Annotated in this window: 103 protein-coding genes, 4 tRNA genes and 6 pseudogenes (2 of these 113 only partly in view); 66 read left to right on the forward strand and 47 right to left on the reverse strand. The window is 58.3% G+C overall.

Features of this window, described 5'->3' with window-relative positions; all coding sequences use genetic code 11:
- On the forward strand, positions 1-752 hold the 3' portion of the coding sequence (locus HMPREF1267_RS05595) for a glycoside hydrolase family 25 protein (RefSeq protein WP_034667045.1). The gene continues 412 nt to the left of window position 1, outside the view; the window shows 752 of its 1,164 coding nt (coding positions 413-1,164); its start codon lies off the left edge, out of view; the stop codon is at positions 750-752.
- Here HMPREF1267_RS05595 and HMPREF1267_RS05600 read toward each other — a convergent pair.
- A complete protein-coding gene (locus tag HMPREF1267_RS05600) occupies positions 733-1,569 on the reverse strand; it encodes a spermidine synthase (protein WP_023028683.1) in 837 nt (278 codons plus the stop codon). The genes HMPREF1267_RS05595 and HMPREF1267_RS05600 overlap by 20 nt on opposite strands.
- A gap of 96 nt (positions 1,570-1,665) precedes the next feature.
- Here HMPREF1267_RS05600 and mnmA point away from each other — a divergent pair, with 96 nt between their 5' ends.
- Both mnmA and HMPREF1267_RS05610 read left to right on the forward strand, forming a co-directional pair.
- A complete protein-coding gene (gene mnmA / locus HMPREF1267_RS05605) occupies positions 1,666-2,751 on the forward strand; it encodes a tRNA 2-thiouridine(34) synthase MnmA (RefSeq protein ID WP_023028684.1) in 1,086 nt (361 codons plus the stop codon).
- On the forward strand, positions 2,752-3,669 hold the full coding sequence (locus tag HMPREF1267_RS05610) for a hypothetical protein (protein ID WP_023028685.1): 918 nt from the start codon (positions 2,752-2,754) through the stop codon (positions 3,667-3,669).
- Here the strand turns inward: HMPREF1267_RS05610 and HMPREF1267_RS05615 are convergent.
- From HMPREF1267_RS05615 to HMPREF1267_RS05630, 4 genes are read right to left on the reverse strand one after another with little or no spacing between them, the layout of a single operon-like run.
- Positions 3,666-3,956, reverse strand: coding sequence for a hypothetical protein (locus HMPREF1267_RS05615; RefSeq protein ID WP_023028686.1), 291 nt, complete (start codon positions 3,954-3,956; stop codon positions 3,666-3,668). The genes HMPREF1267_RS05610 and HMPREF1267_RS05615 overlap by 4 nt on opposite strands.
- Before the next feature lie 9 nt (positions 3,957-3,965).
- Positions 3,966-4,964, reverse strand: a complete 999-nt coding sequence (locus HMPREF1267_RS05620) for a serine hydrolase (RefSeq protein ID WP_023028687.1) — start codon at positions 4,962-4,964, stop codon at positions 3,966-3,968.
- Positions 4,964-5,461: a helix-turn-helix transcriptional regulator gene (locus tag HMPREF1267_RS05625; protein WP_005282465.1), complete on the reverse strand. Its 498-nt coding sequence runs from the start codon at positions 5,459-5,461 to the stop codon at positions 4,964-4,966. Before HMPREF1267_RS05625 ends, HMPREF1267_RS05620 begins: the two co-directional genes overlap by 1 nt.
- A 40-nt stretch (positions 5,462-5,501) precedes the next feature.
- A complete protein-coding gene (locus tag HMPREF1267_RS05630) occupies positions 5,502-6,173 on the reverse strand; it encodes a 3'-5' exonuclease (protein WP_034666920.1) in 672 nt (223 codons plus the stop codon).
- A gap of 45 nt (positions 6,174-6,218) precedes the next feature.
- Here HMPREF1267_RS05630 and ligA point away from each other — a divergent pair, with 45 nt between their 5' ends.
- Positions 6,219-8,288, forward strand: coding sequence for an NAD-dependent DNA ligase LigA (gene ligA, locus HMPREF1267_RS05635; protein WP_084539225.1), 2,070 nt, complete (start codon positions 6,219-6,221; stop codon positions 8,286-8,288).
- A 16-nt stretch (positions 8,289-8,304) separates the two neighbouring features.
- Here the strand turns inward: ligA and HMPREF1267_RS05640 are convergent, their stop codons facing one another.
- Positions 8,305-8,967, reverse strand: a complete 663-nt coding sequence (locus HMPREF1267_RS05640) for a hypothetical protein (RefSeq protein WP_023028689.1) — start codon at positions 8,965-8,967, stop codon at positions 8,305-8,307.
- Between the two features lie 199 nt (positions 8,968-9,166).
- Here HMPREF1267_RS05640 and gatC point away from each other — a divergent pair, with 199 nt between their 5' ends.
- From gatC to HMPREF1267_RS05655, 3 genes are all read left to right on the forward strand, one after another.
- Positions 9,167-9,463 (forward strand): Asp-tRNA(Asn)/Glu-tRNA(Gln) amidotransferase subunit GatC, encoded by a 297-nt coding sequence (gene gatC, locus HMPREF1267_RS05645; protein ID WP_005280231.1) that lies wholly within the window; start codon positions 9,167-9,169, stop codon positions 9,461-9,463.
- Positions 9,464-10,969, forward strand: a complete 1,506-nt coding sequence (gene gatA, locus HMPREF1267_RS05650) for an Asp-tRNA(Asn)/Glu-tRNA(Gln) amidotransferase subunit GatA (RefSeq protein WP_023028690.1) — start codon at positions 9,464-9,466, stop codon at positions 10,967-10,969. It begins immediately after the preceding gene.
- An 86-nt stretch (positions 10,970-11,055) separates the two neighbouring features.
- Positions 11,056-11,589 carry an META domain-containing protein gene (locus HMPREF1267_RS05655; protein ID WP_023028691.1) on the forward strand — a complete coding sequence of 178 codons (534 nt, stop codon included), beginning with the start codon at positions 11,056-11,058 and terminating at the stop codon, positions 11,587-11,589.
- A gap of 77 nt (positions 11,590-11,666) precedes the next feature.
- On the opposite strand, the gene HMPREF1267_RS05660 is transcribed toward HMPREF1267_RS05655, so the two are convergent.
- A complete protein-coding gene (locus tag HMPREF1267_RS05660) occupies positions 11,667-11,990 on the reverse strand; it encodes a membrane protein (protein ID WP_005282483.1) in 324 nt (107 codons plus the stop codon).
- A 47-nt stretch (positions 11,991-12,037) separates the two neighbouring features.
- On the opposite strand from HMPREF1267_RS05660, the gene HMPREF1267_RS05665 reads away from it, so the two are divergent.
- The 3 genes from HMPREF1267_RS05665 (at position 12,038) to HMPREF1267_RS05675 (ending at position 15,508) form a co-directional block, all read left to right on the forward strand.
- Positions 12,038-13,414: a DHA2 family efflux MFS transporter permease subunit gene (locus tag HMPREF1267_RS05665; RefSeq protein WP_034666922.1), complete on the forward strand. Its 1,377-nt coding sequence runs from the start codon at positions 12,038-12,040 to the stop codon at positions 13,412-13,414.
- Positions 13,415-13,438: 24 nt separating this feature from the next.
- Positions 13,439-14,470 carry an ATP-dependent 6-phosphofructokinase gene (locus tag HMPREF1267_RS05670; protein ID WP_023028693.1) on the forward strand — a complete coding sequence of 344 codons (1,032 nt, stop codon included), beginning with the start codon at positions 13,439-13,441 and terminating at the stop codon, positions 14,468-14,470.
- A gap of 72 nt (positions 14,471-14,542) precedes the next feature.
- Positions 14,543-15,508 (forward strand): bile acid:sodium symporter family protein, encoded by a 966-nt coding sequence (locus tag HMPREF1267_RS05675; protein WP_023028694.1) that lies wholly within the window; start codon positions 14,543-14,545, stop codon positions 15,506-15,508.
- Here HMPREF1267_RS05675 and HMPREF1267_RS05680 read toward each other — a convergent pair.
- On the reverse strand, positions 15,505-16,290 hold the full coding sequence (locus HMPREF1267_RS05680; protein WP_023028695.1) for a DUF4261 domain-containing protein: 786 nt from the start codon (positions 16,288-16,290) through the stop codon (positions 15,505-15,507). The genes HMPREF1267_RS05675 and HMPREF1267_RS05680 overlap by 4 nt on opposite strands.
- 57 nt (positions 16,291-16,347) lie before the next feature.
- On the opposite strand from HMPREF1267_RS05680, the gene gatB reads away from it, so the two are divergent.
- The 3 genes from gatB to HMPREF1267_RS05695 all read left to right on the forward strand — a co-directional run bounded on the left by gatB (position 16,348) and on the right by HMPREF1267_RS05695 (position 20,667).
- Entirely contained in the window at positions 16,348-17,853 is a 1,506-nt protein-coding gene (gene gatB / locus HMPREF1267_RS05685; RefSeq protein WP_034666924.1) for an Asp-tRNA(Asn)/Glu-tRNA(Gln) amidotransferase subunit GatB, read from the forward strand.
- 127 nt (positions 17,854-17,980) lie between these two features.
- Entirely contained in the window at positions 17,981-19,033 is a 1,053-nt protein-coding gene (locus HMPREF1267_RS05690; protein ID WP_023028697.1) for an NAD(P)-dependent alcohol dehydrogenase, read from the forward strand.
- Between the two features lie 203 nt (positions 19,034-19,236).
- On the forward strand, positions 19,237-20,667 hold the full coding sequence (locus HMPREF1267_RS05695; RefSeq protein WP_023028698.1) for a hypothetical protein: 1,431 nt from the start codon (positions 19,237-19,239) through the stop codon (positions 20,665-20,667).
- 114 nt (positions 20,668-20,781) lie between these two features.
- Here HMPREF1267_RS05695 and HMPREF1267_RS05700 read toward each other — a convergent pair whose 3' ends face one another.
- Positions 20,782-21,507 (reverse strand): LysE/ArgO family amino acid transporter, encoded by a 726-nt coding sequence (locus tag HMPREF1267_RS05700; RefSeq protein WP_023028699.1) that lies wholly within the window; start codon positions 21,505-21,507, stop codon positions 20,782-20,784.
- Positions 21,508-21,576: 69 nt separating this feature from the next.
- On the opposite strand from HMPREF1267_RS05700, the gene HMPREF1267_RS05705 reads away from it, so the two are divergent.
- Positions 21,577-22,449 (forward strand): ArgP/LysG family DNA-binding transcriptional regulator, encoded by an 873-nt coding sequence (locus tag HMPREF1267_RS05705; RefSeq protein ID WP_005280244.1) that lies wholly within the window; start codon positions 21,577-21,579, stop codon positions 22,447-22,449.
- On the opposite strand, the gene HMPREF1267_RS05710 is transcribed toward HMPREF1267_RS05705, so the two are convergent.
- Positions 22,418-23,515, reverse strand: a complete 1,098-nt coding sequence (locus tag HMPREF1267_RS05710; protein WP_023028700.1) for a glutathione S-transferase family protein — start codon at positions 23,513-23,515, stop codon at positions 22,418-22,420. The genes HMPREF1267_RS05705 and HMPREF1267_RS05710 overlap by 32 nt on opposite strands.
- A 193-nt stretch (positions 23,516-23,708) precedes the next feature.
- On the opposite strand from HMPREF1267_RS05710, the gene HMPREF1267_RS05715 reads away from it, so the two are divergent.
- The 3 genes from HMPREF1267_RS05715 to HMPREF1267_RS05725 all read left to right on the forward strand — a co-directional run bounded on the left by HMPREF1267_RS05715 (position 23,709) and on the right by HMPREF1267_RS05725 (position 25,509).
- Positions 23,709-24,599, forward strand: coding sequence for a DoxX family protein (locus HMPREF1267_RS05715; protein WP_023028701.1), 891 nt, complete (start codon positions 23,709-23,711; stop codon positions 24,597-24,599).
- Between the two features lie 147 nt (positions 24,600-24,746).
- A complete protein-coding gene (locus HMPREF1267_RS05720) occupies positions 24,747-25,202 on the forward strand; it encodes a hypothetical protein (RefSeq protein WP_023028702.1) in 456 nt (151 codons plus the stop codon).
- A complete protein-coding gene (locus HMPREF1267_RS05725) occupies positions 25,192-25,509 on the forward strand; it encodes a transcriptional regulator (protein WP_023028703.1) in 318 nt (105 codons plus the stop codon). Before HMPREF1267_RS05720 ends, HMPREF1267_RS05725 begins: the two co-directional genes overlap by 11 nt.
- On the opposite strand, the gene HMPREF1267_RS05730 is transcribed toward HMPREF1267_RS05725, so the two are convergent.
- The 3 genes from HMPREF1267_RS05730 to HMPREF1267_RS05740 form a co-directional block, all read right to left on the reverse strand.
- The gene (locus tag HMPREF1267_RS05730) at positions 25,484-26,755 is read right to left on the reverse strand and encodes a glycosyltransferase 87 family protein (protein ID WP_023028704.1); all 1,272 of its coding nucleotides are present in this window, start codon (positions 26,753-26,755) and stop codon (positions 25,484-25,486) included. The two genes, HMPREF1267_RS05725 and HMPREF1267_RS05730, sit on opposite strands and share 26 nt — an antisense overlap.
- A gap of 78 nt (positions 26,756-26,833) precedes the next feature.
- Positions 26,834-28,687 carry a dihydroxy-acid dehydratase gene (gene ilvD, locus HMPREF1267_RS05735; protein ID WP_023028705.1) on the reverse strand — a complete coding sequence of 618 codons (1,854 nt, stop codon included), beginning with the start codon at positions 28,685-28,687 and terminating at the stop codon, positions 26,834-26,836.
- Between the two features lie 56 nt (positions 28,688-28,743).
- Positions 28,744-29,286, reverse strand: a complete 543-nt coding sequence (locus tag HMPREF1267_RS05740; RefSeq protein ID WP_005280251.1) for a PH domain-containing protein — start codon at positions 29,284-29,286, stop codon at positions 28,744-28,746.
- Positions 29,287-29,591: 305 nt separating this feature from the next.
- On the opposite strand from HMPREF1267_RS05740, the gene HMPREF1267_RS05745 reads away from it, so the two are divergent.
- From HMPREF1267_RS05745 to ilvC, 3 genes are all read left to right on the forward strand, one after another.
- Positions 29,592-31,442, forward strand: a complete 1,851-nt coding sequence (locus tag HMPREF1267_RS05745) for an acetolactate synthase large subunit (protein WP_023028706.1) — start codon at positions 29,592-29,594, stop codon at positions 31,440-31,442.
- 3 nt (positions 31,443-31,445) lie between these two features.
- A complete protein-coding gene (ilvN, locus tag HMPREF1267_RS05750; RefSeq protein WP_005282517.1) occupies positions 31,446-31,961 on the forward strand; it encodes an acetolactate synthase small subunit in 516 nt (171 codons plus the stop codon).
- Positions 31,962-32,063: 102 nt separating this feature from the next.
- Positions 32,064-33,077: a ketol-acid reductoisomerase gene (gene ilvC / locus HMPREF1267_RS05755; RefSeq protein ID WP_023028707.1), complete on the forward strand. Its 1,014-nt coding sequence runs from the start codon at positions 32,064-32,066 to the stop codon at positions 33,075-33,077.
- Positions 33,078-33,200: 123 nt separating this feature from the next.
- Here ilvC and HMPREF1267_RS13565 read toward each other — a convergent pair.
- Positions 33,201-33,359 (reverse strand): annotated as a pseudogene (locus tag HMPREF1267_RS13565) (tyrosine-type recombinase/integrase); the annotation flags it as partial.
- Positions 33,360-33,727: 368 nt separating this feature from the next.
- Between HMPREF1267_RS13565 and HMPREF1267_RS05760 the strand changes: the two are divergent.
- Together HMPREF1267_RS05760 and HMPREF1267_RS05765 are read left to right on the forward strand one after the other, a co-directional pair.
- Positions 33,728-34,216: an ImmA/IrrE family metallo-endopeptidase gene (locus HMPREF1267_RS05760; protein ID WP_023028709.1), complete on the forward strand. Its 489-nt coding sequence runs from the start codon at positions 33,728-33,730 to the stop codon at positions 34,214-34,216.
- A 2-nt stretch (positions 34,217-34,218) separates the two neighbouring features.
- Complete coding sequence (locus HMPREF1267_RS05765) at positions 34,219-34,758, forward strand: hypothetical protein (RefSeq protein ID WP_023028710.1); 540 nt, start codon at positions 34,219-34,221, stop codon at positions 34,756-34,758.
- Between the two features lie 322 nt (positions 34,759-35,080).
- Here HMPREF1267_RS05765 and HMPREF1267_RS13145 read toward each other — a convergent pair whose 3' ends face one another.
- Positions 35,081-35,239 (reverse strand): hypothetical protein, encoded by a 159-nt coding sequence (locus HMPREF1267_RS13145; RefSeq protein WP_023028711.1) that lies wholly within the window; start codon positions 35,237-35,239, stop codon positions 35,081-35,083.
- A 162-nt stretch (positions 35,240-35,401) separates the two neighbouring features.
- On the opposite strand from HMPREF1267_RS13145, the gene HMPREF1267_RS12975 reads away from it, so the two are divergent.
- The 7 genes from HMPREF1267_RS12975 to HMPREF1267_RS05795 all read left to right on the forward strand — a co-directional run bounded on the left by HMPREF1267_RS12975 (position 35,402) and on the right by HMPREF1267_RS05795 (position 42,803).
- A complete protein-coding gene (locus HMPREF1267_RS12975) occupies positions 35,402-35,551 on the forward strand; it encodes a hypothetical protein (RefSeq protein WP_156906111.1) in 150 nt (49 codons plus the stop codon).
- 209 nt (positions 35,552-35,760) lie between these two features.
- Complete coding sequence (locus HMPREF1267_RS05770; RefSeq protein ID WP_034666929.1) at positions 35,761-37,551, forward strand: DUF262 domain-containing protein; 1,791 nt, start codon at positions 35,761-35,763, stop codon at positions 37,549-37,551.
- Entirely contained in the window at positions 37,535-38,446 is a 912-nt protein-coding gene (locus HMPREF1267_RS05775) for a hypothetical protein (RefSeq protein WP_023028713.1), read from the forward strand. Before HMPREF1267_RS05770 ends, HMPREF1267_RS05775 begins: the two co-directional genes overlap by 17 nt.
- A 64-nt stretch (positions 38,447-38,510) precedes the next feature.
- Complete coding sequence (gene serA, locus HMPREF1267_RS05780; protein ID WP_005280258.1) at positions 38,511-40,097, forward strand: phosphoglycerate dehydrogenase; 1,587 nt, start codon at positions 38,511-38,513, stop codon at positions 40,095-40,097.
- A gap of 133 nt (positions 40,098-40,230) precedes the next feature.
- The gene (locus tag HMPREF1267_RS05785; protein ID WP_023028714.1) at positions 40,231-41,250 is read left to right on the forward strand and encodes a 3-isopropylmalate dehydrogenase; all 1,020 of its coding nucleotides are present in this window, start codon (positions 40,231-40,233) and stop codon (positions 41,248-41,250) included.
- A gap of 115 nt (positions 41,251-41,365) precedes the next feature.
- Positions 41,366-42,178 (forward strand): fumarylacetoacetate hydrolase family protein, encoded by an 813-nt coding sequence (locus HMPREF1267_RS05790; protein WP_023017826.1) that lies wholly within the window; start codon positions 41,366-41,368, stop codon positions 42,176-42,178.
- 106 nt (positions 42,179-42,284) lie between these two features.
- Positions 42,285-42,803, forward strand: a complete 519-nt coding sequence (locus HMPREF1267_RS05795) for a bifunctional 2-polyprenyl-6-hydroxyphenol methylase/3-demethylubiquinol 3-O-methyltransferase UbiG (protein WP_034667049.1) — start codon at positions 42,285-42,287, stop codon at positions 42,801-42,803.
- 14 nt (positions 42,804-42,817) lie between these two features.
- Here HMPREF1267_RS05795 and HMPREF1267_RS05800 read toward each other — a convergent pair whose 3' ends face one another.
- Positions 42,818-43,921: an isochorismate synthase MenF gene (locus tag HMPREF1267_RS05800; RefSeq protein WP_023028716.1), complete on the reverse strand. Its 1,104-nt coding sequence runs from the start codon at positions 43,919-43,921 to the stop codon at positions 42,818-42,820.
- A 100-nt stretch (positions 43,922-44,021) separates the two neighbouring features.
- Between HMPREF1267_RS05800 and HMPREF1267_RS05805 the strand changes: the two genes are divergently transcribed.
- The gene (locus tag HMPREF1267_RS05805) at positions 44,022-45,083 is read left to right on the forward strand and encodes a PHB depolymerase family esterase (RefSeq protein ID WP_034666931.1); all 1,062 of its coding nucleotides are present in this window, start codon (positions 44,022-44,024) and stop codon (positions 45,081-45,083) included.
- Between the two features lie 26 nt (positions 45,084-45,109).
- Here the strand turns inward: HMPREF1267_RS05805 and HMPREF1267_RS05810 are convergent, their stop codons facing one another.
- Genes HMPREF1267_RS05810 through HMPREF1267_RS05840 form a run of 7 tightly spaced genes read right to left on the reverse strand, consistent with a single transcriptional unit; the run spans position 45,110 to position 54,795 of the window.
- The gene (locus tag HMPREF1267_RS05810; RefSeq protein WP_023028718.1) at positions 45,110-46,648 is read right to left on the reverse strand and encodes a choice-of-anchor M domain-containing protein; all 1,539 of its coding nucleotides are present in this window, start codon (positions 46,646-46,648) and stop codon (positions 45,110-45,112) included.
- Positions 46,645-47,565 (reverse strand): anchored repeat-type ABC transporter permease subunit, encoded by a 921-nt coding sequence (locus HMPREF1267_RS05815; RefSeq protein WP_005280265.1) that lies wholly within the window; start codon positions 47,563-47,565, stop codon positions 46,645-46,647. The genes HMPREF1267_RS05810 and HMPREF1267_RS05815 overlap by 4 nt, the downstream gene beginning before the upstream one ends.
- Positions 47,562-48,296, reverse strand: a complete 735-nt coding sequence (locus HMPREF1267_RS05820) for an anchored repeat-type ABC transporter ATP-binding subunit (RefSeq protein WP_084539226.1) — start codon at positions 48,294-48,296, stop codon at positions 47,562-47,564. The genes HMPREF1267_RS05815 and HMPREF1267_RS05820 overlap by 4 nt, the downstream gene beginning before the upstream one ends.
- Positions 48,283-49,173: a choice-of-anchor M domain-containing protein gene (locus HMPREF1267_RS05825; protein ID WP_023028720.1), complete on the reverse strand. Its 891-nt coding sequence runs from the start codon at positions 49,171-49,173 to the stop codon at positions 48,283-48,285. Before HMPREF1267_RS05825 ends, HMPREF1267_RS05820 begins: the two co-directional genes overlap by 14 nt.
- The gene (locus HMPREF1267_RS05830) at positions 49,166-50,671 is read right to left on the reverse strand and encodes an anchored repeat ABC transporter, substrate-binding protein (RefSeq protein WP_023028721.1); all 1,506 of its coding nucleotides are present in this window, start codon (positions 50,669-50,671) and stop codon (positions 49,166-49,168) included. The genes HMPREF1267_RS05825 and HMPREF1267_RS05830 overlap by 8 nt, the downstream gene beginning before the upstream one ends.
- On the reverse strand, positions 50,671-52,257 hold the full coding sequence (locus HMPREF1267_RS05835) for a choice-of-anchor M domain-containing protein (protein ID WP_023028722.1): 1,587 nt from the start codon (positions 52,255-52,257) through the stop codon (positions 50,671-50,673). The genes HMPREF1267_RS05830 and HMPREF1267_RS05835 overlap by 1 nt, the downstream gene beginning before the upstream one ends.
- Before the next feature lie 57 nt (positions 52,258-52,314).
- Entirely contained in the window at positions 52,315-54,795 is a 2,481-nt protein-coding gene (locus HMPREF1267_RS05840; RefSeq protein WP_023028723.1) for a choice-of-anchor M domain-containing protein, read from the reverse strand.
- Between the two features lie 233 nt (positions 54,796-55,028).
- Here HMPREF1267_RS05840 and gltX point away from each other — a divergent pair, with 233 nt between their 5' ends.
- The 8 genes and pseudogenes from gltX (at position 55,029) to HMPREF1267_RS05870 (ending at position 62,446) form a co-directional block, all read left to right on the forward strand.
- Positions 55,029-56,522 carry a glutamate--tRNA ligase gene (gltX, locus tag HMPREF1267_RS05845; RefSeq protein WP_084539232.1) on the forward strand — a complete coding sequence of 498 codons (1,494 nt, stop codon included), beginning with the start codon at positions 55,029-55,031 and terminating at the stop codon, positions 56,520-56,522.
- 228 nt (positions 56,523-56,750) lie between these two features.
- Positions 56,751-56,822: transfer RNA gene (locus tag HMPREF1267_RS05850), tRNA-Gln, on the forward strand.
- Positions 56,823-56,860: 38 nt separating this feature from the next.
- A tRNA-Glu gene (locus HMPREF1267_RS05855) sits at positions 56,861-56,933 on the forward strand.
- Between the two features lie 226 nt (positions 56,934-57,159).
- Positions 57,160-57,232: transfer RNA gene (locus HMPREF1267_RS05860), tRNA-Glu, on the forward strand.
- Between the two features lie 228 nt (positions 57,233-57,460).
- Positions 57,461-58,626 (forward strand): annotated as a pseudogene (locus HMPREF1267_RS12670) (IS3 family transposase).
- A gap of 147 nt (positions 58,627-58,773) precedes the next feature.
- Positions 58,774-58,941: a hypothetical protein gene (locus HMPREF1267_RS13570; protein WP_369707690.1), complete on the forward strand. Its 168-nt coding sequence runs from the start codon at positions 58,774-58,776 to the stop codon at positions 58,939-58,941.
- Positions 58,931-60,754 carry an ATP-dependent endonuclease gene (locus HMPREF1267_RS05865; protein WP_023028726.1) on the forward strand — a complete coding sequence of 608 codons (1,824 nt, stop codon included), beginning with the start codon at positions 58,931-58,933 and terminating at the stop codon, positions 60,752-60,754. The genes HMPREF1267_RS13570 and HMPREF1267_RS05865 overlap by 11 nt, the downstream gene beginning before the upstream one ends.
- A gap of 9 nt (positions 60,755-60,763) precedes the next feature.
- A complete protein-coding gene (locus tag HMPREF1267_RS05870) occupies positions 60,764-62,446 on the forward strand; it encodes an ATP-dependent helicase (protein WP_023028727.1) in 1,683 nt (560 codons plus the stop codon).
- Between the two features lie 415 nt (positions 62,447-62,861).
- Here HMPREF1267_RS05870 and HMPREF1267_RS05875 read toward each other — a convergent pair whose 3' ends face one another.
- From HMPREF1267_RS05875 to HMPREF1267_RS05890, 4 genes are all read right to left on the reverse strand, one after another.
- Entirely contained in the window at positions 62,862-65,051 is a 2,190-nt protein-coding gene (locus HMPREF1267_RS05875) for a YhgE/Pip domain-containing protein (protein ID WP_023028728.1), read from the reverse strand.
- Positions 65,048-67,720, reverse strand: coding sequence for a YhgE/Pip domain-containing protein (locus tag HMPREF1267_RS05880; RefSeq protein WP_023028729.1), 2,673 nt, complete (start codon positions 67,718-67,720; stop codon positions 65,048-65,050). The genes HMPREF1267_RS05875 and HMPREF1267_RS05880 overlap by 4 nt, the downstream gene beginning before the upstream one ends.
- Positions 67,721-67,953: 233 nt before the next feature.
- Positions 67,954-68,247 carry a hypothetical protein gene (locus HMPREF1267_RS12675; RefSeq protein ID WP_005282583.1) on the reverse strand — a complete coding sequence of 98 codons (294 nt, stop codon included), beginning with the start codon at positions 68,245-68,247 and terminating at the stop codon, positions 67,954-67,956.
- Positions 68,248-68,464: 217 nt separating this feature from the next.
- Positions 68,465-69,148, reverse strand: a complete 684-nt coding sequence (locus HMPREF1267_RS05890) for an IclR family transcriptional regulator (RefSeq protein WP_005282586.1) — start codon at positions 69,146-69,148, stop codon at positions 68,465-68,467.
- A 52-nt stretch (positions 69,149-69,200) separates the two neighbouring features.
- Between HMPREF1267_RS05890 and leuC the strand changes: the two genes are divergently transcribed.
- Genes leuC through HMPREF1267_RS05905 form a run of 3 tightly spaced genes read left to right on the forward strand, consistent with a single transcriptional unit; the run spans position 69,201 to position 72,069 of the window.
- Positions 69,201-70,622, forward strand: a complete 1,422-nt coding sequence (gene leuC, locus HMPREF1267_RS05895) for a 3-isopropylmalate dehydratase large subunit (RefSeq protein WP_023028730.1) — start codon at positions 69,201-69,203, stop codon at positions 70,620-70,622.
- 22 nt (positions 70,623-70,644) lie between these two features.
- Positions 70,645-71,235, forward strand: a complete 591-nt coding sequence (leuD, locus tag HMPREF1267_RS05900; RefSeq protein ID WP_005282590.1) for a 3-isopropylmalate dehydratase small subunit — start codon at positions 70,645-70,647, stop codon at positions 71,233-71,235.
- A gap of 48 nt (positions 71,236-71,283) precedes the next feature.
- Entirely contained in the window at positions 71,284-72,069 is a 786-nt protein-coding gene (locus HMPREF1267_RS05905) for a hypothetical protein (protein WP_023028731.1), read from the forward strand.
- Positions 72,070-72,114: 45 nt separating this feature from the next.
- On the opposite strand, the gene HMPREF1267_RS05910 is transcribed toward HMPREF1267_RS05905, so the two are convergent.
- Positions 72,115-73,113 (reverse strand): bifunctional NUDIX hydrolase/histidine phosphatase family protein, encoded by a 999-nt coding sequence (locus HMPREF1267_RS05910; protein WP_023028732.1) that lies wholly within the window; start codon positions 73,111-73,113, stop codon positions 72,115-72,117.
- A gap of 150 nt (positions 73,114-73,263) precedes the next feature.
- Between HMPREF1267_RS05910 and HMPREF1267_RS05915 the strand changes: the two genes are divergently transcribed.
- Together HMPREF1267_RS05915 and HMPREF1267_RS05920 are read left to right on the forward strand one after the other, a co-directional pair.
- Positions 73,264-74,262 carry an NAD(P)H-dependent glycerol-3-phosphate dehydrogenase gene (locus tag HMPREF1267_RS05915; RefSeq protein ID WP_023028733.1) on the forward strand — a complete coding sequence of 333 codons (999 nt, stop codon included), beginning with the start codon at positions 73,264-73,266 and terminating at the stop codon, positions 74,260-74,262.
- A gap of 22 nt (positions 74,263-74,284) precedes the next feature.
- A complete protein-coding gene (locus HMPREF1267_RS05920) occupies positions 74,285-75,352 on the forward strand; it encodes a D-alanine--D-alanine ligase family protein (protein ID WP_023028734.1) in 1,068 nt (355 codons plus the stop codon).
- Positions 75,353-75,367: 15 nt separating this feature from the next.
- Here HMPREF1267_RS05920 and HMPREF1267_RS05925 read toward each other — a convergent pair whose 3' ends face one another.
- Positions 75,368-76,267 (reverse strand): DUF3515 domain-containing protein, encoded by a 900-nt coding sequence (locus HMPREF1267_RS05925; protein WP_023028735.1) that lies wholly within the window; start codon positions 76,265-76,267, stop codon positions 75,368-75,370.
- Here HMPREF1267_RS05925 and HMPREF1267_RS05930 point away from each other — a divergent pair.
- Genes HMPREF1267_RS05930 through HMPREF1267_RS05965 form a run of 8 tightly spaced genes read left to right on the forward strand, consistent with a single transcriptional unit; the run spans position 76,215 to position 83,452 of the window.
- The gene (locus HMPREF1267_RS05930) at positions 76,215-77,252 is read left to right on the forward strand and encodes a thiamine-phosphate kinase (protein WP_034666938.1); all 1,038 of its coding nucleotides are present in this window, start codon (positions 76,215-76,217) and stop codon (positions 77,250-77,252) included. The genes HMPREF1267_RS05925 and HMPREF1267_RS05930 overlap by 53 nt on opposite strands.
- Before the next feature lie 2 nt (positions 77,253-77,254).
- Positions 77,255-77,893 (forward strand): uracil-DNA glycosylase, encoded by a 639-nt coding sequence (locus HMPREF1267_RS05935; RefSeq protein WP_005282628.1) that lies wholly within the window; start codon positions 77,255-77,257, stop codon positions 77,891-77,893.
- 10 nt (positions 77,894-77,903) lie between these two features.
- Positions 77,904-79,256: a DAK2 domain-containing protein gene (locus HMPREF1267_RS05940; protein ID WP_034653677.1), complete on the forward strand. Its 1,353-nt coding sequence runs from the start codon at positions 77,904-77,906 to the stop codon at positions 79,254-79,256.
- A gap of 2 nt (positions 79,257-79,258) precedes the next feature.
- Complete coding sequence (locus tag HMPREF1267_RS05945) at positions 79,259-81,385, forward strand: ATP-dependent DNA helicase RecG (protein ID WP_005282631.1); 2,127 nt, start codon at positions 79,259-79,261, stop codon at positions 81,383-81,385.
- A 19-nt stretch (positions 81,386-81,404) separates the two neighbouring features.
- Positions 81,405-81,617, forward strand: a complete 213-nt coding sequence (locus HMPREF1267_RS05950) for a biotin/lipoyl-containing protein (RefSeq protein WP_005282633.1) — start codon at positions 81,405-81,407, stop codon at positions 81,615-81,617.
- Positions 81,618-82,220, forward strand: a complete 603-nt coding sequence (gene rsmD / locus HMPREF1267_RS05955; protein ID WP_023017850.1) for a 16S rRNA (guanine(966)-N(2))-methyltransferase RsmD — start codon at positions 81,618-81,620, stop codon at positions 82,218-82,220.
- 15 nt (positions 82,221-82,235) lie between these two features.
- Positions 82,236-82,709: a pantetheine-phosphate adenylyltransferase gene (coaD, locus tag HMPREF1267_RS05960; RefSeq protein ID WP_005280301.1), complete on the forward strand. Its 474-nt coding sequence runs from the start codon at positions 82,236-82,238 to the stop codon at positions 82,707-82,709.
- A complete protein-coding gene (locus tag HMPREF1267_RS05965) occupies positions 82,706-83,452 on the forward strand; it encodes a sulfite exporter TauE/SafE family protein (RefSeq protein ID WP_005280302.1) in 747 nt (248 codons plus the stop codon). Before coaD ends, HMPREF1267_RS05965 begins: the two co-directional genes overlap by 4 nt.
- A gap of 28 nt (positions 83,453-83,480) precedes the next feature.
- Here HMPREF1267_RS05965 and HMPREF1267_RS05970 read toward each other — a convergent pair whose 3' ends face one another.
- From HMPREF1267_RS05970 to HMPREF1267_RS05985, 4 genes are read right to left on the reverse strand one after another with little or no spacing between them, the layout of a single operon-like run.
- Complete coding sequence (locus HMPREF1267_RS05970) at positions 83,481-84,245, reverse strand: amino acid ABC transporter ATP-binding protein (RefSeq protein ID WP_005280303.1); 765 nt, start codon at positions 84,243-84,245, stop codon at positions 83,481-83,483.
- The gene (locus HMPREF1267_RS05975; protein WP_005280304.1) at positions 84,245-85,198 is read right to left on the reverse strand and encodes an amino acid ABC transporter permease; all 954 of its coding nucleotides are present in this window, start codon (positions 85,196-85,198) and stop codon (positions 84,245-84,247) included. Before HMPREF1267_RS05975 ends, HMPREF1267_RS05970 begins: the two co-directional genes overlap by 1 nt.
- On the reverse strand, positions 85,191-86,078 hold the full coding sequence (locus tag HMPREF1267_RS05980; protein ID WP_023017851.1) for an ABC transporter substrate-binding protein: 888 nt from the start codon (positions 86,076-86,078) through the stop codon (positions 85,191-85,193). Before HMPREF1267_RS05980 ends, HMPREF1267_RS05975 begins: the two co-directional genes overlap by 8 nt.
- Positions 86,078-86,914 (reverse strand): DUF368 domain-containing protein, encoded by an 837-nt coding sequence (locus tag HMPREF1267_RS05985; RefSeq protein WP_023017852.1) that lies wholly within the window; start codon positions 86,912-86,914, stop codon positions 86,078-86,080. The genes HMPREF1267_RS05980 and HMPREF1267_RS05985 overlap by 1 nt, the downstream gene beginning before the upstream one ends.
- A gap of 529 nt (positions 86,915-87,443) precedes the next feature.
- Here HMPREF1267_RS05985 and HMPREF1267_RS13575 point away from each other — a divergent pair.
- Both HMPREF1267_RS13575 and HMPREF1267_RS05995 read left to right on the forward strand, forming a co-directional pair.
- On the forward strand, positions 87,444-87,587 hold the full coding sequence (locus tag HMPREF1267_RS13575) for a hypothetical protein (protein ID WP_369707691.1): 144 nt from the start codon (positions 87,444-87,446) through the stop codon (positions 87,585-87,587).
- Positions 87,588-88,778: pseudogene (locus HMPREF1267_RS05995) on the forward strand (IS256 family transposase); the annotation flags it as partial. It lies immediately after the preceding gene.
- Positions 88,779-89,292: 514 nt separating this feature from the next.
- Here the strand turns inward: HMPREF1267_RS05995 and HMPREF1267_RS12985 are convergent.
- From HMPREF1267_RS12985 to HMPREF1267_RS13355, 7 genes and pseudogenes are all read right to left on the reverse strand, one after another.
- Positions 89,293-90,245, reverse strand: a pseudogene (locus HMPREF1267_RS12985) (IS3 family transposase); the annotation flags it as partial.
- Positions 90,246-90,848: 603 nt separating this feature from the next.
- Positions 90,849-91,556 carry a DUF4232 domain-containing protein gene (locus HMPREF1267_RS06010; protein WP_023017858.1) on the reverse strand — a complete coding sequence of 236 codons (708 nt, stop codon included), beginning with the start codon at positions 91,554-91,556 and terminating at the stop codon, positions 90,849-90,851.
- Positions 91,557-91,752: 196 nt separating this feature from the next.
- The gene (locus tag HMPREF1267_RS06015; protein WP_023017859.1) at positions 91,753-92,535 is read right to left on the reverse strand and encodes an ABC transporter ATP-binding protein; all 783 of its coding nucleotides are present in this window, start codon (positions 92,533-92,535) and stop codon (positions 91,753-91,755) included.
- Entirely contained in the window at positions 92,535-93,446 is a 912-nt protein-coding gene (locus tag HMPREF1267_RS06020) for an iron-siderophore ABC transporter substrate-binding protein (protein WP_023017860.1), read from the reverse strand. Before HMPREF1267_RS06020 ends, HMPREF1267_RS06015 begins: the two co-directional genes overlap by 1 nt.
- A 6-nt stretch (positions 93,447-93,452) precedes the next feature.
- Positions 93,453-94,496, reverse strand: a complete 1,044-nt coding sequence (locus HMPREF1267_RS06025; RefSeq protein ID WP_023028741.1) for an iron chelate uptake ABC transporter family permease subunit — start codon at positions 94,494-94,496, stop codon at positions 93,453-93,455.
- Positions 94,496-95,329 (reverse strand): iron ABC transporter permease, encoded by an 834-nt coding sequence (locus HMPREF1267_RS06030; protein ID WP_232215109.1) that lies wholly within the window; start codon positions 95,327-95,329, stop codon positions 94,496-94,498. The genes HMPREF1267_RS06025 and HMPREF1267_RS06030 overlap by 1 nt, the downstream gene beginning before the upstream one ends.
- 99 nt (positions 95,330-95,428) lie before the next feature.
- The gene (locus tag HMPREF1267_RS13355; RefSeq protein WP_023028743.1) at positions 95,429-95,599 is read right to left on the reverse strand and encodes a hypothetical protein; all 171 of its coding nucleotides are present in this window, start codon (positions 95,597-95,599) and stop codon (positions 95,429-95,431) included.
- Positions 95,600-95,724: 125 nt separating this feature from the next.
- Between HMPREF1267_RS13355 and HMPREF1267_RS13360 the strand changes: the two genes are divergently transcribed.
- On the forward strand, positions 95,725-96,000 hold the full coding sequence (locus HMPREF1267_RS13360; protein ID WP_023028744.1) for a hypothetical protein: 276 nt from the start codon (positions 95,725-95,727) through the stop codon (positions 95,998-96,000).
- A 2-nt stretch (positions 96,001-96,002) separates the two neighbouring features.
- Here HMPREF1267_RS13360 and HMPREF1267_RS06040 read toward each other — a convergent pair.
- From HMPREF1267_RS06040 to HMPREF1267_RS13585, 4 genes and pseudogenes are all read right to left on the reverse strand, one after another.
- Positions 96,003-96,725, reverse strand: a pseudogene (locus HMPREF1267_RS06040) (IS3 family transposase); the annotation flags it as partial.
- 16 nt (positions 96,726-96,741) lie between these two features.
- On the reverse strand, positions 96,742-96,927 hold the full coding sequence (locus tag HMPREF1267_RS13365; protein WP_084519575.1) for an integrase core domain-containing protein: 186 nt from the start codon (positions 96,925-96,927) through the stop codon (positions 96,742-96,744).
- 123 nt (positions 96,928-97,050) lie between these two features.
- The gene (locus HMPREF1267_RS13580; protein ID WP_330931620.1) at positions 97,051-97,374 is read right to left on the reverse strand and encodes a DDE-type integrase/transposase/recombinase; all 324 of its coding nucleotides are present in this window, start codon (positions 97,372-97,374) and stop codon (positions 97,051-97,053) included.
- Between the two features lie 454 nt (positions 97,375-97,828).
- Positions 97,829-98,027: pseudogene (locus HMPREF1267_RS13585) on the reverse strand (hypothetical protein).
- On the opposite strand from HMPREF1267_RS13585, the gene HMPREF1267_RS06050 reads away from it, so the two are divergent.
- The 4 genes from HMPREF1267_RS06050 (at position 97,980) to HMPREF1267_RS06065 (ending at position 100,398) form a co-directional block, all read left to right on the forward strand.
- Positions 97,980-98,918: an IS3 family transposase gene (locus HMPREF1267_RS06050; protein WP_023028747.1), complete on the forward strand. Its 939-nt coding sequence runs from the start codon at positions 97,980-97,982 to the stop codon at positions 98,916-98,918. The pseudogene HMPREF1267_RS13585 and the gene HMPREF1267_RS06050 sit on opposite strands and share 48 nt — an antisense overlap.
- A 12-nt stretch (positions 98,919-98,930) precedes the next feature.
- The gene (locus HMPREF1267_RS06055; RefSeq protein ID WP_023017869.1) at positions 98,931-99,197 is read left to right on the forward strand and encodes a hypothetical protein; all 267 of its coding nucleotides are present in this window, start codon (positions 98,931-98,933) and stop codon (positions 99,195-99,197) included.
- Positions 99,198-99,442: 245 nt separating this feature from the next.
- Positions 99,443-100,087, forward strand: coding sequence for a hypothetical protein (locus HMPREF1267_RS12350; protein WP_023028748.1), 645 nt, complete (start codon positions 99,443-99,445; stop codon positions 100,085-100,087).
- Between the two features lie 17 nt (positions 100,088-100,104).
- Positions 100,105-100,398 carry a hypothetical protein gene (locus HMPREF1267_RS06065; protein ID WP_023017871.1) on the forward strand — a complete coding sequence of 98 codons (294 nt, stop codon included), beginning with the start codon at positions 100,105-100,107 and terminating at the stop codon, positions 100,396-100,398.
- A 396-nt stretch (positions 100,399-100,794) separates the two neighbouring features.
- Here the strand turns inward: HMPREF1267_RS06065 and HMPREF1267_RS06070 are convergent.
- Positions 100,795-100,868, reverse strand: a tRNA-Leu gene (locus tag HMPREF1267_RS06070).
- Positions 100,869-101,012: 144 nt separating this feature from the next.
- Between HMPREF1267_RS06070 and polA the strand changes: the two genes are divergently transcribed.
- The 3 genes from polA to HMPREF1267_RS06085 are packed head-to-tail and all read left to right on the forward strand — an operon-like array spanning position 101,013 to position 105,014.
- A complete protein-coding gene (polA, locus tag HMPREF1267_RS06075) occupies positions 101,013-103,661 on the forward strand; it encodes a DNA polymerase I (RefSeq protein WP_034653693.1) in 2,649 nt (882 codons plus the stop codon).
- 4 nt (positions 103,662-103,665) lie between these two features.
- Positions 103,666-104,604: a DNA glycosylase AlkZ-like family protein gene (locus HMPREF1267_RS06080; RefSeq protein WP_023017873.1), complete on the forward strand. Its 939-nt coding sequence runs from the start codon at positions 103,666-103,668 to the stop codon at positions 104,602-104,604.
- Between the two features lie 38 nt (positions 104,605-104,642).
- Entirely contained in the window at positions 104,643-105,014 is a 372-nt protein-coding gene (locus HMPREF1267_RS06085) for a hypothetical protein (RefSeq protein ID WP_005280309.1), read from the forward strand.
- Here the strand turns inward: HMPREF1267_RS06085 and HMPREF1267_RS06090 are convergent.
- Both HMPREF1267_RS06090 and HMPREF1267_RS06095 read right to left on the reverse strand, forming a co-directional pair.
- Positions 104,978-105,445, reverse strand: coding sequence for an RDD family protein (locus tag HMPREF1267_RS06090; RefSeq protein ID WP_023028750.1), 468 nt, complete (start codon positions 105,443-105,445; stop codon positions 104,978-104,980). The two genes, HMPREF1267_RS06085 and HMPREF1267_RS06090, sit on opposite strands and share 37 nt — an antisense overlap.
- Positions 105,446-105,455: 10 nt before the next feature.
- On the reverse strand, positions 105,456-106,187 hold the full coding sequence (locus tag HMPREF1267_RS06095; protein WP_023017875.1) for a class I SAM-dependent methyltransferase: 732 nt from the start codon (positions 106,185-106,187) through the stop codon (positions 105,456-105,458).
- Positions 106,188-106,436: 249 nt separating this feature from the next.
- On the opposite strand from HMPREF1267_RS06095, the gene rpsA reads away from it, so the two are divergent.
- The 5 genes from rpsA to uvrB form a co-directional block, all read left to right on the forward strand.
- Positions 106,437-107,900 (forward strand): 30S ribosomal protein S1, encoded by a 1,464-nt coding sequence (gene rpsA, locus HMPREF1267_RS06100; RefSeq protein WP_005280312.1) that lies wholly within the window; start codon positions 106,437-106,439, stop codon positions 107,898-107,900.
- 313 nt (positions 107,901-108,213) lie between these two features.
- A complete protein-coding gene (locus HMPREF1267_RS06105) occupies positions 108,214-110,262 on the forward strand; it encodes a glucose PTS transporter subunit IIA (protein ID WP_023028751.1) in 2,049 nt (682 codons plus the stop codon).
- Positions 110,263-110,335: 73 nt separating this feature from the next.
- Complete coding sequence (coaE, locus tag HMPREF1267_RS06110) at positions 110,336-110,938, forward strand: dephospho-CoA kinase (protein WP_023028752.1); 603 nt, start codon at positions 110,336-110,338, stop codon at positions 110,936-110,938.
- A 75-nt stretch (positions 110,939-111,013) separates the two neighbouring features.
- Positions 111,014-111,376, forward strand: coding sequence for a DUF4259 domain-containing protein (locus HMPREF1267_RS06115; RefSeq protein WP_084539229.1), 363 nt, complete (start codon positions 111,014-111,016; stop codon positions 111,374-111,376).
- A gap of 39 nt (positions 111,377-111,415) precedes the next feature.
- Positions 111,416-113,371, forward strand: partial view of an excinuclease ABC subunit UvrB gene (gene uvrB / locus HMPREF1267_RS06120; RefSeq protein ID WP_023028753.1) — the 5' portion only. The gene runs 138 nt beyond the window's last position; only the first 1,956 of its 2,094 coding nucleotides appear in the window; its start codon is at positions 111,416-111,418; its stop codon lies off the right edge, out of view.

Genomic DNA, 113,371 nt, shown 5'->3' on the forward strand with positions numbered 1-113,371 from the left:
AGTCCGCCTCCCAGTTGGAGAGCTGGATCGAGGAATTTACCAGAGAGCTCAAGCGCCTGACCAACCGCACGCCAATGATTTATACCTATAAGTACTTCTGGATCGGTGAGATGAATAACTCCCAGAAGTTCTCCAATATGCCACTGTGGTTGGCGGCATACCAGGATGAAGCGCCGGATCCAGTGGGTGGGTGGAAGAACCTGTCCTTCTGGCAGCGCTCCGGATCGGGCAAGGTTGCAGGTATTCCAACCGATGTGGATTTGAACCTCTTCAATGGCACGAAGCAGCAGCTTGATTCCTTTAGTGGCGGCAATTACGTCGATATCGGCGGCGCGCTCGATAGCCTCGTGCTTGATGATGGCGTCGATCTGAGCGCCGATAGCACTCCGCTGATTGGTGCAATCTTTGCCCTTGCGGCTGGCCTTATTGCAATGCCCCAGCTTGCCGATGCCGCCAAGGACGCCGGCCTCGATGCCCAAGCTGCTGAGGGCTTGGCAGCCTTTGTGAAGACCTTGGAAGACGAGGACGCTCTGCCTCTCAAGCAGCTTGGCAAGATGGCAGTCGGTGACTTCACCGTCGGTGACTTGGCGATGTTGCTAGAAAACGCTGGCCATGTCAATGGCGTCGACGCAGGCGAGGTCTCTGGAGCTCAGGTAGAAGAAGCCAAGGATGCGGCGAAGAAGGCCGGTGCCGATGTCCCCGACTTCGACGCTAATCAGGTGGCCGAGCTGCTCAATCGTGTACTGAAGTAGCTCCCGCAAAGAATTTCCGGGTCCAGCTTTCATCCTTAAAGTGAGCTGGGACGGCCCCGCCTAAGAGTGCCTTTGCCAGCTGAGCGGCTTGGACCGAGCCCTCAGCTGGCAGTTCTGTGTCTGAGGCCAGCAAGATGATGTTTCCATACCGGCGCCCTTTGAGCATGGGCGGGTCAGCGATTACAGCGAGGTGTTCGAAGACCTCAGAAAGCCCGGCCAGCTCTTCCTTAGCCAAGTGGAGATCCGAGTGATCGCCGCAGTTCGCCACGTAGAGGCCGCCGGCAGACAGGGATGCTTTAGCCGCTTGGAAAAACTCCACAGTGGTTAGGTCTTTCGGGGTTTTATCCCCAGCGAAGACATCGCGGATAATGATATCGCGGCTGGCGGGCAGAAAACCTTCGGTTTCCTTTCGGGCATCGCCGGGGCGGATCTTGACGGTGGGGGAGCGGGGGACATCGAAAAGATCGCGGACTAATTCGCCCAGTTTGGCATCGAGCTCGACTACCGTATGGCGGCTGTCCGGCCACAGGTCGGCAAAATAGCGCGGGAGTGAGCAACCTGCCCCGCCGAGGTGGGTAACGCGCAGTTTATTGGGCGAGACCGTATTAAGCTGTTCTACCGCCGCTGCGATCCAGCGCATGTACTCAAAGTCGAGTTCCTGCGGCTCGCCCAGCACGATATGGCTGCTAGGAACGCCATTGACGTTAAGGATATAGGCCCCGTCGCGGAATTCATCCGGCACAACCTCGGCGGTGCCGGTGGAGATCTCGTAGGTGCCGGTGATGCCTGACCTGTTCGCGGCTCGCTTTCTACCCATGGGGTTCAAGCTTAGGGAATGGAATCGATTTAAGCTGCGTTGGGGCAAGGGAGTACACTTTCGGGCCTGTAGTCGAGGTATTTAAAGGGGAATGCAATGCGAGTATTGGTAGCAATGTCTGGCGGCGTAGACTCATCTGTCGCCGCCGCCCGCGCGGTGGAGGCTGGCCACGATGTCGTCGGCGTGCACCTGGCGCTGCATAAGGACGCGCAGCAAACGCGCGAAAAAGCCCGCGGCTGCTGTTCGCTGGAGGACTCCGCCGATGCCCGCCGCATTTGCGATAAGTTGGGCATTCCGTTTTACGTCTGGGACTTTTCGGAGGAATTCAAGGAAGAGGTCATCACGGACTTCGTGGATTCCTATGCCCGCGGTCAAACCCCGAATCCTTGCCTGCGCTGCAATGAGAAGATCAAATTCCGCGCATTGCTGCAAAAGGGCATGGCCCTGGGCTTTGATGCCGTTGCGACCGGCCACTACGCCACGCTTGATGATGACGGTTATATGCGCCGCTCCAAGGATGAGAATAAGGACCAGTCTTATGTGCTCGGCGTCATTTCCGCCGAGGAGCTGGACCACTGCTTTTTCCCCATCGGTGATACCCCTAAGCCGCAGATCCGCGAAGAGGCTGCGGCGCACGGTTTTTCCACGGCGAAGAAGCCGGATTCCTATGACATCTGCTTCATTCCTGACGGCAATACCCAGCAGTTCCTTGGATCGCGCATCGGGCTTCGCCCCGGCATGATCGTGGACCAAGAGGGCACGGAGCTTAAGGAACATGATGGCGCGTGGAACTACACCATCGGCCAGCGCAAGGGCTTGGACATCAAAGCCCCGGCTGCTGATGGCCGCCCGCGCTACGTCACCGATATCGATGCTGCAACGGGTACGGTGACCGTCGGCGCGCGCGAGGACCTGGCGGTCACCGCCATTCGCGCCGATCGCCTGAAGTACCTGCACCCTGGCATGGATGGCGACTTCGAGTGCGAGGTGCAGGTCCGCGCGCACGGTTCCGTCGTGCCGTGCATCGCCCACGTGGACCGCGCCGCGGATTCGATGCGCCTAGAGCTCAAGGAGCCACTGTCTGGCGTTGCCCGTGGACAGGCGGCGGTGCTGTACCTGCCGTCCCCAGATGACCTCGGCGATATCGTCATTGGTTCCGGCACCATTTGCGAGACCGTGTAAATGACCGGATTCGCACTCGGGCCCATGCCCGGCACGTCCATGTCGGAGGCAGCGGACATCATCATGGGCGAGACCGAGCTTCCCGCCATCCCGCAGCTGCCGGAACGCGGCTTGGGCTCCGATTCGGTAGGGCGCACCGCCAGTATGCTCGAGGCCATCACCATCGACCGCGGGCCTCGTTCGTGGCGTATGACGGCCCGGCCCCAGCTGCTTACCCGCCGTGCGTGGGATCGCCTCGCGCGCGACCTCGATGAGGTGCAGCAGGTGTGGGGAGAGACCGTGCCTCGCATCAAGGTGCAGGCGCTTGGCCCATGGTCACTAGCGGCCAGCATCGAGCTTGCCGATGGCCACCGCGTCCTCACTGATTCCGGTGCCTTTGCGGAGCTTTCCGATGCCCTGCTGCACGGTATCCGCACCCACGCCGCCGACGTCGCACGCCGCTTCCACGGCGAGGTCGTGGTGCAACTGGATGAGCCGCTGCTTGCCGATGTCATCGCCGGCCGCATTCCAGGAACCACCGACTTTGATTCGATCCCCGCCGTCCCTGATGAGGTGGCACTCGAGACCCTCCTGCGCTTTGAGGCGGATTATCTCCATGCTCCGCCGCTGTGGTCGGTGGCTGGGGCTGCGAAGACATTCCTCGTTGATGCGCGCTACCGCGACCGCCTTTCTACCCCTAAGCATTTCGACGGGATGGGCGAGCACTTGTCCGAAGGCCGCCGGGTCGGCGTCGCACTTTCCGGCACTAACGCGCGGGACGAGGCGATTTCACTTGCCCGCCATCTGGATCGCATCGGTATGCCGCGTGAGCTGCTCGTGGACCAGTTTGATGTGTTTCCGGCTTGGGCATCGGCAAGCTCATTGCGCTCTGTAACCGAGACCGCCGAGATCCTCACCCGCGATGCGGGCGACCTTTAAGCTGCGCGCCCGAGGCTATCTGTCTTCGGAGACTTTTCACTGCGGTCTGTGTATATACGCCAGGCGACGGCGCCCATGTGTAGGGAGCAAGCGGTTACGAGGGCGTACCACCAGCCATAATTGACTAGGCTGTACCACGGAGCCGCGTTACCAATGAAGGCGATCACGGCGATGCTGATAATCGCCGACGTGATAAGCATCCCCGGGGAAGATGGTTTCTTGAGCGCTTTCCACGTTCCCCAGATTTCGGATGCTGTGATGGCGGCAAAGATTAGGGTGGTAATCATTGTAATTCCTTAAATCTCATCAAATAGCGCTTGGGCGAGGTCACTAGTCCACGCCGGGGTGTCATTATTGGCGAAGGCTGCGCGCTTATTTTTCGGGTCGATGATGAGCATCGTCGAGTAGCCACCCGTTCCGCCGTCGTGCCAGAAGCTTTGGTTGTCTTCACTTTTTTGCCAGCCAAAGGCCATATCGCCGTTATCCATAATCCACTCGGCGAAAGCTGCCATGTCATGTGCGGTTGACCGTAGTGCGCCCGCTGCGGCATTGCTGCCTCCCATCTCCCATGGATCGGCCTCCCGGCCGGTGGCAGTAAGGCCCCGTGGGGCATCATCGGGGACAGATCCTGGGGTCATGAGGTAAGTCTCCGTCATTCCGGCAGGTTGCAAGATCCTCTCGTGGAGCAGTTCTTCATAGGATGTATCGGCTGCCGTTTCTAGGAGGTGGCCGAGCAGTCCATACCCCATATTGGAATAAGACTCTGTTCCACGATCTTTAAGATCCGCTTCGGTGGCGGCATCGAGGATATCTTGGGTTGTTTCTCCTGCGTAGGGATTAGCACCTGTGACGGCCGTGATTGCATCAGCGAAAATATTCCCTTGTGCTAGCCGGGGCAATCCTGAGGTGTGGTTGAGCAACTCTTGTACCGTGACCTCGGAAATGGGTGCTTGGCCAACATCCAGGACTTCGCCCACGGTGGTATCAAGGCTTATCTTTCCTTCTTCCACAAGCTGGTGAGCTAATTCTGCGGTGAACATCTTGGTCACAGAACCGATTTCTACCTCGGTGTGTTCATCCGCGCCAAGTCCTGCGAAGGTGGCTTTCCCATCGTGCAGCGTGAAGGCGGTGAGATTATTGAAACCCGCCTCGGTGTGTTTGCGCAGTGTGGCGGAAAGTTCGGCGTCGCCGGTTTCCGTGGTGGCCACAGCGATCCGCTGCGGGCCAATAATGAGTAAGAGGGCCGCTGACATAAAGGTGGCGGTGATGGCTAGCGCCATGTTTCGCTTTTGCATTAGTGATCCTCGCTTGCGGTAATGATCGTGAGCAGGGGGATGACGCGGGCCGCTCGGATTGAGTATTGCCCGTGTGTCTTGGTGGTCCAGCCACCATTAGTAAGCGCACTGAGGTGGTGGTAGGCGGTGCCGGTGGAGGTGACGATTTCCTCTTCCACCAGTTCTGTGGCGGTGGCTGGTGCGCTAAGGAGGCGGCGCAGGATTTCACCGCGCACGGGGTGCGCCAATGCGGCGAGGCGGTCGAGATTGTCGGACCAGTCTCCAGCGGTCACCGTGTTTGTTGGGCGCTGCCATTGGTAGACATAGGAACCAAGGCCGGTGGTGATGTTGCCGCCAAAAATGACGGACCCTTCAGGAAGTTGGTCAGAAGGTTCAAGCGCATCCGCGAGCCACATGGTGGACTCTCCCGCGGATGATTCGACGGGATCAGGTGCGGGGTTTTCGAGTTTTGTGACGCGAGCCTCGAGATGGGCAATACGCGATTCTAAGGAATCCATATTTCTAGAATTCCAAAACTCTAGAAATATGGCAAGGGGATTAGGAAATGAGCGGCCACGCCGTCGAGACATCAGATGCATCGCGGCCCTTGCCCTCAAGGTACTTCTTGAAGGCGACGCGATCCTCGTACCATTTGACTGCTTGGAATTCCATGAGCTCGTTTTCGTCCATCTGCGCGAGGTTGGGGTAGTGCTGGCGCACCTGCTTCCAGGCCACGCGGGCGGCAGCGAGGGCATCGGCAGTGGCCTCGTGCGCATTGCCCAATTCCACGCCGTAGTGCTCGCACACCGCGCCGAGGGTGCGCTTTCCCTTGCGCCACTTATCGCTCACGCGGTCAATGACGTACGGATCGAAGACAGGGCCTGTGACCGTGAAATCGCCGGTAAGGCTGCGCAGGACGGTAAGATCAAAAGCCGCGTTATAGACGATGAGCGTCAGGCCGTCCTCCCACGCGGACTTGATGGCATCAACCGTGTCCTTGAGGACCTCCTCGTGCGGACGGCCTTCTGCCTGGGCCTTTTCCGTTGTGATCCCATGCACGTCGGTGGCGGCTTGGGGGATCTCGATGCCAGGATCCGCAAGGTGCTCCACCTTCTGGACATCGCGGCCGTCAATTCGGACTAGGGCAGAGGTAACGATGCGGGCGTCTTTGGGGTTGGCGGAGGTGGTCTCAAGGTCGAAGGCGAGCATGCGGGAGGCGTCGAAGTTCATGGTCCATACCTTAGTAGCTAGCCCGGACATGGGGGACCGCTAGACTTGGATACCGTGACTAATCCAGCTGATGTGCAACGTGAATGGAACGACCTGGCGCAGGAAGTGCGCCGCCACCGCAACCTGTATTACAACGGTGAACCGGCAATTCCCGATGCCGACTTTGATGCGCTTTTCCAGCGCCTGATGGACCTAGAAAAGCAGCACCCGGAGCTGGCGGTTCCGGATTCGCCCACCCAGCAAGTAGGTGCAACGCCGAATGCTGGCGAGGATATCGAGCACCTCGAGCGTATGATGAGCCTCGATAACGTCTTTAGCGCCGGTGAGATGCAGGACTGGCTGGATAGGACGCCCGCCAAGACTTACCTGACGGAGCTGAAGATCGATGGCCTCTCCATCGACTTGGTCTACCGCAACGGGCGCTTGGACACGGCCGCTACCCGAGGCGATGGCACCGTGGGCGAGGAGATTACCGCCAATGCGCGGGTCATTTCTGATATCCCGCACGAGCTTACGGGCACCGATGAGTACCCAGTCCCGGAACTTATTGAAATCCGCGGCGAGGTCTATATGCGCCCGGAGGACTTCGAAGAGATCAATGAGGAGCGCGCGTCAGACGGCAAGGCGCGGTTTGCCAACCCCCGCAATGCTGCGGCCGGCGGATTGCGCATGAAGGATCCCGCCGAGGTAAAAAAGCGCCGCCTACGCATGGTGTGTCACGGTCTAGGCGCGCGCGAGGGATTTTCCCCCTCCTCCCAGCACGATGCCTATAAGGCCATCGCCGCGTGGGGCTTGCCCGTCTCGCCCTATACCACGCAGGTTCACTCCGCCGCGGAAGTGCAAAAGGAAGTATCTTACTGGGCCGAACACCGCCACGATGCGATTTTTGAAATGGATGGGCTCGTGGTCAAGGTGGACGATTTGGGCTCACAGCGCCAGCTCGGGGCGACCTCCCGCGCACCGCGCTGGGCCATTGCCTATAAGTACCCGCCGGAAGAGGTAACAACAAAGCTGAAGAACATCGAGGTCGGCGTGGGGCGTACGGGGCGCGTTACCCCCTTTGCCATCATGGAACCGGTCTTTGTCTCCGGCTCCACGGTATCCATGGCCACCCTGCACAACCAGTCCGAGGTCAAGCGCAAGGGCGTGCTTATCGGGGATACCATTATTATCCGCAAGGCCGGGGAAATCATTCCTGAGGTACTAGGCCCCGTGCGCGAACAGCGCGATGGCAGCGAATACGAATGGAGCTTTCCCACGCAGTGCCCAGCCTGCGGCACGACGCTCGCCCCACAAAAGGATGGCGATGCTGACTGGCGATGCCCCAATACCCAATCCTGTCCAGCCCAACTTTCCGCACGCCTGGAATACCTCGCCTCCCGCAAGGGCCTCGATATCGAGGCACTGGGGGAGAAGGGAGCCATGGACCTCATTGAGAACGGCATCCTCACCGATGAATCCGAGCTCTTTGAGCTAACGGAAGAAAAGCTGCTTGCTTCCGATGTCTATACGGCCAAGCGCGATACGAAGGATAAGCGCAGCAAAAAAGAGGGCAACGTCAAGGTCAATACCGCGGGCAAGAACCTGCTGCAGAACTTAGAAGAGGTCAAAGACCGCGACTTCTGGCGCGTGCTGGTCTCGCTATCCATTCGCCACGTCGGCCCCATTGCCGCCCGCGCCTTGGCAGCGCGTTACGGCTCCATGGAGAAGCTGCGTGCCGCTAAGACCGAGGATCTTGCAGAGGTAGACGGAGTGGGTGCGGTCATCGCGGAATCCTTCCACGCCTGGTTCGAGGTGGATTGGCACCGCACCATCGTTGAGAAATGGGCGGAGGCTGGCCTCGCTATGGAGGTAGCCGCCGAGGACAGGAAAGAACAGACCCTAGAGGGCCTGACCATCGTTGTCACCGGCAGCCTCGAAGACTTCACGCGCGATTCCGCCAAGGAAGCCATCATTAGCCGCGGCGGAAAGGCAACCGGGTCCGTATCGAAGAAAACCTCCTACCTCGTCGCTGGGGCCAATGCCGGCTCCAAGGAGGACAAGGCCCGCGACCTTGGCGTGCCTATCTTGAATGAGGAGCAATTCCACACGCTCTTAAACACTGGGGAGGTGTAGACACACCGCGCCGGGCTTATTTGAGGAAGGCACCCAAAATCGTGCCGATGTGGCCGAGGTGCTCGACCTCAGAGGCCAGGTATTCCGGCCCGCCGGTGCGGCCCATGGCGATGACCATCCCGGTATCTCCCAGGGGAGCGGCGGCCAGGGCGGAATCGAGCAGCGCCCAGCTTTCTGGCACCCATTCGTCCTTATCGGGGTGCAAGGTGCGCGCGCTGTCGATGTTGAGATCGACCGGAATCGTATCGTCATCGGCAGGGGCCGCGTTTGAGGAGGCCACGCGGTGAATGGGCTCATTATTGTCAATGACGATGGCCCACGTGGAGGTCGCCGCCTTCGGGATGGCCGCGACGACTTCCTCCATCGCTGCCGTGACATTGGAGGCATTGGCGGCAACGCGCGCTAATAACTCGATCTGCCCGCGCCGGTCCACGCGGCCGCTGAAGGGCCGAATGGAATCTACTTCCACGCCATGAACAGAGGCGGCGGCGGTAATTAAGGCATCGGCCATAGCGTCTGCGGGGAGCTCAATGACAATGTTATCCATGACGGTGCCATCCGGGAAGGATTCTACGATGTCAACGGATTGGATATTGCCCTCAACCAGCCCGAAGGCCTCCGAAAGCTGGCCCAAACTACCAGGGGTATCGGGAAGCAGGACACGGATTAGGTAAGACATTAAGTCGCACGCTTTCAGTAGCTTGTAGTCCCATTTACGATACCTGGGTCACAGTGCGGCGTTCAAGGGGCAATAATTCGGGGTGACTCGGCAACCGCGCGGGTTGGTGCAGTATCATGGAGCCTTAGCAATTTACATAGTACGCGCGGGAAAATAATTTTCACCTGCGCGCCGATTATGGAAAAAGGATGGAGTTCGCGTGTCTGAGATTTCGCGTGATGAGGTAGCCCACCTTGCCAAGCTTTCCCGCCTGGCATTAAGCGATGAAGAGCTAGCCCAATTCGCAAGCCAGATTGATGAAATTGTTGATTCCGTTTCCGCAGTAAGGAACGTGGACACTGAAGGCGTGGAACCGATGAGCCACCCGCACTCCGTGGATGCACCGATGCGCGAAGACGTCATCGTGCGCACCCTTACCGCCGAGCAGGCCTTGGACCAAGCGCCGGCCGTGGAAGATGAGCGATTCGTCGTGCCGCAGATTTTGGGAGGAGAGTAAATGACCAACGTTGTTGTACCTGCGGAGGGACTGACCTCTTTGACCGCCGCCGAGCTGGCGGACAAGATTCACGCGCGCGAGGTGACCTCCCGCGAGGTTACCCAGGCCTTTTTGGACCGCATTGCGGAAACCAATCCCGAACTTAACTCCTTCCTGCACGTGGGGCAGGAGGAAGCATTGGCGGCTGCCGATGCCGTGGATAAGGCCCTCGATGCCGGCGAAAAGCCCGCATCGGCATTGGCCGGCGTGCCGCTGGCCTTGAAAGACCTGCTGGTTACTACCGATGCCCCCACCACCGCCGCATCCAAGATGCTTGAAGGCTACATGTCTCCCTACGACGCCACGGTGACCAAGCGCCTGCGCGAGGCCGGCATCCCCATCCTTGGCAAGACGAACCTGGATGAGTTTGCGATGGGTTCGTCCAATGAGAACTCCGCCTTTGGCCCGGTTCACAACCCGTATGACACCGAGCGCACCCCGGGCGGTTCCGGCGGCGGTACCGCAGCGGCGCTGGCTTCGGGACAGGCTCCGTTGGGTATTGGTACCGATACCGGCGGATCCATCCGCCAGCCGGCGGCGCTCACCAATACCGTGGGCGTAAAGCCCACCTACGGCACGGTGTCTCGCTACGGCCTGATCGCGGCCGCGTCCTCGCTGGACCAGGCGGGTCCCTGTGGTCGTACCGTCCTGGATACCGCGCTCTTGCACGAGGTTATTGCCGGTCACGATGCCTTCGACGCCACATCTGTGGACAAGCCGGTTGCCCCCGTGGTGGAGGCCGCCCGCGAAGGCGCGAATGGGGACCTGAGCGGCGTCAAGGTAGGCCTTATCAAGCAATTCGAGCGCGATGGCTGGCAGGACGGCGTGATGGAGAACTACCACGCCGCCGTGGAACAGCTGCGCGAGCAGGGCGCGGAAATCGTCGAGGTGGACTGCCCGCACTTCGACGAGGCCTTGGCCGCCTACTACCTGATCATGCCGTGTGAGGTCTCGTCCAACCTGGCCCGCTTCGATGGCATGCGCTATGGCCTGCGTGCTGGCGATGACGGATCCCACTCCGCGGAGCAGGTCATGTCCCAGTCGCGCGCAGAGGGCTTCGGCCCCGAGGTCAAGCGCCGCATCATGCTGGGCACGTATGCGCTGTCCGTGGGCTACTACGATGCCTACTACCTGCAGGCGCAGCGCGTACGCACCCTCGTGGCCCAGGACTTTGCCCGCGCCTTCGAGCAGGTTGACGTGCTGGTCTCGCCGACCACCCCGACCACCGCGTTCAAGCTGGGGGAGAAGGCCGAAGACCCCATGGCGATGTACAACTTCGACCTGTGCACCTTGCCGCTCAACCTCGCCGGCCTGTGCGGCATGTCCGTGCCTTCCGGCATGGCAGCCGATACCAACCTGCCTACCGGTTTGCAGATCATGGCACCGGCTTTCCAGGATGATCGCCTGTACAAGGTGGGTGCGGCCTACGAAGCGAAGCGCCAAAACTTGCCGCGCTATTTAAAATAGTTGTCACTGTGAAATAGCTGCGGATTAGATAACGATTCGTCTACACCCCTGTCGGATGCCCATCCGGCAGGGGTAAATTACTGGGTATGACTTTGAAAAAGATTGCAACCGCGACGATGTCCGTCTCCGCAGCTGCGCTCATGGCCATGGGCGTAGCAAACGCTGAACAGCCCGCAGCAACTCCCAAACCAGCAGAAAACCCCGCACCGGTTGAGCCCGGTACCGAGGTAGCAGACTCCACCGCCAAGAGCGACTTGGTGGAATCCCTGCCGGCAGACGCTGACAAGCTGGTGCCGAATATCGAGGGCCAGACCATCACCGGTGAGCTGCACTCCGTCAAGGAAGACGGCAAGTTCACCGTGCAGTTCGACAAGGATCAGTCCTTGGTCCTCAACGATGGCTGCAATACCTACACCACCTCCTACGATGTGGATAAGGATGGCACCATCCACGTAGGTGACTTCGCCTCCACTATGGCGGCATGCGATGACCACACCCAGGAACTTTCTGATTCCCTGCGTGACGTCCTCGAGTCCGAGCCTTCCTTCTATGCCCTGCCTGACGGCCAGGCCGCACTGGGCACTGAGGACAACGCCGTTGTCTTCAACGTCGTTGAGTAAATACTCACAAGACCACTCAGCACCATGATCCTCCTTGGCGGGGGACCATGGTGCTGTTGTGTATGTGGTGGGGTGGACTACTTGGCATCGGAAAGCGCGTAGGCGGCGCCCGCAGAGGCGGCCGTCACGGCGAGGACTGCTGGCCAGGAACCAATCTTCTTTGCCAATGGGTGGGAAGCGCCGAACGCGCCGACGTACAGGGCGGACAGGCCAGCGGTCGTGGCTGGGTTGGTCTTCTTTGCCCAGGAACGGCCGGCCCACAGGCCCGCAGCGCCGAGGATGACGCCGCCGAGCGGGCGAATGCCGGTCTCGCGGGCGGTGACCCAACCACCGATGAGGCCGAGGGTAACGGTGGTGGCGGTGGATACGTCTTGTGGTTTTTTGATATCAATCATGGACATGGTGGCCAGTCTAGGCCTGATTTGTGCGCCCCGCTAGAATTCCTGCCATGACTGTGGAGACTAATCTGCCACCTGAGCGCCAAGCATGGCGCGCCATGTTCGCGCTATCCCTCGGCTTCTTCGTGTCCCTGTTGGATCAGTCGATGGTGGCCATCGCCCTGCCGGAGATTCAGGTGGATTTAGGCGCCACGGTCAATGAAATCTTGTGGGTCTCGGCCGCCTATTTGCTTGCCGTGGTGGTGCCGCTGCTCTTTACGGGGCGGCTTGGCGATGTCCTCGGCCAGCGCGCCCTATTTTGCATCGGCGTGGGGCTGTTTGGGATCGGCGCAGTAGCGTGCGCGCTGGCGCCGTCGATAGAAGTGCTCATCGTCGCGCGCATCGTGCAGGGCTTGGGAGCATCGCTGGAAATGCCACAGACGATGTCCGTTATTAACCGGGTCTTCGCCCGCGAGCGCCGTGGGCGTGCGCTGGGGGTGTGGGGGATTATCGGTTCGGTGGCATCCTTGGCCGGGCCGCTCCTCGGCGGATTCCTTGTGGCTTATTTTGGCTGGCAAGCGGCCTTTTGGGTGCACGTACCATTTGTCATTGCCGCCATCGTGCTGGCTCTGCTGTGGATACCGAAACTGCCGACCACAGCCCAGGACATCGATAAGCCCTCGGCCATAGTCTCGCTCATTGCGTTAGGGTCCATCGTCTTCGGCATCCAACAAGGCCCAGAGCTGGACTGGGATTGGCGGGTATTGGTGGTGCTTGCCATCGGCATTGCCGTAAGCATTGCCTTCGTGCGCCTGCAGGCTAGCGCGCAGGATCGCGGTTCCACGCCGCTGTTTCCGGTGGAGCTCTTCCACAACCGCAACTATGCGGCCGGCTCCGTGGGCATTTTGACCATGGGCTTTATGGCGGCTTCGGTCATGTTGCCGGTGATGTTGTGGCTGCAATCGGTCAAGGGGCTATCTGCCGGTGAGGCCGGCATCATCGTGGCTCCCATGGCGCTGGTCTCAATGCTGATGTCGCCCATCGCAGGCATCCTCACGGACGCGGTGAATCCGCGCCTGATGGGGCTAGTGGGTTTTAGCCTGATGATCGCCTCGCTGTGTTTGGCCTGGTGGGTCATGCATGCCGATGCCAACCCGTGGTGGCTGGCCCCGCCCATCGCCGTCTTAGGAATTGGCCAGTCCTTTATCTGGGGCTCTAATGCGGCAACGACGCTGCGCGATATTTCACCTCACCACATGGGCGCGGCGTCGGGGGCGTATAACACCTCCCGCCAAGTGGGATCCGTGGTGGGCGTGGCCCTAGTTTCCGCCGTGATGCAAACGGGTAATCCGACCACGGCGATCATCAATTCGCTCCTTGTGATTGTCATCGCACTGGTAGTGGGACTTATCTCCTCACTGCGCTACGTGGACACGCTGCATGGATAAAAATCCTGCGCTAAATTGGGGGATATGCGTCTTGCTGTACTGACTTCCGGTGGCGATTGCCCCGGCTTGAATGCTGTAATCCGTGCGGTTGTGCGAACCGCATCCAACGAATTCGGCGATACCGTCGTGGGCTACGAAGACGGGTGGGTTGGCCTCTTAGAAGACCGCCGGCGCGATCTTTACGATGATGCCGGTATCGACCGGATTCTCTTGCGCGGCGGCACCATTTTGGGCACCGGTCGGCTGCACCCCGATAAATTTAAGGCCGGCCTGGAGCAGATCAAGACGAATATGCGCGAGGCCGAGGTCGATGCCCTCGTTGCCATCGGCGGCGAAGGCACGCTCAAGGGTGCTAAGTGGCTCAACGATAATGGCATCCCCGTTGTAGGCGTGCCGAAGACCATTGACAATGACGTCAACGCCACGGACTATACCTTCGGCTTCGATACCGCGGTATCGGTGGCAACGGATGCGATCGACCGCCTGCACACGACGGCGGAGTCCCACAACCGCATCCTCATCGTGGAGGTCATGGGCCGCCACGTGGGCTGGATTGCTTTGCACGCAGGCATGGCCGGCGGCGCACACTACACCGTGATTCCAGAAGAGCCCTTCGATATCGCGGAGATTACCAAGGCGATGGAACGCCGCTTCCAGATGGGCGAGAAGTACGGCATCATTTGCGTGGCCGAAGGTGCCCTGCCAAAGGAGGGCACCATGGAGTTTGAAGCCGGTGGCGTCGACCAGTTTGGCCACCAAACCTTCAATGGGATTGGCCAGGTCATTGGCGATGAAATCAATAAGCGCACCGGCTATGACGTGCGTACCACCGTGTTGGGCCACATCCAGCGCGGCGGCACGCCCACCGCGTATGACCGCGTTCTGGCAACCCGCTACGGCGTGCACGCTGCCCGCGCGGCGCACAATGGGGACTCGGGAATGTGCGTTGCCCTGCACGGCGAAGATATCGAACTGGTGCCTTTGGAAGAGGCCGTGGGTACGCTGAAGACGGTGCCCGATGCCCGCTACCGCAATGCGCAGGCCCTCTTCGGTTAAGGCCCGTTAAACCTCCGCCGTCTCGAATATTAAGATCGCCCTCTCACATGGTGGGAGGGTATTCTTTTGTCTATGAGTACCAATAGCGCTACAGAAAAACAGGAAGAACGGCAGGCGCTCATCGCGGCTCTGGGCTTTCCCATGCTCGTTATCATCGGTGGCATTATTGGCTACATCGCCCCGAATACCGCGGCATCCTTTGCCCCGCAGGTAACCCCGCTGCTGGGCATCGTCATGTTCGGCATGGGGCTTACCCTCAAGCCTGTCGATTTTGCGCTCGTGGTGCGACGGCCGCTGCCGGTGGTGCTTGGCGTGGTGACACAGTTCGTCATTATGCCGCTGATCGCGCTCGCCGTGGTGGCAGTCATGGACCTGCCAGAGGCGGTTGCGGCCGGAGTGATTTTGGTCGGCTGCGCCCCAGGCGGCACGAGCTCTAACGTGGTGTCCTACTTAGCGCGCGGCGATGTCGCGCTTTCGGTGACCATGACCTCCATCTCTACGCTTTTGGCGCCCATCCTCACCCCGCTATTGACCTTGTGGTTGGCGGGCGAATACATGCCGGTCTCCGCGGCTTCGATGGCGTGGTCCATCGTCAAGGTGGTGCTCGTTCCGGTCATCGCGGGCATCGTCATCGGCATACTGCTTCCACGGCTCGTGGCAAAGATTCAGGCGGCATTGCCGTGGATCTCCGTTACCGCGATTGCCTTGATCGTGTGCATTGTTGTTGGTGGCGCACATGACAATATAGCCACCGCCGGTGCGCTGGTCTTTGCCGCTGTGGTCATTCACAATGCGTGCGGCTATGGCTTGGGCTACCTCGCAGGCCTTTTTACCCGCCAGCCGGTTCCGGTCCGCCGCACCATGGCTGTGGAGGTAGGAATGCAGAATTCCGGGTTAGCCACCAGCCTTGCCTCTTCCTATATGAGCCCACTGGCCGCCTTGCCCGGCGCCGTCTTTTCTGTGTGGCACAACTTGTCCGGCGCGATCTTGGCTGCCCTGTGCCGCTTTAGCGATGCCCGCAAGGCCAAAGCCAGCTAAAAATGAATGGTGACAGCGGGGAAGTTCTGGTCTACGAACCAGGGCTCCTCCGTGATGGTGAGTGGGGCTTGGCCTTCCTCGAAGGCTAAGGTATCGCCGCCTTTGACGGTGGCGCCTTGCAGGATGTGGTCGGCGATATTTGCCAGCTTGTAATAGAGGTCCGTGGGATCCATCGAGCTGGTGCGCGCCTGAATTTCCGGGTGACCCGCTTGGACTAGGCCCATGGAGTAGCCGCGGAGCTCGCCGCCAGATTGGGTAATCCACACCGGCGCGATGTGCATGGGGGCGAGGTTATTGCGCACGGCGTCATTAAACATCGCCGGGGAGATGGAGACGTTTCCGCGTGGGTTGTGGATGATGAGGCAGTTGGGGTGCTGGGCTACCGCGGTCGTCGCCTGGGACAGCAGCTCTAGGTGCTCGCGGCGCGGCTCGCGGAATTGGTGAGAGAGGTCGTGTTCCTGATTATCCGGAAGGACCGAGACCAGCACCTGGGTTCCCGCGGTGTTGAGGTCGCCGGCATCGGCGCTCAAGATGGGGTGGAGGCCGTAACTATCTGGGGTGGGTGCGGAATCGATGGTCTGGTAGTGCAGGACAAACGCGCCATCGATAGGAACGACGAGGCTGCCCGGGTTCTTGCCGGGAGTAATCTCGCCGGCACGCCCCGAAAACGTGCCGGTAATGGCCTCTTTGATCTCTTCGGTAGAGGGGGCGGTGGAAAAGACGGCGATGTTGATGAGTGGGGCATCGACAAGCGAAGTGTCTACTGTATGTGGAGTCGTCATGACAGTCACCCTAGGGGCTAGCGCACGAGAGTGCACGGACGTATTAAGATGGCACGCATGACTGCTGCGATGTATGACCTGATGGACTTCGACGAGGTCCTCGACAAGTATGAACCGGTAATGGGCATGGAAGTCCACGTGGAGCTGGATACGGAAACCAAGATGTTTTCCACTTCTGCCACGAACTTCAGCGCAGCCCCTAACTCCAATATCGATCCGGTATCGCTGGGCCTTCCCGGGGCTCTTCCCGTGGTTAATTCCAAGGGCGTGGAGGGCGCAATCAAAATCGGCCTGGCGCTCAATTGCTCCATCGCGGAATCCTCGCGCTTTGCCCGCAAGAATTACTTCTACCCGGACCAGCCAAAGAACTACCAGATCTCCCAGTACGATGAGCCGATTGCTTATGACGGCTACCTCGACGTCGTGCTGGAAGACGGCACGGAATGGCGCGTGGAAATCGAGCGCGCCCACATGGAAGAAGACACCGGTAAGCTGACCCACCTGGGCGGCGCCGATGGCCGCATCCACGGCGCTACCGCATCCCTGGTGGACTGCAACCGCGCGGGCATCCCGCTCATTGAGATCGTTACCAAGCCCATCATCGGTGCCGGCGAGCGCGCCCCCGAGGTGGCGAAGGCCTATGTATCGGCGCTGCGCGAGCTCGTCGCGGCATTGGGCGTGTCCGATGCCCGCATGGACCAAGGTTCCATGCGCGTGGACTCCAACCTTTCCTTGCGCCCTATCGGCCAAGAAGAATTCGGTACCCGTACCGAGACGAAGAACATCAACTCCATGCGCTCGGTAGAGCAGGCCGTGCGCTTTGAGATGCAGCGCCAGGCACAGGTACTGGAAGATGGCGGCAGCATCGAGCAGGAGACCCGCCACTACCAAGAAACCGATGGCTCTACCTCCAAGGGGCGCCCGAAGGAGACTGCGGAAGACTACCGCTACTTCAATGACCCGGATTTGCCGCCGGTCATCGCCCCGCGCGAGTGGGTAGAAGAGCTGCGCGCAACCCTTCCGGAGCTGCCGTGGGTCCGCCGCGCCCGCATCCAAAAGGAGTGGGGCATTAAGGACGAGGAGATGCGCGACCTAGTCAACGCGGGCGCACTGGACCTCATCGTGGAGACGGTCGAAGCCGGCGCGAAGCCGGACGAGGCTCGTTCCTGGTGGGTGTCTTATCTTGCAGGTAAGGCCAATGAGCAGGACAAGACCCTGGCCGAACTGGATATCACCCCAGCCCACATTGCCCGCGTCATCGCCTTGGTCAAGGAAGGCAAACTGACCACCAAGTTGGCGCGCCAAGCCGTCGATGGCGTGCTGGCGGGCGAGGGCGACGTTGACGAGGTCGTCGCCAAGCGCGGCCTCGAGGTCGTGCGCGATGACGGTGCCATTGAAAAGGCAGTAGATGATGCCCTTGACGCTAACCCAGACATCGTGGAGAAGTACCGCGCCGGCAATAAGAAGGTGACCGGCGCGATTGTCGGTGCCGTGATGAAGGCGACGCAGGGCAAGGCGGATCCGGGCCAGGTTAATAAGCTGATCGCGGAGAAGCTGAGCTAATACGCCACTGACCGAGCCAGTCTTCGTCCCTGCTTCCACAGGGGGTCGGAGGCTGGCTTTCGTGGTTTTAAATTGACCATAGTTTTCATTTGGGCAGGTCAGGGCGGTAAAGCGTAGACTATGTGACATGCCAATTAAATCTAAAGTTCTGCAAAAAACGAGCCCAGATGCACCCTTTCGCACCGTAGAAATCGAACGCCGCGATCCGCACGAGGATGACGTCGTCATCGATATCAAGGCGGCCGGAATTTGCCACTCGGATATTCACACCATTCGCAATGAGTGGGGCGAGGCCCACTTCCCGCTGACGGTGGGTCACGAGATCGCCGGCGTGGTCGAAGCGGTAGGGGACAAGGTCACCAAGTTTAAGGCGGGCGACCGCGTGGGTGTGGGCTGCTTGGTCAATTCCTGCGGGGTCTGCGAGCAGTGCCGCAATGGGCAAGAGCAAAACTGCCTGAACGGCTCGGTGGGAACCTATAACTCTGAAGACGTTGATGGAACCATTACCCAGGGTGGCTATGCGCAAAAGGTCGTGGTCAATGAGAATTTCGTGTTGACGATTCCAGAAGGCCTCGACTTTGATGTCGCCGCCCCGCTCTTGTGCGCTGGTATTACCACCTACTCGCCCTTGGCCCGGTGGCAGGTCAAGGAGGGCGATAAGGTAGCCATCGTTGGCCTTGGCGGATTGGGCCACATGGGTGTGCAGATCGCCGCCGCCAAGGGGGCTGAGGTCACCGTCATTTCCCGGTCCCTGCGCAAGGAACAAGAAGCCTATGAGCTCGGCGCGAAGCGGGTGCTGGCAACGGGTGAGGACCCCGATTTCTTTGCCAACCACAAGGGCGAGTTCGATCTGATTTTGTCTACCATTTCCGCCTCCTATTCCCTCAATGACTACCTGCAGCTGTTGAAGCCGCGGGGAATCATGTCCGTGGTCGGCCTGCCCCCAGAGGAACTGGGAATCACGATGGGCAACCTCGTCGGTGGCGGCAAGGTATTGACCGGAAACAATATTGGCGGCATTGCCGAAACCCAAGAGATGCTGGACTTCTGTGCAGAACACGGCATCGGCGCGGTCATCGAAAAGGTGGGCGTTGATGACGTTGACGCAGCCTATGAGCGGGTTGTTGCCGGTGACGTAAAGTTCCGCTTCGTCATCGATACGGAAACTTTCGCGGATTAAGTATGTAAGCTACTTCATCACCAAAAGATGATGTATTGTATTTCACGCACGTGCAAGTAGGATTTCGTTATTGGCTTACGTACCATGTGCACAGGAGCACACTCCTGCGCCGCGCCTCCCTGCACGCGTCGGGGGGATAAGGAGGGGGCCTGGAACGCGCGCACTGGTGTGTGAAAATTATCCGCTACAAAAGTTAGGCAACTGTGTCTTATAAAAATATTCTCGCCATGGCCATGTCCTTCGTGGGCCTGCTGGTAGGCGCAGGCTTTGCTACGGGCCAGGAGGTCGTGCAATATTTCACCGCCTTCGGCTCTTGGGGTATTGCCGGCATTATCGTCGCAGCGGCCATTATGACGCTGGCGGGCACCGTGTTCTTGCAATTGGGCAGCTATTTCCACGCCACTGAGCACAACACGGTCTTCCGCAAAGTCACCCACCCCATCGTGTCCAAGCTATTGGACGTGGCCGTTATCATCACGCTCTTTGCTATCGGCTTCGTGATGCTGGCCGGTGCAGGTTCCAATATGGAGCAGCAATTTGGCTGGCCGGCTTGGATCGGCTCGACGCTGATGCTGGGGCTCGTGATTGCCGTCGGCATGATGGACGTCGATAAGGTGTCCAAGGTCATCGGTATGCTTACCCCGTCCATCATCATCGCCGTCATCGGCGTGGCGATTTACACCATGTTCCATATGCCGGACGATATTGGCGCAGCGATGGAAGCCTCCAGCCAGATCGATACCCCGATTGGCAACTGGCTGGTCTCCGCGCTGAACTACAACGGTCTGGCTTTGATGCTGGCGGTTTCCATGTCGCTGGTCATCGGCGGCGATAATATTAGCCCGCGCGAGGCCGGCTGGGGCGGCATCTTCGGCGGCATCGTCTACTCCGTCATGATGGGCCTGGCAGGTTTTGCGTTGTTGATGAACGCCGAGGAGATCGAGGGCTCCGATATCCCGATGCTGTCCTTGGTCGATAGCGTCAACCCAGTCTTGGGCGGGATCATGGCCATCGTTATTTACCTGATGATTTTCAATACCGCCATCGGTATGTTTTACGCATTGGGTAAGCGCCTCTCCGCCGGCAACGAGTCCAAGTTCCGCGTTATCTTCATCGCTGGCTGTTTCGCGGGCTTTGGCGTTTCCTTCTTCGGCTTCAAGACCTTGATGCAGTACGTCTACCCGGTCATCGGTTACATGGGCATCGCGATGGTGGCCGTCTTGGTCTTTGCATGGTTCCGCAGCCAGTCCAAGATTCAGGACGAGGCGCTGCGTCGCGAGCGCGTGCGTTCGCTGATGCACCTGAAGCTGAATCCGAACAAGGAATACGACGCAGAGCGCTACGACGACGAGATTGGCCAGCACCTCGAGGATTCCAATATGGATAGCGAGGCCCTCTATGAAGAGCTCGTGACCGAGGTGACGGAAAAGCTCGACGGTGATGACGATGTGGACTTTGATAAGGAAGAATTTGAGAAGCAAAACCAGGACGATCACACCTACTACATCGAGCGCGATGGCGTAGAGCACGACCGCTCGCCGGAAGAGATTGAAAAGTGGATCGAGGAAACCGGTGCTATCGGTGATCCGGAGGAAGACGATGAGTCTTCCGAAGCGGAAAGCTCCCAGAAGTAGTCTCGCCTTCAGGCAATAAATTTCCCTCCCCAGGATTTCCTGAGGAGGGATTTTCTATGCCTTGTGCTTGCCGATGCCCCTATTAACTCTTAGGGCTGGAGCTGGGCCAGGGGATTACAGCAGGAGGAGTTTGAGGGTCAGGCCAATCATGATGACACCGATGCCAACGTTGATCCAGCGCCATACCTCGGGGCGGGAGAGGACGTGGGAGAAGCGAGCAGCGCCAAAGCCAATGACGGGGAACCACGTAAAGCTGGCGGCGATGGCACCGCCGGCGAACAGCCACCGGCCGGGGTCACCATACTGGTTGGCGATGCCGCCGAGCATGACCAAAACGTCGACATAGGCACCAGGGTTGAGCCAGGTTAGCGCCAGCGCTGTAAGAAGCGGCTTGACCCAAGAGGGCGAGCGCTTGATCTCTTGGCGTTGGGTGGCGGTAGCGGTGGCGACAGAACCGTGCTCGGTGCCGGCCCCACCCGTGCTGTCGCCGTCGCCGTCGAAGGTCGCTACTTCCTCGGTCGAATTCGGGGAAGTAGATTCCACGTCGATGGCCTCGCCCTTGGTTTTGAAGGCATCGCGGAAGCAGGTGAAGGTGAAAAAGGCGAGGTATGCTGCGCCGATGTACTTGAGCGCCTCAAGCGCATTGGGAAAGCGCTCAACCAGGTAGCCGACACCGGCGGTGCCGGAGGTAATGAGGATGACATCGGAAAGCGCGCACACCACGATGATGAGCCCGATGTGATCGCGGCGGATGCCGTATTTCAACAGCATCGCATTTTGGGGGCCGACGGCCACGATGAGGGACAAACCAAGCACAAAACCAGCAAGCACGATGGACATGCCTCTAGTGTGAATCCAAGCGGTAAATAAGTCCAGTTAATCTATCTTCATATGGTTTAGAATAGCTTCATGAACCCGGTACATTTGGAAACCTTGCTGGCTATCGTGGAAGAAGGAAGCTTTGAGGTCGCCGCCTCGGTCCTGGGGATTTCTCCGTCTGCGGTAAGCCAGCGCATCAAGGCGTTGGAGGCGAGCACCGGCCGCGTGCTGGTGCGGCGGGCGAATCCGGTGGGGGCGACGGAAGCCGGGGAGATCCTGGTGCAGGCGGCACGGCGTATGGCGTTGGTGCAGGCGGAAACCGATGCCCGGTTGGGCCAGCGCCTAGCGCGCGTGCCCTTGTCGGTGGCCATCAACTCCGACTCGCTCGCCACCTGGTTTACGCAGGTATTAAGCGATACCGCGCAGCGGGGAGACGTTGCCCTGCGCATCCGCATTGAGGATGAGGCCCGCACGCTCGCGATGCTGCGGCGCGGCGATGTCTTGGGTGCGGTAACGAGGGAGCATTCGCCGGTATCCGGGTGCGATTCCACGTTCTTGGGGACCATGCGCTATTTCGCCGTTGCCGCCCCGCATATCGCGGAGGGCTTTCATTCAGGGCGGTTTACCTGGGAGACGATGCCGCTGGTGGGCTATGGTCCCAATGATCAGGTGCTCGATGATGCTATGCGCGAGCGCTTTATTGATTCTCACGTCGTGCGCGCCAGGGTTTCGCAGATTCCTTCTTCGGAAGGTTACCTGGAGGCCGTGCGCGTGGGCCTGGGGTGGGGGCTATTGCCGCAGGCTCAGGCTCAGCCACTGGTGGAGTCGAAAGAGCTGCTGCTTCTCGATGACCACCAGCTCGACATCGACCTCTACTGGCAGCGTTGGCGCCTAGAATCTGAGGTCTTAAGCGATCTGACGCGGTCCGTGATTAACGCGGCTGCGGGGCTGGGAAGAGCTTAAGCTGAAAGTCTTCCGGATTCTTTACTTCCTCGCCGGAGGGAATGGGACCCGGGAGACGCACGCCGGGGGCAAAGGGTTGGCCGCCAAAGCGATCGCGGTCATGGGGCTCTGCTAACCAGGACATATCCGGTCCCACCGGAACGATGCGGGTGGGGTTGATTTCCGTGTGCGTGGCAAAGTAATGCTGCTTGATCTCGGTGAAATCGGTGGTATCACCAAAGCCCGGTAGCTGGAATAGTTCCTGCAGGTAGCCGCGCAGGTTGGGCAGTTCCTGGATCTTGTGGCGCGAGCACTTGAAGTGTGAGTAATACACCGGATCGAAGCGCACGAGGGTGGCAAACAGGCGGATATCGGTCTCGGTAATGTGTTCGCCAACCATATAGCGCTGGGTGCCCAGGCGCTCTTCGGCCCAGTCGAGCGCCTCCCACAGCTGGCCATAGGCCTCTTCGTAGGCTTCTTGCGAGCCGGCGAAACCGCAGCGGTACACGCCATTATTGATGCCGTGGAAGATGCACTCGTTGAGCTCTTCCATCTCGTCGCGGTGCTGTTCAGGGAAGAGATTGGGAGCACCTTCTGCCTGGAAGTCCGTCCACTTTTCAATGAAATCGCGCACCATAGAAGGATAATCATTGGTGACTACCCGTCCCGTGGATTCTTCTACCAAGGCAGGCACGGTAATTCCGCGGGGATAGTCCGGAAAGCGCTTAAAGTAGGCTTCCTGCAGGCGCTTGTAGCCCAAAACCGGATCCACTTCGCCCTCGTCGAGGTCGAATGTCCAGGACCGCGCATCGTGTACGGGCCCGGCGAGGGCCAAGGAAATGGAGTCCTCTAAGCCCAACAGGCGGCGAGCGATGACCGCGCGGTGCGCCCACGGGCAGGCACGGGCCGCCACCAGGCGGTAACGGCCGGCCTCCATAGGCCAGTAAAAGGTGCCATCATCCTGCGCGGTTACCTCGGATACCTCAGGTGAAATGCGGTCTTCGATATAGGTGGTATCGCGAATAAACTCGCCATCTGGTGACGCATTGCGGGCATCTCCTGCCCAATCGGAGTCGTGTGAAGTCATCGATTCATTCCCAATTCTGGTGGATTCATAAGGCGGGGAAGTATCCCGCCGGTAATTAATGTTTATATGTCAACTATGTGACATTGTTGATATTACAACAAGATGGGGGCTAGGGAAAGGGGGGCGTGGGAACAATTGCGGCGCGCCGTTAACGGTACCGCAAAATTGCAGGCAACTGTCTTAAATTGGTCATATGAGCGATAAGCAGCAACCGGATAAAGCCAATCCCTTAGACGAGGAACTTAACGTCCCAGCCTATGATTCCATGCGGCAGGATAACCCCGATGTCTTTGCCCGCGCTGGGCGCGCCGAACCGCAAGAAATTCGGCCGCAGAAGCAAGAGGTAGCGGAGACGGAAGTTTTGTCCAACCTTGCCGCTAATGGCGCCGCACAGCAGGCAAACCAGCAATCCGCAGGTGAGGATACCGCGGTATTGGATCCCGCAGCGGCGGCGCAGACCGAGGGCTTTGCGGCAGATGATGTTTCCCTAACCCCAGAAGAGCGGGCGGAACAAGAGCGCAAGCTTCAGCAGGAGCAGGAGGATAAGGATGGCTACAAGCGCTATGGGCGCCGCGGCACCATTGACTTTGGCCTCTTCTTCGTCCGCTTGGCGATGAGCGCCTATCTCATTATTGCCGGCGTAGCTACGTTCTTCTCGCTTGGCGATGGCGCCGGCGTCTCCGGCTTGGAAAGTGATTACTCGCAGTACGCTTGGGCTAATTCCTTTGCCCTGGCGGTACCAACCGTGCAGCTGATCGCCGGAGCATTCCTCCTTTTGGGCCTGATTAGCCCTCTTGCGGCCATGCTCGGTTTAGTCGTTACCGGTTTCACCGCCTTGCACGAGCTGGCGGAATCGGGTGCTGGTCTGCAGGTCTTTGATTGGCCGGACTCGGTATGGCTATCCCTGGTGCTTTTCGTTATCGCGATTGGCCTGCAATTTACCGGTCCTGGTTTCATTTCCTTGGACTTTGGCCGCTCTTGGGCGCGGCGCCCACTGGGTACGTCGTGGGTCTTTGTGGTGGTTGGTATCGCCATCCTAGTTGCCGTGTGGTTCTTTGGCGCGGCAGTAAACCCCATCGCTTAGCCTGTTACTCGCTACCGTGTAAGTGGATCCCCGCTGCAGTTAATGCGGTGGGGATTTCCTTTTTACCCTTGCTTTCCTCTATGGAAAGTGAAAGAATTGCTATGATGGAAAGTATGGAATACCGGATTTTGGAGATGGTGGTAGAAGATGGAAGATGAGCTAAAGAAGTCGCTCGAGTTTAATGACAGCCTGCAGGATAAAAACGCTGAGCGAAAGCGGCTTGTGCAAAATATCCTCCTAGTGATTGCATTGGCAGCGTTCTACGTGGGAATGACCGTATTCGCGGAGGTGATGCACCCCGTCGCGTTTCTCATTTTCTACTTTGTCCTTTTAGGACTCATTGTGTGGGCGCTGCTTCATTACCAAAATAAGGTGCGGACCAGCTATCGCCAGGATCCGTATACCCAGCCCAAAGCCGATAAGAAATACTTTGCGGGGATGGCAGTAATACTTATCCCGATGTTTATTACGAACATGCTGCGTGAGCACACGTGGGCATTGGTAATCTTCATGGTCTTGTGGGTAGCGGCAATGGTCTGGGTGCTGCAATCTCGTGCCTTGGACCTTGCAGCGCGGCAAGGAGAGGGCCGTAGTGCTCAGTGATATTGACCCCGTTATCTATCCGCTCAATCGCTTCAAGATCTGCGCGGTATTAAACGCGCGGGGTGCGGTGGAGGGGCAGGTGCGCCGCGAAATGCGCTTCGCGGCGCTGCGGGAAGAAGTAGACCAATCGGCCGCGACCTTATCCAAACAATTAACCGCCCTAGAAAAGGAAGGCTATATCAGCCGATTCCGCGAGTACGGATCTTCCCGCGATAAGGACACCGTCTGGGTCATGCTCACTGCTACCGGCAAGTCCGCATTCGATGCCCACCTCGCCGCGCTTAAGTCGCTAGCGGAGCAGGAGTAGCGCTACGTGTGGTCTGTTTGCGCTGGGCGGCAAAGAACGCTGCCGTATACAGCGCTACTGTAACCAGGGTAAGCCAGACGAAGTCATCCACCCAGAATTTCTGGAAGTGGTTCATGGCATGGACATCGACTTGATCTCCCCACCACCACTTGGGTGGCACGGTGAGCAGCAGGGCTGCCCAAGCGATGAGGACGGCCAGGAGGCCGCGGGCAGCCCATCCGGTAGAAAGCCAGCTCCACGCGCGGTAGGCGAAGACCGGGATGATGAGCGTGAGCCAGACCCAGTGATGGGACCAAGAAACAGGAGAGATGAGCAGGACGGTGAGGGCGGTGACCAATTGGGCATCGACAAGCAACTGCTCCGCGCATAAGCGCTTGATGAGCCACGCCGCAACGACGATGACAATAAGGGAGGCCGCGATCCACGCGAGGCCTATCGTCAGGCCATTCGCCTCCATGGATTCGGTGGATGGATACATGCGCTGAATGGCGCCCTTGATGGAGCTATTGGACTGGTACTCGGTTCCCACGCCGAAGTCACGGCCGGAGCCCATGTCGAGCAGTGTGGAGCTGAAGAACTCCACGAACGCCTCCCAGCGGAAGGCCGCGGCAAGAAGGGTGGCCGCTACGGCGGAGAAAAGTGCGGTCGCAATCTGCTTCCATTCCTTGCGCACGAGGAAGTAGAGCAGCATCGCCAGAGGGGTTATCTTGATGGCGGCCGCCACGCCGATGAGGATTCCCTGCGGCAGGAATTGCTTGCGCGGAACGAGGTCGAGGATAACAAGCGCCATGACCACTATATTGATTTGGGCATAGTTGTTATTGAGGTCAACCGGCTCAAAGTGTAAGACAATGGCCCAGGTAATGGCGGTTACGGGTAAGAGGAATTCTGGCTTCTTGAGCACCGCCCTGAAAACGAAGTAAAGGCACACGAGCACAAGGAGATCCGAAAGGATAACCATGATATTGCCGGCCAGGGTGTGGTCGATGGCGTCGAAGGTCGTCAGCGGTACCATCGCCAAGGCGCCAAAGGGCGGATAAATGAAGGGCAGCTGAATATCGCCGGCGGGCATCGGCGCGCTATAGACGGAGCGGTGCTCGAGGAAGGCCTTGACGCCCTCCCGGTAGACCACCATATCGATGGGGAATTCTGTGATGCGGGTGTCTTCAACGACCTTCCAGGCGCCGAAAAGGAACCCCAGCAGGGCCACGGTATATCGGAATAACGGGGTACGAGCGAATTTCATCGCGATACAAACTACGCGATTTTTAACTACAGAGCTCGCACCCCCACCGAGGTCACAGCGATTTAGCAGCCAATTGTGCTAGTTTACATAGCCGTCTACCACGCGCACCGCGCCGCGATCCGCGGAGGTCGCCATTGCGGCGTAGGCGCGCAGCGCCTTGGTAATCGGGCGGTTGCGGTCCACCGGCGTCCATGGCTTTTCGCGCTGCTCTTGCGCGGCGCGGCGGCGCTCCAGAACATCATCGTCCACGTCGAGCGTGAGCTCGCGCTCATGGATATTGATGGAAATGGTATCGCCATTTTCGATGAGCCCGATAAGGCCCTGGTGGGCGGCCTCCGGGGAGATGTGGCCGATGGAGAGACCGGAGGTGCCGCCGGAAAAGCGGCCGTCGGTAATCAAGGCGCACGCCTTCCCTAAACCTGCGCCCTTGAGGAAGGACGTCGGGTGAAGCATCTCCTGCATGCCGGGGCCACCGGACGGGCCTTCGTAGCGAATGACGACGACATCGCCGGGCTGGACCTCTTTATTCAAGATGATGGACACGGCCTGCTCCTGGGATTCCACGACGCGGGCCGGGCCGGAGAAGGTCCACAGCTCTTCCTCCACGCCGGCTGCCTTGACGATGGCCCCGTCTGGTGCCAGGTTGCCGCGCAAGACCACCAGTCCGCCGTCGGATGAAAAGGCGTGGTCGGCATCGTGAATGCAGCCATTGACCGCGTCAGTATCCAGTTCATCCCACCGGTTGGACTGGGAGAACGGCTCCGTCGTGCGCACGCCACCGGGGGCGGCGTAGTACAGCTCGCGGGCCTGATCGGTTACGCGGGGATTGCGGATATCCCAATCATCGAGCCATTGCTCCGCATTGTCATAGAGGGCGGTGTGCACCTTGAGGTTGAGGTGGCCCGCGCGGCGCAGCTCGCCCAAGATGGCCGGAATGCCGCCGGCGCGGTGCACGTCCTCGATGTGGTAGGTGCCGTTGGGCGCGACCTTGGAGAGGCAAGGTACGCGGTAGGAGATGTCATTAATGTCATCCAGCGTGAAGTCCACTTCGCCCTCTTGCGCTGCGGCGAGGGTGTGCAGGATGGTGTTGGTGGATCCGCCCATGGCCATATCGAGGGCCATAGCATTGCTAAAGGCTTCCTTCGTGGCGATATTGCGGGGGAGGACGGACTCGTCTTCTTCGCCGTAGTAGCGGCGGCACATATCCACGATGGTGGAGCCGGCCTTTTCAAAGAGCTCACGGCGCGCGCTGTGGGTAGCCAGGGTGGTGCCATTGCCCGGAAGCGCCAAGCCGAGCGCCTCGGTCAAGCAGTTCATGGAGTTGGCGGTAAACATGCCGGAGCAGGAACCGCAGGTGGGGCAGGCGGATTCTTCGACCTGGGCCAAACCGGCATCGCTAACGCTGTCGTTCGCGGATGCGGTGATTGCGGTAATCAGGTCGGTCGGTGCATGGGCAACGCCATCGACCACGACGGCCTTGCCGGCCTCCATCGGCCCGCCGGAGACGAAGATAGTGGGGATATTCAAGCGCATCGCGGCATTGAGCATGCCCGGGGTGATCTTATCGCAGTTGGAGATGCAGACGAGGGCATCGGCAGTATGCGCATTGGCCATGTACTCGATGGAATCGGAGATGATCTCGCGCGAGGGCAATGAGTACAGCATGCCGCTATGTCCCATGGCAATGCCGTCATCGACAGCAATGGTGTTGAACTCCTTGGGCACGCCGCCGGCTTCGCGGACAGCATCGGCGACGATATCGCCGACGTTTTTCAGGTGCACGTGGCCGGGCACGAACTGCGTATAAGAATTGGCGATGGCGACAATCGGCTTGCCAAAGTCATTTTCCTTGGTGCCGGTAGCGCGCCACAAGGCACGCGCACCGGAGGCTTGGCGTCCGACGGTAGTTACTTTAGAGCGCAGCGGGAACATGGTTTAAGTCACCATTCCTTATAGATTAATCAGATGGGGAGGAGGAGAAAGTAAATTTAATTATCTGCCGAATCTTTAAGCTCGGGGTGTTTTTCAAGGTACGCAGCATATTCCTCTTTGCTTAAGAGGATCTGCTGCCCGTCGCGGTGCACGATGACGACCTTGTCATCGGCTGCCTCGCGGCCCTGGGTGAGGGCATCGGGAATGCGTCCGCGGGATGCTTGTGCCAAGCGGGGCAGCGAGTTGAAGGTTACGCCAGGTAGGTTATGCTTCGCACCATTTTTAGTCTGTGCGAAGGCCCGGGCGCGCTGGAACCCAATCCCGGCGAAGTCATCCCACGCAATGGAGACGTTCTTGCGGAATGCATAGGAAATGGAGATGCCCTTCTCAGAGACCCTCGTGCGGGCCTTGAGGACCCACCATAGGCCGATGACGGGGATAATGAGCAGCCATCCCAGGTATTTGGGCGCCCAGCCGATGCTCAACAAGGCGATCGTGGACAGAATTAAAATGCCCAAGATGTGGTCGCGGGAAGGGGTGAAGACCTCTGCCTGGGAGGTGGACTGACGAGGTTGTTTGTCCTGTGCTGGTGGGGTCATAATCAGCCAGCCTAATTGACCATGCGGTGGGGAAGCGAACCATTTTTCCGCCGCGTTTCAACATGTGGGAAAGTTTTCCCAAAAGGGGGTAACCGCTTCCAGATATAATTCTATCGGTATATAGTTGGAAATATGATCATTATTCGACTTCAGGTGGTGCGAGCGCGGCGGTGACCGCGGCGTTTTCTGAACGTCGACGCTTTCGCCCCCGCAGACCACCGGCCCGCGGGGGCTTTAGTTGTAACTAGGGCGTTTCCCTCGATGATCAGTTTCCATGACAGACCAACCCAAGGAGCACATACACCGTGGTAACGACATCCTCGCCCACGCCCGCTTCCGCGGCCGCTGCGACTTCTGCTGCGCCCGCGGAGCGAATGAGTGGGGCTCATGCTATTGTCCGCACGCTGGAAGATCTGGGCACCGATCTCGTATTCGGTATTCCAGGCGGTGCCGTGCTTCCGCTCTACGATGCACTGCATGGTTCAACCAAGCTGCGCCATGTGCTAACCCGCCATGAACAAGGCGCCGGCCACGCCGCCGAGGGTTATGCGCAGGCCTCCGGAAAGGTGGGCGTGTGCATCGCTACCTCCGGTCCTGGTGCGACCAACCTGGTTACCGCGCTTGCCGATGCCAACCTGGACTCCGTTCCCATCGTCGCCATCACCGGCCAAGTGGGCAGCAACCTTTTGGGCACCGATGCCTTCCAAGAGGCCGATATCCGCGGTGTCACCATGCCGATTACCAAGCACAACTACATCGTGACGGATCCCGCAGAGATCCCTTCTGCTATTTCGGCCGCCTTCCACTTGGCTTCTACCGGCCGCCCCGGTCCGGTGCTCGTGGATATCCCGAAGGACGTGCAAAACGGCTTTTTGGATTACCATTTCCCGGAAACGCTTGACCTGCAAGGCTACAAGCCGGTTACCAAGCCGCACCACCGGCAGGTGGCCCAGGCCGTGGAATTGATGGCGCATGCGGAAAAGCCCGTGCTCTACGTCGGCGGCGGAGTCATGAAAGCCAACGCCTCCCAGGAGCTGCTGGAGTTTGCAGAGCTGACGAATATCCCCGTGGTTACCACCTTGATGGCCCTGGGCTCCTTTCCAGACTCCCACCCGCTGCATCTGGGAATGCCGGGCATGCACGGCACCGTCCCAGCCGTCGCGGCGATGCAGCGCGCCGACCTCATCATCGCCATTGGCGCCCGCTTCGATGACCGCGTGACCGGCGATACCTCTACATTCGCACCCAATGCGAAGGTTATCCACGCCGATATCGATCCGGCAGAAATTGGCAAGATCCGGGAAGTTGCGGTCCCCATCGTCGGCGATGCGCAAAAGTGCTTGACCGCGTTGAGCAAGGAGTACCGCAAGAAGGACGTGCAGCCTGCCGCCGATGTGAAACAGTGGCACGATTACCTGCGCGGTATGCAGGAGCGTTTCCCGCGCGGTTACGAGCCCACTGATGACGGCCTGCTGAACCCGCAATTCGTCTTGGAAAAGCTCAGCGAAACCGTAGGACCGGAAGCTATCTACTGTGCCGGCGTGGGCCAGCACCAGATGTGGTCCGCGCAGTTCTTGGACTTTGAGCACCCGCGTTCCTGGATCAACTCCGGTGGCGCCGGAACCATGGGCTACGCCGTTCCCGCTGCCTTGGGTGCAAAGGCGGCGCGCCCAGATAAAGAAGTCTGGGCCATCGACGGCGATGGTTGCTTCCAAATGACCAATCAGGAACTTACCACCGCAGCCTTGGAGGGCTTCCCGTTTAAGGTTGCCGTCATCAATAACGGCAACCTCGGCATGGTCCGGCAGTGGCAGACGCTGTTTTATGACCAGCACTATTCGCACACCAAGCTGCGCGAAGAAAACGCCTTCACCCCGGACTTCGTCCGCTTGGCCGAGGCTCTTGGCTGCGAAGCTATCCGGGTCACGTGCGAAGAGGATGTCGTTCCGGCCATTAAGCGCGCACAGGAAATTAACGATAAGCCAGTTGTCATTGACTTCATCGTCGGCCAAGATGCGCAGGTTTGGCCGATGATCGGCGGCGGTGCCTCCAATGAGGAAATCCAGTACGCCCGCGGCCTGCGCCCGCTTTTTGATGAAGCTGAATCCGCCGCGGAAACCCCGGCTGAGATCGACGAAACCATCCAGGAGGCATAAACCATGACGCACAACGAGGTAACTCGCCATACCTTATCGGTATTAGTCGAGGATGTAGAAAGCATCATCGCCCGCGTGGTGGGAATGTTTAGCCGCCGTGGCTACAGCTTGGTGTCCTTGGTCTCCGCGCACACGGAAACCCCAGGGATTAACCGCCTGACCATCGTCGTGGATGCCTCCGAGGTCATTATTGAGCAGGTCACCAAACAGCTCAATAAGCTCATTCCGGTTATCAAGGTCGTGGAACTCAAGGAAGATTCCACCGTCGCCCGCGCCATCATGTTGGTAAAGGTGGCGGCTGATAATTCTAACCGCGCGCAGGTGGTGGATGCGGTAAATATCTTCCGCGCCCGCGTGGTGGACGTGGCAAAGGAATCGGTCGTCGTGGAGGCTACCGGTACGCCGGGCAAGCTCGCGGCGCTACTTGAAGTGCTCGAGCCCTTCGGTATTCGCGAGCTCGTGCAATCGGGGCACGTAGCCTTGGGGCGCGGCCCGAAGGCTACGGCTCCCAAAAAGTAAATAAAATCTCACGATGTGAACACAATGTCTCGCGCAGTGGTATATACTCTGCGTCAGGACGCTTCATTACAGCTTTTCCTACCAAAGAATTGAGGATTTGAAATGGCAATTGATACCTACTACGACGACGATGCTGACCTGTCGATCATCCAGGGCCGCAAGGTAGCGGTTATCGGCTACGGCTCCCAGGGCCACGCCCACTCCCAGAACCTGCGCGATTCCGGCGTCGAGGTTGTTATCGGCCTGCGCGAGGGCTCCAAGTCCGCAGCCAAGGCAGAAGAGGCCGGGTTCGAGGTCAAGTCCGTCGCGGAGGCATCCAAGTGGGCCGACGTCGTGATGCTCTTGGCACCGGATACCTCCCAGAAGGAGATCTTCGAAGAGCACATCGCCCCAAACCTGGAGGACGGCAATGCGTTGCTGTTCGGTCACGGCCTGAATATCCACTTCAAGCTGATTGAGCCGGCTGCGTCCGTCACCGTCGGTATGGTTGCTCCCAAGGGTCCAGGCCACCTGGTCCGCCGCCAGTTCGTTGACGGCAAGGGCGTTCCTTGCCTGATTGCCACTGAGCAGGATCCGAAGAACGAGGGCCATGACCTGACCCTGTCCTATGCCGCAGCAATCGGCGGCGCCCGCGCCGGCGTTATTCCCACCACCTTCGAGGCAGAGACGGTCACTGACCTCTTTGGTGAGCAGGCCGTCCTGTGCGGTGGTGTCGAGTTCCTCATCCGCAACGGCTTCGAGGTCCTGACCGAGGCCGGCTACGAGCCAGAGATGGCTTATTTCGAGGTCCTGCACGAGATGAAGCTCATCGTGGACCTGATGTTCGAGGGCGGCATTGCCAATATGAACTACTCGGTTTCTGATACCGCTGAGTTCGGTGGCTACATCTCCGGCCCACGCATCATCAACGCTGATACCAAGCAGCGCATGAAGGATGTCCTGTCCGATATTCAGGACGGCACCTTCACCAAGCGCCTGCTCGCCAACGTTGAGGGCGGCAACAAGGAACTGGAAGACCTGCGCGATGAATTTGCGCAGCATGAGATCGAAAAGACCGGCACCAAGCTGCGCGATCTCATGAGCTGGGTCAAGAACCCACTTAACGAAACCGCCTAAAAACCGCAGGTCACGCGCCCCCGCCGACCACCCTAAGGGGCGCGGATCCCGCAAACTCCCGCAAGAAACCGCCTCATCAATCGCCGCCGCCACACGGTCATTAGACCTCGGCAGCACATGCGTATACACCTTCAGCAGGGTGCCGACCGAATGCCCCAGCACCCGAGCGACATCCTGCACAGGAAGACCCGCATTCAAAAGACGCGACGCAAACAAGTGCCGCAACGCATGAAAATGCACCGACTCCACACCCTCACCCCCACGACGACCTACCCCGCGCATGGACACCAGACGGCACGCCACCACAAGGCAGATGGGAATACGCCGAATACCTCGACGAGTACCAAGGCCTGACCGACGTGTTCTACTTCGGCGGAGACCCCACCCACCGCCGATGGGGAAAGCGAATGGGAGGAAGCATGAGTCGCCTCACGAACCACTTGCTACAGATTCCGGCAACAAGGTTATGATGTTAATCCTGTATTGCTGCGCAAGTGGGAAGAACGAGAGAAAATTAGTCCTAAGAAAAATGGGTGAGGCTTCAATTTACAACCTCAGAGAGGTACTCTTAGAACTATCTAGAATTCAGTCTGAGTAGACATATAGCTTTGAGTTGTCGTTTCACGGATTGTTTACGAAAGGAGGGAAGAGTGTCCTCGAAAAGCGGGGCGCGGAATCTTCGTGCAGAAATTTACAACGTCAACGGGCGGATGAGGATGCCGATTGATGTCCACCAAATGGCAAGGGATTTAAATATCGAAATCGTGCAAAAATCTCTTCCCGCTGAAGTAGCAGGCTTCATTCTTAAAGAAGCTAGAGATGAGTTTCCCACGATTTACGTGAACGCGAAAGACGGTCCGCAGCGTCAACGATTTACGATCGCCCATGAACTGGGGCATTATGTTCAAGAACGAACCAAAGAACAGTTAGCATACGTTGACAATCGCAACGAATTGGCGTCTACTGGCGTAGATCCGCAAGAACGGTGGTGCAATGCTTTTGCAGCAGAGCTGATAATGCCTGAGGCTTCCGTCAAAAAGTATTGGGCTGAGGGGTGGTCTTTTGAAGAGATACGAACCCGTTTAGACGTTTCCAAAGCTGCTTTAACTAATCGCCTAGCTTCATTGAGGTTAATCTAAGAATGTCTCCCGATAAAACAGGGCCACTGAATCACAATGAGCCCAGCGAAATGGAGACGGCTCGTCAGCTTCGTGACGATAAGAGGTCGGAACCAACTAGCGCTGCGGAAGAAAATAGTCCGAAGACTAAAAAACCGAGCGCTCCCGAACTGGAAAATACGGCCCCAGATTCGGATTATCTCCAGGTTGCAGACGGGTTGACAAGTGATTATGACGACGACACCAGCACTGAAGCACAGCTTAATGCTGTAAAGCTTCGTCGTGAAAAGACCTACCTAAAGAACCAGCAACAAAACTTGGACTTAAGACGTAAAATTGCTGGGCATTCGACTTGGGCTGTTGCAATACAGATGGTTCTTACTAACCTGATATTCATCATATATATGTTTGCCGTCTCCTTTAGGCCTGAGTCAGAAGTAATGATTGCGTGGATGAGTTCGACAGTGGTGCAAATCGTGGGAATTGCTCTGGTCGTAGCCAAGGGAATCTTTCCCCAGAGGTCTGGTTCAAGAATGCAGGATGAAGAAGGAGATATAAGTTAGTACTCCGTGTCACGCACCCTGCTATCGTCTACGCGACGACCTTATATGCCCTGGCATACGCCGGGGCATTCGCTGTTTTAACGTTTACCCTGTGGAGCATTTCGCACCGGTGAGCCAGGCCGCGACTCATGCCACGCCCTGACCTCAGCCGCATCCCAAAGGGGAGTTCTACCATCAAGACAAGCTACAGGCTGGGGAGATGGATGAATAGCGCCACGCTTACGGTAACTGCGCTACGTCGTAGCCGTAATCCCACAATGCTCAGCACACTGGTTATCCGTCCACAACTCCCGCCCGCTGTCTGTGTCTGTGATTCGTATGTTCACTTCTTCCGCACTTTCTTGTAGGTGGCACATCCAAGTGTAGCCACCGCCACGACGGTGAGGGTGATGCTGGAGGTAGTGAACCCGTTGATGAGGCTGATGAATAGAGACACGGCCAATAGGGCTAGGGAGATGAAGTAGAGAGTTCGTGTGGTCATAATTTTATCCTTTCATTTAGTATCGGAGGGGTAGCCTCGGGGTTCAGGATGGTTGTAGCTTCCTGAACCCCTGGTGGCTACTTTTTACGTTTTCCTCGCCGATAGCGTTTCCGCTTACGGTGTTTACCCTCGTTCTTTGGCTTCCGTCTTAGGATTTCTAAGGTGATTGCCGCTGATATGGAAGCTGGAACCGAAAGTTTTGGTGCTTTAAAATCCATGATGGCTAGTCGGGGGTGGGGTAAATTCATCCCTCAAAATCCCGCAATTCACTCCAGATCCACCGGAATTATCGGACATATCGAAACGCTATGAACAGCGCAAACACACAAACCACAGTCTGCAAAAGCCCCAAACTCATGAGCTGGGTAAAGAATCCTTTGGACGCTACTGCCTAGTCAATAGCTGAAGCCAGTGCGGCCCGCGGGAAACTCCCCGTGGGCCGCTTTTGCGGTTTGGCCAAGCGCTATCCCAGCGCTACGCCCGTGAGGTACCGCGAAGGTGTTGCGGGTAGTATTGGCCCTATGGGTTTTACGACGCCAAGCTATGATCTCAAGGACCTTTTTTCGCGGATTGACCGGGGCGATATCCAGCTTCCGGATTTCCAGCGCAGCTACGCCTGGGATGAAGACCGCATCCGCTCACTTATCGTTACGGTCCTGCGTGGATACCCCATCGGCGCGCTGATGGCCCTGGATACCCGCAATGAAAAGATGCGTTTCCGCCCCAGGGTGCTGGCGGGTGCGCCCGAGGTTGGCGTCGAGCCCGGGTTGCTGCTCTTGGACGGCCAACAGCGCCTTACCTCCCTGTACCACTGCTTTAATGGCGAGGGTTTTGTCAAGACCACTGACTTCCGGAAAAAGAAGGTCCACCGCCGCTTTTTCATCGACGTCCGCGCCGCGGTAAGCGGGGACTTGCTTGCCGATGACGCCATTTTCGCCGTCGACCAAAACGGCGAGATCTGCTCGCACTTCGGCCCCGACGTTGATGGGGCTATTACCTGCCGCCAGGATGGGCTGGACAATATGTGCATCCCCGTGGCCTCGCTACTCAGCGAGGAAGGCACCAGCATGCTTTTCGAGCTCGCCGCCACACACGAGCAATACAGCGCCGAACTTGCCGCGTTCAATAACCGCATCGTGCGCCCCTTAGCGGGCTACGATATCCCCATGATCCGGCTATCCCGCGAAACGGAGCGCTCCGGAATCGGTTCCATCTTTGCCCAGGCAAATTCCGCAGGCTTACAGATGGATGTCTTCGATCTCTTAACCGCCGTCTTTGCCTCCGAAGATCCGACCTTCCACCTTGCCAACGATTGGCAGCAGGTGGAAAAGGATCTGCGGGATTCTCCTGCGCTCGATGGCATCGGACGCAATGAATTCCTCTCCGCAGTGTCCCTCTTGGTCACAGGGGAGAAGGGTAATGCCGGCGGCCAGCGCGAAGACATTTTGAAGCTGTCCCTGTCCGAGTACAAGGCGGCCGCGCACGACCTGCGCATTACCTTCCACGAGGTTGCCGAATTCTTGGCGCAGCGCCGCATTTTAAGCCTCGATCAGGTTCCTTATACGGAACAGATCGTGCCGCTGGCGGTCATCATCGCGCGCCTGGCCAAGCGGCCTGGGGCCCTTTCCAGCCAGCAGGCATGGGATCGCATTGACCAGTGGTTCTGGTGTGGCGTCTTTGGCGAGCTCTACGGTTCTTCCGCGGTGCCGCTGCGCGCCGCCCGCGATGTGGATGAGGTGACCGAGTGGGTTGCCGGGGCCACCGACGATGTTCCCAAAACGGTCGTGGATGCAGGATTCCGGGAATCCCGCCTGCTTTCGGTCGATGAAAACGATGGGGTATGGCACGGAATCTATGCCCTGCTTATGGCCCGCGGCGCGAAGGATTGGCGGACGGGCAGCGAATTTACTCGCCACACCTTTGAAGAATTGAAGCCCGGATTTTTCCCGGTATTCCCACTGAATTGGTGCCAGCGCCACGGGGTGGATTCGGTCTTGGCCCATTCGGTCATGAACTACACTCCGATGGGCAAGCGCACAGAGGTCGTCCTCGATGGGTTCGCGCCGAACCGCTACCTGCCTCGCGTGCAGTCCAAGTCCATCATGGAAGACGAGGAATTTGATGCCGTCCTGGCATCGCACGACCTCGATGTCGCTAACCTGAGGGAGTCAAAAATTCAGGAATTCTTGGCTGATCGTCGCCATCGCTTCGTGGATCTAGTGGAAGAAACCTTAGGCATTCCCGTCATTCGAGATGTCGATGAAGCAAACCTGGCCGGCGGTGAAGAGGGGCCACATGCGTTTGGCCGCTAAGAGGTATCGGGCGGCTGCAGTGGTTATCGCAGCCTCCCTCGTACTTGTTGGCTGCGGTGATGCCTTGCAGGAGCCCAAGCTTGTTAAGCGTGGGCTTTCGGATCTCTCCGAGTCCGATGTTGAGCTTGAGCGCGCCAAGTCAGAGAATCAAAACCGCCTTATCGATCCCAAATTCGCCGGCAAGCTGGACATCATCGACGATCCGAGTGGCATCGACGCCGCGCGGGCCTTCTTCGATGATTCAGATTCCATGGTGCTCTTTGCGCCCGATGATAAATCCGTGTTGCGCGCGGCAACGTTGGCGATTAACCAGCACTTGCCAGCCGTGGAATACGATCCTTCGCGCCGCGGTGACATCCTCAACTTGGTCGGAGACTTGGAGGTAAAACGACTCGTCATCGTGGGCGATATCCCGTGGACGCAATCCAGCGGTGATTTCACTGTCATCAAGGATCCGGGAACGCATGAAGCGCTGGGGGATTTTACGGCCTTCCAGTACGAGTCCAAGGTGGTTGCCTCGCCGAACCAGGTGGTCAAGGACATCGCGCGGCTGGATAAAACACCCTACGTTGAGTTGCGTCCTGCCTGGATTCCTTATGAGGGCGAACCTGACGATGATGGCAAAAAGCTGCCGGCCGTCCCGGCACAGTCGCGGCGCGATGGCCAGATGGCGCCCAATATCGTGGCCACGGCGGATAGTCCGGTAGCCAATGTCATTACTGCCGCGGCCTATGGTGGCTCGGTATTGGTGATGCCGACGGCGGATCCGCTGGAAGATAAGCGGAGTATGGCCATGGTGGCAGGGCTCGATGAGGGCTCGCTTATCGCTTTGGGCCCGGAATTCGGTCACGTGAAAGAATTTAAGGAAAAAATACGGCAGGGCACCCCAAACTGAACTACACTTCCTTCACACGCGGTTATTGTCGCGTAATGCACAACGAAGTGAAACGAAGGATGATATGTCGAAGCCGGTAGTTCTTATCGCCGATAAATTGGCCCAATCCACTGTGACGGCTTTGGGGGATTCCGTCGAGGTGCGCTGGGTAGATGGCCCGAACCGCGAGGAATTGCTTGCCGCGGTACCAGAGGCGGATGCGCTGCTCGTGCGCTCGGCCACCACGGTCGACGCTGAAGTTTTAGAAGCAGCGCCCAAACTGAAGATTGTGGGCCGCGCAGGCGTGGGACTGGATAACGTGGATATTGACACTGCCACCAATAAGGGCGTCATGGTGGTCAACGCTCCCACCTCCAATATCCACTCTGCGTGCGAGCAGGCGATTGCCCTGCTCTTGGCCACTGCCCGCCAGATTCCTGCGGCGGATCAGTCCCTGCGCGAGGGCGAGTGGAAGCGCTCTTCCTTCAAGGGCGTCGAGGTTTACGGTAAGACTATTGGCATCGTCGGCTTCGGCCACATCGGTCAGCTTTTTGCCCAGCGGTTAAGCGCCTTTGAAACGAAGATTATTGCCCACGATCCTTATGCCAATCCGGCGCGTGCGGCAGCGCTTGGCGTGGAATTGGTTGAGCTGGAAGAGTTGATGGCGCAGGCAGATTTTGTCACCATTCACCTGCCAAAGACGCCCGAGACCGCCGGAATGTTCAACGCGGAGCTTCTGGCCAAGGCAAAGGAAGGCCAGATTCTTATCAACGCCGCCCGCGGCGGCCTCGTAGACGAGCAGGCCTTGGCGGATTCCATTACCTCCGGACACCACCGCGGTGCGGGCTTTGACGTCTACTCCACGGAGCCGTGCACGGATTCCCCGTTGTTTAAGCTGCCGCAGGTCACGGTCTCGCCGCACTTGGGCGCGTCCACCGTGGAGGCACAGGACCGCGCGGGTACCGATGTCGCCGCATCTGTGCTCAAGGCTCTGGCAGGCGAGTTCGTTCCCGATGCGGTCAACGTCTCCGGCGGCACGGTGGGAGAAGAGGTTGCCGGCTGGCTCGACCTCGCCCGCAAGCTGGGCCTTACGGCCGGACGCCTGTTGGACCAGGCTCCCGTCGCCGTGGAGATCGAGGCTTGCGGCGAGCTGTCCACTGAGGACGTGGACGTACTGGGCCTTTCCGTCGTACGCGGCCTGTTTAGCGGCGTGACCTCAGAGCCGGTTACCTTCGTCAACGCGATGAAGATTGCCGAAAGCCGCGGGGTCGAGGTTTCGGTATCCACCAACCCAGAATCCAAGGGCCACCGTTCTTCCTTGCAGGTCAAGGTCATTAGCGCAGAGGGCGTGACGTCTTCGCTTACCGGTGCTCTCATTGGCATCGACGGGACCGAAAAGTTTGTGCGCATCAATGGCCGCGGCGTGGATATGCGGGCTGAGGGCCGCAACCTCTTCTTCCGCTATGCCGATGCCCCAGGCGCGCTGGGTACCGTGGGTACCAAGCTGGGTGCAGCAGGTATCAACATCATCGCCGCGGCCTTGACGCAGGGCAAGCAGGAATCCGATGCCGTGCTCATCTTGCGCGTGGAGTCCGAGGTGCCAGATTCTCTCATCGAGGAGATCAACTCGGCCCTTGGCGCTACGTGCCAGCAATTCGATATGGATGAATAACCTCAGCGCAGGTTAGGAGAGTGGCCTAACCGCGTACTCGTGCCCGCCCATCGCGCAGATTTATGCTGCGATGGGCGGGTTTTCTTTGGTAGGCTAATTCTTAATCCACTATGTGAGAAAGGAATCCTATCCAATGAAATTAGCGGTTATTGGCGGCGACGGCATTGGGCCGGAAGTAACGACGGAAGCCCTGAAGGTGCTCCGGGCGGTGCGCAGCGATATTCAAACCACCGATTATGACCTGGGTGCGCGGCGCTACCTGCGCAATGGTGAGCTTTTAACGGACGCGGACCTGGCCAGCCTGCGCGAGCACGATGCCATTTTGCTGGGCGCCATTGGTGCACCCGGCGAGGTCCCCCCAGGTGTTCTGGAGCGCGGCCTGTTATTGAAGATGCGCTTTGCACTCGATCACCACGTGAACCTGCGCCCCTCCATCTTGTATCCCACGGCCCACTCGCCGCTGGCTAACCCGGGCGAGATTGATTTCGTCGTGGTGCGAGAAGGCACCGAGGGCCTGTACTGCGGCAATGGCGGCACGCTGCGGGAAGGTACGCCGCACGAGGTAGCCAGCGAGGTTTCGCAAAATACCCGCTTTGGGGTAGAGCGCGTGGTGCGGGAGGCTTTTGAGCGGGCATCGCAGCGCCGCAATCACCTGACCCTGGTGCACAAGACGAATGTCCTCGTCAATGCCGGCGATCTGTGGCACCGCACGGTAGAAGAAGTCTCGGCAGAATATCCGCAGGTGGAAGTGGACTACAACCACATCGATGCCGCGACCATCTACATGGTGACGGATCCGGCCCGCTACGATGTCATCGTTACCGATAACCTCTTCGGCGATATCTTAACGGACTTAGCAGGCGCTATTACCGGCGGAATTGGATTGGCTGCATCGGGCAATATCGATGCCTCGGGTAAGAACCCCTCCATGTTTGAGCCGGTGCACGGTTCGGCGCCCGATATTGCTGGACAAGGCATCGCGGATCCAACCGCGGCCATCTTGTCGGCGGCGATGCTCTTGCGGCAGCTGGGTGATGAAGACAATGCGCAGAAGATTGAAAAGGCGGTGGCGGAGGACATCGCCAAGCGTGGCGATGCCCCAATCAAGACCGTCGAGGTGGGAGACCGCATCGCGGGGAGCCTGAAGGCTTAAGCGTAAGGAATCCTGAGTGCGAATCCGGTTCCGGCGGGGACCTAAAGGATCTTCGCAAATTAACACCGCAAACTTTGCACACATGTAAAGGCTACCGTTTAGTAGGATGGCCGTTATGCGTTTAGGACGAATTGCACACCCAGAAGGAATTTGCTTTGCCATCATTGACGGGCCGAAAGATGCCCCGATGGAGGAGCTTGTAGCTAAAGAAATCTCCGGCACGCCATTTACCCCACCGGAGCCCACCGGCCGTGAATGGAAGCTGGGCGAGGTGCGGCTCTTGGCGCCGACCCTGCCTACCAAGGTCGTAGCGCTCGGCCGGAACTATGCCGACCACGTCGCGGAGGTCTTTAAGAAGTCCTCGGATTCGCTGCCGCCAACCATCTTCTTGAAGCCATCGACCGCGGTCATCGGCCCGAATGAGGCCATCAAGATTCCCGATTACGCCACCAACGTGGAGTTTGAGGGCGAGCTGGCCGTGGTTATTTCCAAGCCATCGAAGAATATCAAGGCTGAAAACTGGAAAGACCACGTTTTGGGCTACACCATTTGCAACGATGTTTCCTCGCGTGACCTGCAATTTAAGGATGGCCAGTGGGCGCGCGCCAAGGGTATTGATACCTTCTGCCCGCTGGGCCCGTGGATTGAAACGGACCTAGAGAGCTTGGATCTTGATGATCAGAAGATCAATGCGTACCTGACCCACGATGGTTCTCGGGAGCAGAAGCAGGATTCCAATACGGATCAGATGATCGTCAAGATGGGCGGCATCTTGGAAGAGATTTCTGCCGCCTATACCTTGCTGCCTGGCGATGTCATCACTACCGGCTCGCCTGCAGGAACCGCACCAATGGTGCCGGGCGATACCATTGAGGTTGAGATTCCAGGGGTTGGCACCCTGCGCAATACGATTGCCAGGGCGCAGTAGGTTCACTGCAATGCAGCTGCCGCTGGTGAGGTACTGGTAGAAGGAGAACGGCGTGCCGGAACATTCGCATCAAGGCCACCGCTGGTCCGCGCCGAGCGCGCAGGAGATGGAGGAGCGCTACCGCGCCACCGCACAGGTGTGGTCAGGGAGCCCGAATGCGACGCTGGTGGACCATGTCAGCGACCTTCCGGCCGGTACCGCCCTCGATATTGGCTGCGGGGAAGGCGCTGATGCCCAGTGGCTACACGAGAATGGCTGGCAGGTGCTCGGCATCGATTTTGCTCCCACGGCCGTAGCGCGGACTAGGGCGCGTGGAGTCCCCGCGGAGGTTGCCACCTTTGATGAATTTAGCCACGCCCCCTTTGATCTGGTTACAGTCCACTACGGCAGCGTCCGCGCCACCGCAGAGGAAGTAGCATTGCTAGAAAAACTCGTTGCCCCGGGTGGAACCTTGCTCTATGTTCACCACGACATGGAATCAGAAGAAATCGCCATGCCGGAATGGCTGGCAGAAAATCTTACCGAGCTGACGGTGCAGACCCTGCGGCGATCGCCGCGCCATGTTACTAGCGGCGCAGGCGCCCATCACACCAGTGATGTGATCCTGGTAGCGAAGAGGCGCTAAGCCGCACCGCGCTTTTAAAGGCTGAGCGCGCGAAGGATCGTCTGGAGCTTGGCGGTGGTTTCTTCCAGCTCGGCCTGGGCATTGGAGGCACCGACCACGCCGCCGCCGGCCCACGCGCGGGCGGAGAGGCCATCACCGGCAACTTCTGCGCAACGGATGGCTACCATGTATTCGCCATCGCCGGAGCTATCGCACCAGCCGACGGTGCCGGCATAGAAGCCGCGGTCGGTCTCGGCGGTCTCGATAAGCGCCTGCGCCGCTTCCGTCGGCGTGCCGCAGATTGCAGGGGTGGGGTGGACTACTTCTGCCAATTCCAGGGCGGTGAGCTCTTTATCCCGCAAGGTGCCGGTGACCGGCGTGCCCAAGTGCCACATCTCACTGGTGTGTATGAGCTGCGGGGTCTCGGGGATATCGAGGCTGCTGCACAGCGGCTCTAATATCCTGCGCAGGTGTTCTACCACGAAGGAATGCTCGAGCAGATCCTTGGCGGAGTGCAAGAGGTCTTGGCTGGCAATGTGGTCTGCCGCTTTATTGGCTCGGCGCGGCGTGGAGCCGGCGAGTGGGAATGCAGACACGGTCGAGCCTTGGCGCTTGATGAGTACCTCCGGCGAGGAACCAACCAGCATGGCCCCTGGGCGGCCTGCGGGGGAGAGATCCGCAATGAACCCGTCGCGGTTGACGGAGAGATCGATAAGGCGCGCGGCCACGAGCCGGGGGTCGATGGGGGCGGCAAATTCGATATCGACCGCGCGGGCGAGGACCACCTTCTCCAGTTTGGAGGTCTCGATGGTGCCGATTGCCGCCTCCACGCGGCGCAGGTGCTCCTCGGGCTCTGGGTCAAAGCCCACGACGCGGGAATTGAGCGATTGGTTGCGGTAAAACGCGTGGGGTTCTAGTGGCCCGTCTTCCCGGATGATTGACTCTGGAACGGTCAGGGCGGCGGGGGTATCGGAGTCGAAGGGGATGGCGCCAACTACCATCTCAGCACCGCCGCGGCGCAAGGCGTCAACCGCAGCCTCGGCACTGGTAAAGGTTGCCCGCGCACCTTGGGTACGGACAGACCCCGTTGCTCGGGAGAGCAAGAAATCGGGGGCGGTGCTTGGTCTGTCTTCGTGCATGAGGATCTAGCTTAGTGCCTTATTAAAAGTTGGTAGAAATTGCCCTCTGCCAAGCGTGTGGGCACCCGTTGGCGCGGCGGCTGTGGCTAGTGTTAACAATGTGGCTAATGTTACTAAATTTTCCCTACGGGCCGGCTATCTCCTTGCAGCGCTCCTGATTGCTAGCGGTGCGTTCTCTGCCCCGGCAGTGGCTTCTGCGCAAGAAACGTCAGCAGCTCCCGAGAAACCGGCCCCTCCCGCCCCTGCACCGGAACCGGCACCGGATGACTCCCACCTGCTGCCAGAAGGCGTTGAGGAATCCACGCCGAACCAGCCAGCACCTGCGCCGGCCCCAGCCCCAGACGTGGCGCCGGCGCGCCCAGCGCCTGATGCCAGCATCAACCCCCATCCGCCCATTGCTCCTGGGGACACGCGGTCGCTGGAGATGGAGCATGAAGGCAAAAAGCGTCGCTACCTCCTGCGCATCCCAGATAATTACTCGCCCGAGGCTCCTACACCGGTGCTCTTTGGATTTGGTGGGTGGGGAGATTCCCCGGAGGAGTTCTCTGGCTACGCGCGCATGGGAACGACTAAGGCCACCGATGATGCGATCATCGTCTATCCAGAAGGCTTCGAACGCGCCTGGGAGCCAGCGCCCTATGCAAAGACGCGCGACGGCGAGGATATCCACTTTATCAAGCGCATTTTAGATGCTGTGGATGCGGACTATCACGTGGACCGCAACCGCGTCTACGCCATGGGAATGTCCAATGGGGGCGGTTTTACCTCAGTATTGGGCTGCCACGCCCAAGATATGTTCGCGGCGGTAGCGATGGTCTCCGGGGCGTTTTATACCCCAGTGGAAACCAATTGCGTCGATGCGCCGATGCACACGCTCATCATGCACGGCACCAGGGATAAAATGCTCACCTATGAGGGTGGCACCCGCCATGAATCCGGCTACCTTCCCGTGCGCACCGTTTTGGGCGGCTATCTGCACCGCAACCACTGCGATATGACCTTTCAGGCCCGCCCCGCCGCCGGTGACTCCGAGCGGCTGAACTTCAATGGTTGCGCCAAGAACGTGGAACTGTACAAAGTACCCGGCGACCACACGTGGTTCTGGCAGCCGGATACCGCAAACATTGTGTGGGACTTTTTAGCCACTAAAACCCGCGTGTAGCGGCCCCGGCGCAACCCGGGGCAGCATTAGCGCACGCGCGGGATCTGCGTCGTGGCATCATCGGCCTGCGGTGGCACAGATTGTTCTGGCTGCTCGGGCTGTGCAGCCTGCGAGCCGGCGCCCTTCTTGCGGAAGAATTGGACATAGACCAAAAGGCCAATTCCTAGCACCAGCGCGAATGCGCCGAGCCCAGCCAAGATGCCTGCCCAGAAGCTGCTCTTGGTCAGCGAGGCGGTATAGGCGGCATCGGCAAGCGCCTCATTGTTCTGGCCCTTGCCGCCCGCGGACGCGTTGGGTGCAGGCGCCGTACTCCGGTTCTCGGACTTAGTGCCCTTGGATTTGCTGTCCTTAGACTTGCTGCTCTTGGACTGCGGGGTGGACTTGCCCGCGGATTTCTGGCCAGAACTTCCGCCGGACTTGGATTGCGAGGCCTTAGAACCGGAGCGAGAGCCGCTGCTTGACGATGATCCCTTCGATGAGCCCCCACCCGAATTGCGCGACGCAGCACCAGAGCCTGCCCCAGAACCGTGGGCCGATCCCTTGTTGGATCCGGAGTTTGACCCCGACTTAGAGCCTTGGGCGGATCCCTGCTTCGAACCAGATTTTTTCTCTGCGGCCTTTCCACCGGAGCCGCCGGATCCACCGGACTGGCCCTGCTTAGACGGCTTATCGCCAGATTTATCCTTGGAGTCTTTGTCCTTCTTTTTATCGCCCTCGAGGAATTTTTGGCCTTCCTTCAGAGTATTTTCCAGCTCCTTATCCAGGCCCGCGATGGCCTTATCTACTCCCTTAATGTCCTTGGCCAGCTGATCTGGGCGGGAAGTTCCGCCCGAAGGAACGCTCCCTTCGGCATCATCGGACTCGTCGTAGTCCACGCCGCACAGCTCTGCTGGATCCGCGTCATCGCCCACGAGGAATCCGGCGTGCAGGTGGTGGCGGGAGCCATCGGGAAGCTCAAAGGTAAAGCTCACGGCGTAGGTGCCTGGCTTGGTAAAAGCGAAGGCAGGGTGGGAGTGGGACCTGCCCGGATAATTCCAAGCGGTGCCGTCCTCGGTGTCCATACGGATCTTGAGATCGCCGATGCCCTCATTCTGGAAGGCCACGATGCGCCCATCCTCGGGACCAGACGCGATGGCCATGCTTAGGGTCGCGGTCTGCTTCGAGCCGAGGTATTCCTCCGAGAGTTCCTGGGTATTAAAACCCAACCACGGAACGTCTTTAATCTGGGTTTGCGGGAGCACCCATCCCTCGTCGGGCAGGGAAGGGATCTTGAGATCAGAAATACGCTGCTTGTTCTTCTCCGCTACCTCTACCGCGAATTCTTCGGACTGGTATTCCTTTTCTTTTTGGTCGTCTTTGACCACAAAGCTGATATCCCCGCCTTCATCCTTGAGCGCCATGTCTTGGTGGCCTTCGGTGATGCGGATAAAGTCCTCGGCGCTGCAGGTCTCTGCGGCATGCGCGGTGGCCATAACGGAAGAGGGTAGACCCACACCGGCGAGGGTTCCCACGCTGAGGAATCCGGCGGTGCCTAGAGCAAGAGCGGTACGGCACAAAGGTTTCATGATTCGATGGTTTCCTTTCGTGGGGTGTTCTCGGAAGCGTTAGCTGGCACGCGAGGAGAAGAGTGGCCCGGTTTGCGGCGAGAGCGCAGGAAGGGATGCAGGGCCCAGACAATGAGGAAGAGGACCGTGAGCGTTAACACGATGGTCGCGCCCGCGGGAAGATCGATGGCCCACGCCAAATAGATGCCGAAGAAGCTGCACACTGCGCCGATGATGGCCGAGAGGAACATCATCGTGGTGAGGTTGGCCGTCAGCAGGCGCGCCGTGGCGGCCGGGGTAATCAGCAGGGCGAGGACCAAAATATTGCCAATGGTGCTTACGGAAATGACCACCGCGGCGGTCACGCACAGATAAAGAATGATATCCAGGGCAAAGACCGGCAGGCCCATGGCGCGGGCGGTCTCTCGGTCCAAACACGTGGCATTGAGTTGCGGGCCAAAGGCCACGACCACGGCTAGGACCACGAGGCAAACGCTCGCGGCGACGGTAATATCTGTGCGCGAAACGCCGGTGAGCGATCCGAAAAGGAAGCTGGTCAGCGAGGCGCTATAGCCATCCGTGCGCGAGATGATTACCATGCCCAAGGCAAAGGCGGCGGCGAAAAAGATGCCGATGATGGAATCGGCGCGCACGTGGTTGCGTTGCGAAAACGCGGCGATGAGTACCGCGACGACCGCGCCGGCAACCGCCCCGCCCAAGAGGACTGAGGTCTGCAGCGCAAAGGCGATGGCCAGGCCTGGGAACACGGCGTGCGAGACGGCATCGCCAATAAAGGCCATTCCGCGCAGCACCACATAGCAGCCGATGACCCCGCACACGATGGCGGCGATGAGCGAAATGCCCACCGCCCGGGCGAGGAAATCGAGGTGGGGATTGGTTAAATCCCGCAGGAAATCGATAAATGAGATATCAATCATGCAGCCACTCCAATCGCAGCGAGCAACGGGGACGAGGCACTGACGCCAAACGCGCGGGTCCACGGATCCTTGTCGGCCAAAAGCTCATCGGCGGGGCCATCTGCGATAACCGTGCGATTAAATAGCACCAGGCGCTTGCACGTGTGCGCCGCCTCAGACAGGTTATGGGTAGACATCACGATGGATTTTCCTTGCTCCGCAAGCTCGGCGAAAAGCTCCAAAAGCGCCTCGGTATTCGGGGCGTCGAGCCCGGTGAAAGGTTCATCGAGCAGCAAGACCTCTGGCTGGATGGCGAGGGCGCGGGCGATCAGTACGCGCTGGCGCTGGCCACCGGAAAGCTCCTCGATGGGACGGGAGGCAAATTCCTCCATATGCACCAAGCGCAGCGCTTCTGCAGCGGCGGCATGATCCTTTTTCCTCGGGCGCTTGAACCACCCGATGAGCCCGGTACGCCCGCTGAGCACGGTGCGGTACACGTTGATGGGAAAACCCCATTCCACCTCGTGGCGCTGGGGAACATAGCCCACAGAGCCGGTGACGGTGCACGTGCCAGAGGAGGGGATGAGGCCCAAAATAGAGCGCATCAGCGTGGTCTTACCAGCACCGTTGGGGCCTAGAAGCCCAATGAATTCACCGGTACCTACCTCGAGGTTGGCGTCCTCAATCACGGTGCGGCCAGATAGGGCTACCTGCAATCCGCGCACCTGAATGCACGGCTTAGACATGGCCATCGCCTCGCTTGCGGGATTTCGCGAACACGGCAACACCGGCGATTAGTACGATGATTCCGCCGCCGACCAAAACATAAACCCATACCGGCAGGGAAGAATCCTCGGTCGTGGCGTCTGCCGGGTTCCACTCCGCATCCTGGGCGGCCTGGATGTCTGCGCCATCGCCCACGGCGAAGGTCAGCACGCCGTCGGTACTAAACTCCTCGCCGTTTGTGGTCTCGCCCTTGATCCGGATGCCCACCTGGTGGGTGCCCGGCTCCGTAAAAGTCCAGTTGGCGTGGGTGTGCGTATTGAGGTCTACCCAGAACTCAGACTCGCCTTTTTCTGCCGTAGACCACAGTAGCTGGGGTGCCTCAAAGCCGCCGTTTTGCAAAAAGAGGGAAAAATCTCCTGGTCCGGAGTGGCCGAGGAATTCCATGGTGACGCCGCGATCGGCGTTATCGACAAGCGAAGGCGCCTGGGTATTCCAGCCCAACCACGGAACGCCGACCTGCTCAGTCTGCGGGACAACCCACACATCCTCGCCGGATTGGGCGCCGACGAAGCTGAAATCATCGGTATCCGGCAGCGTTTGCTGGGCCGCATCGCCCACCGAGAACACCAGGTCATCAAGGTGGCGCCAGACCGGGGAGTCACCCGCATCATCGCGGGCCAATAGCTCGGCATCGGAGCCGCTTAGCAGCGTGCCGATATCAACGTGGCCCGCATCGATGACCTTTTCTTCGCCCTCTGGCGCCACGGTTTCATCCGCGCCAACCACCTGCGCGAGGTCGCCGGCCCAAGCGGGCGTTGTGGATACGGCCAAGCCGGCGGTGACGATGCAGGCTGCCGTGCGAGTGGCCGCGCGGGTAACGGTTCGAGAGGCAAGGTTAAGCATGGTTATCTCCATTCGAAGGATGTAGGCAACGCTGCAGCGAGTCAGCATTGAATTTCATGAGATCGATATAAGTAGGCACGGCATCATCAAGCGTGTCGCCGTAAATGGGGCACAGCTCCACGTTTTGCTGCGTGGCGGCCTCTTTCAGCGTGCTGGCGCTGGCCTGTTCCACCGGCTCCACAAAGACGGCGGGAAGGTGCAGGTTCTCCAGCGTCCGGCGCAGGGCAATGACCTCCCGTGGCGAAGGCTCAATGGCGGGATTGGGGGTCACGAATCCTGCCACCGAAAGGCCGTAGCCTTGCTCTAAGTAGGCATAGCCGTGGTGGGTGGTGACCAAGTGCCGGTTGCTCTGCGGGATGGAAGAGATTGCGCGGTCCACATACTCGTCCAGCTCGCGCAGTTCCGCGATATAGGACTCAGCACGGGCGCGGTAATCGGCGCCATGGGACGGATCCGCATTCGCCATTTCTTCAGCGATGACATCGACATAAGCAATGGCATTGTCCACGTTGTGCCACAAATGCGGGTCCACTTCGCCGTGGATATGTTTGCCCAATACAGCCTGGGGGAGCAGGTACGTATCCGCACCGGGCGTGCCCAAGAAGCGATAGGCGGGGTCCGGCGGAATGGGCTGCAAAACCGAGGAGGGGACCGCTACCGCGGTAAGCGCGGGATCAAAATGCTGGTCTTGATCGCGTAGATCAATAGATCCCTTAGCCACATCAGCGGCAATATCCACGTGGCCGGAATCAATGACATCCATATCTGCCGGCGGGTTCACGCCCACCGCGACGGTGAGGTGCTCTACCTCTGTGCCATCTGCCTGAAAGCCCAGCTTATAGATGCCCGGCTCCGAAAAACCCCACGAGACGTGCGTGTGAGCATTGGCCGGGAGGGTGACCGCGTCATCGCCGGCGTCGATGCCATCGGCGCTATTAAATAGCACCTCCGGCGTGCCGAAGGTGGAGACCACGTAGGCTGCGACATCGCCTGGCCCTTCGGCAGAGACCATGCGGAAATCCACGCCGGAGTTGCGCTGTTCGGCACCGCTAATGCGCAGGCCCAACCAGATGGCATCCAGGGAGACATCTTCAACCAGCGGTACGAGGGTCGCACCGCGGGTGGAGGCGGAGTCAGCGACCTCTACCACGGGCGCATCCGTGGACTCGTGCAAGGTATCTATCAGGGGTTGCGGTTCCAAGAGGTATCCATTGCTCAAGGCAAGATCCGCATTGGCCACGTTGCGCACTGTGCGCAGCGTCGGCTCAAAGGTGTGCGGGTCCTTTCCGCTTGGGATAAGGCCGGTGACCGAAGCATCCTCGCCTGCGACGTGGCGTGCCATATCCGCCAAAATGGGCGTCGTGGCCACCACGCTGAAGCGATCCGAGGTATCCACCGCTGCCGAGGTCGTGCAGCCTGCCGCAAGGAGGGAGACGCTAAAGAGCGCCCCGACGGCCTGCAGCCCGCGCGGTACGAAACGGTAGTGGGGCACTGGCATTAATTCTTTGCCCTCGCGACAGCTAGGCGTGCAATACCCAGGCCAAGGAACAGCATGCCCAAGCCGAGCACGCCGATCCCGAGCGGCATGGTGGGGGTCCCAGTATTGGCAAGAGCCGCGTTGCCGCCCTTACCGGATGCGTTCGCACCGGAACCGGCTTCCTGGCCAGCGCCGGAGCCATTAGAGCCCGCGCCGGCTGCGGCGCCAACACCACAGTCACCGCCATCCGGGTTCACTTCCGCACCCAGGTCAAAGTGGCCATTATCGAAGGAGCCCTCTGGCCTGCCACCGCCGACGACAAAGTGCAGCGTTGCTTGGCCTGCCACCTGCTTGCCGGCGGAGGTTTGCGCCACCTGGCGAATGGTGACGTCGTAGGTGCCCTGCTTTTCGAAGACCCAGTTAGGGTGCACGTGGGTATTGGGCGCGATATTGTAGCTGCCTTCAACGGCGCCGTTGGCACCGCGGAACCATTCATCGCCGACGATCTTGCCCAGGCCACCCTGGCTGTAGACCATCATGGCACCAGGGCCTTTCATGTCTACGAGTTCCCAGGTAACGTCGCCCGGAATGTGCTCGCGCATGGAGGGGCTCTGGGTATTCGCACCAAGCCACGGCACGCCATCGACCTGCGTAGAACCGATCATCCACGCCTGGCCGGCCGAAACGGGTCCAACATCTTCTGGCAGCTCGACGCCGGAATTATCGGAGAGGTAGAAAGTCGCGCCATCGGCATCGCGCCACTGCGGTGGCGAGACCGTATCGTCTTTAATCTTCGGGATAATACCCGGACGGCACTCTGGGTCCGTGGACTGTCCGCCGCTTGCAGCTTTGCCGCCTTGGCCACCCTCGGAATTGCTGTGTCCAGCGTTATTGCCGGAGTTATCTGCATCGCCAGAACCGCCCGCAGAACGGTGACCGGAGACTGCCTCTCCGCCTTCGCCCACCTGCCAGGTATAGGTCACCGCGTTACTGGTTTGGCCATTGGAGGAGGCCTGAACGGTCATCTCATAGGTACCGGCCTCACTAAAGGCCCAGTTAACGTGGCGGTGTGCAGGACTCGGCTGGTTAATAACCTCGCCGCTGGTCAGCTCCATCGAACCAGAATTGGTCACGGCACCGACGTTGCCAAACCCAGTGGTTTCAAAGACATAGACCGAGCCCGGCCCGGAGATATTGGTGAACTCGAAGTCAATGTTGGTGAATCCGCCATCGCGTGCCGGCTGCGTATCCCAGCCTGGCCAGATGATATTCGGGTCCTGGGTCTGGGGCAGGAAGTAGGTTGACTGACCAATCTCGGGAACAGCCTCGGTGGCATCGGACCATGCCGATTCCACGACCTGGAGCAGCACGTCATCGCCGGGGCGCTGGACGTGCGAACCGGTGACGTCTTCCTGCATGGATAGGTGCAGCTGGCCATCCGGTGCGGTGACGTAGAACGCATCGATATGGCCGGAGTCAAAGACGTCCTCGAAGGCCAAGGCTGGCGTGGCCGGAACGAAAAACGCGATGAGGGCGGTAATCACCGCCGCGAAAATGCGGCTGCCAGGCCGGTGGGCTCTGGTGCGCGAAGTGGTGTTGGTATCCATGGTTGAAATTCCTTTAAAGCGCCTGGGGTGGGGTTCCCATTAGCTGCGGATTAGTTATTAGATGCGCCAGCCAAAGCGCTCACGAATGAGATCTTGGTTGTCGCGGAAGAAGTTGTAGAAGGCCTTGAAGGTGATGCCAAGGACCGCCGGCAAGACCAAGGCCCAAGGATTAAACGAGTTGCTTGCAGGAGCAGACGGCTTGGACGGCTCAGAAGGCTTCGATGGCTTGGAAGGTTTCGAGGGCTTGGATGGCTTTGCCGAGTCCGAAGGCTTGTCGGACGGCTTCTCGGAAGGCTTATCCGATGGGGCATCGGATGGCGCATGCGTAGAACAAGACTTCACCGCGTCATCACCAATGGCAAAGGTCAACGTCTGTGGCTCGGATGCAAGTTCTTTGCCATCGGTGGTAGTTGCCGTATAGGTTGCCTCGAACGTGTAGATTCCTGGCTTGGTAAAAGCCCAATGGGTATGCCTATGCGATGCGAAAGTGGTCTCGATCGTGTGGTCGTTTTCCGCAGAATTGGCAAGGATGTCATATCCGACACCCCTGGCCTTATCGATATATGCGCCCCATTCAGCGCCCTCTGGCGTGTGCTTGGGCTTGAGGTTCAAATTGACTTTGCCATCTTTCATCTTGGAGTAGTCCAATTTTTCGGTGTTATACCCCGGCCAGATGATGGCTTGGTTCTGCGTTTGTGGCAGGTGGTAGAAGCGGTCACCGATATTGCCAAGGAAGTCGAATTTCTTATCACCCAGCTGCTGGCCGCGAGGAGTAAGCGCGTTATTGTGCACGCCAAGCACTACGTCATCCAGCGAGCGGTCTACCGAGTTCTTATCAATTTGTCCTGTGTCATCACGAAGGACGGTGCGGAAGCCATCGTCAGTAGGAAGCGCCTTGATATCGACGTGCCCACGGTCAAGTACCTGCTTTTCGCTGCAGCGCTGAGCTTCCTCGTCCTGTGGCGGTTGAGATGGGGCGGGCGTATCGCCGGGCGCAGGCGTATCGCTGGGCGCGGGTGAATCGCCAGCCCCAGGCTTTTCGCCTGGGGTCGCGGAACTTTCATCTGCGCTGGTAGAAAGCTCGCCTGTCGCTTCGTAGTTTTCACCGAATTCGAAGGGCTCGGCTAGCACCGTACTGCCGTGGCCGACCTTGACGGTGGAGTGCGGGAAGACGTTTACTTTGGCAATCGTGTTCTCAAAGTATTTACTGTTGGTAATAGTAGCTTCTCCGTGCCCCTTGGTAATCGGAGCTTCCACCGGGCCATCGGGTTTTTCGAGGTCCTTGCGGTTGTAAAGGCCACCTGTCATTACGCCGCTGAAGTTTTTATCATCCATGTCGATGATAATTTTGGTTCCTTCTTCACCCTGTTTGCGCATCCGCACCGTATAGCCGGTTTCTTGCAGCGTTACCTCTTCGGTAGGAGCCAGCTGGCGCGGATTCTCGGTTTCTTCCCACTTCTCTTCGGTAGTGGAAGAATCAGTGTGGACGGGAGAGCCGGGGGTAAATTTCACCTGCTGCGAGATCCAGCGCGGGGCATCGCCTTCTGGGGTAAAGACGGCCTGGATATTAGAGGATTCTGGGCCCATGTACTCATCCCAGTCGGCGTGGCCGTCGGTGACGGGCAGATCGGTGAGGAAGTAGCCATCGATAAGCAGTGTAAGCGTGCCGGATGCCTTGTTTTTTGCATCGAAGGAAATGGTGGTGAGCTTATCATCACCGTCGTTCTCCAAGTTCTGCTTCTTATCCATTTTCAGGCTGTAGCCAGCAGAGGCCGCATCACCGGAGGAGGAGTTCTCGAAACGTTCCTTGAGGCTGGGGGTCTTCTCGTCCTTTGGCTTTTGACCACCCACTTGGTAGCTGGTGGTCTGCGGCTCACTGGCCACGAGTTGCCCATCCGCCGTGCGCGCGGTGGTGCGAAAGGTCAAGCGATAACGGCCGGGCTTGGTAAAGAGCGTGGCGTTATGGGTATGGGTACCGGCGTTGAGATACGTAGAGTGCGGCGAGCCTTGGAAGGAGCCCAGCATGCGATGGAGCTCGGCGCCGTCCTTATCGTCCTTATTGGTAAAAAGCTCCACGTCACCTGGGCCATCCACGCTTAAAAGATCGAGAAAGGCGATGTTATCGCGGAAACCTTTCACAGGAAGCCCAGTGTCTGCACCGAAACCGATCCAGATGGGCTCTTGGTTGGCGGAGGCTTGGTACGGGGCAGTGTAGTACGTGGTGCCTGGGTCGCCGATGTAATCCTGCGTACCGTTTTGGGGCAGGGAATACATAAAGTTCTGGTGGCGCTTACCGTCTTCGTCTTCGCGGGAATAGCCTTTGCCTACCCAGGCAACGGTGTCATCGATAAGCGGGGTTTGACCGGAAAATTCGGATTTCAGCAGGAAGTTGTCGTTTTCCCAAAAGCTCTTGGGGGAGTCGACGTGGGTTTGGGTCGCGATGTTTTTGCCATCGTCTGGACCGGCGTAGGCGGTAGCCGGGGTAATCAGCGCGATTGTGCTGAGCGCGGCCATGAAGCGGATACGAGGAGAAGCCACCAGCGCGTTACCTTTCTGCAGTTGTCAGTAGTTCACTCCGAAACTATAGAAAATGATTCCTATTACTAGATAATCAACTGAAACCGGTTCCCGTTTACCTGTGGGTTTATAATGAATACCGTTATCGTCTACCCCCTTTTGTGTGTGTCCATATAGATGGGTGCACACTTTTAGGTATGTGAGTGAGGTGCTGGTTTGGGCTGGTGCGGACTGTGTCCCGCGGCTCCACTACGATGGTGGCCATGACTGAAGTTCGCGTTAGATTTTGCCCTTCTCCCACTGGTACCCCGCACGTTGGCATGGTGCGTACGGCCCTGTTCAACTGGGCCTATGCCCGCCACACCGGCGGAAAGTTGGTTTTCCGCATCGAAGATACCGATGCTGCCCGCGACTCGGAAGAGTCCTATCAGGCCATCATTGATTCCTTGACCTGGCTCGGATTGGGCTGGGACGAGGGCGTTAATGTAGGCGGCCCGCATGAACCGTACCGGCAGTCCCAGCGCATGGACATTTATAAAGATGTGCTCAAAAAGCTTATCGATGCCGGACATGTCTATCCCGCTTATTCCACCGCGGAAGAGGTAGAAGAGCGCCACCGGGCTGCAGGCCGTGACCCGAAGCTGGGGTACGACAACTACGACCGTGACCTTACTCGGGAACAGATTGACGCCTTTGAGGCGGAAGGCCGCAAGCCCGTCTGGCGCCTGCGCATGCCGGACAAGGATTGGTCCTGGACCGACCTTGTACGCGGTGAGATGTCCTTCAAGTCCGAAACGCAGCCTGACTATGTGGTGGCGCGCTCCAACGGCGCCCCGCTCTACACCCTGGTCAACCCAGTGGATGACGCGCTGATGCGGATTACCCACGTGCTACGCGGTGAGGACCTGCTCTCGTCCACCCCGCGCCAGCTGGCCATGTATGAGGTGCTGAAGGAAATTGGCATCGCGGAATTTACCCCAGAGTTTGGACACCTTCCCTTCGTGATGGGCGAGGGGAAGAAAAAGCTGTCCAAGCGCGACCCACAGTCCAACCTCTTCAACCACCGCGATAACGGCATCATCCCAGAGGGCATGCTCAACTACCTGTCGCTGTTGGGCTGGTCTTTGTCTGCGGATCAGGACATCTTCAGCATGGACGAGCTAATTGAGAACTTCGATGTCAATGATGTTCTGGGCAACCCTGCGCGCTTTGATCAGAAGAAGCTCGAGGCGATCAACGCCGATCACATTCGCCTGCTCGAACCCGAGGAATTTGCCTTCCGTCTGCGCAACTACCTAACGGAATACACCGACTTCCCGGCCGATTATGACGGCGAGAAATTCGCCTTCGCCGCGGACCTGGTGCAAACGCGCATTAAGACACTTGCCGATGCCTACGGGTTACTCAGCTTCCTTATCACCCCCGATGCTGAGCTCACCCTGGATGAAAAGGCGGCCAAGAAGAACCTGAAGGAGGACGCCGTCCAGCCGCTTGAGGTGGGCATTGACACCCTTGAAGCGGTAGAGGAGTGGAAGACCGACGCTATCGAGGCAGCGCTGTCCAAGGCGCTCATCGAGGATCTAGAGCTTAAGCCGCGCAAGGCCTACGGCGCGCTGCGTGTAGCCATCTCCGGCGCTCAGGTGTCGCCGCCGCTCTTTGAGTCCATGGAGCTTCTGGGTAAGGAGTCCACCTTGGCGCGCCTGCGCGCTGCCCGCGAGGCAACTCCGTACGTTCCGGCCGCCGAGTAATACCGGAACCGTCCGAAGCCTGACGGAGAAAGCCCACTAAAGCGGCGGATGAACATCGAACTTACACAGATGTCATCCGCCGCTTTATTTTATCTCTAAGAAAACGCCTAAAAATGCCGGTTGTGCTGGCGATTTGGCGCATTGGGCAACGATCATTATAGTTATAACACGTTGCAGCGAGCAAGGGGGCGCAGCCGGTAACGGTGCGGTTCCAAGCGAGTGAGCAAATGGCCTATGGTGTAATTGGCAACACAGCGGTTTCTGGTACCGCCATTCTAGGTTCGAGTCCTGGTAGGCCAGCAGTGAAAATGCTTTTAAAGCAGGCTCACTAGTTCTATGCCCCGTTCGTCTAGAGGCCTAGGACGCCGGCCTCTCACGCCGGTAACACGGGTTCGAATCCCGTACGGGGTACAAATAAAATGATTCCTCCAACCATTGTGGCTGGAGGAATTTTTCGTATGTGCGCTTGCGGCTTAATCGGGACCAAAGTGGGTCTTAACTGGGGGATTTACTGGTGCGAATTTCCTTACTATCTGCTGATTTGTATTGTGTTTACCCATCGTTTACTGTTTAACGAGTCCGCAGCAAGCAAGCTTTAAGCAATACAGCTTTTGATTTGCCTGCTACGCGCGAACGAGCCCCGTTCGTCTAGCGGCCTAGGACGCCGGCCTCTCACGCCGGTAACACGGGTTCAAATCCCGTACGGGGTACATATTAATGGCTGCGAGCTTCACCGCCCGCAGCCTTTTCTTTTGCCATTTGCTGCCTAAATGGTCTAAACGACAAAGTGCGTTGTTTGTGGCGTGTCGGGATAGACTACTTTTTGTGGTGGGATCTGACCCTGTTTGGTGGACACCTGATATCCGGCCCAGTCGGGCTGGAAAGAAAGGTAATCTACCACCATGTCCAGGTACTGAGAACAGTTCAAACGCGATGCCGTGGCCCTCTACGAAAACAATGAGGACCTCTCACTGAACTCAGCATCAGCCGAGCTCGGTATCAACCGTGCCTCGCTGCATTCTTGGATCACCAAGTACGGCACCGGCAAACGTGCCCGCATAAAAGCCCCTGCAGGATAAAGCCCAAGCAGCGAATGATTCGTGAGACGGATCCGCCAGTTAGAAAAAGAAAACGCAAAACTGCGCGAAGAACGTGACATCCTGCGCAAGGCCGCTAAATATTTTGCTTAAAGCAACTCACTGGAGTTCTGCTTCCAGTTTGTCTATGACCACCGAACCGAATACTCGGCTCACACGGATGTGCCATGTGTTAAAGCTGAATCGTTCCTCATTTTACAAATGGGCCCAAACTCGTAAAAAGCGCAGGATAAGAGATGTATTCTGATGCCGTTATTGGTGCGAGGATCGCAACCATCTTTGATGATGAGCTTGGTCTTTATGGTGCTAAACGCATCGCTGCAAGCCTGAACGAGGACACGGCGTATACCCCGGTCAATCACAAGAAGGTCGCACGAATTATGAAAGCCATGGGGCTTAAAGGCTTTACAAAACGGCGTCGATGCATCACTACCAGGCGTAAGCCTGGCCACCGCGTCATGCCAGATTTACTAGGCCCGCTTATTCACAGCCAACGAGCCGAACCGCGTCTATGTCGGCGATATTACCTACCTGCCCTGTAAGGGTGGCAAGAACATGTATTTGGCCACAGTCATTGACACTTCATTCACGCAAACTTGCAGGGTATGCACTCGCAGACCACATGCGGGGCTCACTGGTCATCGATGCCCTAGCCCACGCACATGGTGTGCGTGGCAGTCTTGACGGGGCTGTATTCCATTCCGATCACGGCAGTGTGTACACCTCACAAGCCTTTAGGAACTATTGCTCGTCGTTGGGTGTGCGCCAATCCATGGGCGCGGTAGGAACGAGTGCTGATAGAAGCCCTAGCAGAATCGTTTAACGCCACGTTAAAGCGGGAAGTCTTGCGTGATAGGAAAGTTTTTGACAGTCCGATCTCCTGCCGCCGGGAAGTCTTCTGGTGGTGCATGCGCTATAACACGCGCCGGCGGTACTCCTGGTGCAATCTTGTAGCGCCGGATGTCTTTGAAGACGAGACTTCAGCTACACTGACTAAAGCAGCATAGCTAACCCCCGACGCGTCGACTTTCCGGAGGCAGGTCCCAGCCTAGGGGCACTTGAAAGTTAACGGCTTTAATTACATTAATCGTCACCGGAAAAGCCGAAAATATGAAGACGATTTAGACCGTCTAGATTACTGAACCCTCCGAAGTTTGGAATACATAATGGGCCACGAACTGCCACATCTGATTGCTAGAAATCACGGCTATAGGATTAAAAGGGTGACCGATCGACATCTGGCGGATTGGGCTGTTAGAGATGGTGAGTTAAACGGAGCCTTTGAAGCGGCGAAAGATTGGAGTGAAAACAATGTTGACTGATGCCGATGCTGCTAAGGGTATGTGGTTGGAGAGTGCTCGGATTAAGGGGTTTAGGTCTTGCGAGAAAACGGAGGTGGAATTTTGTCCCGATCTTACCCTTTTGGTCGGTGAAAACAACGCGGGTAAATCTAACATCATCGATGCGCTTCGCCTAGCAACGGCTCCACTGAGTGGAAGACGAACGAGGTTCTTCGAGATTGATGACCCTTCATTCGGAGCTGGGGTCAACCCAGACATCGAGCTTGTTTATACAGAAGGGGACGAATTCCAGCAGGCATTATTCATCGGAGCTTTGGACCTACAAAGCAAGAAGATTCACCATCATGTTCGCTATTTTTCACCGACAGATCGGTACCCGCGGGGTCGGACAGAACGCTTGGCAGGACTCGTTGCGTCACCCGATCCTGAATCGGAGGTGCGCTCGAAGATCAACCATGTGTACCTCGAGCCACTGCGTGATGCGAAGCGTGAGTTGGATTCTGCCAACGGGCGGCGCTTGGGGTCTGTCTTACGCTACTTGCTTGATGAGAAGGAGCGTGAGGAATTCCTGCAAAGTGCCCATACTGCCACCGAGCAGCTTTCCGGAAGTGGTGCAATCCAAGGGGTAAGTAAGAAGATTCAGGAACACCTTTCTTCTCTTACCGATGCTGTCCGAGGGCAACAGGTAGCGCTTGGCTTTGAGAAGCCTTCGCTCGATCATCTTGCACGAGGTTTGCGCCTCAAGATGGCGGAGAAAGGGATAGATGTAACTAATCTCGCATCGTCCGGATTGGGCTATGCCAACCTATTATTCATGTCGACAATTTTGCTTGAGCTGCAAGAGGCAAACCAATCAGAGCTCACCCTTCTCTTAGTGGAGGAGCCGGAAGCGCATTTACATCCGCAGCTCCAAGGTGTTCTGCTTGATTTCCTCCTCGAGCAAGCCGAAGAGTCCGTAAAATCGGCGAAAGAGGGACGTCCCGCAGGTCGAATTCAGGTTATCACGACGACTCATTCTCCCAACTTGGCCAGCTCGGTTGGTATCGAAAGGACTGTCGTTATTCGGTCAGCTAAACGCGATAATCGAAGGAGCTCAGTCGCGCTTGCGCTGAAGCAGATAGAATTCGCAAACGACAACGATCGTCGGAAAATCGATCAATACTTGGACGTGACTCGGTCTGATCTCCTGTTTACTCAGAGGGTTATCCTAGTCGAGGGAATTTCTGAGGCAGTGTTGCTCCCCGCGCTTGCTAGGCACTGCGTGTTCGATAGAAGCGACCCTGAACAGTTAAAACGGCTTCGCCGCTTCAACGCCACGCCGATCGTTAATCTTGGATCGGTTGACTTTCGCCCGTATCTGACACTGCTCTTGTATGACTTCGGCGAAGGGATGCATATCGCAGACAAGGTGGTTGTACTTACAGATGAAGACCCAACTCTTGAAGGTTCAGAGGCTAAGAGTTTTAACAGAGCCGAGGAACTCGAGAGCATTGCTACGAAGTTGAAGGCCGAAGACATCCTAACGGTGAAGACAACAGAATATACCTTGGAAGCCACCCTTTTAACCGGTGCGAGTGAGAACGCCCAACTCCTCAGGAAAGCATTCTTACAACAGCACCCGAAGTCACATTGCAAGTGGGATGCAATCCAAGATGCGCAAGAACCAGGCAGGGAGATGTACCGCAGACTTCAATCCAAGAAGGGCGCCGATGGCTTGGATATAAGTAAGGGGCAGTTTGCTCATGACATCGCTCTCGCTATCGCTGAGCCTGGAGTGGTTTTCAAATGTCCAACTCAGCTCAAAGAAACGATCGAGGCAGCAGCTGAAGACTGAGGATGAAGTATGAGTCTCGAGTTCACATCGTCGCAAAAGTCGTTAATCGAGTCGGAGTCTGGCGGCTTCTTTGAGGCATGTCCGGGTGCAGGTAAGACGCAAACCATCGTTGAACGGTTTGCAAGGCGTGCTGACTCGGAAGACTCGCGGTGCGGTACCGCCTTGGTTACCTTTACTAACGCCGCTGCCGAGGAAGTACAGAGGAGATGCGCCCACAAACCCAAACTACTTCAAGCACCGAACTTCGTTGGTACTATCGATAGTTTTATCAATAGGTTTTTTGTTACGCCATTCTACAAAGCGGAATACGGCAAAGCTCCTAAGTTTTGGGATTCTTGGAGCAGTTTTGACTCGGCTGATGTGGTGATAAAAGGCCGGTGTCCAGTGCCTTTAGATCACTTTCAATTCGACAATGATCGGGCAAAGCTGCGGAAAAGACACATTCAAGGCTATTCACAGTCTCAAATTTGCGAGTTGGAGTCGCAGGCGTATACCAAATGGACGCAATTTGTTAGGTCAGGGCACCTCGATGCGGACACAGCGAGACTCTTGGCGAGAACAGAGATTGAAGAAAACAAGTACGGAATAGTAGAGCTACTAGCTAAACGATTTGAGGAGGTTATTGTCGACGAAGTTCAAGACTGCAACTCCGTCGATCTTCTGGTACTAAAGTCTCTGAGAGATGCGGGAATTCGTCTTATTTCTGTCGGAGACCTAGACCAGTCCATCTACGAGTTTAGAGGTACCTCGGCGCCAGAAGTTAGCAATTTCTTGCAGTCGACGGATCCTCAGCCCCGTATCGATACAAATTTTCGTAGCTCCCCGGCTATTTGCAAAGTCGTGAATAGTTTACGTGCGGGGTCGACCCGCGACACTTCAGGGGGAGAGGTCTCGACCTACGATGCTCCCGTTCATCTCATCGGTTACCAACATCTCTCGGAGATCGGACCATTGGTCGAGCGAGTGATTGATCAATACCCGGAATTGGAGAAACCGGTATTTCTGGCGCACAGCACAAATAATGCAGCCCTCGCTGCTGGTGGTCGTAGCAAAGGTAAGTCGTCAAAAAATAAAATTGTAGCGCTAGCGAAGGCATCCAGTCTGCTCTTGGACTCTTCTTCGACTTCGGCGAAAAGGACTAAAGCGCTCCGAGAAACCGGAATTTTGCTGCAGCGGCTGAATCCCGACAAGCAGCTGTCTACAGCTGAGGAAGAGGATTATCTTGAGAATCTCAGGCTGAGCAAGAGTTCGTACCATGAACTGTGTTTGAGGCTCGTTGTGACAGTAGGAAATCCTTCAGAGCAGTCCAGCAGCACGTACAGAAAGAAACTTATCCAGGCTGCAGAAGGAGTCGGGATTTCGCTCGATCGTGGCCGTATGAAGACACCAAAGGCCGATGTCTGGCCCTGGGTTGGTACACCGGCAGCCAAGCATCAATATGAGCATTCAACAGTTCACGGTTTCAAAGGGTTGGAGGCAAACTCAGTCGTCCTAGTCATTCCACACGACAGCCGGACGAGAGACACCATTCGTGACTGGAAAGAAGGAAAAGGCTCTGAAGCGAGAAGAGTCCTTTATGTAGGCGCATCGAGGGCTAAACGATTACTCATTCTTGCCGTGCACAAGAAACACAGAGAAGACGTGAAGCAAATCCTAGAGAGAGATGACGTTCCTCTTGCGGTGTCTGGGTAGTTTGCCGCCCATTTGCGTGAAGTGCCCCTAGTTTTGTTCCTAGGCATTTGCCTTGATTTCTATTATTACTTGCGGCGGGTTCTGCTTCCAAAAATCGGTCTCCACTTCGACCGGGGTGGTTGCGTCCACTGGTGTGGTGTATCTGTAACCCGTGGTAAGCCTCGTGCCGGCTCCGATGGTTGTAGATGACTCCCTTTGAACGGCCACGTTGCGGAAGCACGGTGGGCGAGGAAGGGGCATCGGAAAGCGTCTGCTTTAGCCGCAGCCCGCCCTTCGCGCTCACCGGCTCAGCGAGAACTGGAGCGGGGGTGCGCCACCGTGAGCGCAAAGGGAGGGGCATGGGCTCCACACCACTGCAAAAAGAACGCCCAGCGAGCCTCTCAGGCTGCACTGGGCGTTGTGTGTAGGTGTGTGGCTAGGCCATGACCTTCGTCTTCTTAATCGCCTTCTGGAGGCGCTTGTGATAGTTATCCATGGCGGGACGCAAGAACAGGCCGAGGATGAGCGCCGGGATGGCGAAGAGGAGGAGCATGCCGAGCTCGCGGAGGATATCGGCCTCATAAATGCCGGCGATGGCGCTGCGGAATGCGTCGATGCCGTAGGTGGCCGGCAGCCACGGGCTGACATTTTGGAACCACTCTGGAAGCAGCGGCAGGGGATAGGCGCCGCCGGAACCGGAGACTTGGATAACCAAGAGCAGCACCGCGAGGGCCTTGCCTGCGCTATCGAATGTGATAACCAGTGAATAGATTATCAACATAAACACCAGTGTGATTATCCACGAGGCAAAGAGCATCATGAATGGGTGCTCGGGCTCGATCTCCACGAAGAAAATAAGGCTGAGGACCACGAGGGTAGATTGGGCGATGCCGATGAGCCCGAAGGTGATGAAGCGGCCCAAGAAGACTTGGTTCCTGGTGAAGTGATCCTTCTTGTCGAGGTTTTCGTTCTTCTTCAAGTACTTGCGCTCGGCGTTGGTGTGTACCAGCACGCAGGCGAGCAGGGCGCCGACCCACAGCGAGAGCGTGAGGTAGAACGGCGTCATGCCAACACCGAAGGCGGCAACCTCGTAGATGGGCTGGCGGTCCACATTGACCGGTGAGGCGATGCGAGAGGCCAGTAGCTCGGGATCATCGCCGATGAGATCGGCGAGCTGGCTGAGATCGCCGCCGTCGCGGATCTCATCGATCTTTTGGCTGAGCTCACCAAAGCGGGCCGCCTGCTGCTGCAGGGTGCCGGATAGGCCGGCGGTCATATCGCGGGCGCGGACGAGGGCATCGTTGTCATTGGAGATGGTATTGCGGACGCCCGCGATATCGCGCTTGACCGCATCGATATCGTTGGCCACCGTGCCCACGCTATCTCCCAGGGCCGCTAGCTGCGGCTTGAGATTGGAGTTATAGGAGTTGCGGGCGTTTTCTACGGCCTGCTTGGCACTAGCGATCGCAGCTTGGGTTTGCTGCTTGGAGTCCTGGGACTTACCGCCATTTTCAATGTTATTGGCCGTTGAGGTCAAAGAATCGTGCAGCGCATTGCTTTGGGCGATGCTGGCATCGAGCTGCCCCATGACGGCCTTATATCCCGCCGCCACGGGGGCGGGAAGATTGACCTTATCGGCTTCTTTTTGGATGCTGTCCTTCACGCCTTGGAAAGCAGCGGTTTGCTGTCCCACGCGGTCCGCGGCAGTGCGGAAGGTCTGAGCGGTTTGCGCGGAGGTGGCGCTAGCGTTGTTGAGCAATTCCTCAATTTGCGCGGACAGTACCTCGTAGCTCTGCGTGGTCGCGGCAAGGGACGCATCCAAAGAGCCAGTGGACTCATCCAGCGTGGATTTGAGGATGTCGATGGGGGACTCGCCGTTGTCATTCGTGGTGCTGGAGGCCTGGTTTCCCGCCTCATTCAGGATGTTATTGGCAGCTCGGGTCAGTGGAATGGTGGAATCAACCAGATTACTTAGCGCCATGACCGTGCCTGAGGCCGCATCGAGGCGCGATTGCACCGTGTTGACGCGGTGGTGCACGTTATTGAGCGCAGCTTGGGTTTCACCCTCATCCAAGTACTGGTCCAATGAGGAAATGACACCAAGGCCCACATTGGACACGACGCGGGTGAAGGACTCGTCGATCTTTTCGATCACGCCGGTAGCGCTGCGCTGGGTAATCGTGGTCGACAGCGCATTCTTCTTCTCATTGGTATAGAGATTCAGCTTGCTCGGCTCAGTGCCTTCCACATAGAAGGTAAGAAGGTTGGCGCTGAAATCCTTGGGCAAGACGATGCCAGCGTAGTACTCACCGGACTTGGTACCTTCTACGGCATCCTCGCTATTGGTAAGCACCCAGTTAATCTCGTCGTTGCGGCTAAGTTGGGATAAAACCTCATCGCCCAAGTTGAGCTTGAGCGAAGCTAGATCGCTTTGGTGGCCCTCATCCTCACTGGCGACGGCGATTTTGAGCTGTTTGGTATTGGCAAACGGGTCCCAGCTGGCGAGCACGTTAAAGGTGGTAAAAAGCAGCGGGATAATGGCGAGGCCGAAAATGATGACGGCGGTCATTACGTTGCCACGGATGGCCTTGAGGTCATCGCGGAGAATGGTCAGGATGTTGTTCATGACTTATCTCCCTTTCCGGATTCTTCGCCGCCGTCGACGGGCTTATCTGTAGTATCGCCCTGCGATTGTGGGGTAGAAGATATTTCGGCGTGTTTATCCGATTGCACATCTTCTAGCCGATACTGATTGGGGTTTCGGCGTTGATGCTCAAGGTGCTGCTGGATTTCCTCATCGCTCAGATCCGCCAGGCGGTTGTCGTGCGCGATGCTTTGCTTCACGTATTCCAGCGAACAAATTGTCGCGACCGCAATGAGCGCCACGAGGCAGGCAATGCCGAAGATGACCGCCTTTTGATCCGGCATGAACCGGGAGCAAATAACGAGCACGGTAACCAAGGCCAAGCCAATGGCGATGGTCAGCTTCATCAACTGAGAATAATTCTTCCGCGCGGTCATCCACTTGGTATCCAAGCTCTTTTGATACCCCTCGCGGTCCGCGGAGGCATACAACAGATCGGTGAAGCGGTAGCGGCTGCCGATGAGGTGGACCTGCTCGTTGATGACGAGCCCGCCCTTGGCCAGCTCGTCATTGACCAGCATGGTGACGTTGGACAACCCGCGCCTTAAGAAGGTGCCCATGAGGTAGGCGATAGCCGCCATGCCGGTGAGCGCGGCGATATCGCGGATGTAATGGGTACCGTAGAACCCACCCACGGTCTCGCGCATGGCGTCGATGCCGTAGGTAAACGGCAAGAAGGGGTGAACGGCGCGGAAGAAGTCCGGCGTCATCTCGATGGGATACAGGCCCGATGCGCCGGGAATTTGGATGAAGGCGAGGACCACCGCGATACCGCGGCCCACGTGGCCAAATGTCGAGACCAAGCCATAGGTAATGCTGAGGTAGCACAGGCTGATGAATACGGAGGTAAGGACGTAAGCGGTGGCGCTGACATGCTCCACGCCAATGACCAAGTTACCGATGGACACGATTAGCGCCTGGGCAATGGCGAAAAAGCCGAGGAGCAAGAAGCGCGCGAAATAGGCCTTATTGATGGTCAGATCCCGGCGGCCCTGCGGGTCAACCTCGGCGCGGAAAATGATCAGGAGCATGAAGGCACCGATCCACAGCGTGAGGTTGATAAACAGCGAGGACATGCCGGAGCCGTAGTGGGTAACGGGGAAGACCGCGTGGCTTTCCATCTCTGCGGGCGAGGAGAGGAAGGAAGATACGTGGTCCGTATCAAGGCCATTGACGGACTTCAGCACGGTGTTATTAGTGGCCGTGTTGCTCAAGGCAATGACATCGGTCCGCGCGGAACGCAGGCCTTCCTCGACGCGATCCAGGTCGACCGAGAAGCGCTTTACCACTTCTTGGGCGTGGGTCAGCTGCTCGTCGACGCCCCCGAGAAGCCCGTCCGTTTGCCCAACCAGCGCCTTCTGGCTGTTAAGCGAGGCGGATAGGCGTCCGGCGGTAGCGGAGACATTAGAAAGCGCGGAATTGAGCTTAGGCAGGCCGTTGGCCACGTTATCGCGGAGTCCATGGGAATCATCGCGCGCTTGGGCGGCCATGGAATTGAGCAATTCTGAGGTCTTATTCAGCGAATCCAGGGTGGCATTGGTATCGCTATTGAGGGAATCAAGCTCACCTAGCACCGCGCGGTTTTGGTTATTGCGGTCGCGCAGCTCAGAGACCGACTGGTTGATCTGCTGGGATACCTCTGGGGGAAGGGCCGGCAGGGCAGCGACACCGGCCAATTGGTCGATGGCCTTATCGGCTTGACCGAGAATGCCCTGTGCGCCGTCGGTGGCGGCGTCGACGCGGTTAAGGGCGCCGTTTAACTTCCCTGTGACAGAACCGATATTGGCATTGGCGTTCGCGGTGCCATCGGCAAGCGCAGTCGTGCCTTGGATATAAGCGGCGGTGGCATCGTCAGCGAAGGAGGTTACTTCCTTTTGCACCTCGTCGGTCAAGGCGGTGACCTGGTTTAAGGCCTGCTGCGCGTCATCGATCGTGGTCTGCACGGAGCCCAGGGACTTGCGCGCCTGCGCGATGGTGGGGCGAGCATCGTCGATAGTGGCGGTGACATCTGTCAGGGAATTGCGGGAATTGGCCACGGTATCGGCGGTCTCTGAGAAGGAATTCGCGGTATTGCCCGCGGTGCTATTGATCTTATCGCTGAGATCGCCGCCGGAATTCCTCAACTCGGTGGCTACAGATTTCGCGACATTTTCATTAAACGTGGCGCTAATCGTGGTTTCGAGAGTAGAAGAACCGGAGTCAGTGACTTTGGGGGCAATGGCATTGATCTTCTCATTGACCTGATACTCCAAGGTGGGTTGAGAGTACGTGCCCTCGAAGAGGCTGACAAAGTCAGAAGAAAAATCCTCCGGGACGATGATGGAGGCAAAAACATCGCCGGATTTCACCGCGTGCTCGGCTTCGCCGCGGTCCATAAACTGCCAGCCGAGTTTGTCGTTGTTGTGCAGCTTTTCCATCATCTGCCCGCCGACGTCAATATCGCCGGTGAGATCTGACGAGGCACCCTTGTCCTCATTCACCACGGCTACCTTGAGGTGTTCGGTATTGCCATAGGGATCCCAAAAACCGGAGACGTTGACCCAAGAGTATAAGGCAGGGGTAATCATCAAACCGATGAGAATCACCCAGACTTGCGGCGTCCGCCACAGGCGGACGAAGTCTTGGAGAAAAAGCTTCCAACTAGTAATCACTCGAAAGACCGTAGCACCGAAACGGTGTTAACTAATAGTCAAGCAGGCAGATTCCGCGAAATTGATAGCTTGGTTACCTCTCAGTCACCGTGCTTTGCGCATCAATGCGGCTAGGGTTAATAAAAGGTTAATTCACGCTGGGCTAATGCGTAGAAAAGCACCGCGATAATCCATGCATCGAAGCGGTGGATTATCGCGGCGCTAGGGCACTGCGGGGCGCTTGGCGGCGAGGCTTAGTGCTCGTCGTAGTGATCGCCGTGAGCGGCGTGGCGGTGGCCGTCGTGGATGTAGTCAACGTGGTCACCGTGGGGGACGGCAACGTGGCCGCAGCCTTCGCCGTGGGTGTGCTCGCTGTGTGGCTCAGCCTCGACGTGCTCAGTGGTCTCGCACTCGTCCCAGTGGCCTTCGTGCTCGCGGTGGATGTGGCCATCGTGCACGAAGTCGGTGTGATCCTCGTGTGGGAAGGCAACGTGGCCGCAGCCTTCACCGTGGGTGTGCTCGTGTTCAGTGTGGGTAGCGTGAGTCATAGTCATGAATCCTTTCTTCGCTTTGTGGTTGGGGAGTGTCCTTCTCGTTTTCACTCTGTTTTCATTAAATCATTTTTTCAGTACGGTTTCAATAGCGCGCGGGAGATTTTCGATATTTTTTCATTAGACCGCGGAGGAGCGGGGTATGTGGAGGTAAAACATGACAAAACCCTGGGCCAGCGGGTGGCCCAGGGGTGGTGGTGAGGTGGTTGTAAAGCTAGAGCAGTTCCGAAAGCTCTCGGGCGGCGGAGGTAAGCAGGTGGGCGTACTTCTTGGCGGGTGAGGGGCGGAAGCGCTCGGCGGACCCGGAGATGGACAGTGCCGCGCGGAAAACGCCGGAAGAATCAAAGACGGGAGCGGAAATAGAAGCCAAGCCGGCCTCGCGCTCCTCGATGGATTCTGCATAGCCCTGGCGGCGGGCGGTTTCCACATCGGCAGCGCTGAATTGCGCGGCGTCTAGGGGAAAGTCCACATAGCCTGCGATAATGCGGGCTGCAGAGCCTGAGGTTAGCGGCAGCTGGCGGCCTACTGGGACCACGTTGTGTAGGCCGGACGTGGGTTCGCGGGTGGCAATGCAGGTGCGGGTGGTACCCGTGAACTCATAAAGCTGAATGGACTCGCCGGTGCGGTTGAGGAGTTGATCCATGATGGGGCCTGCAACTTCTAGGATGTGATCGCGGTTGCCGGGAAGTGCGGGGCCGGCCTTCCACTTTCCTTCAGGGGTGCGGACAAGGATGCGGTGTGCCTCCAGTGCGGTGGCTAGCCGGTGCGTCGTCGCCCGAGGTAGCCCCGTGGTTTCACACAATTCATTAAGGGTCGATGGATGGTTCGCGGCGGCCATCATGATGGCCATTGCACGATCTAGTACCTTAATGCCGGAAACTGCGCTATACTCTCCCATATAATGAAATCTACGTCCCAAATTATGAGATTTCAAGTGTGGAGTGATGTTTATGAACCAGAAGCTGACATTGGCTGAAAAAGTATGGCGCGACCACGTTATCCAAGAGGGCGACGTAGGTGCACCAGACCTTATCTATATTGACTTTCAACTTTTGCACGAAGTTACCAGCCCGCAAGCTTTTGATGGGCTGCGCCTGCAAGGTCGCACTATGCGGCACCCAGAATTGCACCTGGCCACCGAGGACCACAACGTGCCGACGCTGGGGATTAAATCCGGCAACCTTTTAGAGATTAAGGATGAGGTATCGCGGACCCAAGTTTCCACCTTGCGCAAGAACTGCGAAGAATTTGGCGTGCGGTTGCACGCGATGGGCGATGAGCAGCAAGGCATCGTGCACACCGTGGGCCCACAGCTGGGCATTACCCAGCCCGGCATGACGATTGTGTGCGGCGACTCGCATACCTCTACCCACGGTGCGTTCGGTTCCATCGCCATGGGCATTGGAACCTCAGAAGTAGAGCACGTCATGGCCACCCAGACGCTGTCCTTGAAGCCATTTAAGACGATGGCCATCGAAGTCACCGGGGAATTGCAGGAAGGCGTGTCCGCCAAGGACCTCATCCTTGCCATTATCGCCAAGATCGGCACCGGCGGCGGCCAAGGCTACATCATCGAATACCGCGGTGAAGCCATCCGGAAGATGTCCATGGAAGCCCGCATGACCATCTGCAATATGTCCATTGAAGCCGGCGCCCGTGCCGGTATGGTTGCGCCCGATGAGACGACGTTCGAGTACGTCAAGGGCCGCGAGTTCGCCCCTAAGGGAGCCGACTGGGATGCTGCGGTGGAGTACTGGAAGACGCTGCCTACTGACGATGGCGCCGAATTCGATCGCGTCGTAGAAATCGACGGCTCAGCACTGACACCGTTCGTGACCTGGGGAACGAACCCGGGCCAAGGCCTGCCGCTGGGCGAAACCGTACCGGATCCAGAAGACTTTGGCGATGACAATTCCAAGGCCACCGTGAAAAAGGCATTGGAGTACATGGACCTGCAACCAGGCACCCCACTGCGCGATATCAAGATCGACACCGTCTTCGTGGGATCGTGCACCAATGCGCGCATCGAGGACCTGCGCGCCGCCGCTGAGGTGGTCAAGGGCCGCACCATCGATTCCACTACGCGCATGATCGTGGTTCCTTCCTCCGCGGTGGTCAAGGCCGATGCGGAAAAGGAAGGCCTTGACCGGATTTTCCAAGACTTCGGCGCAGAGTGGCGCACGGCGGGATGCTCCATGTGTTTGGGCATGAACCCCGACCAACTGAAACCAGGTGAGCGCTCCGCATCCACGTCCAACCGCAACTTTGAAGGCCGGCAGGGCCCTGGCGGGCGAACCCACCTCGTTTCCCCACAGGTTGCTGCCGCTACCGCCGTCACCGGATACCTGTCCAGCCCGGCTGACCTGAAATAAGCACGCGAGAAAGGTTGAAACAATGGAGAAATTCATCACCCATACCGGCACCGGAGTCCCGCTGCGGGCGTCCAACGTGGATACGGATCAAATCATCCCCGCGCGCTACCTCAAATCGGTCAAGCGCACGGGCTTTGCGGAGGGGCTGTTTTCCAACTGGCGCGCCGATTCCACCTTCGTACTTAACCAGGAGCAGTTCAAGGACGGCTCCGTTCTCTTCGCCGGCCGCGACTTCGGCACCGGTTCCTCGCGCGAGCACGCAGTGTGGGCCTTGCGCGAATACGGTTTTAAGGCGGTCTTCTCTTCCCGTTTTGCGGATATCTTCCGCGGTAACTCGGGAAAGTCTGGTTTGCTTACCGGGTTGATGGAACAAGAAGACATCGAGCTTATTTGGAAGCAGCTGGAAGCGGGGGAAACCCAAGTCACGGTCGATCTGGAGGCGCGTACCGTTCAGGTTGGCGAAAACACCTACTCATTCGACATCGATGACTACACGCGCTGGCGCCTGATGGAAGGCCTTGATGACATCGGCATCACCCTGCGCGATGAAGAGGCGATCACGAGCTTCGAGAACTCCCGCGCCAGCTTTAAGCCCGCGGTTCACCCGGAATAGCGGCAGCACCGTAGCCGTGAAACGGGATTATCCACTATTGTCTGCGGTATGACTTCGCCTTATTCCGGTTCACGCGACCACGACGGATACAATCCCTATTCCCAGCAGCCCTATTCAAATGGGCAGCCGGGATATTCCGGCGAGCCGCCCGCCCCAGGCGGTATAGATACCGTCAGCATCATCGGCGATAGCTTCCGCTATTTCGGCCGCAATTGGGTGCCGTGGCTTTGTGCCCCGCTCGTGCAGATGGTCGTCCTTTTTGTCGCTTACGCCGTAATCGCCGTAGTCTTTGCCGCCGGTGGCGGATCTCTTTCCATCGAGGCGTCGACCGAGGGAGCCTTAGACGGTTCCCTTGGCGTACTGGGCGTGCTGTTACTTATTCTCGGGGTAATAGCCCTGTTAGTTATTTATCTGTGGGCAAACGCCATCTGGTACCAAGCCGCTACTAAGCAGGTCAACGGCCAGGACTTAACTTTCGGAGATTTCTTTACCTTTAAGGGCATGGGCGGCATCATGCTGGCATACCTCGTGACCAGCGTGGTCATCGGCATCGGCTTTGTCTTGCTCATAATCCCCGGACTTTTCGCCCTGTTCTTCTGGTGGTGGGTCCCAGCCGTCAAGGCAGCGCGCCCCGACTTATCCCTGGGATCCTGCTTCAAGCTTTCCGCGGATATCGCAAAGAGGAACATCGGCACCACCTTCCTGGTGGGCATCGTCCTCATCATCCTTTACATGGCGCTGGGCTCAACCGTGGTGGGCATCGTCGTGCTGCCAGGGCTCATGGCCTTGGCCCCCACCCTCTTCGTGCGCCGCAACCTCGGCATGCACGGCTAGGGAGGCGGGGGCTCGCTCGCCTCAAGCCAGCTAGCGCCAAGCCAGCTAGCGCACCGGCAGGGGGCTAGGAAGATAATCTGCCCCGGTTAATTCACCATTATTGAAGGACAAGACCCACACCGAGGCCTTTTTAAACTTCAATTCCTCCTGTGGCTTCTTGAGGAATTGCGGCGCCAAATCCTCGATGATGCCGGGGATGGTCTGTCCCTGGCTGATAATGACCGGCACCCCGCCGTCTTCAACTACGCGGCGGAAAGCCTTCTTGGCGGCCGCCGGGTTCTTTTCCCATGCCTCGTCGCCAAAGTCCTTATTAATGGCGATGTCCTTGCCCAGTTCGTCGGCAAGCGGCGCGGCGGTTTGCTGGCACCGGTGCGGGCGAGCGGAATAGATCGCGGTGGGGTGGTAGGCCGCCAGCATGGGCACGAGCATTTCTGCTTGCCGACGCCCCTTCTTATCCAAAGGCCGCAGGTTGTCATCGCCCTCCCACTTTTTGCGGTCGTGGGCGTGGGCGTGGCGAACGTACAATAGGCGCGTTGTGGGGGCGAGCTGCAGCCGCTTTTGTGCCTTGGAGACGACGTCGTTGTCCACGTCATAGGACAAAAACTGCTGTGCTTGGTCAATGGGCACCCAGCGCAGCTCATCGGTCTCATCATTGGGGGTATAGGTGCCGCTGAGGTAGAACGCCGCCCAGTAATAGACCACCTTGGTGCGCCCCTGCACGGGGTAGGTGACCTTGCCAATCAACTTGCCCAGGCGTACGTGGAAGCCGGTTTCCTCCTCAATTTCGCGCGCCGCGGTAGTGGGCAGGGATTCGCCTGGATCCACCTTTCCCTTGGGCAGGGACCAGTCATCATAATGCGGGCGGTGGATGAGTGCGATCTCTGGGTTTGCGGGATCGCCGCGCCAGACGACGGCACCGGCGGCAAGGGTAGTGCGGGGAAATTCCTTGGCTGGATCCACCGGAATTTCTTGGTGCCGGCCGGAAATGAATTTTTCGGACTTTTTATCTTTATCGGTCTCGTGCATCTTCTTCGCGCTCGGCATAGCTTTTCGTGCCTTTCTTCGGTAAGTGAAAAATTGGCGTTAACCTCATCATCATTGTTCCACGGGGGAGATCCCTGCCGCATCCTTGCCACGCCCGGAGTGATAAATGCCTTAAGGTGGACCTAATAGGAAAAACGTTTGGAGGACGCCATGGTAAAAGTAGCGGTAATGGGTGCCGGTTCCTGGGGCACCACCCTGGCCAAGGTATTTGCGGACGCAGGAAATGATGTCACCCTGTGGGCCCGCCGGACCGAGTTGGCGGAAGCGATCAATGAAACGCATACCAACCCTGACTACCTGCCGGATGTCCACCTTCCGGCGGCACTGCGCGCCACGCACGATGAGGAAGAGGTGCTTTCCGGCGCGGATATCGTGGTCTTCGGTGTGCCATCGCAGTCCCTACGCGCCAACGTGGAGCGCTGGGCACCCGTATTGCCCGAGGATTCCACGCTGGTCTCCATTTCTAAGGGCGTAGAAACCAGCACGCTCAAGCGCATGAGCGAAGTCATCGTGGATGCAGCGGGTGTGGATCCGCAGCGCGTGGCGGTTCTATCTGGGCCCAACCTAGCCAAAGAAGTAGCAGCGGGGCAGGTTACGGCCACGGTCATCGCCTGCACCGACGAAGAGCGCGCCAAGGCGGTACAGGCGGCCATCGCCGCGCCCTACTTGCGGCCCTATACAAATACCGATGTCATCGGCGCGGAGATCGGTGGCGCGTGCAAAAACGTCATCGCCTTGGCCTGCGGCATGGCCTCGGGTAAGGGCTTGGGCAATAACACCATGGCCACGATGATTACCCGCGGCCTGGCGGAAATTACGCGCCTGGGCACGGCCTTGGGGGCGGAGCCATTTACCTTTTCCGGCCTGGCGGGTTTGGGCGATTTGGTCGCCACGTGTAACTCCACGCTCTCGCGCAACAGGACCTTCGGTTACCGCCTCGGTCAAGGTGGCAGCCTAGAAGAAGCGAAGGCGGCCACCAATGGCCAGGTGGCAGAAGGCGTGTTTTCCTCTGATTCCATCTTCCGCCTAGCCCAGCAGGCTGGGGTAGAGATGCCCATTACGGAAGCCGTCTACGGAGTATGCCATCAGGGCATGGCGGTAGACGATATGATCATTGCCCTTATGGGTCGCTCCAAGAAGTCGGAGTAGCAGAAAGGTAAAATCATCGCCCATGACTGAAAAGACCCGCGTGGCCGTCCTTTACGGTGGCCGCAGTACCGAGCACTCCGTGTCCTGCGTATCCGCAGGCGCAATCATGAAGCATCTCGACCCGGAAAAATTCGAGGTGGTGCCCATCGGCATTACGCGCGAGGGCACGTGGACATCGGGCGATACCGAGGGCTTAGAAATCGTCGATGGCGTCATGCCTGAGGTCAAGCGCGGCACGGAATTGGCGCTTTCTGCGGATCCAGCGCGTAAGGGCGAAATCCGCACGATTAGTGACGGTTCGCTGTATGCCCAGGTTGACGTTATCTTTCCCATTCTCCATGGACCCTATGGTGAAGACGGCACTATGCAGGGGCTTTTCGAGCTCTCCGGAATCCCTTATGTGGGCCCCGGCGTATTGGCGTCCTCGGTGGGAATGGACAAGGAATTTACCAAGAAGATTTTATCCGCAGCGGGCCTGCCGGTGGCACCAGAGGTCATCGTGCAGGGTCGCACGGAATTGACCGTGGAAGAAAAAGAACGGCTTGGCCTGCCGGTCTTCGTCAAGCCTGCCCGCGGGGGCTCCTCAATTGGCGTCTCCAAGGTCAGCGACTGGGCGGATTTCCCAGAAGCCGTGCGCATTGCCTTGGAAGACGATGACAAGATTTTGGTCGAGCCAGAAATCGTCGGCCGCGAGGTAGAGGTCGGCGTCCTGCAATACCCAGATGGCGAGCTTATTGCCTCTGTGCCAGCGCTGCTTAAGGGCATCGATGACTCCGATGAAGGGTTTTATGGTTTTGAGACCAAATACCTAGATAACGTGGTCACGGCCCAAATTCCCGCGCCTTTCCCAGAAGAACTCACGGCGCAATTGCGCGATATGGCGATTCGGGCCTTTAAGGCGCTTAACTGCACCGGGCTGTCCCGCGTGGATTTCTTCGTTACCGAAGAGGGCCTGTACATCAACGAGGTCAATACCCTGCCGGGATTTACCCCGATTTCTATGTACCCGCAGGTGCTGGCGGCCTCTGGCGTGGATTACCCCTCGTTGCTTGAGGTGCTCATCGCCAGCGCAGAGGCCCGCACTGCGTAGGTCTGCGGCTTCCTTTTACCTTTCTGGGACGTGCTTCGCGGTGATATCGCTGAGCGCCACCAGTGCTGCCTGTGCGGAATCCTGCGGGGCGTGCAGCGCCAGGTAATTCTCGCGGCCGAGCGCAAACCAGGTTCCTGCGGTCGTGCCTTGGGCCAAGGTCGTATCCTCAAACCAGGCAATATCGTTGACCTGCTGGAGCTGCACGCCCGCCTCGTAATTTTCTGGCTGGGCGATGCCACAGCGCGCGACGATGTCCTCGTGCCCCTCAGAGCTCCACACGTAGGTGTCCTTATCGTCCACCTCGCGGCGGTGGTAGCCATCCGCAATCTCATCCGGTAGCGCCTTTTCTACCGCGGTACAGCGGTCATTTTTTGCCGCCTTTAGATCGCGCAAGGGTGCCGGGTGGGTTTCGGCCGGCTTGTTCTCCAGGGTGGCAACGGCCTCGTTGAGGTCTTGCGGCTTTTCATCATCAAAGGTCGTTACCGCCACGACCGGGAAGCGCTGGGTCGAATACCAGGTAGAGAGGTTAGAACCAGAGGTCGCATCCTTGACCTTGAACCACTGCTCACCGTCGACGTCTTGCGTCGTGGAGTAATCGGTGTACTGGAAGGGCATGGCAACACCGCAGCGCGCCGTCACCTTTTCCTGGGAGTTAGCGGCCCAGGCGGCAACGCCGGCGGGGACGGGCTCTGCAATATCGGCGCGTGGTTGGCCCATGGCTTCATCGGGAAGCGCATGCACAAAGTCCGTGCACGCCTGTGAATCGGCCTCTGGCGAATCCACCGGGGAGACCGCCACGGGGGCCTTGGCCGTGTTTGTGAATACGTATTTCGCGCCGAAAAGGACCGCTAAAACCATCACTATGGACAACCCAAGTGAAATGAAGATCGCGGTGCGGTTAAATTGGGATGTCATAGGGGTTCATTTTATCGAAAGGATGCCGGTGAACTTAAGTCAGACTCTCGCGGACGTGGGGGAGCAGGCGGTGATTCGAGAAATCACAGCGGCCGCCCCCAGCAGCCTGAATGGCGATGATGCTGCTGTGCTTTTCGCGGCGCCACCCAATTCGCGCACGGTGGCCTCTACCGATCTGATGGTAGATGGCCGACACTTCTTGCGGGAATGGTCCACTCCGCGCGAGGTCGGTAAGAAGGCCATCCTGCGCAACTTCGCCGATATCGAGGCCATGGGCGCGCGCCCAGTGGCGGCCCTTTTAGCCATCGCCGCACCGGGGGATACGCCGGTGAGCTTTGTCAGGGGCGTAGCTAAGGGCATCGCCGAGCATTGCTCTTTCTACAACGCCGAGCTGGTGGGCGGGGATATTACGAAATCGGACCTGCTGGTTATCAACATCACCGCCATCGGCTTTTTGGGCGGCAGCAGGGAAGCGTTGACCCTTGATGCGGCGCGCGCGGGCCAGAAGGTCGTGGCCCACGGCGCGATTGGCCATGCGGCGGCGGGCTTGTCTTTGCTGCAGCGGTTTGGCCGCGATCTGCCGGCAGAGCATGCGGATTTGTACCCACTTATTGATGCCCACTGCGCCCCCTGGCTCAGCCCCGGCCGCGGCGTTATCGCCCGCGCCGCCGAGGTCACCGCAATGACCGATAATTCCGATGGCCTCATCCAAGACTGCGGAACCATGGCGCAGCGCTCCGGGGTGCACATCGATTTGGATGCCGATGCCATCCAGCCCGATCCGCTTCTGCATGCCGCGGCCGCCGTCCTCGATTGCGATCCGTGGCAGTGGGTCCTGGCCGGCGGCGAGGACCATAGCCTGATTGGAACCACCGCGAAGCAGGCGCCTTCGGGGTTCCGGGAAATCGGCACCGTCTCGCGCGGCAGCGGCGTTACGGTGGGTGGTAAACGACCCCGTTATGCAGAAGGGTGGGCAGGATTTTAGATATGCACCCGACTTACCATCCCTCGTGGGAACCGGTTCTCGCGCCGGTGCTGGAGCAGCAGTGGCCACGGATATCTCAGGCGCTGGACAACCAGGATTACCTGCCGCCGGCAGAAGACGTGTGCAGGGCATTGCAGATGCCGCTTGATGATGTCCGCGTGCTCATCGTTGGCCAAGACCCCTATCCCACCCCGGGCCACGCGATGGGGATGGCCTTTTCCACCAAGCCGGGGGTCAAACCCCCGCGCTCCTTGGTCAATATTTACCGTGAGCTGTATGACGATGTGGGCGTTCGCGGGCGCGAAGACGGCGATCTGAGCGCCTGGGCCGACCAGGGGGTACTGCTTCTGAACAGGGTGCTGACCGTGGCGCCGGGGCAGGCGGGATCGCACCGGCGCATCGGCTGGGAAGAGGTGACCGAGGCCGCCATCCGCGCCCTCAACCGCACCCCGATGGTCGCGATTTTATGGGGCCGCGATGCCCAATCCTGCGAGCGCTTCCTTCCCGATGTGCCCTGCATTACCTCGCCGCACCCGTCGCCGCTTTCGGCCAGCCGGGGGTTCTTTGGTTCCCGCCCATTTTCCCGGGCAAACGCCCTTTTGCGGGACCAAGGCGCGCGGGAGATCGCGTGGGACTTGTAAACTATTGCGCATGTCATACCCCAGCACGCTGGACGCTCACGGATTGCGCAATTGGGCGCACCGCGCTGTAGGCGAGCTTTCTCATCGGCGCGCCGAAATCAATGCGCTCAACGTTTTTCCGGTGCCGGATTCTGATACCGGCTCGAATATGGCGCACACCATGGAAGCCGCCGTCGCCGAGGTGGAAAAGGGCGGAGGCGACGTTGCGGCCGCGCTTGCGATGGGGGCCGTGCGCGGGGCGCGGGGAAATTCCGGAATGGTCCTCTCGCAGGTCTTGCGCGGGGTCGCGGAGGCCACCGTGGATTCCACCATCGATGGCGCCATCTTTGCAGCTTCGCTTATGCATGCGGTAGAGCTCGTGGACCGCGCGATTGCGGAACCGGTGGAAGGAACGGTTATTACCGTACTGCGATGCGCCGCAGAAACAGCGGAAAGCACCGCGCGGCAACCCGAATCTAGTTTTCACGGCGTCGTAGCGGAGACGATTTCCGCCGCCCAGAAAGCCCTTGCGGAAACGCCCTCGCAGCTGCCAGAACTGCGTGCAGCTGGGGTGGTAGATGCAGGCGGTGCCGGCCTGGTCATCCTTTTAGAAGCCCTCCTCGCAGAAATCGAGGGCACTACCAGCCACGCAGCCGAATCCATGCCGGAGGCCGTCACCGAACTTGAGGTGGTCTTCTTTTTCGAAGGCGATAGCGCAGCATTGAAGGAGAAGATTGCCCCCCTGGGCACGAGCTTGGTCATCGCGCAAGCAAGTGACGATAGCGCTTCGATCCACATCCATTCCACCCAAGCCGGCAAGGTCATCGAAACCGCCTTTGCCGCAGGATCTGTCAGCAACCTGCGCCTTGAGGCACTTCCGGAAACCTCGGCCCCGCGCGGAGACACTGGCGCCGGTCATACGCGCACCGTCTATGCCGCGGTGCCCGCCGGCCCCATGGCCGAGCTGGTGCAGTCCGCTGGGGTTACGGTGGTCGAACCAGGAGAAACCATCCACGCGGCGGGCGAGGACATCGTTTTATCCAGCGGGCTAGAAGAACACGCAACTGCAGCGCATACCGTGGACATTTCTTCCCTTGCGGCGGGGCTGGCCGCCATCTCCGTCTATGAACCGGATAATGCGGATACCGCCGCGGTCGTAGAATCCATGCGCGATGCTGCGCAGTCGATGCGGGTGGCGCACCCGGAAGAAGAATCTGCGGCAGCCATCGCTAAGACGTGCCGCCAGTTGTTGGCCGCCGGCGGGGAACAGGTCACGGTCATTAGCCCGCTTGCCATCTCGCAAGAAGAGCTGGCGGCCGAGCTAGGCGTCGATGTAGTGGCCTTGCAAGTGCCGGATATTCCTACCGAGATCGGGGTGGAATAGCGATGCTTGGCTGGCAAGATGATCGCCCGTTGACCGATGTCTTGGATAAAAAAGACGCTACCAAGATCACCAAGGCGCTGGGATATAAGACCTGCGGGGAGCTCTTGGCGCACTATCCGCGCGATTACATCCGTCATAATCAAGACGTGGGGCTTGGCGATGCCGCCGAGGGCGATATCGTCACCATTACCGGAACCGTAACGGGAATAACGACCCGCGATACGGGCAAGACCACCATCATCAACGTCCAGCTCGATGGTCATATTATCGCCACGTTTTTTAATGCCATGTACGTCTTGCGCATGCTCCACCGTGGGCAGCGGGTTATGATGAGCGGAAAATTGAAATATTTCCGCCAGCAGCCCCAGCTACAACAGCCGGATTTCGTAGAAATCGATGCCTTCGGGCGCCCAGACGGGGAACTTGCCGCCTACCAGGCGCCTGCGGCGGGAAAGAAAAAGCCACAGAAGGCGACCGGGTCCCTGCGCAACCTGTCCCAATTCGGCCGGCTCGATAAATTATTGCTCGAGCGGGAATGGATACCGGTATATCCCGCCACGGCAAAGATCACCTCGTGGTACCTCATGGGAGCCATCCACTACGTGCTCGCGCATACCCCCACCATCCGGGAGCCTTTGGACCAGCAGATGATTATCAGCCTGGATCAAGCGGTGCGCGAAATCCATGAGCCCGGCGCGGCTGGCCCGCAACGCGCGGTTCAGCGACTCAAGTACAACGAGGCGCTTTCCATTGGGCTGGTCATGGCGCTGCGCCAGCGCGATGCGCATGCGCACACGGCGCCGGCGATGCCCGCTATTTTGGGCGGTTTCCGCGAAGAGTTATTGACCCATCTTCCCTTTGAACTCACGCAAGGCCAGCGCCGGGTCATTACTGAGATTGATGATGACCTGTCCGGTTCCTTACCCATGATGCGTCTGTTGCAGGGCGAGGTGGGCTCGGGAAAAACGATGGTCGCCACCTGCGCCATGCTGCAGGCCATCGATGCCGGAAGCCAGGCGGCGCTGCTTGCTCCCACTGAGGTCTTGGCCTCCCAGCATGCGGCCTCGATTGGTACGTCCGTGCCAGAAGGCGTCAAGGTTGTGCTCTTAACCGGATCCATGCGGACCGCCGAGAAGCGCCAAGCGCTCCTGGATATCGTCTCGGGTGAGGCGAATATCGTCATCGGCACGCATGCCATCATTCAAGAATCGGTTGAGTTCTTCGATTTGGGCTTGGTGATCGTGGATGAGCAGCACCGCTTTGGCGTAGAGCAACGCGATAGCCTGCGCTCTAAGACGCGCGAGGGGATAAGTCCCCACGTCTTGGTCATGACGGCAACCCCCATCCCGCGTACCATCGCCATGACGATTTTCGGCGATCTCGCGGTATCGACGCTCGCCGAGCTACCGGGCGGAAGAAAACCGATCCAGTCCGCCGTGGTGGCGGAGTGGCGGCCCATTTGGGTGGCGCGGGCGCTCGAGCGCATCCGTGAGGAAGTGGCGCATGGACACCAAGCCTATATCGTCTGCCCGCGCATCGAAGGCGAGGGCGGAGTGCTTGAACTGGCGGAACAGCTTGCTGCTGGCCCTTTTAAGGGGCTGCGGGTAGATATCTTGCACGGCAAGATGCCGAATAAGGATGAGGTCATGACCTCTTTTGCCCGGGGTGAAATCGATATCTTGGTATCTACCACGGTCATCGAGGTGGGCGTCGATGTTCCCAACGCCACGGTCATGCTCATCCGCGAGGCAGAAAACTTCGGCGTCTCCCAGCTACACCAATTGCGCGGACGCGTAGGACGTGGCGGCAATGCGTCCATTTGCCTGATGCATACGAAAGCGGAGGAGAACTCGGCCTCGTATCGGCGCATTACCCAGATTGCCCAGACCTCGTCTGGGTTTGACCTTGCGGAATTAGACCTTCGGCAACGCCACGAGGGCGATATTCTGGGTGCGGTGCAATCTGGTACCCACCGGACGCTGCGGTTGCTCAACCTTGCCGATGACCAAGATATTGTGGAGCGTACTCACGCGGATGCGTATGCCATGGTTCAGCGCAATCCCCAGTTGGCAGAGGAGCTGACGCGGAATTTGAGCCAAAGCGAGCAGGAATACTTGGAGAAAAACTAAGAGGGGATAGGCTATAGGTATGAAAATCTACGCCCCCTTCGCGGGCATCGTTCGCTGCCATGTCGATGTAGGTGAGAAAATTAGTACTGGTCAGGAGCTCGCTACCGTTGAGGCAACGAAGCTGGAATCGCCGGTCGTGTCCCCTGGTCCAGGGACGATTTCTCGCATTGCGGTGGCGGATTTTAGCGATGTAATTGGCGGAGACTTAATTATGGAGATTGGAGAAGCGTAAATGACGCGGATTATTGCAGGCGAAGCGCGGGGGCGGACGATTAAAGTTCCGGCAGAGGGAACCCGCCCGACCGCCGATCGCGCGAGGGAAGGCCTCTTTTCCTCGTTGAATGCCCGGTGGGGGTTCCCGGGATCCAAGGTGCTTGACCTGTTCGCTGGATCCGGCGCCTTGGGCTTGGAGGCATTAAGCCGTGGGGCAGATGAGGCAGTGTTGGTGGAGTCCAACCCTGCGGCGGTCTCTATCATCAAGCACAACATCGGCGTGGTGAAACATCCTGGTGCCCGCGTGGAGGAAAGGAAGGTATCGACGTATCTGGCCAGCGCCCCGCGCGGCTACTTTGATCTGGTTTTAGCCGATCCGCCTTATGCTTTTGACGATGTCGCCGGGCTCATCGCCGCAATAGAGCCAGTGCTTACAGATACTGCGATGGTGGTCATTGAACGCCATGTCGAATCGCCCGAGACCGACTGGCCCGAAGGTTTTGAGCCGACGGGGCAGAAATTAAAGAAGCGTACCTTCGGCATCGCGCGCATGGATATGGCAGTCTATACCCGTCCCGGTACCGACGATGCCGACGAAACCGATGACACCTTAGATAACTAGAGAAAGCGATATTTTATGACCACAGCCGTGTGCCCCGGGTCTTTTGACCCCATCACTCTTGGCCACGTCAATATTTTTGAGCGCGCCAGCCAGATGTTTGATGAGGTTACGGTGCTCGTTACTGGCAACCCAGAAAAGCCTTCAGGGTTATTTAGCGTGCACGAGCGCATGGATCTCATCCGCCAGAGCGTGGATTCGCGCATTAACGTGGACTATTGGTCCGGCCTGCTCGTGGACTATACCTCGCAGCACGGAGTAGACGTTTTGGTCAAGGGACTGCGTTCTTCCCTGGATTATGAGTACGAACTGCCGATGGCCCAGATGAACAGGCGTTTGTCCGGCATCGATACGGTCTTTTTGCTTACCGATGAAAAGTACGGCTACATCAGCTCTTCGCTGTGCAAGCAGGTCGCGCAATTCGGCGGCGAGGTCACTGGCATGCTTCCTGATCCGGTAGTACAAGCGGTGAAGGAAAAATACCGCCGATGATTTTGGCGCTGATTATTTTTGCCGTCGTTGTCGCGGGATCCACGCTGCAACGCGTCTCTGGCATGGGGCTTGGCCTTATCGGCGGGCCCATTCTCATGCTGGTGATGGGCCCGGTAGAAGGCATCCTGGTGATTAACGTCTTGGCGGCGGTCAATGCTCTGCTTACTACGGTCACTGTCCGCCGCAATGTCAGCTGGAGAATGTTCGGGCTCATTGCGCCAGTGATGATTATCGGTTCTCTGGCGGCCGCGGCGTTGATTAGCAAGATCGATACCGCAGGGCTATTGATAGTGGTGGGTGCAGCACTGCTCATCGCCTTGGCGGTGGTGACCTACGGCGCTAGGTTCGTCCCGCCGATGGAAGGCAAGGGGCCGGCCATTTCCGCGGGCATCCTTGGCGGATTTACCAATACCTTGGCCGGAGTGGCCGGCCCGGTCATTACCGTCTACGCCCAGGCGGCCAAATGGCCCCAAGCCATGTATACGGCGACCCTGCAACCGATCTTTGTGGTGGGCGGGCTCTTTTCCGTTATCACCAAGACCGCGCTCGGCGCCGCGACATTCGATGGCCTGCCCTGGGTTATTTGGCCCGCAGGCATTGCCGGCATGTTCATCGGCATCTGGCTGGGCTCGCGCATCGCGCATATCGTGTCCAGGGATATCGCGCGCGCACTGTCGCTATCGGTAGCTAGCCTCGGCGCTCTCAGTGCGCTGATTCGCGGCGTCGTCACCTACGGAGCCTAGGGCGCGGCTGGCACCGCGCGAGGCCTACCTAAAGAAGCGAGGACAAGAACTCCTTGGTGCGCGGTTGCTGTGGGTTGTCGAGCACTTCAACCGGGGTACCGGATTCGAGGACTACGCCGCCGTCCATGAAGAAAATTTTATCCGCCACCTCGCGCGCAAAGCCCATCTCGTGGGTCACCACGAGCATGGTCATGCCCTGGGCCGCGAGATCCTTCATCACGCGGAGGACCTCGCCGACGAGCTCGGGATCCAGGGCGGAAGTAGGTTCATCGAAAAGCATGAGCTTTGGATCCATCGCCACGGCGCGAGCGATGGCAACGCGCTGCTGCTGGCCACCAGAAAGCTGGACTGGGTAGTTATCGGCCTTCGCCGCCAGTCCCACCTCATCTAACAGCTCCATGGCACGCTTCCGGGCCTTATCCTCTGGCACCTTCTTGACCTGCATCGGTGCTTCAATGATGTTTTCTACCACCGTGCGGTGGGGGAAGAGGTTAAAAGACTGGAATACCATGCCAATATCGGAGCGCTGCTGCGCAGCCTGCTTTTCACTGATTTCGTAGAGGATTCCATTCTTTTCGCGGTAACCAATGAGCTCACCGTCGACATAAAGCCGGCCCGCCGTGGCTTTATCCAGGTGGTTAACGCAGCGCAGGAAGGTCGACTTACCTGAACCGGAAGGGCCTAAAAGGCAGGCTACCTCGCCGGGTTGGACCTCTAAGTCGATGCCCTTGAGCACCTCGAATTGCCCGAAGGATTTGTGCACATTCTGTGCGGAGATCATGGGAGTAGTCATTATTTTTTACCCTCCTGGATTACAGAGACGTTGCGGGGGATAGTACCTTCGGCATCGGCAAGCGCGGCAAGTTGGCGCCCAGTGAGCTCGCGGGTGGCGCCGCGCTCAAAGTGGCGCTCGAGGAAGTACTGGCCCACCATGAGCAGGGAAGTAATGACCAAGTACCACGAGGCGGCGACCATCAAGAGCGGAATGGGCTGGAAGAGGGCTGCAGAAATATCGGTGGCGCGGCCGAAGATCTCGTGGGTATAGGGGATGGCCACCACCAGTGACGAGGTCTTGAGCAGGGAAATGAACTCATTGCCTGTCGGCGGGATGATAATGCGCATCGCCTGCGGCAATACGGTGCGCCGCATGGTCATCCACCAAGACATGCCGAGGGCTTTGGAGGCTTCCTTTTGGCCTTCTGGCACCGAGGAAATGCCCGAGCGCACGATTTCGGCCATATAGGCGGCCTCATTGAGGCCCAAGCCCATGACCGCCAAGAAGAAGGCATTGGTCAACACACTTTGCAGGGAGACCTCTGCAAAGCCCAAGTTGATGGATTGATAAATCGCAGATAGCAAGCCCCAGAAAACCAGCTGGACATAAATCGGCGTGCCGCGAAAGATCCACAGGAAGATCCAGGAAATGGCGCGCAGGATGGGATTGGGCGACATGCGCATCACGGCGAGGATGGCGCCGCCTACCACGCCAATGATCATGGACAAGATGGTGATTGCAATCGTGTGCAGGGAGGCGATGGCGATGCGCTGGTCAAAGAGATACTGGAAGTACGTATCCCACCCAAAGGCCTCATTGCGCGCGGAGGCAATGACAAACCACAGACCAAGAATGAGCAGCACGACCGCGCAGAGCCACCGCCAAGGGTGGCGCAGTGGCCGGGCTTCAATCTTGGCGGGTGCTTCCTGGTGCGCAGTCGCGCTGGCTTCCTCTTTGTGCTCGTTAACCATTGATGGGCCTTTCATTAATCATCGCCTGGTCTACTAATCCATCTTCAATTCCCCAGCGGGCCAAGATCTCCGCGTACTCACCGGTATCAATGAGGTGTTGGAGGGCAGCAGCTGAGGCTTTTGCCAAGTCCGAGTCCTTCGGTACTGCGAACCCGTAAGGGGAGGCTTGGAACATATCTCCCACCGCACGCATCTTTCCCTCGGAGCGATTGACCGCCCAGGCGGTCACCGGCGAGTCCGCGGATAGGGCATCGGCGCGGCCCATAAGGACGGCGAGCGCGGCGTTATCCCCAGTGTCATAGGACAAGACGGTGAGGTCGCCGTCGCAGGCATCTTGTTTGGGGCGCACATCGTCGGTTTCGGACACGGTGGTGCGCTGAACCGCTACGGTCAGCCCGCATGGGTTAGAGGGATCGACCTTATTCGGTCCATCGACAAGCTCAGCCCATTGAATGCCCGCATAGAGGTGATCCACGAAGTCGAACTCATCGCGGCGATCGGCCGTATCCGTAAACCCGGAGGCGCCCATGTCTATCTGGCCGGATTGGACCGCTGGCAGGATCATGGAGAAATCTTGCTCCAAGGCTTGGAACTTCAGGCCCAATACCCCGGCTACGGCACGGGCGAGGTCGAGCTCTACGCCCTGCAGATCGCCGTGTGAGTCCTTGAGCTGAAATGGGGCATAGGGCGGGTTCGTTCCCGCCGTGAGCACGCCATCATCGTCGTGGTACATCGCTGCGATTTCGGGAACAACATCAGTATCTGGCTCTTCCCAGCCTTCCGGCGTGGAATCTTCCTCGTTGACAACGCACGCGCTCAAGGGCAGTACACACGCCATGATGGCGGCCGTTAGTGGTCGATGATTAATCGCCCAGGGCATTAATATTCCGCCGTCCTTTCATCGATGGCTTGTGCGTTCCTGCGGTCTACGTAGATGAAGATGGACACGATGATGGCACCGAGGATGAAGTATCCGATGATGGCGCCCGAAGAGGCGTCCTGGTCCGCACCCCAGGGCCACAGGGCGCGCAGGGATCCCAGCATGAAGCCCGCCATGGCGGCCAGGGTGGGAGCGCGGTGGGTACTCAGCAAATAGTTGAGCAATTTGATGAAGGCGGCGAGCCCGCACAGGGCACCAAGTGCAAAGACGCCCATGGTGCCCAACTCGCGGTCCGATACCGCGCCGATGATCGGCTGGTACAGCCCCATGGTCAGCAAGATGAGCGAGCCGGAAATACCCGGCAGAATTAGCGCGCATACAGCAATCGCTGCGGCAAAGAAGACCACGATAAGGCTCGGGTCATCCTGCGGCTCGGAGGTAAAGCCCGTGACGATAAAAATCACGACGGCAGCAGCGATAAACGCGATGATGGAGGAGGGGGCGGTGCGCTCCGCCTTAGACAACATGGAAAGCGGAACGATGATGGAGATGACCACCATGCCTAAAAAGAGCGCGCTGGAGGCAGAGACGTTGTTGTCGACGAAGTTGGACAGGAGCGTGGAAAAGCCGAAAACGGCGATGAGCATGCCGACGGCGACGGAGCCCAGAAAGGACCACTCGACCTTTTTAAAGTTGCCGGAGATGAGGTCATTGGCATTGCGGACGGCGCGCTCATAAATCCCCACGATGAGGGCGACAGTTCCGCCGGAGATGCCGGGAACCAGCTCGGCCATACCGATGAGGGCGCCACGAACGGCGTTCAAAATATAGTGCATAAATTAGAAATCTACCTGGGTATAAGACATGACTGCGGTTGACGGGCCACTCGGGATGCCAAAAAGCTCGTTGCTCAAGACCGTACGGCGAGGTGTAGCACCGCCCGTGGTGGCTTAAGCCTGCATATCTTTCATTACTTTAACGGTTATCTACCTTATATGAGATGGGCTTGTGCTTAAAGTCTCGAGTTAAGAAGGTATTAATTTGCAGAGATAACGCTTCTTAGCCGTTGTGTAAATATGCAATTCGCGGAAGGATATACGCTGAATCGAGGCCGTGGTAAGAGAAAGAAAGTGGCATGACGAAACCCCGCTTCCTTCGTGGATATTTTTCCGGAAGGAAGCGGGGTTGTACCGTGCCCCTGGTGAGACTCGAACTCACGCGGCCTGCCGTAATTTAATGGTCTGACCAGGGGATAATTTACGATGACCCGGTTTGTGACAACGAATTGACAACTATGATGAGAGTGTCTGATGGTTTGTGTGTGGGTACCTAACCTGCACGAGGAGATGGATCAGAATGACTAGTGTGGCACGACGAGATCCGGCTGATAAGGTCAAGATTGATGCGATTGAAAAGAAGCTGCTTGCTAACCCTGAGATCGCGAAGCTGATTGATGACCTAGGCAGGTCGACAATGGATGCCAATGACTTGGTTCGCGGCATGTTGTAGGCCTCGATTACCAGGGGACTCAACGCGGAAATGGATGCCCATTTGGGCTACGAGTCTGGCGACAGGAGCGCTAAAGCTGCTGCTGGGACAGACAATTACCGCAACGGGTCGTATCCAAAGACCGTGGATTCTAACTATGGGCCATTAACCGTTGATGTCCCGAGGGATCGGGCTGGTACATTCTTGCCGACTATGGTTCCTAAAGGTTCTAGGCGTTTGACTGATGTCGATGACATGATCGTCAGCTTGTATGCCGGTGGGATGACAATTAGGGACATCCAGCACCATATGGCAACGGCGATGCGGGTTGATATTTCCCATGAGACGATTTCCGCAGTCACCGATGCTGTCCTCGATGAGGTCATGGTCTGGCAAAACCGCCAGTTAGATGAGTTCTACCCCGTGGTTTTTCTGGATGCGCTGCGCATTAAAGTCCGGGATGGTGGCCGGGTGGTCAATAAGTCCGCGTACATGGCTATCGGCGTGGATCTCGACGGTATCAAGCATATTTTGGGGTTGTGGATTGCCAAAGAAGAAGGCGCTTCATTTTGGGCGCAGGTATGCGCCAATCTTTCTAACCGTGGGGTCAAGGACGTCTTTATCGTCTGCTGTGACGGGCTTAAAGGCCTGCCTGAAGCAGTTGAGGCAACTTGGCCGAACTCTATGGTGCAAACCTGTATCGTGTACCTGATTCGCGCCGCTAACCGGTGGGTAGCCTATGGGGATCGCTGGGGCGTATCGGCCGCGTTGAAAAAGATTTACACTGCCACGGACGAGCCCACAGCACAGGTTGCTTTAGACGAATTTGAAGCCTCCGAGCTGGGTGAGAAATATCCCCGCTCAGTCAAGGTCTGGCAGGATGCATGGGATAGATTCGTGCCATTTTTGCAGTTCCCGCCAGCAGCAAGGAAGGTCATCTATACGACGAATTCCATTGAGTCGTTTAACAACCAGCTGCGTAAAGCTACCCGCAACAGGGTGCAGTTCACCAACGATGAATCAGCGATAAAGACGCTGTGGTTGATGATCTGCAATATCGAAGACAAACGAGCTGCCAAGAGGGCGAAGCAGGGAAAACGAGTCTCAGCGACAGCCGGCAGACTCATGGAAGGAGCCCGAGTTTCCGGCTGGAAACAAGCCATCAACCAAATGGCCGTGGCCTACCCCGACCGCTTCGACAATTACCTATAAACCTAGCCCCACACACAAACAACTTGACACGCTCCCTTGACGGGGCGTAGATGGTGTTGGAGCAGTCTCGGTCGTGGTACCTAGGCAACGCCACCAATCAAGACCGGTTTAACCACCGCCCCGACGTGGTGTGGCACTAGCCTCATTTCATTGAGCTGGCTACGCCTGAGCTGTCCGAGAGGTGCAATACGCACGAGGAGCTGGATAAATACTGCGGCGCTGGGGATTCCGGACGGCCTATTTTGGGGTGTAGCGTAGGCCTTACGCAGCCATCCAGAGGAATGCTGGCCGGTTGTTCCATTGCGTTTGGTATCGGCGCCGCAGTGGCAGCGTGGTCGACTCTTTGGCATTGGGGCACCACACCACCGCCGACTACCACAGGCAGTCAGCCACAACGTGGATTTACGTCCCCAAGGCCAGATATACGCTCCCAAAGCGTATATCTGACGCTAACCTAAAGGTCAGGGCGTAAAAATCCCCGATCCCAGACACACTTTCTGACCCTTAACCTGAAATACTTCAGTGACACGTACTGGCTGCCCCGATCGCTATGGTGAATTAACTGGTTTCCATGAATTCGCCCTGCAGTCGTTAACGCATGCTCCAAAGCCTCCATCGGCAGCGCGTCGGTGCGCATTGTCGATCGTGTAACGACACCAACAATTTTTCGGCTGAATACATCCACGACAAATGCGGTGTAGGCGAATCCTGACAGGGTGCGAACGTAGGTAATGTCGGCAACCCACAACCTGCCTGGCGCCTGCGCACGGAAGTCTCGCTGTACAAGGTCTGGGCGATGATCCGGTGCCTTCGGGCTAATCGTTGTCACAGGGGTTCGTCCACGTCGGCGGCCGGAAACACCTGCGAGTTTCATCAGACGTGCGGTCTTGTCGCGGCCGATATGATAGCCTTCACGGTTCATAGTGTGCCACATTTTGCGGATGCCGTAGACCGAGAAATTCTGCGCATGCACACGCTGTATTTCTGGGATGAGAAGGCTATCGCTTAAGGTTCTTGCGCTGGGAACGCGTGTGGTGGCTTTGCGGTAGCCGCGTGAGGTGATGAATCCACGATCTGCTTGTTTAAGGACTCTGCAGATGGACCCGGGCCCCAAACTGATCTTTATACGCGTCGATGTAGGAGATCATTTGGTCTTAGGGTCGGTTGAGTTCCGCTGCGAGAAAAGCCGAAGCAGTCTTAAGAATCCCGTTTGCTCGTTTCAGTTCGCGGTTTTCTCGGCGCAGACGCCCCAAGCTCTTCTTCCATTGTTTCGCCGCCTGAAGCGTCAGAGTCATCACGTACTGAAGCGCTGTCACGGTACCAAGCCCGCAACGTAGGGTGAGATACCCCTAGCAGCTCACCGACCTCTGTGTAGGCACGTTGCAGTGCGCAGGACTCCAGGCGGACCATTTCGATGATCTGATGGATCGCCTTCTCCTTGAACTCGACGGAATACTTTCTAGGCATAGTTCAATCCTTCCTTAGCTGAGGTAGGAACTAAACCGAGGACGCTTCACTCGCACGCATCGAAAGAATCTTGGGTGACCTTGAAGTCTTTGAGAGGCGCTCCGCGTTCAGGCTCCTCCCGTCGACAGGAAATGAACGATGGCCGTTGGTGCTTCGCCTTTGTCAACGAATTCGCCGACTTCGGTGTCGGCGACTCTGGCGTTCGGGTCGCAGCTTTCTTCGGCCAAGGATACGGGCCAGTTGCGTGTCGATGCCGCCCTGCTCGACGTAGCTGGGCTGGTGCTGCTGCGAGTCGCGCGTGAGGAAGTGCTCGAGGTCGCTGTTGGGTTGGAGGCAGACTCGGTCGCCGTGGTCGAGTCAGGTGCCACTGCGGATTCCGACGGGGCTGCCTCGCGCCGGGTGTCGGGGAGGGAGCAGGACGCAACGAGCGCGGCTGCTGATGCCACCGCTACTGCGGCACGCGCGGTGCGTTGGGGCAGGAGGACAGGGAGAGTGGTCATGGTGTATGTCCTTCGTCCGAGGGGGCGAACTCGTGGCCGAGACTAACGAAGCGCGAAGCCGAGTTCTATCACCAGCTGGAAATTGTTAGGAGATCGAAATGATTTACGGGGAGAGCTCAGTAATGGGCTGGACAGACAAGATGTCGACCTCGCCCGCGCAGCCCTGCAGGCCCGGTACTGCGACATAGAGGCTGTCGGTGTTTTCGGGCGGATAGATCCGCAGGCCATCGGCGTCCTGAGGTTGGCAGGCCGCCGCGTCGAGCAATCCCACGTTGGTGATCTTGAGCCCCGCGCGGGCCTGGGCCCCTGGCGCCAGCGTCACGGTGGCAGCTTCGGTGCCGGTCTCACGCAGCGCGGCGGGGCCTAGTTGAGTGCCGTCGTTGCCGGTGACGGCGGAGACGCCGGGGAAGCCCGTGAGGGTGCACTCCTCGCCAGAGGTATTGGTCAGCACGATGTCGACGAGTCGGGAGCCAGCGGCTCCCTGCTCGTTGGTGATCTCGGCGGAGAGCTGGGAGGTGGCGCAGGCGCCCTCGGGCAAGGGCGGGATAGTGGAGGATGCTGGGGCTGGTGCGGTGCCGGACGCGCCGGGAGCGGCCCCGGAAGCAACGTTGTCGGCCGTGGCGGTATCGGCGGCGTCCGCACCGCCAGCACCGACAGTGCCGTCGGCGGCATCGTCACCCGCAGGGGCGTCGGCCGAGTGAACGACGGTGGTCGTGACTGCCGACGGTGCCGCAGTGTCCTCCTCGCCGGCGGAACACGCGGCGAGTGGTAGCAGCAGGCTGAGGGACAGGAGTACGCGCAGATTCTTCATGCCCACAGGATAGTTTCACAGCACGACGGGGACTAGAGATTACTGGTCACGAGTCTGTTAAGTCTTTGCTAGCAATGAGCAACGATTCGCAGAATGTGTCACACAGTGTGCAGTAGCCGTCCTGTGACTGAAAGCGTGAACATGATGAACTCCCGCCGCCTTTCCCATGATCGAAAAACGCAGGGAACGACGGGGCTTATGGGCGCTCCGGCACGATGAGCGGCCCGCCGGTGACGGGGTCCTCGATGACGCGGGAGTCCAGGCCGAAAACGTCGCGCAGGGCCTGCGGCGTGATGGTGGACTCGGGCGAGCCCAGGGCCGTGACGGAGCCGTCTTTCATAAGGACGAGGTTGTCCGAGTAGCGGGCGGCCAAGTTGAGATCGTGGAGCACCATGACGATGGTCTTGCCCTGTTCCTTATTGAGCGTGGAGACGAGCTCGAGGACGTCTGTGGAGTGCGCCAGGTCCAGATAGGTGGTGGGCTCGTCGAGGAAGACGATGTCGGTGTCCTGAGCCAGGACCATGGCTATCCATACGCGCTGGCGCTGGCCGCCGGACAGGGAGTCCACGGGGCGGTCGCGCAGCTGAAAGACGTTGGTGAGCGCCATGGCCTCGTCCACGGCGGCGGAGTGGGAGGCGGACCACTGCTGCAGCCAGGACTGGTGCGGGTGCCTGCCGCGGGCCACGAGGTCTGCGACGGTGACGCCGGCAGGGGTGATGGGGGACTGGGGGAGCAGCGACAAGCGCGTGGCTAGCTCCCGGGAGGAGTAGTCACCCAGCTTCTTCCCGTCGAGGGTGACGGAGCCCTCCGACAGTGGGAGCAAGCGGGACAGGCCGCGCAGGAGGGTCGACTTGCCGCAGCCGTTGGCGCCGATGAGCGTGGTGACCTGGCCGTCGGGGATGTCGAGCGTGACGTCGCGGCTGATGACGGTATCGCCATAACCGACGGAGACGGAGTGCGCGGAAAGTCGAGCGTTCATTACTTGATGTTGTCCTTCAGACCCTGGAGGATGATGGTGGCCGAGAGCAGGGACGCGTTCATGTACCAGGACTCGTAGTCCACGGACACGGCCTGGTTGGCCTGCACTGCCTTGAGAGATTGCCACGTGGCGGCCTGCGAGGGGTCGGCAGCGCCGGCGTTGACGCCGTAGAAGATCCAGTCGGCGTCGGCCTCGGAGAGCTGCTCGGCGGAGATGTCCTGGCCAGCCTTCTTAATCTGCTTTTGGTTGGCGGGGCGGGGCAGGCCGGCATCGGCGGCCACGGAGCCCGCCATGGAGTTGACCCCGTAGAGCTGGAACTGGTCGTCCTTGGAACGCAGGAAGGAGACGGTGGGCTTGGAGGATAAGCCCTCGCCCCAGGCTTTGGCGTTGGACTCGTACTCGGCCAGGAGGGTCTCGGCGGAGTCCTTCTTGCCCACGGCCTCGGCGATGGTGAGGAGGTCCTGCTTCCAGTTCTCGCCGCCGCCCTCACCGGTGACGACGGGCGCGATGGCCTTGAGCTGCTCCAGGATGGCCTCGTCCGTACGCAAGTTAGCGCAGATGAGGGTGGGCTTCAGGGAGGCGATGGTCTCCAGATCCGGGTTAGCACGTAGGCCGCAGTCCGCGATGGAGTCCAGATCGAAGTCGGAGCCGAAGCGGTTGCGGATGTAGTCCGGGACGACGCCCAGGTTCTTGGCCTTAGCCGCGCCCACCGGGAGAATGCGCAGCATGAGGAGGTTGTCCAGCTGGCCGGTGTTGAGCGCGATCACGCGCTGGTGCTGCTCGGCGGCGCTGGATGATGCCGCGGAGGTGGCCGCCTGCTCGCTCGGCGCAGTCTCCTGTTTGGAGCAGGCCGCAGCGAAGGCGGCGACGCCGAGGCCGGCGGTGATCTTGAGGAAGTTACGTCGTTGCATGGTTGTCTACTTTCGTGTTCGAGTTTGCTGCCAGAGCAGCCGGATGAGGAAAGGTCCGCCGATGACCGAGGTAATGATGCCCACCGGGATCTCCCAGCCGAAGGCACAGCGGGCGATGAGGTCGGACACGCACACGATGAGCGCGCCCATGGCCGCCGATGCCCCCAGGGGCGGCGCCCCGACCCGCGCCAGGCGCGCGGCGATCTGCGGGGAGACGAAGGCCACGAAGCTCACCGGGCCCACGGCGGAGACGGTCACCGCGGCCAGTAGAACTGAGACGATGAGCAGTGCCGCGTTGATCTTCTTCAAGGGGGCGCCGAGGGCTTGGGCGGAATCCTCGCCGAGCTCCAGCGCGGGCAGATCGATGGCGATGCGGGCTAGCACTAGGCCACACACCACGAGCATGCCCAGGGTGGGCCATAGGTGCTCGAAGGTGCGGCCGTTGAGCGAGCCGACCATCCACACCTTGGCCGCGGCCGCGGTGTTGAGATCTGTGGCGGCTAACATGTACGTGACCAAGGCGTGAAGGAAGGCGTTGCCGCCGATGCCCACGAGGACGAGGCGGAACATATCCACCCCGCCGCGCCGGGACAGCATCCAGATGGCCGCGCCGGTGGCGAGACCGCCGGCCATGGCGGCGAGCGGGATGCCGACGTAGGCACCGAACGCGCCGCCGGCCCCGGCAGATCCTCCGAAGACCATGATGGCCACGGCCGCCACGGTGGCGCCCTGGTTGATGCCCAGGATGTCCGGGCTGGCCAGGCCGTTGCGGGCGATGCGCTGCGTGATGGCGCCGGAGAGCCCCAGCGCGGCGCCGACGGCTAGACCCACGAGCGAGCGGGCCAGGCGCCAGTCGATGACGACGGTGCGCTCGAGCTTGTTTCCGCCGCCCGCCAGAACGCCGATGACCTCGACGGGGTTAAGGGGGAACTCGCCGATGCCGAGGCTGATGACCCACACGAGCGCGCTCGCGACCACGATGGCCACGGTCCAGGCTTGCGTGCGCGGGTGGTAGAGGAAGCTGAACTTTCCGAGGCTGAGGTACTTCATTACAGGCTCACCACCGTTCGGTGCCGGACGAGCCAGATAAACGCCGGCCCGCCGAGCAACGCGATGACGATGCCCGCCTGGAGCTCGCCGGGGCGCATGATGAGGCGGCCCACGATGTCGGCGCCGAGCAACAGGCAGGCGCCCGCCAGCGCGGAGTAGGGGGTGACCCACTTGTAGTCCGGGCCGGTGATGCCGCGGGCGACGTGGGGCACCACGAGACCGATGAAGCCGATGGGGCCCGCGGCTGCCGTGGCCGCGCCGGCCAGCAGGGTGATGGCCACGAGGCCCAGGATATTGGCGCGGGCAACGTTGGTGCCCAGCGCCTGCGCGGCCTCCGCGCCCAGATTGAGGATGTTGAGCGTCGGGCCCAGCGCCAGCGCTAGTACCGCGCCGATGGCGAGCGGCACGAGCGCAGGGGTGATGATGTCGAAGCCGCGTCCGGTGACGGACCCCGCTTGCCAGAAGCGGAGGGTGTCGAGCGCGTTGGGATCGATGTAGACGATGGCCGACGTGGCCGCCGCGAGGACGGCGGACAGGGCGGAACCCGCGAGGACGAGGCCCAGGGTGTCGCCGCGACCGATGCCGCCGGCGGAGAGCCCGAAGACGAGCAGCGCCGCCAGGCCCGCGCCGAGGAAGGCGAGGAAAAGGTGCGACTGCATGGACGTCAGCCCGAAGAGGAAGATGCCCGCCGCGACGAAGAGTGCGGCGCCCGCATTGACGCCGAGTAGTCCAGGGTCCGCGAGCGGGTTGCGGGTCAGGCCTTGAACGAGTGTGCCGGCTAGTCCGAGCGCAGCTCCGACGACGATGGCGAGCACGGTGCGCGGGATGCGCATTGTGGCAAGGATTCCGGCGATCTCGGCGACGCTGCTGCCCACGGTGCCGGCGGCCTGGGCAGTGTCGGTGTGCCCGCGCAGGATCTCCCAGGCGGTGGGTCAGGCCTGGGTGAGCTCTGAGATGGAAGTCGCCTTGGCGCCCAGTGCCAGGCTGGCGAAGACAAGGGCGGCGAGTGCGGCCACGAGGAGGGCTAGGCCGAGGAGTCGTCTGCTGTGGCCCGCGGCGCGCGGGGTGCCCGCGGCCGGTGTCGGCAGAGTCGTCGATGTCATGTAGGTAAGGTTACCCTAATTGCTCCGATATACGTGAATTGTCTTTCCTTGCTGGAGGTTCGTCGGCTTGAGATAGGTTCACCTAATGTTGGTTAGGCTAACTTTTCTCAATTCGACAGTCTTTTGTGTCTCTGCGGACTTCCCGCACTCGTCGCTCGGCCGCGGTATTCCTGTCGCTCGCCCATGTCGGCTGGGGTGTGGCCGCATGCTCGTCGGACCCCGATTCCGGTGCGGCCGACAACTCGGTGGCGGCATCGTCGGCATCGTTGGCGCAGTCGGCATCGGCTGACGGCGACGCCGCGGCCTATCCGGTCACAGTGGCCACCAAGTTCGGTGACTTTACCGTCGAGGAGGCCCCGCGGCGCGTGGTGAACTGGCCCCCGAAAGTTGGACTGGTTTAATTCTAGGCGGTGAGGGGTTCAAGGGTCTGATTCCGATATTGCATCGGGGTCAGGCCCTTGAGTCGTTGTTGGATGCGTTCGGTGTTGTACCACTGGATGTAGTCTTCGATGGCTTGGTTAAAGTCCTCGACTGTGTCGAAGACTTCCCCGTGGTACATCTCGGTCTTTACGTGCCCGAAGAAGTTCTCCATTACTGCATTGTCGTAGCAGTTGGCTTTACGCGACATCGACTGAACACTACCGTTGTCACCGATCAGGTTACGCTAGGAGGAATGCTGGTACTGGAATCCTTGATCGGTGTGCATCATCCACCCAGGCTTCGGTGCACAGGCTGCGATCGTCTTGGACAAAGAATCGACGGTAAACGCTGCCGTCGGCGATGTGGCCACGGTGTAAGCGACGATTGAGCGGTCGAACAAGTCCATCACCGGTGACAAATACACTTTTCGGCCTGCGACCCTGAACTCGGTGACGTCGCTGACAAAGACGGTGTTTGGCGTGTCTGGGGTGAATTTGCGGTCGAGTTTGTTGTCAGCGATGTGGCTTATAGTTCCTGCGTAGGAAATATACGGCCTGCGTTGGCGAATCTTGGCTCGAAGACCCATCTGGCGCATGAGTTTGTAGACGAGTTTGTGGTTGACCACCCAGCCCTTGTTGCGCAGGTCCAGCAACACTCGCCGGTAGCCGTAGCGATGCTTGTTAGCCTCGAAGCTTTCTAGGATTGAAGTGCCCCTTTTGTTCCTAGGCATTTGCCTTGATTTCTATTATTCCCTGTTGCGGGTTCTTCTTCCAAAATTCGGTTTCCACCTCGGCCGGGGTTCGATATCCCAGGCTTTGGTGGAGCCTTACCTCGTTCCACCATGACACCCACTCAAACGTCGCGATTTCCACTTCGACAACGTCATTCCACCTGCGAGTATGGATCAGCTCGTTCTTGTAGGAGCCGTTAACGTTTTCAGCTAGAGCATTGTCATTTCAGTCACCGACAGTCCCAGTGGAAGCGACAATCCCGTGCTGGGCGAGACGCTCGTTGTAGACAACGCTGACGTACTATAAGCCGTGATCCGAATGGTGAATAAGGCCTGTTGTTTCCCTCGCACTTACAATCGCTTGGTTGAGTGCTTGCAGTGGCAATGCCTCGGTGCGCATGGAATCTGATAACGCCCACCCAACGATCCGCCGGGAGTAAACGTCGGTGACAAACGCGGTGTACACAAAGCCTTTCTTCGTACGCACATACGTAATGTCGGCCACCCACAGCCTGTTTAAGGCCTTGGGCTTTGAACTCACGCTCGACCAAATCCGGGCGCAGATCTGGCACGTTAGGTTTGCGGGTTGTGATAGGTGATCCGCCTTTGCCTTTGCCAGAAACACCGGCCAGGCGCATCAGCCGGGCGGTTTGCTCACGACCGATGTCGATTCCGTCACGGTGAAGTGCATGCCACATTTTCCGCACGCTTAAGACACCGTAATTATCCCGATGAACAGCACCAATGCGTTCAACTAGAACAGCCGTCACGAAGGCGACGAGCACTTAGCCCACGGGCTTTGGACTGGCGATAACCACGCGAGGTGATGAACCCACCAGCCCGGTTATTCTTTTAACGCCAGTGCAGATGAACTCGGCAGAGAAATGATTCCTGTATTTATCGATGAACCGGATCATTTCTTAACGTTTTGGGCCTGGTTCCGACGCGAAAAAGCTGACGCGGCCTTCAGTAACTCGTTGGTATCTCGAAGCTGGTGATTTTCGCGGCGTAGCCTGGCATTTTCGGCAGCCAAATCTTCAGGCACTGGTTCTGGGGTGCTTCCTGCACGGCGAGCAGGCTTAAGTCCATTGACGAGCTGTGTGCCATGAAACCCTCAACTTTGGAGCTACTGCCTGGCACGCGGCCTGCATCGACATGTTTTCCGCCAAGATGCGGTCTTCCACGAGACGGACCACGCGGTCCTTTGCATCCTGGTCAAATTTTCTTGGCATGTTCCAGATTTTCCCATCTACTCAACCGGAACAAAACCTGGGACACTTCATCCAGTTTGTCTATGGCCACCGAACCGAGTACTCGGTCAAGCGGATGTGTCACGTGTTAAAGCTCAATCGCTCCTCGTTCTATAAATGGCTCAATACCCGCGAAAAGCGCAGGTTAAAGATGTGTGCTGATGCTCTTATTGGCGCAAGAATCAAGACCATCTTCGATGATGAGCATGGGCTTTATGGTGCTAAACGCATCGCTGCAAGCCTCAACAACGATTCGGGCATTCGCCCAATCAATCACAAGAAGGTCGCACGCATCATGAAATTCATGGGGCTTAAAGGCTTTTCAAAACAGCGTCGATGCATCACCACTCGGCGTAAGCCTGGCGACCGAGCCATGCCAGATTTAGTAGGCCGCAAATTCACTGCGGACAGGCCCAACCACGTGTACGTAGGCGACATTACGTACCTGCCGTGTAAGGGCGGCAAGAATATGTACCTGGCCACAGTCATCGACGCCTACTTGCGCAAGCTCGTTGGCCATGCACTCGCGGATCGCATGCGGGTATCGCTGGTTATCGAAGCTTTGTCTCATGCTAGAAAGGTCCGCGGAAGCCTTACAGGGGCAATTTTCCATTCCGATTACGGCAGTGTTTACACATCGCAGGCATTTAGGGACCACTGCGCCCAGCTTGGTGTGCGCCAATCCATGGGAGCGGTGGGTACAAGTGCCGATAACGCCCTAGCAGAATCGTTTAACGCCGCTTTCAAGCGTGAAGTCCTGCGTGATCGGAAAGTCTTCGAAAGTCCAATCAGCTGCCGCCAGGAAGTCTTCCAGTGGTGCATACGCTACAACACGCGCAGACGACACTCCTGGTGCAACTTTCAAGCCCCCGATGACTTCGAAGCACTTAATTCAGCTACATTGAGCCAAGTAGCATAGCTACCCTCCGACGTGTCTACTTTCCGGGGGCAGGCCCCCGGAGAGCGTAATGACATCACTCATATGATCAGCATTAATGGCCTACCTAATAACGAAGCTGATGTCACTGCTGTGGCGGTCGATCCAAACAATCCAAACAACCTCTACTTCAGTGTTGAAGGTGACGAGGGACTCTACAAGCTCGATCTTTCGCCTATCAAGGATGATTCCAAGGACGCTGATGAGTTCAGCAATATCATGCGAAAGCTTCCTAATGGGTTCAATCAAGACTTGAAGTAAGAATCCTTACGTATTTAGCCCCGCTGTATCACTGCAGCGGGGTTGTTTCGTTTTTTGAATTGAAACTAGAGCTTTCGTGGTCTGCGTTTGCTTGACATGTTCGCCAAGGTAGTTCGGGATGGTGGAAGGTGAACAGATATATAAGATCACATAAAGGTACCGTAACAATAATGATTATCGGTTGTATTAGAGCTTTGGGTGTGGTGCACTAGCCGAGTCCATCAAGATTCGAGAAAGGCTTAAATATGAAGGCTATGAAGGCTTTGGGTGTAGTAGCACTACTATCGATTGGCGTCACGGCGAATGGTTTGGCAGCATCGCCAGCACATGCCACACCAGCAGAAACTGACTCTTACGAGCGCATCGCTCAGACGACGATTGAACTGCGTGAGAAAGAGCACATTGATCCGAAGGCTGAGACTCCAGACCATATCGTACAGCAAGTTTTAAATGAATCCGGCTCTGCAGGGGATAAAACAGGCCTTCGAGACTCCGGGGACAATTATGGAACCAACATCGGTAGGCATGAAGCGGCAGCCTGCGCGACCAATCCTTATGATTGTAAGCGCGCGAAATCAGCAATCAGGGACGCGGAACGTATTTCCTCGCAAACGTTTCCAAACAAAGTAACGAACGATAACATTCAGGACGCTGATAGGCATTGTGTATGGCAGGCGCTGACAACGATCCGGGCTAACGCAGATTTTGCACGAAAAATTGGCGATGCCCACGAAACAGACCATCCTGGTTCTCCTGAAGCTGGGCACATGGATCAAACAAACAATGCCATTGGTCGAGACATTGGATTGCGACACGAAGGAGATGAAGCGGGCGCCATCAATGAATGTCATGCGCAGGCTAAAAACGGTGGTCTGATCAAGATAAACTGATTGGTAAGGAATTTGTTGTGAAAGAAAGAACGATCATTCCGGGAATACTTTTTGGAATTGTCGTAGGCGTCGCAACCCTTTACGGCGGAGTGGTCCTGTCCACATGGCTTCCAATACCTTTCGTCTTCTATGGGCTACCTCTTCCTTCATTGGTGGTGTTGGGTGTATTAGCCATGTCTGTCTACATGTTGAAAAAGGGTCGGCTTAGCGACCGATCATGGCGTGCTTTTGCCTTCACATTCGCTGCGGCTTTCGTCGTATCAGCGTTCTTATGGGTGAGCACCATTTCTGGCTATGGAAACTTCGCATAGCCTATAGATATGGAACCACTGTAACCGCAGAAGAACCTATTTCCACTTAAGTTTCTGCGTATTTTGGAACTGCTAAGGACTCTCTATCGCTTTCCATTCGTTCCAGAGCCATTGCCAGAGTAACCATTAAACTGGACCGAATACCGCGACCATGCTCACGCCGAGGCTAAGCTAGAGCAAGCTGATGTACCAAGTAGACGCATCGACGACGTGTTGCCAAATGAAGTGTCCCAGGATCTGTTCCGTTTAAGTAGAAGAGAAAACCTTGGAAACCTCACCGCGCCAACATTAAATGTTGTCTAGTTCGCGAACCCCACAACTCAACAAATTCGGATATGCGGGCAAAACCCCGCTTCCTCCGTGGATATTTATCCGGAAGGAAGCGGGGTTGTACTGTGCCCCTGGTGAGACTCGAACTCACACTGGACGGGTTTTGAATCCGTTGCCTCTGCCAATTGGGCTACAGGGGCAATCAAAAGCGAGCGCCTTTGACTGATGGAAATATTAGCGCAGGGTTTGGTGCAATTCCTAATTGGGGTCCACTTCCGGTAAAAAGTCCTGCTCAAGGCGGTGAAGTTGGGTGGGGTGTCGCCGTGTCCACGGTGTTGCCTAGTATGGGGCAGGTGACTTCCAATAAGACTCGCCTTTTGCTCATTGACGGCCATTCCATGGCATTTCGTGCCTTTTATGCCCTGCCGGTGGAAAACTTTTCTACCTCCGGCGGCCAGCACACCAACGCCGTGTATGGCTTTTTATCCATGCTGTCCAATATTGTCTCTGAGGAAAGGCCGGATGCTATCGCGGTTGCCTTTGACGTTGGCCGGAAGACTTTCCGCACGGAGATGTTCCCGGATTATAAGGCGCAGCGCGAGGCCGCACCGGAGGAATTTAAGGGCCAAGTAGATATCATTCGCGATACCTTAGAGACCTTGGGTATTACGACGCTCTCGCGTGAAAATTACGAGGCCGACGATATTTTGGCCACCCTTGCCACCGAGGCGCAGGACTACGAGACGCTGATCGTTACCGGTGATCGCGATTACCTGCAGCTGGTTACGGATTCGACCACGGTGCTCTATCCCATGAAAGGCGTATCCACGCTGCACCGGTTTACCCCAGAAGCCGTCGAGGATAAATACGGGCTGACCCCCGCGCAGTATCCCGACTTTGCTGCCTTGCGCGGCGATCCTTCCGATAACCTCCCCGGCATTCCCAAGGTGGGAGAAAAGACCGCCACCAAGTGGATAGTCAAGTATGGAGACTTGGCTTCGCTGGTAGAGCACGCCGAAGAAATCAATGGCGTGGTGGGAAATAACTTCCGCGAACGCATCGAGCAGGTGCAGATGAACCGGAAGCTCACCCAGATGATTACAGATATGGACTTAGACGTCGGCCCGGATGATCTGGCATTCAGGGAAGTCAAGGTTGCCGATGTTGCCGCGAAGTTCGATGAACTGGAGTTTGGCACCAACCTGCGCGATCGTGTCTTATCCGCCATCCCCAACGATGGTGCAGAGGCCGCTGAGCAAGCCGCGGATTCCCCCGATGTCGAGCTCACCATCGATGATGCCTCCCTGAGCGAGTGGCTACCTGGCCGCGAGCACGTAGCTGTGTATGTGCAGGGCGAGGGCATCCCAAGTCAGGGTGATGCTTCTGCCATCGCGTTTGTGGACCGCAACCATCATGGCCTGCAGGTGGAACTCGGGGAACTTTCCGCCGATGAGGAAAAGGCCTTGGTCCAGTGGCTAGAATCGTCGGCCCCTAAGTATTTCCACGCCGCAAAGGCCGCGTTCCACATGCTGGCAGGGCGCGGCATCGAGCTCAACGGGCTTGCGCACGATACGGCCTTGGCGGCGTATATCCTGCGCCCAGGCCAGCGTACCTACGAGCTTTCCGATGTCTACCAGCGCCACCTTCAAAAGTCCCTCGGCGCCGCCACGGAGCAGATGTCGTTGCTCGATAGTTCCTCCCTGGTGGATCAGGCGGCGGCAATCATGGAGCTGGCGGAAAAACTCACCGCGGAGCTGCAGGACATCGACTCTTTCGAGTTGTACACCGACCTGGAACTGCCGCTGGTGACCATCCTGGCGCGCATGGAGGCTACGGGTATCGCGGTCGATGTAGATATTTTGGAAACCCAAAAGGATGCCTTTGTGGAGCAGGTCGCGGAACAGGAACGCTCCGCGCGCGAGCTTGCTGGCGATGAAAAGCTCAACCTAAATTCTCCTAAGCAGCTGCAAAAGGTGCTTTTTGAGACCTTTGATATGCCCAAGACGAAAAAGACGAAAACGGGCTATTCCACGGCCGCGAAGGAAATCGAGCAGCTGGCTATCAAGCACCCGCACCCGTTCTTGGATCACCTTTTGGCTCACCGCGAGTACCAAAAGATGAAGACCACGTTGGAGGGCCTCATCAAGACCGTCCAACCGGATGGCCGCATCCACACCACCTTTAATCAGACGGTGACCTCGACGGGGCGTTTGTCTTCGACGGAACCCAATCTGCAAAACATCCCGGTGCGCACTGAGGCCGGTCGCCAGATTCGCTCGGCGTTTATCGTAGGCGAGGGATTTGAGCAGCTAATGACCGCGGACTACTCGCAGATTGAAATGCGCGTTATGGCGCACCTGTCTGCCGATCCCGGGCTGATTGAGGCCTACAAGGCCGGCGAAGATCTGCACAATTTCGTTGGTTCTAGGGTCTTCGATGTGCCCGTGGATCAGGTGACTCCTGAGCTGCGCCGCCGAGTAAAGGCCATGTCCTATGGCCTTGTCTATGGCCTGTCCGCGTTTGGACTTTCGCAGCAGCTGGGAATCCCTGCCGGTGAAGCCAAGTCCATCATGGAAAGCTACTTTGAGCGCTTTGGCGGTGTGAAGAAGTATCTGGATGATGTCGTGGAGCAAGCCCGCAAGGATGGTTATACGGCCACGCTCTTTGGCCGCCGCCGCTACCTGCCAGAGCTCAACTCCGATAACCGGCTGGCCCGTGAAAACGCGGAACGCGCTGCTCTCAATGCGCCGATCCAGGGAACGGCCGCGGATATCATCAAGGTCGCGATGATTCGCGTGGACCGTGCGTTGCGCGATATGAAATCACGTGTTTTGCTCCAGGTCCACGATGAATTGGTGGTGGAAGTCGCCCCCGGCGAGGCCGATCAAGTCCGCGAGATTCTTGAGCGCGAGATGGATTCTGCCATCGAGCTGAACGTGCCACTCGAAGTCTCTGCCGGCGCCGGCACGGATTGGGACGCCGCGGCCCACTAGTTCGATGATGACGCTTAACCGGCGCGAACGCGCCCGCATGCGCTTGGCCGCCCAGGGGCTTACGGCCCAGCGCTGGCGCACCGCTGCGGAGGCGGTTCGCGCCTTTGGCGTTACGCAAGGCCAGGACCTGCATTCGGTGCGCCGGTCCTTGGCGCTGCGCGCAACGGATGAATCGGATAAGTCCGAGATCGTGCGCGGCTATGCGATGCGCAATACGCTGTTCGCCGCCTCCGTCAAGGATATGGGCTGGATTACCGAGCTATGCGCGAAGCCTCGAAAAGGCGATGCAGCGGTACGGGAAGCCGTGCTGCAGCTTATCGATGCCCCATTAACGCGCGCAGAATTGAAAGCACGCGCCGCCCGGGCCTTGCCCGAGCTATCTTTCTGGCACGTGGTACGCATCGCCATGGAAAGCGGGCATGCGTGTTATGTAGGCGAAGAGCAGCTCATTACTCCGGTGGAGTTAGACGGCCTGGAGGCCCTATTTAACGGCGACTCGGTGGCCGCCACGACGGAATTGATGACGCGCTATTTTCGCGCCCATGGTCCGGCGACGCTGCAAGACTTTGCGTGGTGGTCCAAGCTGCCCCAAAAGCTCATTCGTCCCGCAGCGGAGAATTTGCCGGATGACCTCATCCGGATAGGTAGGGAAGGCGAGGAGCTGGTCTCTACAGAGGTGCTGGAGCTGCCAGAGGTGAGAAGGAAGAAATCGGTGCTGCTATTGGGCGCCTTTGATGAATACATTTTGGGCTACCAAGATCGACTTTTTGCCATGTCAGCGGATATGCACCACGCGCTCGTTCCCGGGAACCAGGGCATTTTCCGCCGCGCCATCGTTATTGACGGCCAAGTGCGCGGCATGTGGAATAAGCAGGGGATTGAGGACTGGGGTATTCCCGCCTACGCGTCACGCCGCGTGGAACGGCAGTGGAAAGACTGCTGAGAAGTGCGTGAAGCAGATGAGGATTTTAAAGTAGTTCCATGGAGTTTCTCGGAAAACGTATTACCTGGAAGTCCCATCCCTACGTCTTGCGCTTTTTTGAGACTACGTGGGCAGTCATGGTCGCATACCCGGCGGGACAAATTGCTGAGAGCGGTTTAAAAGAAGCAGTAAGCAGCGATAAATCTTACTTCATTTTCTATGCGGTTATAACTTTTGGGTTTTTCCTTTCTGCTGGCAACGCCGCCAGAGAAGGCGAGAACCCGTGGCGCTACCGAATACAGGCGGCCGGTGTAATGATCGCGGTAACTGTCATTGCCGTGGCCTTCCCGTATTCGTGGGTATTTGCGCTCATTACTATTGCTGCCGTGGTGTACTACCTCTGGCCGCGCATCGCGGTGGAATCCTCCTGAGGTCGCTTTTCCACTAGGCAGCCGGCCAAGAGGTCAAAGGGCGTTTGGCCGATGGCTAAAACAGAAAGGCCTAGAATCGCAACGATAATGCCGTCGATATTCCAGCCGGTAAGCGTCAGGGGTGTGAGCAGTAGCCACGAATTGCGCAGGCACGCGGTGACAAGCGGCGAGCGGGCCGGGATGATTTCGAGCTGCATCGACCATTTGCCCAGGGGGGTGGACTTCTTCGTTTCCACCCACACGCGGTAGATGTAAAAGACCACGGCGAGAGCGGCCGCCTCGTAGATCTCTTCGGGGCGGCCGGATAAGGGGGTACCGGCAAGAGCATTAATCACCCACCGCACCACGGTGACGATGGCGGCCACGAGAAAGGCGTCGATCCACCACGCCACGGCGCGGCGCAGGGCAATTCCTAGTCTTTCGGCAATCATGTTCTCTACGTTAGCTGTATGCGCGGCAGATGAAAATCATGCTGCCTGGGAAAACTTCCCCGCGCTGCGGGGACCATTGGCCCCACGTAATGTCCAAGTCTTCGGGCCATTCCGGTTCGATGATGTCCTCGATCAGAAATGGTCCGCGACCTTGGAGCGCGCGGAACCAATCGCTGATGGTGCGGTGAAATTCGGCATAGGTTAGCGTCCCGGCGGAATCGTGTTCCAGATAAGCGCGGTCGAAGTAACTTATCTCAGCGGTGAGGCTAGTGGGATCATCGGGGAAGATCCAGCGCATTGGGTGGGTCACGGAGAATACGAAGCGCCCACTTGGGCGCACAACGCGGGCAACTTCCGCGAGCGCGGCATCGAGATCGGCGAGGAAGGGGAATGCGCCGAATGCAGAGAATGCCACGTCAAAGGAGTCGGTGGCGTAGGGCAGTGCCAGCGCATCGGCTTGGGTGAGCGCCAAACCAGGTGCTGCGTGGGCGAGCATGCTGCGGGAAATATCGCAGCCGGTGGCAAAGCGGGCGCGGGTGCTGAGCCACTGGGTGCAGGCGGCAGACCCGCAGCCGATTTCGAGGACGGCGGCAGAGGAGACATCGCCAAGCAGCTGCGCATCGGCTTCGTGGAGCATCTCTGGGCACCAATAAAAAGAGGAAAGGTACTCGGGGTGCTCGGCATGGTAGTTGGCCGCATCACCGTCCCAGTGGGATTGATTGGCGTGAGAAGGCGAAGTCACTGGGGTGGGTTACCTTTCTGGTTGGCGTCCAATATTTGCCGTATAAGCTGGACAGATGTAGGCTTTTACAAGCATGTCTATGCCACGGGTTGTTGCAGGCTATTGTAGGAAAGCTTGGGGCAATCACGCGGCGGGATCGAATGTGGCCTCTATCTCCTGTATTTGTGCAGCGCAGATGGGCTTTTAATTCGAGAGACACGCAGTTGTCCACGAACGATTTCCTACATTTATTCGGAGCATTTTTACAATATGCCATCTTCTACTACCCCTCAGGTTGCGATCAACGATATCGGAACCGCAGAGGACTTCCTCGCAGCTGTAGACGCCACCATCAAGTACTTCAACGATGGTGACATTGTCGGGGGTACCGTCGTCAAGGTTGACCACGACGAGGTACTGCTGGACATCGGATACAAGACCGAAGGCGTTATCCCTTCCCGCGAGCTGTCCATCAAGCACGACGTCAATCCCGACGAAGTTGTCGAGGTCGGCGATGAGGTTGACGCGCTTGTCCTGACTAAGGAGGACAAGGAAGGCCGCCTGATCCTGTCCAAGAAGCGCGCACAGTACGAGCGCGCTTGGGGCGCCATCGAGGAGCTGCAGGCCAAGGAAGAGCCGGTTACCGGTACCGTCATCGAGGTCGTCAAGGGCGGCCTCATCCTGGACATCGGCCTGCGCGGCTTCCTGCCTGCTTCCCTCGTTGAGATGCGTCGCGTCCGCGACCTGGAGCCCTACATTGGCCAGGAGCTGGAAGCTAAGATCATCGAGCTGGACAAGCAGCGCAACAACGTTGTCCTGTCCCGCCGTGCATACCTGGAGCAGACCCAGTCCGAGGTCCGTTCCGAATTCCTGCACCAGCTGCAGAAGGGTCAGGTCCGCAAGGGCGTTGTCTCTTCCATCGTCAACTTCGGTGCCTTCGTCGATCTTGGTGGCGTCGACGGCCTGGTTCACGTGTCCGAGCTTTCCTGGAAGCACATCGACCACCCATCTGAGGTTGTCACCGTTGGTGACGAGGTAACCGTTGAGGTTCTGGACGTTGATCTGGACCGCGAGCGCGTTTCCCTGTCCCTGAAGGCAACCCAGGAAGACCCATGGCGCGTCTTCGCCCGCACCCACGCTGTGGGTCAGATCGTGCCGGGCAAGGTCACCAAGCTCGTTCCGTTCGGTGCGTTCGTTCGCGTCGAGGAAGGCATCGAGGGCCTGGTTCACATCTCCGAGCTGGCACAGCGCCACGTCGAGGTGCCGGACCAGGTTGTCACCGTTGGCCAGGAAGTTATGGTCAAGGTCATCGACATCGACCTCGAGCGTCGTCGTATCTCCTTGTCCGTCAAGCAGGCTGACGAGGACTACTCCGAAGAGTTCGATCCGTCCAAGTACGGCATGGCTGACTCCTACGACGAGCAGGGCAACTACGTGTTCCCAGAAGGCTTCGACCCGGACACCAACGAGTGGAAGGAAGGCTTCGACGAGCAGCGTCAGGCTTGGGAGGCACGCTACGCAGAGTCCGAGCGCCGCTTCAACCTGCACACCGCTCAGATCGAGCGCAACCGCGCTGCCGCCGCAGAGGCTGCAGAGTCCGCTGAAGCATCCTCCAACTACTCTTCTGACTCCACCGATGCAGCTCCGGCATCGGAGACTCAGGCAGAGTCCGGTGGATCCTTGGCTTCTGACGAGCAGCTCGCCGCACTGCGCGACAAGCTCGCCGGCAACTAAGACGCCTTTGGAGCTTAGGGTGAGATAGTCCCTAACTCCACGCAGCTGCACTAGCCGCGTCCTTCTCCTTCGGGGAGGCAGGACGGGGCTTTGTGACTTTTATGACAGTATATGCAAACGATTGCCCGGTATTTTTCGTTTGCGGGTTCTTGACCTGCGGCAAAGCAATGGCGCCTGCAAAAAAGACAACTATCCCCACTTAAGACCACTAAATTGGGCTTTTGTTTGTGTTGCCTCTCACTTATAATCCAAGTGTGACGTAATAGCCAGTTGAGTACTGACTATTGTTTTGTCTTTATGCAAGGAGTATGAAGTGGCATCTGTGAAGGACACTTCCACACACATCATCGATAGCTTGGGCGGCGCCGATAACATCACGTCGCTGACGCACTGTGCGACGCGCCTGCGTTTTCAACTCGCTGATGTGGGGAAAGTAGATCAGGAAAAGCTGGAAAGCGATACGGCCGTTCTCGGTTCCGTCACGCAGGGTACGCATGGCTACCAGGTGGTCATGGGTGGCGGCGTGGCCAACTACTACGGCGAAATCATCAAGGACCCTGGGGTAAACCCGCCGGATGAGGAGGCCTCCTCATCCAAGAAGAACTACGACGGTGTGCGTGGTAAGTACGACTGGGTCGACTACTGCTTCGAGTTCCTCTCTGATACCTTCCGCCCGATTCTGTGGGCGCTGCTTGGTGCCTCCCTCATCATCACGCTGCTGGTGCTGGCGGATACCATTGGCATTCAAGACTTCCGCGCGCCGCTGGAAGAACAGCCTGAGGGCTACCGCTTGGCCCACGCGATGTTCCAATCGGTCTTCTACTTCCTGCCGGTGATGGTGGGCGCTACCGCCGCGCAGAAGTTGGGCGCGAATATGTGGGTCTCGGCCGCCATTCCGGCCGCTTTGCTCACGCCGGAATTCATGTCCCTGGGTGAACAGGGCGATACCGTCAACGTCTTCGGCCTGCCGCTGGTGATTAACTCTTACGGCTCCCAGGTATTCCCGCCGATTTTGGCCGCCATCGGCCTGTTCTGGGTGGAAAAGGGCTTGAAGAAGATCATCCCGAGCGCCGTACACATGGTCTTCGTGCCATTCTTCTCGCTGCTCATCATGATTCCGGCTACGGCCTTCCTGCTCGGCCCATTCGGCATCGGCGTGGGCAATGGCATCTCTTGGGTACTGTTCCAGATCAATGACTTCTCGCCGTTCATCCTGGCCATTGTCATTCCGCTGTTGTACCCGTTCCTGGTGCCCATGGGCCTGCACTGGCCGCTCAACGTGATCATGATTCAAAACATCACGACCTACGGCTACGACTTCATCCAAGGCCCGATGGGTGCGTGGAACTTTGCCTGCTTCGGCGTCACCGGCGCCGTAATGGTCATCTCCATGAAGGAGAAGAACAACTCCATGCGCCAGGTTTCCGTCGGTGCATTCGCAGCCGGCATGCTCGGCGGTATTTCGGAGCCGTCCCTCTACGGCATCTTGCTCCGCTTCCGCCGCACCTACCACCGCCTGCTGCCGGGTTGTGCCATCGGTGGCGCAGTGATGGGGCTTTTCGATGTCCGCGCTAACGCCTTCGTCTTCACCTCCATCTTGACCACCCCAGCCATGATCCCGCACGTGGGCTACGTCATCGGCATCGCCGTGGCATTCTTCACCTCCTTCTCCCTCACGCTGCTGTTTGGTTACCGCACCGCAGAGGAAAAGCAGGCCGACCTCGAGCGCATCGCCCGCGAAAATAACGAGACCGTGGAAGAGGTTGCTAGCCGCTCCGAGTCCCGCATCATCGGAGGATCCGATGATGAGTCGGACGGTTCCGAGAATGCACAGGCTGCAGGGGTTGCTGCTGCCACCGGAATCGCCACCAAGGAAGCAGAACAGGCAATCATGAAGCTGGACTCTCCTTTGGAGGGCGAGGCAGTGGACCTGTCCGAGGTACCGGATCCCATCTTCGCTGGCGCCAAGCTTGGGCCGGGCGCTGCCGTGAAGCCAACCGGCAATACCGTCTACGCGCCTGCCGATGGCACCGTGCTCACCGTCCAAAAGTCCGGCCACGCGATCGGTCTGAACCTGGATAACGGCGTACAGCTGCTCATCCATGTTGGCCTAGACACCGTGGAACTGGGCGGCGAGGGATTTGATGTCCACGTGGAAAAGAAGCAGCGCGTTTCCGCTGGCGATAAGCTCATCAGCTTTGACGCAGACTTCATTAAGTCCAAGGACTACAACCTGATTACCCCGGTCGTTGTTACTAACGCCAAGAAATTTGGTTCCGTGAGCGGCGCTACCGGCGCTGTCACCCCAAGCGATGAACTCTTGCAGGTTCATCCGAAGCCGGAAGAAGAACTCGAGTCCTAAAGGCACTCTTAAATTCCGCAGCAAGGAGCCCAGGCATTCGTGCCGGGCTCCTTTTCGCGTACCCTGGTACCTTATGAAGCTAATCGGATTAACTGGGGGAATCGGCAGCGGGAAATCTACGGTAGCGAAGCTGTGCGCCCAGCGCGGCTGGCGGGTGGTGGATGCAGATTGTATTGCCCGGGACATCGTCAAGCCTGGCCAACCGGCCTTGGCTGAGCTTGCGGAGAAATTCGGCGAGGACATCCTGCAGGAAGACGGCAGCCTCGACCGCAAGAAACTAGCCCGCCGCGCTTTCGTGGACAAGGAACATACCGAGCTTCTCAATTCGATTACGCACCCGCGTATCCAAGAAGAGACCCAGCGACAATTCGCCGCCGCGCGCGAAGAGGGCGTTGATTTTACGGTCTATGACATGCCGTTGCTGGTTGATAATGGGCTCGACGGGGATATGGATTTTGTCATCGTCGTTGACGTGGATCCAGAAGAGAGGGTGCGTCGTCTCGTGGAGTTCCGCGGACTCGATGAAGCAGACGCGCGCAAAAGGATTAACGCCCAGATTTCTGATGAGAAACGGCTCGCGGCAGCAAGCCATGTCATAGATAATAACGGCACGCAGGAACAACTGGCCGAGCGCGCGGCGGCGGTCTGCGATGAGATTGAGGCGGCGTCTTCTTAACCTTAACCTTTTTGGTAAGTAGCGTTAACGTCTTTTCCTATTAACGTTTACTTTTGGTCCCTACACTATTTGAGCGTGGGAACTTGGGGCACTGGACCATTCGATAATCACGCGGCGCGAGACGTACTCGATAGCCTGCGGGATGGTTCTTTTGATCTCCGGCACTTTCAGCGCTCGTGCGGCACTGGAGTGCTCGATTCCGATGAAGCCGAAGCGGTCATCGCATTAGGGGCGCTGACGAAGCTGCCTGCCGATGGCCTGCCAGACGGCGTAGCCCCGACGGATCTAGCGTCCCTGTACACGCCGCAATCTAAGGCGTGGCTGCGCCGGCGCATCAATCAAGCGATGTGCTCTGATTCCTCGTCGGTCTACGCGCTCTGGGAACCGACAGGGGAGCTCGACCAGTGGTTGCACACCGCCCAAGCCGCGCTCCCATGAAATGGCTAGCAACAGCGTATAAGCAGTAGAATAGCGGGCATGGCTTTTGCTGCTGAACATCCCCTTATTCCAAATTCTGAACACCGCGTCGTCGGCGAGGTAGAACGCACCCCCGGCAAGTTTCAGGTCGTTTCTGATTATGAACCCGCAGGTGACCAGCCTGCGGCCATCAAGGAACTTGATGAGCGCCTCAACCGCGACGAGCGCGACGTTGTGCTCATGGGTGCAACCGGTACGGGTAAATCCGCCACGGCCGCGTGGCTGATTGAAAAGCAGCAGCGACCCACGCTCGTCATGGCGCCCAATAAGACCTTGGCCGCGCAGCTGGCTAATGAGCTGCGCCAATTATTGCCCAATAATGCGGTGGAATACTTCGTCTCCTATTACGATTACTATCAGCCAGAAGCCTATATCGCGCAGACCGATACCTATATCGAAAAAGACTCCTCCATCAATGAGGACGTCGAGCGCCTGCGCCACTCGGCCACCTCTGGATTGCTCTCGCGGCGCGATGTCGTGGTGGTCTCCTCGGTCTCGTGTATCTACGGCCTGGGCACTCCGCAATCCTATTTGGATCGCTCGGTGATTATCGCCGTCGACGAGGAGCTCGACAGGGACCGTTTCCTCCGGCTCTTGGTGGATATCCAATATGAGCGCAACGATGTGGGCTTTACCCGCGGTACCTTCCGCGTCAAGGGCGATACGGTCGATATCATTCCGGCATATGAGGAACGCGCGGTGCGCATCGAGTTCTTCGGCGATGATATTGATTCGCTGTACTATATCCACCCAGTGACAGGTGATGTTATCGAGCAGGTCGATGAAGTGCGCATTTTCCCCGCCACGCACTACGTGGCCGGCCCAGAGCGCATGGAAAAGGCCGTGGCCGATATCAAGGAAGAGTTGGCTGAGCGCCTCGAGGATCTAGAAAACCGCGGCAAGCTCTTAGAAGCGCAGCGGCTGCGCATGCGCACGGAATATGACCTAGAGATGATCGAGCAGGTGGGGTTCTGTTCCGGCATTGAGAACTACTCCCGCCACGTGGATGGCCGCCCGGCGGGGTCCGCGCCAGCCACGCTCTTGGACTATTTCCCAGAGGATTTTCTTACCATCATCGATGAGTCCCACGTGACCGTGCCACAGATCGGCGGCATGTACGAAGGCGATATGTCGCGCAAGCGAAACCTGGTGGAGTTTGGCTTCCGCCTTCCCTCCGCGGTGGATAACCGGCCACTGACCTTTGACGAATTTGAAGAGCGCGTTGGTCAAACCGTTTATATGTCCGCTACCCCTGGCGATTTCGAAATGACCTCCTCTGGCGGCGAGTTTGTCGAGCAGGTCATTCGCCCGACTGGCCTGGTCGATCCTAAGGTCACGGTGAAACCGACCAAGGGCCAGATCGATGACCTCATTGATGAGGTCCGCGGCCGCATTGCCTCTAAGGAGCGCGTATTGGTCACTACCTTGACCAAGCGCATGGCAGAAGACCTGACGGATTACCTCTTGGAACAGGGGATTAAGGTCCGCTACCTGCACTCGGATATCGATACGCTGCAGCGCGTGGAGCTGCTGCGCCAGTTGCGCCAGGGCGAATTCGACGTGCTCGTGGGCATCAACCTCTTGCGCGAGGGCTTGGACTTGCCCGAGGTCTCGCTCGTGACGATCCTCGATGCGGATAAGGAAGGCTTCTTGCGCTCGACAACATCGCTCATCCAGACCATTGGCCGCGCTGCCCGTAACGTATCGGGCGAGGTCATCATGTACGCGGATAAAATCACCGACTCGATGCAAGAAGCCATCGATGAAACGGAGCGCCGCCGCGAGAAGCAGATTGCCTATAACAAGGAACACGGCGTGGATCCGCAGCCCCTGCGCAAGAAGATCGCGGATATCTTGGACCAAGTCTATGAGAATAATGGGGAAGAGGCCGCCGAGTCGGATCCTTCGACGGTGGTGGAAAAGCGCGACGTGTCCAGCATGGCCACCGATGAGGTT

The sequence above is a fragment of the Corynebacterium sp. KPL1824 genome, assembly GCF_000478095.1.
In the GTDB taxonomy this organism is placed as follows: Bacteria; Actinomycetota; Actinomycetes; order Mycobacteriales; family Mycobacteriaceae; genus Corynebacterium; species Corynebacterium accolens.

Coding starts and splice junctions, on each gene's coding strand:
- HMPREF1267_RS05830 (WP_023028721.1), bottom strand. CDS start 50,671: ATGCCAGTGCCCCACTACCGTTTCGTACCGCGCGGGCTGCAGGCCGTC.
- HMPREF1267_RS05660 (WP_005282483.1), bottom strand. CDS start 11,990: ATGTCCATGATTGATATCAAAAAACCACAAGACGTATCCACCGCCACC.
- HMPREF1267_RS13145 (WP_023028711.1), bottom strand. CDS start 35,239: ATGACCACACGAACTCTCTACTTCATCTCCCTAGCCCTATTGGCCGTG.
- HMPREF1267_RS12350 (WP_023028748.1), top strand. CDS start 99,443: ATGAAGGCTATGAAGGCTTTGGGTGTAGTAGCACTACTATCGATTGGC.
- HMPREF1267_RS05945 (WP_005282631.1), top strand. CDS start 79,259: ATGCTTGGCTGGCAAGATGATCGCCCGTTGACCGATGTCTTGGATAAA.
- coaD (WP_005280301.1), top strand. CDS start 82,236: ATGACCACAGCCGTGTGCCCCGGGTCTTTTGACCCCATCACTCTTGGC.
- HMPREF1267_RS05710 (WP_023028700.1), bottom strand. CDS start 23,515: ATGACTTCACACGACTCCGATTGGGCAGGAGATGCCCGCAATGCGTCA.
- HMPREF1267_RS05670 (WP_023028693.1), top strand. CDS start 13,439: ATGCGTCTTGCTGTACTGACTTCCGGTGGCGATTGCCCCGGCTTGAAT.
- HMPREF1267_RS05950 (WP_005282633.1), top strand. CDS start 81,405: ATGAAAATCTACGCCCCCTTCGCGGGCATCGTTCGCTGCCATGTCGAT.
- HMPREF1267_RS13355 (WP_023028743.1), bottom strand. CDS start 95,599: ATGACATCGACGACTCTGCCGACACCGGCCGCGGGCACCCCGCGCGCC.
- HMPREF1267_RS05920 (WP_023028734.1), top strand. CDS start 74,285: ATGACTGAAAAGACCCGCGTGGCCGTCCTTTACGGTGGCCGCAGTACC.
- HMPREF1267_RS05980 (WP_023017851.1), bottom strand. CDS start 86,078: ATGCCCTGGGCGATTAATCATCGACCACTAACGGCCGCCATCATGGCG.
- HMPREF1267_RS05875 (WP_023028728.1), bottom strand. CDS start 65,051: ATGAACAACATCCTGACCATTCTCCGCGATGACCTCAAGGCCATCCGT.
- HMPREF1267_RS06030 (WP_232215109.1), bottom strand. CDS start 95,329: ATGCGCATCCCGCGCACCGTGCTCGCCATCGTCGTCGGAGCTGCGCTC.
- HMPREF1267_RS05970 (WP_005280303.1), bottom strand. CDS start 84,245: ATGACTACTCCCATGATCTCCGCACAGAATGTGCACAAATCCTTCGGG.
- HMPREF1267_RS05785 (WP_023028714.1), top strand. CDS start 40,231: ATGAAATTAGCGGTTATTGGCGGCGACGGCATTGGGCCGGAAGTAACG.
- polA (WP_034653693.1), top strand. CDS start 101,013: ATGGGGCAGGTGACTTCCAATAAGACTCGCCTTTTGCTCATTGACGGC.
- HMPREF1267_RS05770 (WP_034666929.1), top strand. CDS start 35,761: ATGGGTTTTACGACGCCAAGCTATGATCTCAAGGACCTTTTTTCGCGG.
- HMPREF1267_RS12675 (WP_005282583.1), bottom strand. CDS start 68,247: ATGACTCACGCTACCCACACTGAACACGAGCACACCCACGGTGAAGGC.
- HMPREF1267_RS06050 (WP_023028747.1), top strand. CDS start 97,980: ATGTTCCAGATTTTCCCATCTACTCAACCGGAACAAAACCTGGGACAC.
- HMPREF1267_RS05975 (WP_005280304.1), bottom strand. CDS start 85,198: ATGGTTAACGAGCACAAAGAGGAAGCCAGCGCGACTGCGCACCAGGAA.
- HMPREF1267_RS05705 (WP_005280244.1), top strand. CDS start 21,577: ATGAACCCGGTACATTTGGAAACCTTGCTGGCTATCGTGGAAGAAGGA.
- HMPREF1267_RS05835 (WP_023028722.1), bottom strand. CDS start 52,257: ATGGATACCAACACCACTTCGCGCACCAGAGCCCACCGGCCTGGCAGC.
- ilvC (WP_023028707.1), top strand. CDS start 32,064: ATGGCAATTGATACCTACTACGACGACGATGCTGACCTGTCGATCATC.
- HMPREF1267_RS05940 (WP_034653677.1), top strand. CDS start 77,904: ATGTCATACCCCAGCACGCTGGACGCTCACGGATTGCGCAATTGGGCG.
- HMPREF1267_RS05905 (WP_023028731.1), top strand. CDS start 71,284: ATGACTTCGCCTTATTCCGGTTCACGCGACCACGACGGATACAATCCC.
- HMPREF1267_RS05965 (WP_005280302.1), top strand. CDS start 82,706: ATGATTTTGGCGCTGATTATTTTTGCCGTCGTTGTCGCGGGATCCACG.
- HMPREF1267_RS05765 (WP_023028710.1), top strand. CDS start 34,219: ATGTCTCCCGATAAAACAGGGCCACTGAATCACAATGAGCCCAGCGAA.
- HMPREF1267_RS05615 (WP_023028686.1), bottom strand. CDS start 3,956: ATGATTACCACCCTAATCTTTGCCGCCATCACAGCATCCGAAATCTGG.
- HMPREF1267_RS05915 (WP_023028733.1), top strand. CDS start 73,264: ATGGTAAAAGTAGCGGTAATGGGTGCCGGTTCCTGGGGCACCACCCTG.
- HMPREF1267_RS05720 (WP_023028702.1), top strand. CDS start 24,747: ATGGAAGATGAGCTAAAGAAGTCGCTCGAGTTTAATGACAGCCTGCAG.
- gatB (WP_034666924.1), top strand. CDS start 16,348: ATGACTGCTGCGATGTATGACCTGATGGACTTCGACGAGGTCCTCGAC.
- HMPREF1267_RS05790 (WP_023017826.1), top strand. CDS start 41,366: ATGCGTTTAGGACGAATTGCACACCCAGAAGGAATTTGCTTTGCCATC.
- leuC (WP_023028730.1), top strand. CDS start 69,201: ATGAACCAGAAGCTGACATTGGCTGAAAAAGTATGGCGCGACCACGTT.
- HMPREF1267_RS06090 (WP_023028750.1), bottom strand. CDS start 105,445: ATGATTGCCGAAAGACTAGGAATTGCCCTGCGCCGCGCCGTGGCGTGG.
- HMPREF1267_RS06015 (WP_023017859.1), bottom strand. CDS start 92,535: ATGAACGCTCGACTTTCCGCGCACTCCGTCTCCGTCGGTTATGGCGAT.
- HMPREF1267_RS05925 (WP_023028735.1), bottom strand. CDS start 76,267: ATGACATCCCAATTTAACCGCACCGCGATCTTCATTTCACTTGGGTTG.
- HMPREF1267_RS05715 (WP_023028701.1), top strand. CDS start 23,709: ATGAGCGATAAGCAGCAACCGGATAAAGCCAATCCCTTAGACGAGGAA.
- HMPREF1267_RS05820 (WP_084539226.1), bottom strand. CDS start 48,296: ATGGCCATGTCTAAGCCGTGCATTCAGGTGCGCGGATTGCAGGTAGCC.
- HMPREF1267_RS05910 (WP_023028732.1), bottom strand. CDS start 73,113: ATGCCGAGCGCGAAGAAGATGCACGAGACCGATAAAGATAAAAAGTCC.
- ilvN (WP_005282517.1), top strand. CDS start 31,446: ATGACGCACAACGAGGTAACTCGCCATACCTTATCGGTATTAGTCGAG.
- HMPREF1267_RS06085 (WP_005280309.1), top strand. CDS start 104,643: ATGGAGTTTCTCGGAAAACGTATTACCTGGAAGTCCCATCCCTACGTC.
- ilvD (WP_023028705.1), bottom strand. CDS start 28,687: ATGTTCCCGCTGCGCTCTAAAGTAACTACCGTCGGACGCCAAGCCTCC.
- HMPREF1267_RS05640 (WP_023028689.1), bottom strand. CDS start 8,967: ATGTCTTACCTAATCCGTGTCCTGCTTCCCGATACCCCTGGTAGTTTG.
- HMPREF1267_RS05630 (WP_034666920.1), bottom strand. CDS start 6,173: ATGAACTTCGACGCCTCCCGCATGCTCGCCTTCGACCTTGAGACCACC.
- serA (WP_005280258.1), top strand. CDS start 38,511: ATGTCGAAGCCGGTAGTTCTTATCGCCGATAAATTGGCCCAATCCACT.
- HMPREF1267_RS06020 (WP_023017860.1), bottom strand. CDS start 93,446: ATGCAACGACGTAACTTCCTCAAGATCACCGCCGGCCTCGGCGTCGCC.
- leuD (WP_005282590.1), top strand. CDS start 70,645: ATGGAGAAATTCATCACCCATACCGGCACCGGAGTCCCGCTGCGGGCG.
- HMPREF1267_RS05740 (WP_005280251.1), bottom strand. CDS start 29,286: ATGACCCCACCAGCACAGGACAAACAACCTCGTCAGTCCACCTCCCAG.
- HMPREF1267_RS05730 (WP_023028704.1), bottom strand. CDS start 26,755: ATGAAATTCGCTCGTACCCCGTTATTCCGATATACCGTGGCCCTGCTG.
- rsmD (WP_023017850.1), top strand. CDS start 81,618: ATGACGCGGATTATTGCAGGCGAAGCGCGGGGGCGGACGATTAAAGTT.
- HMPREF1267_RS05795 (WP_034667049.1), top strand. CDS start 42,285: ATGGAGGAGCGCTACCGCGCCACCGCACAGGTGTGGTCAGGGAGCCCG.
- HMPREF1267_RS05870 (WP_023028727.1), top strand. CDS start 60,764: ATGAGTCTCGAGTTCACATCGTCGCAAAAGTCGTTAATCGAGTCGGAG.
- HMPREF1267_RS05800 (WP_023028716.1), bottom strand. CDS start 43,921: ATGCACGAAGACAGACCAAGCACCGCCCCCGATTTCTTGCTCTCCCGA.
- HMPREF1267_RS05610 (WP_023028685.1), top strand. CDS start 2,752: ATGACCGGATTCGCACTCGGGCCCATGCCCGGCACGTCCATGTCGGAG.
- HMPREF1267_RS05810 (WP_023028718.1), bottom strand. CDS start 46,648: ATGAAACCTTTGTGCCGTACCGCTCTTGCTCTAGGCACCGCCGGATTC.
- HMPREF1267_RS06080 (WP_023017873.1), top strand. CDS start 103,666: ATGATGACGCTTAACCGGCGCGAACGCGCCCGCATGCGCTTGGCCGCC.
- HMPREF1267_RS05700 (WP_023028699.1), bottom strand. CDS start 21,507: ATGTCCATCGTGCTTGCTGGTTTTGTGCTTGGTTTGTCCCTCATCGTG.
- HMPREF1267_RS05985 (WP_023017852.1), bottom strand. CDS start 86,914: ATGCACTATATTTTGAACGCCGTTCGTGGCGCCCTCATCGGTATGGCC.
- rpsA (WP_005280312.1), top strand. CDS start 106,437: ATGCCATCTTCTACTACCCCTCAGGTTGCGATCAACGATATCGGAACC.
- HMPREF1267_RS05600 (WP_023028683.1), bottom strand. CDS start 1,569: ATGGGTAGAAAGCGAGCCGCGAACAGGTCAGGCATCACCGGCACCTAC.
- HMPREF1267_RS05620 (WP_023028687.1), bottom strand. CDS start 4,964: ATGCAAAAGCGAAACATGGCGCTAGCCATCACCGCCACCTTTATGTCA.
- HMPREF1267_RS06010 (WP_023017858.1), bottom strand. CDS start 91,556: ATGAAGAATCTGCGCGTACTCCTGTCCCTCAGCCTGCTGCTACCACTC.
- HMPREF1267_RS05935 (WP_005282628.1), top strand. CDS start 77,255: ATGCACCCGACTTACCATCCCTCGTGGGAACCGGTTCTCGCGCCGGTG.
- mnmA (WP_023028684.1), top strand. CDS start 1,666: ATGCGAGTATTGGTAGCAATGTCTGGCGGCGTAGACTCATCTGTCGCC.
- HMPREF1267_RS05680 (WP_023028695.1), bottom strand. CDS start 16,290: ATGACGACTCCACATACAGTAGACACTTCGCTTGTCGATGCCCCACTC.
- HMPREF1267_RS05815 (WP_005280265.1), bottom strand. CDS start 47,565: ATGATTGATATCTCATTTATCGATTTCCTGCGGGATTTAACCAATCCC.
- HMPREF1267_RS05865 (WP_023028726.1), top strand. CDS start 58,931: ATGTTGACTGATGCCGATGCTGCTAAGGGTATGTGGTTGGAGAGTGCT.
- HMPREF1267_RS05930 (WP_034666938.1), top strand. CDS start 76,215: ATGGACAACCCAAGTGAAATGAAGATCGCGGTGCGGTTAAATTGGGAT.
- HMPREF1267_RS05655 (WP_023028691.1), top strand. CDS start 11,056: ATGACTTTGAAAAAGATTGCAACCGCGACGATGTCCGTCTCCGCAGCT.
- gltX (WP_084539232.1), top strand. CDS start 55,029: ATGGTGGCCATGACTGAAGTTCGCGTTAGATTTTGCCCTTCTCCCACT.
- HMPREF1267_RS05825 (WP_023028720.1), bottom strand. CDS start 49,173: ATGCTTAACCTTGCCTCTCGAACCGTTACCCGCGCGGCCACTCGCACG.
- HMPREF1267_RS05775 (WP_023028713.1), top strand. CDS start 37,535: ATGCGTTTGGCCGCTAAGAGGTATCGGGCGGCTGCAGTGGTTATCGCA.
- HMPREF1267_RS06025 (WP_023028741.1), bottom strand. CDS start 94,496: ATGAAGTACCTCAGCCTCGGAAAGTTCAGCTTCCTCTACCACCCGCGC.
- HMPREF1267_RS05625 (WP_005282465.1), bottom strand. CDS start 5,461: ATGGATTCCTTAGAATCGCGTATTGCCCATCTCGAGGCTCGCGTCACA.
- HMPREF1267_RS05890 (WP_005282586.1), bottom strand. CDS start 69,148: ATGGGAGAGTATAGCGCAGTTTCCGGCATTAAGGTACTAGATCGTGCA.
- gatA (WP_023028690.1), top strand. CDS start 9,464: ATGACCAACGTTGTTGTACCTGCGGAGGGACTGACCTCTTTGACCGCC.
- coaE (WP_023028752.1), top strand. CDS start 110,336: ATGAAGCTAATCGGATTAACTGGGGGAATCGGCAGCGGGAAATCTACG.
- HMPREF1267_RS05665 (WP_034666922.1), top strand. CDS start 12,038: ATGACTGTGGAGACTAATCTGCCACCTGAGCGCCAAGCATGGCGCGCC.
- HMPREF1267_RS05675 (WP_023028694.1), top strand. CDS start 14,543: ATGAGTACCAATAGCGCTACAGAAAAACAGGAAGAACGGCAGGCGCTC.
- HMPREF1267_RS05690 (WP_023028697.1), top strand. CDS start 17,981: ATGCCAATTAAATCTAAAGTTCTGCAAAAAACGAGCCCAGATGCACCC.